A 112,629-nucleotide genomic window follows, 5' to 3' on the forward strand; every position below is an offset into this window, starting at 1 on the left:
TTCGACCTGTCCCCCGCGGACACCAAGGCGGCGCTGCGCAGAGCCGCCCGGCTGACCGCGTGCGGCGTGCTGGTGGTGCACACCCCACCGGCACAACTACGCGACGAACCGCAGGCGGTCGCCGACCTGCTGCGCGGCGCCTACGACCAGGCCACCACCCGCCCCCGCCCGGAGGTGACCGCCCATGTCTGAGGCCACCCGGCGACACCGCGGCCGCCACCCGCCTGCGCACCCCTACCAGCTCACCCACGAACCACCAGGTCCACGCCTGGACCATTACCTGGCCTCGGCACCGGGGGAACGCCCCTCCTGTCGGGTCCGCCATCGGAGGCACCATGAACTCGACCACCGCACGGTCTCGCGGCGGTACCCTCGTCCCCGGGTTCGATGTGACCCGCCGCCCGCGCCGGAGACGGCATGGTGAACACATCGGGACGAGACAACGGTCACCAGCGACACGCGGTGCCACCGTCAGCAACGCGGGCGCTGCGGCCACACGGCACCGGAACGCGGGTGATCCGATGATCCTGTCCCTTCCCGAAGCCAAGCGTGCCGCTCGCGCACTGCGCGCCGCGCTTCCCGACCTCAGCCACAGCCAGGCACTGGAGATCGTCGCCCACCAGCTCGGCCACCGGGACTGGAACACCGCGGCGGCGAGGCTCGCGGGCGGCACCGGCACCGCGGTGCCGGTGCTCCGCGTGTTCGACGTGCCGAGCGCGCACGAGTTCTACCTCGACTACCTCGGCTTCGGCGTCGAGTGGGAGCACCGCTTCGAACCGGGCTTGCCGCTGTACACGAGGATCCGGCGCGACCACCTGGTCGTCGACCTGTCCGAGCACCACGGCGACGGCACCCCGGGGTCCTGCGTGTGGGTCCCGGTCACCGACGTCCACGCGCTGCACCACGAGCTGTCGGCCAAGAACCACCCCAGGCAGCGACCGTGCGTCGACGAGCACGCCCCCGGCGGCCCGACCATGACGGTCACCGACCCGTTCGCCAACTCCATCCGCTTCTGCCAGGCGGCGGCCCGATGACCGCACTGACGGCCGAGGGTCTCGTCCTGCGCGGGTGGGAGCCCGGCGACGCCGCCGCACTCGTGGAGATCTACCGCGACCCCGCGATGCTGCGCTGGACGAGGTTCCCCGTCACTACGGCAGCGGAAGCGGAAGTGTGGGTGGCGAACCAGCAGGAAGGCTGGGCGGCGAACACCCGGCACAGCTTCGCCGTCCTGGACGACGAGCGACTCGTGGGCTGTGTCGCGCTGAAGCGCGGGATCGAGGTCGGCTACTGGACGGCGGCCCACGCACGCGGCCGTGACGTGGCCTCCCGTGCCGTCCGAGCGCTGACGGCATGGGCAATCGGCAATGGCGTCACCACCCTGGAACTCCGCCACCAGGTGGACAACGAGGCGTCCTGCCGAGTAGCCGAGAAATCCGGTTTCCGGTTACGGGAAACGCTGCCCGCGACGCCACCGTGGCCCTTACCCGGGCACCTCCACCTCCGCACCGGCTGACGACCGGGCCGAAGCCATCCGCGGTCCTCCATGCCTCGCCATGGCAAACGCGAGGGCGGGCCGGGGTGTCAGCAGCCGAGCAGCTGACCCGCGAGGTAGCCCTGGAGCTTGTCGAGCGACACCCGTTCCTGTGCCATCGAGTCCCGCTCCCGGACCGTCACGGCCTGGTCATGGAGCGTGTCGAAATCGACGGTCACGCAGAACGGGGTGCCGATCTCGTCCTGGCGGCGGTACCGGCGGCCGATGGCACCGGCGTCGTCGAAGTCGACGTTCCAGAACTGGCGCAGGGACGCGGCGAGGTCGCGGGCCTTCGGGGTGAGGTCGGGGTTGCGCGACAGCGGCAGCACCGCGACCTTCACCGGCGCGAGCCTGCGGTCGAGGCTGAGCACGACCCGCTGGTCGACGCCGCCCTTGGCGTTGGGGGCCTCGTCCTCGCGGTAGGCGTCGAGCAGGAACGCCATCATGGGGCGGCCGACGCCGGCGGCGGGCTCGATGACGAACGGGTGGTAGCGCGAGTTGGTGGCCTGGTCGAAGTACGACAGGTCCACCCCGGAGTGGTTGGTGTGGGTGGTGAGGTCGAAGTCGGTGCGGTTGGCGATGCCCTCCAGCTCGCCCCACTCCTGGCCGCCGAACCGGAAGCGGTACTCGATGTCGACGGTGCGCTTGGAGTAGTGCGACAGCTTCTCGGCCGGGTGCTCGTGGAGCCGCAGGTTGTCGGGTCTGATGCCGAGGCCGGTGTACCAGCGCAGGCGCTCGTCGATCCAGTACTGGTGCCACTCCTCGTCGCTGCCCGGCTCGACGAAGAACTCCATCTCCATCTGCTCGAACTCACGGGTCCGGAAGATGAAGTTGCCCGGTGTGATCTCGTTGCGGAACGACTTGCCGATCTGCCCGATGCCGAACGGCGGCCTGCGCCGCGAGGTGGTGAGCACGTTCAGGAAGTTCACGAAGATGCCCTGCGCGGTCTCCGGCCGCAGGTAGTGCAGTCCCTCGTCGGACTCGACCGGCCCGAGGTGGGTCCTCAGCATCATGTTGAACTCGCGCGGTTCGGTGAAGCCGCCGCGGACGCCGCAGTACGGGCACGGCACCTCGGACAGGTCCGCCTCGGTGACGTTCGTCCCGCTGCGTGCCGAGTACTCCTCGGCGAGCACGTCGGCCCGGAACCGCTTGTGGCACTCGGTGCACTCGACCAGCGGGTCGTGGAACGCGCTGACGTGCCCGGACGCCTCCCACACCTGCTTCGGCAGGATCACGGACGAGTCGATGCCGACGACGTCCTCGCGCCGCTGCACCATCGTGCGCCACCACTCGCGCTTGATGTTGTCCTTCAGTTCGACGCCGAGCGGCCCGTAGTCCCATGCGGAACGGGTACCGCCGTAGATCTCACCGCACGGGTAGACGAAGCCCCTGCGCTTGCACAGGTTGACGACGGTGTCGACGCGATCGGCTGGCATGAGCACTCCAACTTTCGCGCGCTCGCGGCCATGGCGTTCAATGGCGGTTGACGGGGCGCGGCCGACAAAGAGTACTCGGCAGCGGGCCACCCCGAACGAGTGATTTCCACTCGCTCAGCCCCGGTGCCACGGTTGCGGGCGGTAGGCGGATACCGCCATGAGGAGGACGACGTGCGCGAGCGGCGCTCGATGAAGGCGAAGCTGATCGAAGGCGAAGGCCCCCTGTCCCGGGTACCTCCCTTTGTGGTGTTCCTGCTGGTCGCCGCGATCTTCGTGGTCGGCATCCTGGTCGGCGGCGGGATCGGCGCACTGCTGCTGGGCCTGCTGGCGGCCGGCGTCGCGGTGTTGCTCGCCGTGACGTGGCAGGTGCTGTCGCCGAGCGAGCGGGCCGGCCGCGTGTTCATCCTGGCCGTACTGGCGGTCGTGGCTGTGTCGGTGCTGCTGACGAAATAGCGACGAAGCATAGGATGTTGAACACGGTAACCAATTTCCGTTCCAGCATCCCGACCGAGAGGACGATGTTCACCGTGACCTCGGATGCCACCTCGTCCCCGGAACTGGCAGTCCCCCACTCGACCGACCGCCCGACGGCCACCCGCGCCGAGCACCGCCCGGTGCACACCCTGTCGGCGGCGGGTGACCTGCTCCGCGCGCTGGCGGCGCCGGTCCGGATCGCCATCGTGCTTGAGCTGCGCGTCCACGACCGCTGTGTCCACGAGCTGGTGGAGACCCTCGGGGTGGCGCAGCCGCTGATCAGCCAGCACCTGCGCGTGCTGAAGTCGGCGGGCGTGGTCAACGGCGAACGCCACGGCCGCGAGGTGGTCTACCGTCTGGTCGACGAACACCTGTCACACATCGTCGTGGACGCGGTGGCACACGTCGAGGAAGGGGCCGGCAAGTGACGAATGGCGAGGGCCGCACCCCCACCGTCCCGGGAAGGCGCTCGACGAAGCAGCGCGCGGCGGTGGCCAGCCTGCTGGAACAGCTGGACGAGTTCCGCTCCGCCCAGGACCTGCACGAGGAGCTCCGCACCAGGGGCGAGGGCATCGGCCTGACCACGGTCTACCGAACCCTGCAGTCCCTGGCGGACGCTGGCGAGATCGACGTACTGCGCATCGACAGCGGCGAGGCCGTGTACCGCCGCTGCTCACGCCACCACCATCACCACCTGGTCTGCCGCGAATGCGGCCGCACGGTCGAGGTGGAGGGTCCTGCGGTGGAGAAGTGGGCGGAGAAGGTCGCCACGGAGAACGGCTTCTCGGAGATCAGCCACACCGTGGAGGTCTTCGGCACCTGCGCCGCGTGCGCGGCCTGCACCAGCTGACGCCCCTCGGCCGTGGGCGGACCACGAGCGTCACACCGCGCTGGTCAGCAGGTACCGCTCGTCCTCGATGGCGCCGCCCCACAACGCGGGATCGTCCAGCCGTCGCACGGTGGCCTCCCGGCGCCGGCCGAGCACCAGGGCCTGGCAGTCGGTCGCCGTCAGTCCGGCTCCGGTGAACCACCGGCCCTCGATGAGCACGAGGCGTCCGTCGGGTCGCAGCAACTCCACCCACCGGTCCAGCGCGGCGCCCGGGTCGGGCAGTGCCCACAGCACGTGCCGTGCCAGGACCACGTCACAGGACGCGCGGGGACAGGGCGGGACAGCGGCGTCCCCCTGCCGGAACTCCGCACGCACGCCCATGGCGTCGGCCTTCTTCCCGGCGGCGGCGACCATCCGGGCGGACAGGTCCACCCCTCGCACACTGTGTCCTGCCTGCGCGAGCAGCACGGCGAGGCTGCCCGTTCCGCACCCGAGATCAACCACTGACGCCGGTGCCGGCGGCAACAGCGGCAGGAGCAGGTCCGCCCACGCCGCCCGCACGTCCGGATCCCGCAAACCGTGGTCCGGCTGATCGTCGAACGTGGCGGCCCGCGCGTCCCAGAACGCCTGCGTCTGCTCCATGACCTGTCCAAACGCCGGTCCGGTGACAACCGGTCGCCCCAGGTGTGGCCTCCGGCCCCCGGGTTCAAGGCTACGGGACACCACCGACAGAAACGGGCTTTCGGCGGCCGGTTGTGGACGAACGAGGGAGCGGCGGTTGGCCTGTGTGCAACCGCCGCTCTGTGCGCCCCTCGTTGTCGGTGGGCCGTGGAAGAATGGTCACCGGGGGGCCGGGGGGCCGGGGGGCCGGGGGCCGGCGGCCGACCCCCGGTCCCAGATCAGCCGTCCTCGGGCAGGCCGTTTCGTCCGATCACGTCCGCGTACCAGCGGGCGCTTTCCTTCAACGTCCGCTTCTGGGTCGCGAAGTCGACGTGCACCAGGCCGAACCGCTTGGCGTAGCCCGCCGCCCATTCGAGGTTGTCCAGCAGCGACCAGCAGAAGTACCCGCGCAGGTCGACGCCCTGTTCGATCGCCGCGTGGGACGCGCGCAGGTGGCCGTCCAGGAAGGTGATCCGGTCGGTGTCGCGGACCGTGCCGTCCTCGGTCAGGGTGTCGGGGTACGCGGCACCGTTCTCGGTGATGTACATCGGCAGGCCGGGGCTCTGCTCGTTCAGGGACACCAACAACTCGGTGAGCCCCTCCGGCTGGACCTCCCAGTCCATCTCCGTGCGTGGGTGGCCCGACGTCAGGAACCGCACGTCCTCCGCGCCGACCCACTCCGACGGGCCGTCGGGTTCACCGCCCGCCTCGACCAGGTAGGCGCGGTAGTAGTTCACGCCGAGCAGGTCGATCGGCGCGCCGATCACCGCCAGGTCGTCGTCCTGGATCAGGTCCGGCAGGCCGTACGGCGCGAGGTCCACGAGCATGTCCTCCGGGTACTCGCCACGCAGCACCGGGCCGGTGAAGATCCGGTTCTGCAGCCCGTCGATGCGGCGGGCCGCGTCGACGTCCGCGGGCGAGTCCGTCACCGGGTGCACCGGGAACAGGTTCAGCGTGATGCCCGCGGGCGTGTCCGGGGCCTGCGCACGGATCTCGTTCATCGCCAGGCCGTGGCCCAGCAGCAGGTGGTGCACCGCCGCGATCGCCGCGCTGCCCGACGTGACGCCCGGCGCGTGCCTGCCGCTCGCGTACCCCGCGAACGCCGAGCACCACGGCTCGTTCAGCGTCAGCCAGCCCGTGACCCGGTCACCGAGCCTGCCGACCACCGCGGCGGCGTACTCCGCGAACCGGTACGCCGTGTCGCGGTTGGTCCACCCGCCCTTCTCCTCCAGCGACTGTGGCAGGTCCCAGTGGTAGAGCGTCGCCCACGGGCTGATCCCGTTGGCCAGCAACTCATCCACCAGCCGGTCGTAGAACCCGAGGTCGGCCATCCTCGGCCACGCCACCGAGAACCGGTACGCGCCGAGGCCGAGCGACCTCATCAACGCGACATCGTCGGCATAGCGGCGGTAGTGGTCGGCGGCCGGCTCACCCGTGTCGCCGTTGTGAACGGCACCGGGGCGGCGGCAGAAGTCGTCCCAGATGGACTCGACCCGGCCGTCCGCCGTGGTTGCTCCCTCGACCTGGAAAGACGCGGTGGCCGCGCCCCACACGAAACCAGTCGGGAAGCGGAGTGCGACGGACTCCGACTGTTCCGGCACAACTGACATGGTCACCCCTTCACAGCGCCCTGCATGATCCCGGCCACGATCTGGCGGCCGAGCACGACGAACACGAACAAGATCGGGATGGTGGCCAGCGTCGTGCCGGCCAGCACCAGTGAGTAGTCGATGTAGAAACCGCTCTGCAGCCGCTCGAGGGCGATCTGCACGGTCGGGTTCTCGGCGTTGAGCACCACCAGCGGCCACAGGAAGTCGTTCCACGACGTCATGAACGTGAACATGCCGAGGAACGCCGCGGCAGGCCGCACCGCGGGCAGCACCACGTGCCAGTACACGCGGATCATCGAGCAGCCATCGACACGCGCGGCCTCGATGAGCTCGTACGGCACCACCTGCAGCGTGTACTGCCGCATCCAGAACACGCCGATGGCGGTCACCAGGTTGGGCACGATCACCGCCTGAAGCTCGCCCGCCCAGCCGAACTCCGCCATCGCCATGTACAGCGGGATGATGCCGAGCTGTGTCGGCACCGCCAGCGTGGCGACCACGAAGAGGAACAACCCGTTGCGGCCGCGGAACCGCAGTTTGGCGAACGCGAACCCGGCGAGCGTGGAGAACAGCACGGTGGTCAACGTGACCGTTCCGGACACGACGACGCTGTTCCCCAGCGCCTTCCAGAACGGCACCGTGTCGAACACGCGCATCGCGTTGGACAGGAAGTTCCCGCCGGGCAGCAGCGGCGGCACCCGCTCGGTCAGCATCGAACTGTCGCGCGAGGCGACGAGGAACGACCAGAAGAACGGGAACACCGAGCCGATCAGGAACGCGATCAGCAGCCCGTACACCCAGAACGACGCCCGCTTGTCGCCGGTGGCCCGACGGCGGATCGTGCGCATGGACAGTGCCGTCACCGGTCGTCCTCCGTTCCGGACGACGCCAGCCGCCGCGTCAGCAGGAAGTTCACGACCGCGATGACGATGATCAGTAGGAACAGCACCCAGGCGACGGCGGACGCGTAGCCGAGCCGCTGCGTCTCGAAGCCCGTTTGGTACATGTACAAGGTGATCGTCTGGAACTGGTTGGACGAGCCACCGTTGTTGGAGCCCGGCATCGCGTCGAACAGCTTGGGCTCGGTGAAGATCTGCAACCCGCCGATGGTCGACGTGACGACCACGAAGATCAGTGTTGGCCGCAGCAACGGCAACGTGACGCTGAAGAAGCGCCGCGCCGCGTTCGCCCCGTCGATCATCGCCGCCTCGTGGATCTCCTTCGGGATCGCCTTCATCGCGGCCAGCACGATCAGCGCGTTGTAGCCGGTCCACCGCCAGTTCACCATCGTGGCGATGGCGAGGTGGGAGAAGAACCGGTTGCTCTGCCAGTCGACCCGGTCGAAGCCCAGTAGCTCCAGCATGCCGTTGACGAGCCCGTAGTTGGGCCCGAACAGGTTCGCGAAGATGATCCCGACGGCGACGAGGCTCACCACGTACGGCAGCAGGATCCCGACCCGCCAGCCCGTCGGCGCGCGCAGCCGCGTGTTCAGCAGCGCCGCGAGCCCCACCGCGACCACGATCTGCGGGCCGGTGGAGAGCACGAAGATGCTGAGCGTGTTGACCAGCGCGTTCCAGAACTGGCTGTCGGCAAGCAGTTCCGTGTAGTTGGCGAGCCCGATGAACGCGCCTTCGAGGTCGAGCAGATCGCGGTCGAACAGCGACAGGTAGGACGTGTACAGCAGCGGGAACAGCCCGACCACACCGAACACGATGAAGAACGGCGCGATGTACAGGTAGGGCGACCACTTGACGTCCATGTGGGACAGTCGTTGCCGCCACGTGAGCTTCGGTGGCCGGCGCGGTGGGGCGGGCGCCACCCCCTGGTGTGGCGCCCGCCCGGTTACCGTGGTCATCACTTCACGATCTTCTTGGCCGCATCGACCGCCTGCCGCCAGCCCTCCTCCGGCGACTTGCCCTGTTCGACTGCCTGCAGTGCCGGGCTCGTGGCGTTCTCCTGGATCTTGCCGTCGCCGGGCCCCTTGTACTGGGCCTTGCCGACCTTCTTCGCCATGGTGGCGAACAGCTGGCCGACCTGCACGTCACCGAAGTAGTCGTTGGTGCTGGCCAGCAGCTCCGGCGAGTCGAGTGCCTCGACCTGGCTCGGGAAGTTGCCGGTCTTCTCGAACGCCTTGATCTGCTGCTCCGGCGCGGTCAGCCACGCCGCGAGCTCCGCGGCCTCCTTGGGGTGCTCGGACTGCTTGGGCACCGCGAGGAACGAGCCGCCCCAGTTGCCGCCACCGTTCGGGAAGGCGTCGGTGACCGCCCACTTGCCCGCGTTCTCCGGGCCCGCCTGCTCCTTGACCACGCCGAGCATCCACGACGGGCACGTCTTGGTGGCGAACGCGCCCTGTTTGAACCCGGCGTTCCACTCCGGGCTGAACGCGACGAGCTTGGCGGTCTGCCCGCCCTTCGCTGCCGCGGTCACCTGGTCCCAGTTGGCCTTGATGTCCTTGTTGGACTCGAGCGCCAGTTCGCCGTCCTTGGTCAGGTAGCCCTCGTCGAGCTGGTTCTGCATCGCGTTGAAGATCTGCGACGCCGAGTCGAACCACGCCTTGCCGGTGGCCTTGACGTACTGGTCACCCGCGGCGAAGTACGAGTCCCACGACTCGAACATGGCCTTCACCGAGGCCTCGTCGCTCGGCATCTTCGCCGCATCGAGGAGATCCTTGCGGTAGCACATGGCGAGCGGGCCGATGTCGGTGCCGTAACCGACCCAGGTGCCGTCCTTCGCGGTGCCCGCCTGGTACTTCCAGTCGAGCCAGCGTTCCGGCTTGACGTCCTCCGGGCCGATCTCGGCCAGGTTGTTGAACAGGTGTGGCTTGTCGAGCACGTCGGGGAGGTGGCCCTCCTCGATCGCGACCACGTCCTCCAGGCCGGAGTTCGCGGCCAGCTTGGTCAGCAGCTGCTGGTGGTATGGACCGCCCTGTCCCGTCTTGTGGTGGACGATCTTGATGTTCGGGTGGAGGTCCTCGTACTCCTTCAGGAGATCCTCGTACCCGAACTCGGTGAAGGTGCCGATACTCAGCTCGATCTGCCCCGAACCAGATCCTGAGTCGGCGCCGGAGTCACCACACGCGGTCAGGCCCACCGCGGCGGCAAGGGCGATCGCGCCGGCGAACACCCGTCGTTGGTTGCTTCGCACGTCTGTTGTCCCTTTGCTTTGCGTCCAGAATTCTGGGAGCGCTCCCAGTTGGGGAGTACCGAGTGTGGTCCTGGTTACGGTGAAGTGTCAAGGACCTTCCGGGAGCGCTCCCAGAATCCGTTACACTTCCGTCATGCCGATGGACGAGCGCCCGACGCTGGAAGACGTGGCCGCGTACGCGGGCGTCTCCCGCTCGACCGCGTCACGCGCCCTGAACGACGACGCTTATGTGAGCACCCGCGCGAAGGAGAAAGTGCTGGGTGCGGCGCGCGAACTCGGCTACTCCCCCAACCAGGCGGCACGGTCACTCGTGACCCGGCGGACCGGTGCGGTCGCGGTGGTCCTTTCCGAGCCGGAGGCCAACGTACTCGACGACCCCTACTTCGCGTCGGTCATGCACGGCGCGTTCCGGGAACTCTCGGACGCGGGCGTGCAGATGCTGTTGATGTTCGTCGACACCCGCGACGACGTGCCGAGGACGATCAAGTTCCTGGAGGGCGGCCACGCCGACGGCGCGCTGGTGTTCGCGCCGCACAAGGGCGACCCGCTGCCGACCGCGCTGCGGCTGGCGCGGATCCCGGTGGTGTACGGCGGCCGGCCCGGCACCGGCAGGCGCGGCGCACACGCGGTCGACTTCGACAACGAGGGTGGCGCCCGCCTCGCCGTGGAACACCTGTACGACTCGGGAAGGCGCCGCATCGGCACGGTCACGGGCATGCTGGACCACCCGGCGGCGGCCGACCGCCTGGCCGGCTGGCGGAAGGGGCTGGAGGCAGCGGGCCTCGACCCGGCCGACCTGTCCGAACCGGGCGACTTCACGATGGCCAGCGGCGAGGTGGCGACCGCCAAGCTGCTGGCGCGCTGCCCCGACCTGGACGCCGTCTTCGCGGCGAGCGACCTGATGGCCGCGGGCGCGATGAAGGCCCTGCGGGCAGCGGGCCGCAAGGTGCCCAAGGACGTGGCGGTCATCGGCTTCGACGACCACCCGACCCTCGCCCCCGCGATGGAACCCCCGCTGACTTCGATCCACCAGGACCCGCGGCAGCAGATCCGCGAGATGGTGAAGAAGCTGCTGTCCCTGCTGGGGGGCGAGAACATCCGCCCGGAGACCACCGTGCTCCCGGTGACGCTGGCGGTCCGCGACTCGACGTGACCGGGCCCTGGCTTCGTGCCCTGAAAGGCGCGTTCAGGGCGCTGAGCGCCACGAAAGGACCATCGACGGCGTCGTGGATGCCTTAAGCCTGGGGGTGCGGCGGGTGCGGATGCCTGTCCTGGTCGTCATCGCAGTGCCGCGCGGCTCTTGCGGGTGTCCGGATGGTCCTCCCCCAGCACCCGGGTGCGGGCGGCGAGGATCTCGCGGTGCCGCGCCGCCGCCTCGGCCGGGTAGGCGCGGTGGCGCAGCAGGTTCGCCGCGTCGAAGCGGGCTTCCAGCGTGTTCGGGTGATCAGGTCCGTACAGCGAGGTCAGGCCCGACACCACCGCCGCCTGCGCGGTGGCGGCGGCGGCGAACTCGCCTCGTGCCGCGGCGATGCGGGCCAGGCCCTGCTGGATGGCCAGCGCGCAGCTGTGTGACCGAGGGCGGTCGTCGCGGTCCGCCGCCGCCAGGAACTCCTGTTCGGCCTCGTCGAGCTGCCCGACCCGCACCAGCGCGACGCCCAGCATGTGCCTGGCGCACAACGTCATCGAGTCCCGCGGGCCGCCGGTCCGCCGCAGCGCGTCGATCGCGTCGTCGAACACCTCGACCGCTGCCGATGGCTGGTCGGCCATCAGCAGCACGTCACCCAGCACCAGCAGCGTGGCGCGCACCAGCGGGGACCGCGGGCCCCACCGCTCCCGTGCCGTCGCCAGCAGCGACCGCAGCTCGACGACCGCACCGTCGGCGTCGCCCATGGCGGCACGCAGGTGTTCGATCGACGCGCGCACCAGGTAGTTGTTCTGGTCTCCCGACGCGAACTCCAGCGACCGGTACAGCTCCAGTGCCTCGGCGAACCGGCCGAGCGCGAACAGCACACCGGCCCGGCCCTGCCGTGCGACCAGCGCGATCGGGCCGTGTCGTGCCGCGTCGGCCACCGAGGTGAACTCGGTCAGCGCCGCGGGCAGGCGGTCCAGCTGGAAAAGCAGGTCGGCCAGCACGGTGCGGGCCTCGAACTGCTGGTGCGGGTCCGGTGCGTCGGCGATGTTGACCCGCAGCAGGTCCTCCGCCTCGTCGGCACGGCCAAGGCGCGCGAGCGTGCCTGCCAGGTAGCGGCGGCTCTCCACCGTCGCGGGCACCGCCGTGCCCAGCGACCGTTCCCGTTCCAGCAGCACCGACGTGTGCAGCGCCGCGGCGTCCGCGAACCGGCCCTGCGTGAACCGCACCAGCGCGAGGCTCACCCGGCTCTGCAGCGTCTCCGGGTGGTTCAGCCCGTACTCGCGGGCGTAGGACTCGATGGTCGTCGCGGCGATGCCCGCCGCCTCGTCGGCGCGGCCGTCGACCGCGATCAGCAGCGCGAGCTGCTGCCAGGCGGCGAGGGTCTCGGGGTGGAACGGCTCGCCCCGCTTCACCCGCGCGGACAGCACCGCCCGGTACTCGGCCTCCGCCTCACTCAGCCTGCCCACCTCGTGGAGCGAACGCGCGAGCTCGTACCGGTCGACGAGCCTGCGCTCCCGCCTAGTGCTCATAGGGGTCCTCGGGCTCCGGGATGCCGCGCACCGCGTGCACGGTGGCGGAAGGGACGTAGGCGTTGTCCCGGGTCGCCGACCCGGGCCGCAGCATGGCGTCGACCTCGATCCAGCTGTCGTCCGCCAGATGGGACAGCTCCTGCCCGAGCAGTTTCACCTTGACCGGGAAGGCATCCGCCGCGCAGCAGCCTATCGCGAGCCGCGCCACGAACGTGTCGTCGCCTTCCTGCACGACGAACCCGGTGAGCCGGGCGGTGCGGTTGTCCAGCGAGTGCCCCCGGTCCCACGCGGCCCGCGACGAGAACTCGCTGAGCGGCAACGCGATCGGGTCCCCCGGCGGCAGCGCGGGGAAGACGGCCGAGCCCTCCCCTTCCGTCGAGGGGACCTCGGGCCGGTTGCCTGCCGCGCGTTCCACCGAGTCCGACCCCAGCGGCGGCGGTCCGATGAGGAACACCGCGAACACCGGAAGCACCAGCAGCCACGCGCTGCGTGCCGAGTGCGCGTGGCCGTGGTCGTCGAGGTCGCGGTTGCCGCGCAGCTCCCGGACGATCGACACCGCCGCGAGCAGGATCATGATCGCGCCACCGGTGATCAGCAGCCACTGGTGACTCGGCTTCACGTACCGCAGGTAGGTGCCGGTGAACGAGATCTTCAGCAGCGCACCGCCCAGCAGCACCAGCAGGATGTTCTGCGTCTCACGCCTCATGCGGGCAACACCACGATCCCCACGACGACCGCGCACAGCGTCGCGACCGCGAACGTCATCGGCGCGAAGCGTACGGCGAACCGGCGGCCGAGCGTGCCCGCCTGCAGCATGAACAGCTTGATGTCGATCGCGGGTCCCACGACCAGGAACACCAGCTTCGGCAGCAGCGGCATGGTCGACAGGGACGCCACCACGAACGCGTCCGCCTCACTGCACAGGGCCAGCACGACCGCGAGGACCGCCATCACGAACACGCCGAGCAGCACCTGCTCGCCGAGCGCGTCGGTCCACGACCTCGGCACCACCACGTTGAGCACCGCCGCCGTCAGGCCGCCGATCACCAGGAACCCGCCCGCGTCGACCAGGTCCTGGCGCGCGGTCTCGAAGAACACGCCCCAGCGGCCGCGGTTGTCGTGGTGCTCGGGCAGCCGTCGCAGCACCCGTTCGGCGAACCACTCCATCCGCCCGAACCGCGCCCAGATCCAGCCCATGACGACCGCGGTGGCGAGCGAGCCGAGGAACCGGGCGAGCACCATGCGCGGCTCGCCTGGGAACGCGACCGCGGTGGCGACCAGCACGATCGGGTTCACGGCGGGCGCCGCGAGCAGGAACGTGACGGCGACCGAAGGCGGCACCTCCTGCTGGATCAGTCGCCGGGCCACGGGCACCGCCGCGCACTCGCAGTTCGGCAGGGCCATCCCGGCGACCCCCGCGACCGGCACGGCGAGCGCGGCCCGCTTCGGCAGGACCCTGCGCAGCCGGTCGGCGGACACGAACGCGGCGATCGCACCGCTGATCAGCACCCCGATCACGAGGAACGGCAGCGCCTGCACGCACACGGCCACGAAGATCGTGGCGCCGGTCTGGACGGCCTTGGCGTCGAGCAGGTCGGTGAGCCAGCTCTGTCCGATGATCGCGAGCACGAGCAGCGCGCACAGGATCTCGAGCGAGGTGATCCGTCGCCGGGGCGGCGACTCCCGGACGGTCTCGGTCACCCGGCCTTGGCCTCGCCGATCAGCTCGGTCCGCAGCTGCGACGCGGTGGACACGACCAGCATGAGCAGCGTGCCGAGCGCGGTCACGCTGATCCCGTCGGCGGGGAACGCGTACCGCAGCGTGACATCCATGCCGCGGTCGGTGTGCACGACACCGAGCGTGCCGAACAGGCCCTGACCGGCGCGTTCCGCGGCGGAACGGGCGAGGTTGGGGTCGTCGGGCAGGTCCCAGGCGACGACACAGGTGAGGCTGAGGACCGTCAGGCCTTCCGCGAGCTGCATGGCCTGGACCGCGCACGGGACGTCCACGTGCCGGAAGGTGAGCGCGCCGTCGTCGTCGACGTGCACGTCGTGGAAGGTCTCGAGCGCCGCGCGGGCCTTGGTGAGCAGATCCGCCGTGCTCATCGCTTCCTGTTCAGTCATGCCTCTCCCTTGAGTGCTGCGGCGACCTCGTCGCTGTCCTTGGCGCTGCCGAACCGGCGGTCCCGTCGCGCGTACTGCTCGCAGGCACGCCACAGGTCGCGCCGGTCGAAGTCGGGCCACAGGATGTCCTGGAACACCAGCTCAGCGTAAGCGGACTGCCACAGCATGAAGTTGGAGGTCCGCTGTTCGCCGGACGGGCGGATGAACAGGTCGACGTCGGGCATCTCCGGCTGGTACAGGTACTTGGCGACGGTCCGCTCGGTGACCTTCTCCGGGTTGAGCCTGCCCTCGGCGACGAGGCGGGCGATCTCGCGGGCGGCGTCGCCGATCTCGGCGCGGCCGCCGTAGTTGATGCACATGGCCAGGTTGAGCACGTCGTTGTGCCTGGTGCGCTCGGCCGCGGACTCCAGTTCGGCGATGACCGACCGCCACAGCTTCGGCCGCCGTCCCGCCCACCGCACGCGCACCCCCATGGCGTCCAGCTCGTCGGTGCGGTTGCGGATGACGTCGCGGGAGAAGCCCATGAGGAAGCGGACCTCCTCGGGGCTGCGGCGCCAGTTCTCGGTGGAGAACGCGTACAGGGACAGCCATTTGACGCCCAGCTCGATGCAGCCCTTGGCGACCTCGACGACCTGGGCCTCGCCGCGTTTGTGCCCTTCGATGCGGGTGAGGCCGCGCTGGTTGGCCCAGCGCCCGTTGCCGTCCATCACGATCGCGACGTGCCTTGGCACGAACTGGGCTGGGATCGCGGGCGGCTTCGCACCGGACGGGTGCGGCTCGGGAGGTTGTGGTCGGGTACGGCGACGGAGCATGAGGGGGACCCTACTGAGCGGAGCTTGCGGAGCGAACATCACTACTGAGCGGAGCTTGCGGAGCGAACATCACTACTGAGTGGCCTGAATGCCTCTGCGCTCCACCAGCGGCAGCGACCTGAGCTGCCGTTCGAGGTGCCACTGAAGCAGGGCGGCGATGAGGCCGGAGCCTTCGCGGCGGGCGTTGTTCGTGCACTGTTCCGCGACGTCCCACCGGCCGAGCTGCAGCGCGTTCATCAGGTCGAGCGTCTCCGGCGCGGGTGCCGCCGACCCGGCGGGACGGCAGCGCGGGCACACCGAGCCGCCCGCCTGCACGGAGAAGCTGCGGTGCGGCCCTGGCGCGTTGCAGCGGGCGCATTCGTTGACCGCGGGTGCCCATCCCGCGAACGCCATCGCGCGGATGAGGAAGGCGTCCAGCACGAGCGAGGGGTCCCGTTCCCCGTCCGCGAGCGCGCGGAGCGCACCGGTGACCAGCAGGTAGAGCCGCAGGACCGGCTCGCCTTCCTCGGCGGACATCCGGTCGGCGGTCTCCAGTACCGCGCACGCGGCCGTGTAGCGCTGGTAGTCGGTGACGATGCCGGCGCCGAACGCGTCGATGGTCTGCACCTGGGTGATCACGTCGAGCGTGCGGCCGGTGTAGAACTGCACGTCGACGTGCGCGAACGGCTCGACCCGCGCACCCAGCCGCGAGGTCGTGCGCCGTACTCCCTTGGCCACGGCACGCACCTTGCCGTGGCGCTGCGTGACGAACGTGATGATCCGGTCGGCCTCACCGAGCTTCTGCACCCGGAGGACCACCCCGGTGTCGCGGTAGAGGCTCACAGTCGCGCAGCTTACCGGCGAGCACCGACAGTTTCGTGCCACTCGGGACCCGTCCCCCGGCGTGGCTGCCACAGTGCCGGTATGCGCCTGCTGCTGTCCGTCACCCTGTTCCTGCTCACCGTCGCGGGCTGCGGTGTCCACCGCGCGGCCGCTCCAGCACCGGACACGACGACGACCACCGCCACACCGACGACCACGACCACGACCACGACCACGACGACGGTGACGACGACCACGACCGTCGCGCCGACCGCCGCCGCGGACGGGACGAACCTGCCCGCGTGCCAGGACCTGACCTGCGAGGTGAGCATCAAGGCGAAGGACATGGTCGTGCTCGACGGTCTCGGCACGCTGACCGTGCTCTCCGTCGACGCGACCAGCGTGACGCTGCTGATGCCGGACGGGTCGATCATGACCTTCGGCGGGCAGCTCACCATCAACGACACGGTCGTCATCGAGACCCTGCGCACCGACGCCACCGGCGCGATCGTCCGGATGAGCCCCGTCTAGAAACCGAGGCGGCGCAGCTGTTTGGGGTCCCGCTGCCAGTCCTTCGCGACCTTCACGTGCAGGTGCAGGTAGACCCTGCTGCCCAGCAGCGCCTCGATCTGGCGGCGGGCGGTCGCGCCGACCGACTTGAGGCGCTCTCCCTTGTGCCCCAGCACGATGCCCTTCTGGCTGTCGCGCTCGACGTACAGGTTCGCCCAGATGTCGAGCATGTCGTCGCGGTCCTCGCGTTCGGTGATCTCCTCGACGGTCACCGCGATCGAGTGGGGCAGCTCGTCCCGCACGCCCTCGAGCGCCGCCTCGCGCACCAGCTCCGCGATCAGCGTCGCCTCCGGCTCGTCGGTCAGCTCGCCGTCCGGGTACAGCTGCGGTCCCTCCGGCAGCCGTGACACCAGCACGTCGGACAGCTTGTCCAGCTGGAAGTCGTCGACCGCGGACACCGGGATCAGGTCGGTGAACGACATGACCTCCTGCAGTGCCACCAGCTGGTCGGCGATCTGGTTCTTCGTCGCCACATCGGTCTTCGTCACGATGCCGACGATCGGGGTGCGGCGGGAGAGCTTCGCAAGCTCGGCCGCGATGAACCGGTCGCCGGGGCCGATCTTCTCGTTGGCCGGCACACAGAACCCGACCACGTCCACTTCGGACCAGGTGGCGCGGACCACGTCGTTGAGCCGCTGCCCCAGCAGGGTGCGCGGGCGGTGCAGGCCGGGGGTGTCCACGATGATCAGCTGCGCGTCTGGGCGCTGCACGATGCCGCGGATCGCGTGGCGGGTGGTCTGCGGCTTGCTCGACGTGATGGCCACCTTGCTGCCGACCAGCGCGTTCGTCAGCGTCGACTTGCCCGTGTTGGGCCTGCCGACGAAGCAGGCGAAGCCGGAGCGGTGTGGAGCGGTCATCGGGTCGGTCATCGGGCAATTGTCGCCCCGGGTCAGCGCAGCTCACCCTTCGGGTCGGCGACCAGCAGCGGCGCGGACGGCGTGAGGTCGTCGACCACGGCGCGGTCCACGGCGAGCAGGTCGGTGACGACCGCGGCCGCCTCCAGCGTGCGGACCCCGCTGGACACGGCGGCCACCACCGCGCCCTGCAGTGCCGTGAGCTGCAGCGACGGCAGGTCCACGGTGGTGGCGACGTAGGTGCGGCCGGTGTCGTCGCGGACCGCGGCGCCCTCCTGGGCCCCGCTGCGGGCACGCGCCGACCGCGCCAGGGTGATCAGCTTCGCGTCCTCCGGGTCGAGGTCAGCCACTCTCGCTTCCTTCCTTCTCCGCGACGGGCACGCCACGCACGACCACCGACGTGATCCGCATCCGGCCCCGGCCGTCCTTGCCGCCTTCGGCCCGCATGTTCAGGCCCTCGATCTCGGCTTCGGTGCCGGGCAGCGGCACACGGCCGAGCTGTTGCGCGAGCAGACCGCCGACGGTCTCGACGTCGGTGTCGTCCAGCTCGATGCCGAACAGCTCACCGAGGTCCTCGACCGGCAGCCGGGAACTGACCCGCACGGCGCCGTCCTCGAGGTGCTCGACCGGCGGGCGGTCGTCGGTGTCGGACTCGTCGGTGATCTCGCCGACGATCTCCTCCAGGATGTCCTCGATGGTCAGCAGGCCCGCGGTGCCACCGTACTCGTCGACGGCGATCGCCATGTGGTTGCGGGACAGCTGCATCTCGCGCAGCAGGTCGTCGAGGCGTTTGGAGTCGGGCACGAACGTCGCCTCGCCCATCAGGTCGCTGACCAGCCGCCGCTCGCCGCGGCCGTTCTGCGGACGGTCCACTGTGGCCTTGACCAGGTCCTTCAGGTTCACCACACCGACGACCTCGTCGACGCTCTCGCCGATCACCGGCAGTCGCGTGTAGCCGGTGCGCAGCGACAACGCGAGCGCCTGCCGCACGGACTTGGTCTGCTCGATCCACACCATCTCGGTGCGCGGCACCATGACCTCGCGCGCGATCGTGCCGCGCAGCTCGAACACCGAGTGGATCATCTCGCGCTCGCCCTCGTCGACGACGCCGCTCTCCTGGGCCATGTCGACCAGCTCACGCAGCTCGACCTCGGAGGAGAACGGGCCCTCGCGGAAACCGCGGCCCGGTGTGATCGCGTTGCCGACCACGATCAGCAGCCGCGACAGCGGTCCGAGCACCGTGCCAAGCGCCCGGACCGGACCGGCGGCGATGAGGCCGACCGAGTACGGGTGCTGCCTGCCCAGCGTGCGCGGCCCGACACCGACCAGCACGTAGGACACGACGATCATGGACAGCGCGGCGACGAGCCCGGCCACCCAGTTCGACTCGATGATCCGCATGAACGCGACGGTGACCAGGACGGTCGCCGCCAGCTCACAGCCGAGCCGGAGCAGGAGCAAAAGGTTGATGTGCCTCGGCCGTTCGGCGACCACCGCGACGAGTTGCCTCGCGCCGGTGCGGCCCGCGCGGACCAGGCCGTCGACCCGGGCGCGGGACACCGCCGAGATGGCCGCGTCCGCGCAGGCGAAGAACCCGGCCGCGACGACGAGGAGGACCGCGATCACCAGTAATCCCGCGGAGCTGCCCACTTCTTCGACCCCCGGGGGTTATTCCGCGTTGTCGGCGTCGGGTGCGCGCTCGGCCTCGACGAGACCGGCCGCGCCCAGCAGCTTGTCGTCCTCGCGGCGTTGCGCGGCACGGCGCTGCGCCGCGGCCCGCTCGGTCTTGAAGTCGGCGAGGATCCGCTTCTGCAGCGTGAACATCTCGCGTTCCTCCGCGGGCTCGGCGTGGTCGTAGCCGAGCAGGTGGAGTACACCGTGGACGGTCAGCAGGTGCAGCTCGTCCATCAGCGAGTGGCCCGCCTTGCGGGCCTGGTCGCGCGCGAACCGGGGGCACAGCACGAGGTCGCCGAGCAGCGTCGGCCCCGGGTCGGGGGCGTCGGGTCTGCGTGCGGACTCGAGCTCGTCCATCGGGAACGCCATGACGTCCGTCGGGCCGGGCAGGTCGAGGTAGCGCTCGTGCAGGTCGGCCATCTCGTCGAGCCCGACGAGCAGCACGGACAACTCGGCGAGACGACTGACCTTCATGCGGTCCAGCGCGAACCGGGCGGCGGCCACAATGGACGGTTCGTCGACCGCCACGCCCGACTCGTTGGCGATTTCGATACTCACGGCTAACGGCCTCGCCGCGCCTGACCGCGCGGGCCGGAGCGGCGAGCGTCCTGGTCGTTGTCCTGGACGGCCGACCACCGGTCGTAGGCGTCCACGATGTCGCCGACCAGCTTGTGCCGCACCACGTCGCTGCTGGACAGCGTCGAGAAGTGCACGTCGTCGACGTCACCGAGGATGTTCTGGACCACGCGCAGACCGCTCTGGGTGCCACCGGGCAGGTCGACCTGCGTGACGTCGCCGGTCACGACGATCTTCGAACCGAACCCGAGGCGGGTCAGGAACATCTTCATCTGCTCCGGCGAGGTGTTCTGCGCCTCGTCGAGGATGATGAACGCGTCGTTCAGCGTGCGGCCACGCATGTACGCCAGCGGCGCGACCTCGATCGTGCCCGCCTGCATCAGCCGCGGGATCGAGTCGGGGTCGACCATGTCGTGCAGCGCGTCGTACAGCGGCCGCAGGTACGGGTCGATCTTCTCGTACAGCGTGCCGGGCAGGAAGCCGAGCCGCTCCCCCGCCTCGACCGCGGGCCGGGTGAGGATGATGCGGTTGACCTGCTTGGCCTGGAGCGCCTGCACGGCCTTCGCCATCGCCAGGTACGTCTTGCCGGTGCCGGCGGGGCCGATGCAGAACACGACGGTGTGCTCGTCGATGGCGTCGACGTAGCGCTTCTGGTTCAGCGTCTTGGGCCGGATCGTGCGCCCGCGCCGCGAGATGATGTCGAGGCTCAGCACCTCGGCGGGCGACTCGGTCCCGCCCGCGGACAGCATCGACACGGTGCGGCGCACCGCGTCGGTGCCGAGCTGCTGGCCGCGGCTCGCGAGGGTGACCAGCTCGGCGAACACCCGCTCGGCGAACGCGACGTCGCTCGGGGCTCCGGAGAGCGTCACCTCGTTGCCCCGGACGTGGATGTCGGCGTCGAGGAGCTCCTCGGCCACCTTCAGGTTCTCGTCCCGGGAACCGAGGAGGGCGAGAACCGCCTGGTCGGGGACGTTGAACCGGGACTGGGCCGGATCGGCTGGCGTAGGCGCAGAAGAGGGGCTCGCGCTGCCCCGTGCGGTACCGGTCACGTGCTTTCGGTCCTGCCTTCTGCGCCTTGTTGCGCCAACTAGGTCTGATTGGCTGTCGGGTTCGATGTTAGTCGCCCGCACCGGCAGTGCGCATCGACGTTACCGGTGCTCAGTGGCCGGGTCGTCCGAACAGGCCCAGCTGTTCGCCACCGAGGACGTGCAGATGCGCATGGAAGACGGTCCGGCCCGCGTGCTCCCCGGTGTTGAGGACCAGCCGGAACCCGGACTGGTCGATGCCCTCCTGCTTGGCCACCGCCGCGCCGGCGCTGATCACGTCGGCCAGCTCCCGTGGCGCTTCCGCGAGAGCTTCCGCGTCCTCGTAGTGCGTGCGTGGCACCACCAGCACATGCACCTGCGCCTGCGGGTTGATGTCCCGGAAGGCGTAGGTGGTATCAGTCGAGAGCACCTCGGTCGACGGGATGTCCCCGGCGATGATCTTGCAGAACAGGCAGTCGTTGTCGGCCATGGGCAGAGGCTAGTCGGTCTCGTCGAGGTCCGGGATCTCCTGCCCGTCCCGGTCCGCCCACTCCAGCAGCCGCGTCAGGTCGAACACGTGCGAGTCGATGTCGGCGTGCAGGTCCCCGAGTTCGGCGAAGCGGGCGGGAACCGTCGCGATGGTGAACTCGCGCGGGTCCACGTCAGGTACCTCATCCCACCCGATCGGTGTCGACACCCGCGCCTCCGGCACCCCGATCACCGAATAAGCCGACCGGATCGTGTGATCCCGCGCGTTCTGGTTGTAGTCGACGAACACGGAAGCGGGATCCCGCTCGCGACGCCACCAGCTCAGGTCGACCAGTCCGTCCGCCCGCCGCTCGACCTCCCGCGCAAACGCGTGCGCGGCCCGCCGCACGTCCTGGAACCCCCACTCCGGCGCGATGCGCACGTAGATGTGGAGCCCCTTGCCCCCGGAGGTCTTGGGAAAACCGACCGCCCCCAGCTCGTCGAGCACCTCCCGTGCGACGAGCGCCACCTTCCGCACGGCCGCGAAGGAGGCGTCGGGCATCGGGTCGAGGTCGATGCGCCACTCGTCGGGCTTCTCGGTGTCCGTCCGCCGCGAGTTCCAGGGATGGAACTCGACACACGACATCTGTACGGCCCAGATCACCGATGCCAGCTCGGTGACGCACAACTCGTCGGCATGCCGCCCATAGCGCGGAAAGTTCACCCGCACGGTCTCCACCCAGGGCGGCGCCCCACGGGGAAGCCGTTTCTGGTGCACCTTCTCCCCGTCCACCCCGTCCGGGAACCGGTGCATCATGCAGGGCCGCTCCCGCAGTGCGTTGACGATCCCGTCCCCCACCGCCAGGTAGTACCGCGCGAGGTCGAGCTTGGTCTCCCCCCGGGCGGAGAAGTAGACCCGCTGCGGGTTGCTGACCCGGACGACCCGATCCCCGACCTCAAGCTCCACAGCGGGAGCACCAGAACCAGCCACACCGGCAAGGTACTGCGAAAACCCGCGAAGAACGAGACAACACGAACGAGACCCCCCGAATACAAACCGAGAGCAACGCACAACCCCCCCACCATTGCGAAGCAGAAAACAAACCCGCCACAAGAAACCCACCCATCAACAAGGCGAGCAAGGCGAGCGAAGCGAGCAAGGCGAGCGAAGCGAAGCCGTACACAAACAGCAAGCCAGAAGAACACGGCATCGAAACGCGCCCAAGCTGGGTCAGGAAACCAACCGCACCGTGGGGGGTTCGGGGGGCTCGGCCCCCCGGCAGACACAAGGACCCGGGGAAGGCGGAAACCGCCGAACAGGGAAGGGGATGTCGCGTCGCGGTGAAGCCTGGGGGTCGCTCCACCGCGACGCGACGCCGCCGGACCGAGGGGGGAGGTGTCCGGCGGTAGCTCTTTCGCTCCACGTTCAGTTTTCCGGAGTGGTGCTGTGCAAAGAGTAGACCGTTGTGCACTCTCAGCGCCAGCGTGGCGTGAGGACTCCAAGTGTTGCTATAGCGGCAGCAGCGGCCGTGGAGGCCCGCAGGACGGTTGGACCGAGCCTCGCGGCCTGCGCACCGGCGGTGAGAAGGGCCTCGGTCTCGCTTTCGGAAACGCCGCCTTCTGGGCCCACCACCAGCACCAGGTCGCCGGTGTCGGGCAGGTCGAGCTCAGCCATGCCTGCCCCCGCCGCGGCGTCGAGGAGGACCGCGGCGGCGCTTTTCCTTACCAGTTCCGCGAGTTGGCGGGTGGTGACCGGGTCGGTCACCTCGGGGATCCGGGTACGGCGGGACTGCTTCGCGGCTTCCCGTGCGGTGCTGCGCCAGCGGGCGAGGGCTTTGACGCCTCTGGGGCCGTCTTCCCATTTGACGATGCTGCGGCCCGCGCGCCACGGCACGATCACGTCGACGCCGGTCTCGGTCGCCAACTCGACCGCCAACTCGCCCCGCTCGCCTTTGATGAGGGCCTGTGCCAGCACGATCCGGGGCTGTGGCTGGGGTTCGGTCCACCGCCGGACGATGCGCAGCGCCAGGCTGTCCTTGCCTTGAACCGTTTCAACGACGCAGGTGGCCGCTTCTCCCCTGCCGTCGGCGATGACGAGTTCCTCGCCGGGCCGCAGTCTGCGGACGGCCGCCGCGTGCCTGCCTTCCGTCCCGTCGAGCACGGCGGTGGTGCCCGACGGGACGGGGTCGACGAGGAAGACGGGTGCGGTGTCGCTCAACGGTGCCGTGCGCGCAGGCGCGAGAACAGTCCGCCGGCCCGGCCGTTGCCCGCGGCGACGATCTGCTCCTCCTCGCCGCGGATGCTGGCGAGTTCGCGGAGCAGTTCGGTCTGCCGGGCGTCGAGCTTGGCCGGGATCTCGACCTCGACGTGCACGTGCAGGTCGCCGCGGCCGTCGACCCTGCCGGACGACCGCAGCCGCGGCAGGCCGTGCCCGGTGAGGAGCATTTCGGTGCCGGGCTGGGTGCCGGGGTCGAGTTCGAGCTCGACGGTGTCGTCGAGGGTCTCCAGCGGCAGTACGGCGCCGAGCGCGGCGGTGGTCATCGGGATGCGCACGGTGCAGTGCAGGTCGGCGCCGTTGCGTTCGAAGGTGGGGTGCGGCTGCTCCACCACCTCGACGTACAGGTCACCTGCCGGGCCACCGCCGGGGCCGACCTCGCCCTGGCCGGACAACCGGACCCGCATGCCGTCGGCGACGCCCGGCGGGACCTTGGCGGTGATGTTGCGGCGGGCGCGGACCCGGCCGTCGCCACCGCACTGGCGGCACGGGTCGGGGATGACCTCGCCGACGCCGCGGCACACCGGGCACGGGCGGGCCGTGACGACCTGGCCGAGGAACGAACGCTGGACGGACTGGATCTCACCGCGCCCGGCGCACGTGTCGCAGACCTGGACGGCCGTGCCCTCGGTGGTGCCGGACCCCCGGCACAGGTCGCACAGGACCGCCGTGTCGACGGTCAGCTCGCGGGTGACGCCGGTGTTGCACTCCTCGAGGGTCAGCTCGATGCGGATGAGCGCGTCGGAGCCCGGCTGCACGCGGCTGCGCGGGCCGCGGCCGCCGCCCGCACCGCCGCCGAAGAAGGCGTCCATGATGTCGCCGAGCCCGAACCCGGCGAACGGGTCACGGCCGCCACCGCCACCGCCGTTGCCGAGCGGGTCGCCGCCCATGTCGACGATCTTGCGCTTCTGCGGGTCGGAGAGGACCTCGTAGGCCGCCGTAACCTCACGGAAACGCTCCTGGGCGCCGTCGTCGGGGTTGACGTCCGGATGGAGCTCGCGCGCGAGCTTGCGGTAGGCGCGCTTGATCTCGTCGGACGTCGCGTCCTGGCGCACCCCGAGAGTGCCGTAGTAGTCCCTCGCCACCGTGTTCCCGTCCTCCTGCCCCGGAGGGGCGCTCCGGAGTCTCGCTCCCTGCATCGGTCCTGTCCTGGCGTCATCGCCCGGACAGGATGTCTCCCACGTAGTTGGCGACCGCACGTACGGCCGCGATGGTGCCCGGGTAGTCCATCCGCGTCGGACCGACCACACCCATTCCACCCAGCAGCGTCTGGTGCGCGCCGTAGCCGATGGAGACCACCGACGTGCTGCGCATCTCCGCTGCCTCGTTCTCCTCCCCGATCCGCACCGTAATGGTGCCAGGTGTGCTGGCGGCGGCGAACAGCTTCAGCACCACCACCTGCTCCTCGAGTGCCTCGAGGATATGGCGCAGCGACCCGGGGAAGTCGGCCGCGTTGCGGGTCAGGTTGGCGGTGCCCCCCAGGACCAGACGCTCCTCGGGGTGCTCCACCAGTGACTCGACCAGCACCGTGGCCAGCCGCGTCATCGCGTCCCGCAGGTCGGATGGCGCGTCCTCGAGCAGCTCGCTGACCTTGGCCGCGGCCTCCGTCAACGGATGGTCAACGAGCGTGGTGTTCAGCATGTTCCGCAACCGCGAGACCGTCTCCTCGGTGATCACGTCCCCGAGGTCGACGGTCCGCTGCTCGACGCGCCCGTTGTCGGTGATCAGGACCAGCATCACCCTGGCGGGAGTCAGCTGGACCAGCTCGATGTGCCGGACCGTCGAGTGCGTCAGCGTCGGGTACTGGATGACGGCGACCTGCCGCGTCAGCTGCGCGAGGAGCCGCACGCTGCGCCGCATCACGTCGTCGAGGTCGATCGCCCCTTCGAGGAAGGAGTGGATGGCCCGCCGCTCGGCCGCCGACAGCGGTTTGACGTCGGTGAGCCGGTCGACGAACAGCCGGTACCCCTTGTCGGTGGGGATGCGCCCCGCGCTGGTGTGCGGCTGCGCGATGTACCCGTCCTCCTCGAGGGAGGCCATGTCGTTGCGCACCGTGGCACTCGATACGCCCAGGTTGTGCCGCTCGACGATCGCCTTGGAGGCGACCGGCTCCTGGCTGGAGACATAGTCCGCCACGATCGCACGCAGCACCGCGAACCGCCGCTCGTCCTGGCTTGCCATGAGGTCACCTCCCGTCTTCACCACGAGTTTACGGAGGTGCGCGCGAGTACTGGTCGAACCGGTACCAAATGGCGTCCCAGTTGAACCGGTCCGGCTCAACCATCCAGAGCCCGGGCGGCTCCCGGTGTACCTGCCATCCCGGTGGTGGGCTTGCGCCACCGTCTGGTTTGCGTGGGCTGGGCCCGCTTCGCGGGCCTGGGCGCGGAGCGCCCTGGCTTTGGTGCCGTGAGAGGGACGGCGTTGGCAATGCCCTGAAAGGCGCGTTCAGGGCGCTGGGCGCCCTGAACGCGCCTTTCAGGGCATCGGCCCAGCCCCGTCGGGCGACGCAGGATCAATCGTCTGGATCACGACCGCTCGCCAGCTTGTCAGGGCTGTGATGTCAGGCACAGGGCTCCCGGCTCGAAGCCTTCGCGAGGAACGGTACCGATTGTGCAGGAGTGGTGAACTGTTCAGCCATTGCTGTATATCAGCCTCCGCTGTACTGTTTCCCCCATGCTGACGTGTGAGACGCGGGAGTCGGCGCTGGCCAGGCTCGGCCGAGCGCTCGCCGACCCGACGCGGTGCCGCATCCTGGTCGCCCTGCTCGACGGGGTGAGCTACCCGGCACAACTCGCCACCCATCTCGGCCTGACGCGGTCCAACGTGTCCAACCACCTGTCGTGCCTGCGTGGTTGCGGGCTGGTCGTCGCCACGTACGAGGGCCGTCAGGTCCACTACGCCCTCGCCGACGCCCACCTGGCCCGCGCTCTGCGCGAGCTGGTCCACGTGGTGCTGGCGGTGGACACCGCGCAACCGTGCGTGGACGACGAGCCGGCTCCGGCGAGCGCGCGGCGATGAGCGAGGAGACGCCGCGACGCCTCGAACTGTCGCCGGTCGAGCCGGATGGCTGCGCCGACGGCTGCTGCACGCCACGCGCGGCGGTCGCCGTGGCCACGCTCGACACTGCCCGCCGGGCGGTTCTGTCGCGCCGCGTTCGCCTGCTCGTCGGGGCGACGATCACCTACAACGTGATCGAGGCCGTCGTCGCGATCGCGGCAGGCACCGTGGCGTCCTCCACCGCGTTGATCGGGTTCGGTCTGGACTCGGTCATCGAGGTGGCGTCGGCGGCCGCCGTGGCCTGGCAGTTCTCGGGCAGGGACCCGGAGAGCCGGGAACGGGCCGCGCTCAAGGTCATCGCGGTGTCGTTCTTCGTGCTCGCCGCCTACGTCACGGTCGAGTCGGTACGGAGCCTGTTCGGCGCCGAGGACGCCAAGCACTCCACGGTCGGGATCGTCCTGGCGGCCGTGTCGCTCGTCGTGATGCCGTTCCTGTCCTACGCGCAACGGCGCACCGGTCGGGAACTGGGTTCGGCAAGTGCGGTCGCGGACTCGAAACAGACCCTCCTGTGCACCTACCTGTCGGGGGTCCTGCTGGTCGGGCTGGTGCTCAACTCCCTGTTCGGCTGGTCATGGGCCGACCCGGTCGTCGCGCTGATCATCGCGGCCGTCGCGGTGAAGGAGGGCCGGGAGGCGTGGCGGGGCGAGCACTGCTGCTGAGCCCCTCCCGCACCAGACCACCGGGAAGTGAATCGGCGCCCCCGCGGACTCGCGGAGGCACCGGTTCCGGTCCTACAGGTCGATCACCTCATTGCCGACCCGTACCTGTGTGGCGTCGGCCGGCACCAGCGCAGCGTCGTCCACGGGCGTCGACCAGGCCGCGTCGGCCGAGGCACGGTAGCTCAGCGACTTCCCCTGCGCCGCGATGACGGTGCCCTGCGCGTCGGGCAGCTGGTACGCGACAGGCAGGGCGTGGTCACGGTCGATCTCGGCCACCCGTTCGACCCCGGCAACGGTCCTCTCGTCCGGTCCGAGCGTGACCGCGTACAGGTAGGCCGGGTGGTCGAGCTCCTGGTGCTCGCCGAGGATCACGGTCGCGTCGCCGGCGGTCCCAGCCACGACCGTCCACTTGGCCTGCTGCTCGGTGTACGAGGCGGAGTCCAGGATTCCGTCGTCGCGGATGGCGGTGACGAAGATGTCCGACGGCGGCGGGGCGAGGTCCCGCGGTTCGCCGACGGCCAGCGTGCCCTCCCACTCAAGGCCGTGTGGCTGTGGGCTGGGTGCAGGCTCGGGGTAGGTGGCGGTGCGCAGCAGCGGCAGGTGCGCACCGGTCTTCTGCTCCACTCGCGCCGACGGCGCTTCCTGCCCGGTGACAAGGCGTACGTTGAGCGGATTGGTGCCCGACGGCAGCGTGCCGATGCCGACGCCGTCGTCGATCGCGACCGGGATCCAGTCACGGCCGGCGGTGCCGTCCTCGGCGTAGCGGATCTCCGGGGAGGCCCACAGCCCGATGTTCTCGTACTCGGTGCCGGACATGCCCGCGTACGTGACGGCGAGCACGGTCCGGTCGTCGGGCAGGAGGAACTGGCCGGCCCGTGGGTCGTCCTGGGCGCCGAGCAGGCGGAGCTCATCGGTCCCGGGCGCGGTCGCGACGATGCCGGTGACGAGGACCTCCTGGCCACGCTCCTCGGGCGGAACCCTCTCGTCAGCGGGCAGCCGAACGATCTGCATGACGATCACGGTGTCGCCGACCGGGGTGTCGCCGGCCCAGTACACGTGCGGCTCGCCGAGGCGGTCGTCCAGTGCGCCGTCCGGATTGACCGGCGCGCCCGCCATGCCGGCGTTCCAGGCGTCGACGGCTCGACCGGTGAGGTCGGCGTCCCCGATGAGCTCCCCGCCGGACCGAGTGAGCCGCAGGTCCTGCTTCGGTGGGGACGTAACTGCAGTCGAGTCGCCGGGTGGCAGGGAGGACTGGGACGGCACGGTGAGGACGACGGCCGCCACGGCGGCGGCGACGCCGGTGACCGCGGCCGTCGCGGTGAGCCGGTTGCGGGTGCGGCGGCGACGGCTGCCGCTGAGTACGGCCTCGGCGAAGCCCTCTCGTGGCACGCGGTCGGCGGTGGCCTCGCGTAGGGCGTCGGCGAACTCGCGGGTGTCCATGTCAGCTGCTCCGGTGGGTCGTCATGGTCGTCGTGGCGGTCGTCTCGGACTCGACGACCAGCTCGCGCAGCCGGGCGAGTCCTCGGGAGGTCTGGCTCTTCACGGTGCCGACGCCGCAGCGCAACGCGGCCGCTGTGTCCGTTTCGGACATGTCGTCCAGGAAACGGAGAACCAGCACCGCCCGCATCCGTGGCGGCAGCGTCGCGAGCGCACGCACCACGAAGTCGTGGTCGAGCACTCGCTGTTCGGGCCCGGATGTCCGCGACTGCGGGCCTTCCCGGATCAGCGGCATCTCGGTGACTCGGCGGGCCTTTCGCCGCCAGCGGTTGACAGCCGCGTTGGCGAGTGCGGCCCGCACGTAGGGTTCGGGATGGTCCCGGACCCGCCGCCAGCGGGGGAAGACACGTTCGAGGACCCCCTGCAGCAGGTCCTCCGCCGCGGCGTGGTCGCCGCCGCAGAGCAGGTATGCGGTGCGCAGCAGTGCGGGGGAGCGGTGCGTCACGAAGTCGGTGAACTCCGCGTCACTCATAGGTGCTCCAGTTCGGTCAGGTGGTGGGAATCACCCGTACTAACACCCGCCTGCCGGGCGAGGTTGTCAGCGGACCGAGCCGAGTTTCGGCACAAGCCGACCCGAGGAGACACCGCGTGGCGAGATGCCCGGCCGGCTGGTCGCCGTGGAACGACGCCGGTGGTCGGGCGCTACGGAATTCGTCGGGAGCTGGTCAGGTCAGGCGGCGGACCACCGCGTCGGCCAGCAGGCGGCCCCTGAAGGTCAGTACACAGCGGCCGAAGCGGCCCCGCACGCCTGCCAGCGCGTCCTTGTCCAGCAACCCTTCTTCCGCTGCCTGGCGCGCTTCCCTCTGGGCCTCCTCGGACAGTGCGTCCACCGGCAGGCCGTCCACCAGGCGGAGTTCCAGCATCACGCGTTCCAGGTGGCGGTCCTGCGGCGTCAGGGTTTCCCTTGCCGCCGCCGGGGATCCGCCGTTCGCCAGCTCCGCCGCGTAGCGGGCCGGGTGTTTCACGTTCCACCAGCGGACGCCGCCGACGTGGCTGTGCGCACCGGGGCCAGCACCCCACCAGTTCGCGCCGTGCCAGTAGCCCAGGTTGTGCCTGCACCACGCTGTGGGTTCCGTTGCCCAGTTCGAGACCTCGTACCAGTGCAGGCCCGCCTTCGCCAGCGCCGTGTCCGTCTGTTCGTAGCGGTCGGCCAGCGTGTCGTCCTCCGGGGCGGGGAGGTCACCTCGTCCGATCCTGCGGGCCAGCGCCGTTCCTTCCTCCACGATCAGCGCGTAGGCCGAGACGTGGTCGACTCCCGCTTCCAGTACCGCGTCCAGGGACGCCGCCAGGTCCGACGCGGTCTCGCCAGGGGTGCCGTAGATCAGGTCCAGGTTCACGTGGTCGAAGCCCGCACGGCGGGCTTCGTGGGCCGCCGTCGTCGCCCTGCCCGGGGTGTGGGTCCGGTCCAGCACCCTCAGCACGTGGGGGGCTGCCGACTGCATGCCCAGGGAGACCCTCGTGTAGCCGGCGTCCCTGATGGCGGCGAAGAACTCCTGGTTCGTGGACTCCGGGTTGGACTCGGTGGTCACTTCCGCGTCCGGGGCCAGGCCCACCGTGTCGCGGACCGCGTCCAGCACGTTCCGCAGGCCGTCCGCACCCAGGAGCGAGGGGGTGCCGCCGCCCACGAAGACGGTGTCCGCGGGTGGGGGCGCGCCCAGGACTTCGGCGGCCAGGGTCAGCTCGGCCCTGACGGCGTCCAGCCAGGACCGGGGGGACGCCGGGCTGGTTGCCAGCTCAGCCGCCGTGTAGGTGTTGAAGTCGCAGTAGCCGCAGCGGGTGGCACAGAAGGGGACGTGCACGTAGACCCCGAACGGGCGCCTTCCCAGGCCGGCCAGGGCCTCTTCGGGTAGCGCGCCGTCCGGGGGAGCTACGTCACCGTCCGGTAGTGCTGATGGCACCCCGCCAGTATCTCAGCGGAACACGACCAGCGTGACCACGGTCAGGCCCGCGGCCAGAACCAGGAAGACCAGGCCGTACACCGGGGCCTTGCGCCACCAGTGCGTGTGCCGGTCCAGCGCGAACCGGCCGGGGCCTGCGAACAGCAGGGCGAACGCCGCGGCGGCGTACGTCATCTCCAGCTCGACGTCGCCCAGGAAGAGGTTCCAGTCGCCCTTGACGACGATGACGTTGGCCATCACGCCGAGCAGGGCGGCGGCACCCGCCGGGAAGAACAGGCCCAGGACGACCAGCAGACCACCGATCGTCTCGCTCAGCGCGACCACCAGGGCGAGCGCGCCCGGCTCGGTGTACCCGAACCCGATGAGCATCTGCCTCGTGGCTTCCATGCCCATGCCGTCGTTGAACCAGCCGAACAGCTTGTCCGTGCCGTGCGCGACGAAGAAGGCGCCGATCGCCAGCCGCAGTACCAGCAGCCCGAGGTCCAGGCCGCGGTGCCACTCCGGCTTTCTTGTCTGCGCGGAGGCCGCCTGCGGCGACTCGTCGTCGAAGCTGGAGAAGTCGGTGGTCGGCGCGCTCGCGTACGCGTCGTCGTCATCGAACATGGACGACGAGCTGGTGCCCGCGGGCCGGCCGAAGCTCTGGGTCGTGGACGAGGAGTCGCCGGTGGTGTAGTAGCCCCGGTCGTCTTCAGTACTCACCCAGCGGAGGGTAAGGCATCGGCCGAACGGGTGGCCCGGTGATCTCGCGATCAGTAGTCGCCCCGTACGAGATTGTGTGGCCGCTCCCCCGCCGCGTACCTGGCGATCTCCTGCGCGACCACCTCGTACGCGCGCCGCTCGTAGCCCTCGACACTCGCCGCGACATGCGGGGTGAGCAGGACGTTCGGCAACGTCCACAGCGGGTGGTCCGCGGGCGGCGGCTCCGGTTCGGTCACGTCCAGCGCGGCACGCAGCCTGCCGCGCGCCAGCTCGGCGACCAGGGCGCCGGTGTCGACGACCCGGCCCCGCGCCGCGTTCACGAGCACCGCGCCGTCCCGCATCATGGACAGGAACGCCGCGTCGACCATCCCTTCGGTGGCGGGCGTGAGCGGGACCATCAGCACCACCGCGTCGTGCGCCGCCAGCAGCTCCGGCACCTCGTCGAAGCCGTGCACGCCCTCCCGCGCCCTGGTGCCGACGAGGGTGGTCGTCGCGTCGCACGCTTCCAGCCTGCGTTTCAGCTGTGTCCCCAGGTCACCGGCGCCGATGACCAGCACCTTCTTGTCGATCAGCGTCTCGGTCGGCCTGCGGCCCCACCGGTGGGCCGTCCGCTCGCGCTCGAACGGGATCAGGTCCCGGTACACGGCGAGCAACGTGGCGAGCGCCCACTCCGCGGTGCTGCCGCCGTGCGCACCCCGCGCGACCGACAGCATGACGTGTTCGGGCACCCGGCCGATCCAGCCCTCAGCACCCGCGGTGAGCAGCTGGACGAGCCGCAGGTTCGGCAGGGCCGCGACGAAGGCCTCCGGCTCGGCCCGCGTGAGGAACCCGGGCACCAGCACCTCGGCGTTCCCCGGCAACGCGGCAGCGGTGTCGTAGCGGACCACGTCGAGACCGTTCACGCCGGTCAGCGCGGTCACGCCGGCCTCGTCGGGCACCAGCACGGTGATCGTCACGTCCGGCACCCTACTTACCCGAGGTTCACGGGCGGGACCCTAGCGTGGACGCATGTCCTTGAGGTCGCGTGTGCTGGTGGCGGGCGTGCTGGGTGGCGTCCTGCTGACAGCGGGGTGCGCAACGTTCACGGACCAGCCGCCGCCGGAGAGCTGGCGGCCACAGGAGCAGCTCACCCCGCAGGGCGGGCCGGAACCGCAGGTCCCTGGCGAGGGGCAGCCCGACGTGCCCGGTGGCGGCGGTGGCGCCAGGCCGAGCGAGATCCCGCCGCCCGATGGCTGCACCGACTACAACCCGGCGGTCATCGGCACCTGCATGGACACGGTGAGCGCGGTCGCCGCGCTGCCCGGCGACGGCCGGGAGCCGACCGCGCTGGTCGGTGAGCGGCGCACCGGACGGATCCTGCGGGTCAAGCCCAACACCGAACCGCAGCTGGTGGCGACGGTGCCGGTGGACGGGAGCACCGACGGCGGCCTCACCGGGCTCGCCCTCTCCCCCACCTACGCAGAGGACCAGCTGATCTTCGCGTACGTGACGACCCCGACCGACAACCGCGTGGTCCGGATCGCGCCTGGTGACGTGCCCAAGCCGATCATCACCGGCATCCCGCGCGGCGCGACCAACAACCGGGGCGCGCTCGCGCTCGACCGCCAGGGCGCGTTGCTGCTGGCCACGGGTGACGCGGGCAACGTGAACCTGACCGGCGACCTGAACTCGCTCGCGGGCAAGGTGCTGCGGTTCGACGCCACCGGCCGGCCCGCCGAGGGCAACCCGACGCCGGGGTCGATGGTGGTGGCGAGCGGTCTGCGGGCCCCTGGCGGGCTGTGCGCGCCGTTCGACGGTTCCGGCACGTGGGTGACGGACCGGGCCGCCACGCAGGACGTGCTGTACAAGCTGGAGCCCGGCAAGCCGCTGTCGGTGCCGGCGTGGACCTGGCCGGACCGGCCCGGTGTCGCCGGGTGCGCGGCGACCGGGACCGGGGTGCTGGTCGTGATGTCGACGGCGGGCAACGCGCAGCTGCTGCCGCTCGCGCCGGACGGGTCGTTCGCAGGCAAGCCGCAGATCTCGTTCGAGGAGGACAAGGGTTTCGGCAGGCTCGGCGGGATGGACGCCGTGAACGAGCAAGTGTCGGTGGTGGGCACGGTCAACAAGGAGGGCGGCGCCCCGGTGTCGAGCGACGACCGCGCGGTCGTGGTCGTGCCGCCGGACGGCGGCGGGGGCGGCGGCCCGGACTGACGCCGGGACCGGTCCGGGCCTGTGTGGTGGGGACAGCCGCACCCGTTCTGTGTGCGCTCCGTGTGGCGGGGTTCCCTAGCCTGCTCCCGCTGGGGTGATCACCGCGATGCGAGGGGTGTCGCGTTCGTGCTCACCTGACCCCGCTCAGTGTGCCGAGAGCGAGGGGCCCGGCACCCTGGTGAGGTTCATGAGCAACGCCGTGAGGGCGCGCGCGTTGCTGTCGCGGGGGTCGGCCGTCAGGTCGGCCTCCGCACGCGCCTTCTCCGCGGCGTCCGGTTCGCCGACGGCGTCGTGCGCGGCGGCCAGCAGCCGCAGCGTGATCGCCGTGGAGGACGCCGAACCCATCTCGCGGTACGCGGCGACACACGCACGCAGCTCCGCCACCGCCTCGCCGGCGCGGCCGTCGCCGACCCAGCCCGCCGCGATCGCCCTCCTGCTGGACAGCACCCTCGGCGCCTCGTTGATCTCCTCCGCGATCGCGCGGCACTCCGCGAACGCCGCCAGCGCACCGGCCCGTTCCCCACGCCCCGCCTGGACCGCGCCCAGCGTGCGCAGTGCCCGCGCCAGCGCACGGCGGGCCGTCGTGCCCCGCAGCAGCGCCACCGCTTCCCGCGCCGCGGTCGCTGCCCGGTCCAGCTCCCCGGTCAGCGCGAGGCTCCACGACAGGCTCTGCAACGCGCCCGCCACGGCCCTCGGCTCGGCCGACCGCCGGGCCACCGCGAGCGCCTCCGTGTCCACCCGGACCGACTCGGCGGGACGCCCCAGCCGGTTCAGCGCCGCCGACCGCGCCGCCGCGACCGCCTCCTCCGTGGACAGTGCCGCCGCGCGGTCGGTCAGCCCGAGGGCCTCCTCCGGCATCCCGAGACCGGTGAGGCAGTCGGCGAGGTTGGTCAGCACCCACGCGAGCGCGTGCCGGTCGGCCCCGAGCCGGTCGGCGCACCAGCGGTACTTCTCCACCGCGTCGGCGTAGCGGCCCCGCACGTGCAGCACGCGCGCGTGCACGGCCTCCGCCCACACCTCGACCCGCTCGTCGCCTGCCGCGCGGCCCGCCTCGGCGAGCGCCGACGCGCAGGCCCGCAGGTCGGCGTAGGACCCCTGCGGCCACAGGTACCGCGCGAGCCGCTCGAAGATCCGCGCCGCGCGCCGGTGCATGCCGATGCCGGTCAGCAGCCCGATGCCCGCCACCAGCGACGTGCGTTCGATCGCGAACCAGCCGACCGGGTCGGCCGCGTAGCGGACCAGGCTCTCCTCCGGCAACTGCGGTGCGGGCACCGGCTCGTCGACCGCCAGCGCCGGGAACACCCTCGGCAGGTCCTGGCCCAGCCGGTCCGCCAGCGCGAGGATCGCGTCCAGCAGCCGCGCCGCCGCGCGGTCGCACCCGGCGGCGCCGTCGTCGGCGAGCAGCCGTTCACGGGCGAACGTCAGCACCAGGTCGTGGATCTCGTAGCGCGGCTCACCGCACGCGTCGTCGGCCGCGGGCTGCAGCAGGCTCGACTCGACCAGCTCGTCGACGGCGTCCTCCCCCGCCACCCCGTCCTGCAGCACGGTGATCGCCCACGCGGGCACGTTGGTGGTAGCGGCCGCGCCGATCAGCCGGAACGTGGCCCGCGCCGGTTCGGTCAGCGCCGCGTAGCTCAGCGCGAGACCGGCGCGGACCTGCAGGTCGCTGACGGACAGCTCGTCGAGGCGGCGGCGTTCGTCCTCGAGGCGGTCGGCGAGCGTGCTGAGCCGCAGCTGCGGCCGCAGCGCGAGGCGGGTGCCCGCGATGCGCAGCGCCAGCGGCAGGTTGCCGCACGCGGCGGCGATGCGGCGCGCGCCGTCCTGGTCGGCGGGCACGCGCGGGCCCGCGATCGTGGCGAGCAGGTCGAGCGCCTCCGCGTCGGTGAGCGAGCCGACCGTCACCCGGTGCGCGTTGAGGAGACCGCTCAGCCTGCGCCTGCTGGTGACCAGCACCGCGGTGCTGGGGGTGCCGGGCAGCAGCGGGCGGACCTGGCCGGGGTCGGCGGCGTCGTCGAGCACGAGCAGCACGCGGCGGTCGGCGAGACGGCTGCGCAGGACCGCGGCCTTGGCGTGCACGTCGTCGGGGATGCCGGGGCCGGTCACGCCGAGGCTGCGCAGCAGGTCGGTGAGCACGTCGTCGACCGGGCGGGGCGCGGTGGCGCCCGCGAGGTGGGCGTAGAGCTGGCCGTCGGGGAACGCGGGCCGCAGGCGGTGCGCGACGCGGACGGCGAGCGCGCTCTTGCCGACCCCCGGTTCGCCGGTCAGCACGACCGGCAGCCCGTCGGGTCCGGTGAGCAGCGCGGTCAGCTCGTCCACGGCGTGGTCGCGGCCGGTGAACACGCGGAGGTCGGCGGGCAGCTGCCGGATCGGCCACTCGTCGGCGGGATCGTCGGCGGGATCGTCATCGCCACGCAGGATCTCCGCGTGCACCGCCCGCAGTTCGGCACCGGGTTCGAGCCCGGTCTCCTCGACGAGCGTGGCGCGGGCGGTGCGGTACGCGGCGAGCGCGTCGGCCTGCCGCCCGGACCGCCGCAACGCCCGCATGAGCTGCCCGACGAGCCGTTCCCGCAACGGGTGCTCCGCCACCGCGGCCTGCAGCTCACCGAGCAGCGCGGCGTGGCGGCCCACCGCCAGCTCCGCGGCCACCCAGTCCTCGAAGACGGTCAGCCGCTCGATCTCCAGCCGCGCCACCTCCGCGTCGAGCGCGGGCAGCGCGAGGTCGGCGAGCGGGCGGTCCCGCCACTGGGCCAGCGCGCGCCGCAGGTGCCCCGCGGCGGTCTCGGCGTCACCGGCCGCGAGCGCGGCCCGCCCGGACTCGCCTGCCGTGCGGAACGTGAGCAGGTCAAGGTCCGCGTCGTCGACGCGCAGCCGGTAGCCGGGACCGGCGTGGTCGATGAGCGTGTCACCGAGCCGGTCCCGGAGCCGGGACACATAGGTGTGCAGGTTCGACGCGTAGGACTTCGGCGGGACCCCCGGCCACAGCGCGTCGACGAGCCGGTCCGTCGGCACGCGTTCGTTCGCGTTGAACAACAGCATCGCGAGCAGCGCCCGCTGCCGTTGCCCGCGCAGGCGCAGCCACCGGCCGTCGTGGCCGGTGACCTGCAGCGGACCGAGGACGCCGAACCTGGCCGTCATGGCAGGAACGGCGGGCGCTACTTGCAGCGCTCCAGGATCAGCTCACGCACGCGCTTCGCGTCGGCCTGGCCCTTCGTGGCCTTCATGACCGCGCCGACGATCGCGCCCGCCGCGGCGACCTTGCCGCCGCGGATCTTGTCCGCCACGTCCGGCTGCGCGGCCAGTGCCTCGTCGACCGCGGCGTACAGGGAGCTGTCGTCGGACACGACCGCGAGGCCGCGCTTCTCGACGATCTCGTCCGGCTCGCCCGCACCGGCCAGCACACCGGTGATGACCTCGCGGGCCAGCTTGTTCGTCAGCTTGCCCTCGGCCACGAGCGCCGAGACCCGCGCCACCTGCGCGGGCGTGATCGGCAGCGCCGCCAGCTCGATGCCGCGCGCGTTCGCCTCCTGCGCGAGGAAGCTCACCCACCAGGCACGGGCCTCGGCCGGCGACGCGCCCGCGTCGACGGTCGCCGCGATCAGGTCCACCGCGCCCGCGTTGACCAGGTCACGCAGCTCCAGGTCGGTCAGCTGCCAGTCGGCCTGGATGCGCCTGCGGCGCTCCCACGGCATCTCCGGCAGCGTCGCCCGCAGCTTCTCCACCCACTCCGCCGACGGCGCGATCGGCACCAGGTCGGGCTCCGGGAAGTACCGGTAGTCCTCCGAGGTCTCCTTGCGGCGGCCCGCGGACGTCGTGCCGGTGTCCTCCTGGAAGTGGCGCGTCTCCTGCAGGATCGACCCGCCCTCGACCAGGATCGCGGCCTGGCGCGTCATCTCGTACCGCACCGCGCGCTCGACACTGCGCAGCGAGTTGACGTTCTTGGTCTCGGTGCGGGTGCCGAACTCCTTGGCGTCCTTGGCCATCAGCGACACGTTCGCGTCACAGCGCAGCGACCCCTGGTCCATGCGCACGTCCGACACGCCAAGCGCCCGCAGCAGGTCACGCAGCGCCGTCACGTACGCGCGCGCCACCTCCGGCGCCCGCGCACCCGTGCCCTCGATCGGCTTGGTGACGATCTCGATCAGCGGCACACCCGCGCGGTTGTAGTCCAGCAGCGAGTGGTCGGCGCCGTGGATGCGGCCGGTGGCGCCACCGACGTGCAGCGACTTGCCGGTGTCCTCCTCCATGTGCGCGCGCTCGATGCCGACGTCGATGACCGTGCCGTCGTCCAGCGTGATCGCGAGCGAGCCGTCGAACGCGATCGGCTCGTCGTACTGCGAGGTCTGGAAGTTCTTCGGCATGTCCGGGTAGAAGTAGTTCTTCCGCGCGAAGCGGCACCACGGCGCGATCTCGCAGTTCAGCGCGAGACCGATGCGGATGGCCGACTCGACGGCGGCCCCGTTCACCACCGGCAGCGAGCCGGGCATGCCGAGGCAGGTCGGGCACACCTGCGTGTTGGGTTCCGCGCCGAACGCGGTCGGGCAGCCGCAGAACATCTTGGTGTGCGTGTTCAGCTCGACGTGCACCTCGAGGCCGAGCACCGGGTCGAAGCGCTCGATGACCTCGTCGTAGTCGAGGACGGTCGCGACGGTCATCATGCCTCCAGCTCGGGGACGCGGTTGATCAGCTTGCCGCCCGACGCGGCGTCGCGGGCGGCCTCGTAGGCCGCCGCGACCCGGTACATGCGCTGCTCGGCCAGCGCGGGCGCCATCACCTGCAGACCGACCGGCAGACCGTCCTCGTCGGACAGTCCGGCCGGGACACTCATGGCGGGCGTGCCCGCCATGTTCGCCGGGATGGTGCACAGGTCGGCGAGGTACATGGCCATCGGGTCGTCCACGCGCTCGCCGATGCGGAACGCGGTGGTCGGCGTGGTCGGCGAGATCAGCACGTCGACGGTCTCGAACGCCTTCTCGAAGTCGCGCGTGATCAGCGTGCGGACCTTCTGCGCCTGGCCGTAGTAGGCGTCGTAGTAGCCGGACGACAGCGCGTAGGTGCCGATCATGATGCGCCGCTTGACCTCCGCGCCGAACCCGGCCTCACGGGTGAGCGCCATGACCTGCTCGGCGCTGTTCGCGCTGTCGTCGCCGACCCGCAGGCCGTAGCGCATCGCGTCGAACCGGGCGAGGTTCGACGACGCCTCGCTCGGCGCGATCAGGTAGTACGCGGGCAGCGCGTAGTCGAAGTTCGGGCAGGACACCTCGACGACCTCCGCGCCGAGCCCCTTGAGCGCCTCGACCGCGGCCAGGAACGCGGCGGTGACCCCGGCCTGGTAGCCCTCGCCCTGGAACTCCTTGACGATGCCGATCCGCACACCGGACAGGTCGCCGTTGGCGCCCTCGCGGGCGGCGGCGACGACCGACGGGACGGGCGCGTCGATGGACGTCGAGTCGAGCGGGTCGTGCCCGCCGATCACCTCGTGCAGCAGCGCCGCGTCGAGCACGGTCCGTGCGCAGGGGCCGCCCTGGTCCAGCGAGGAGGAGAACGCGACGAGGCCGTACCGGGAGACGCCGCCGTAGGTGGGCTTGACGCCGACCGTGCCGGTGACCGACGCGGGCTGGCGGATCGAGCCGCCGGTGTCGGTGCCGATGGCGAGCGGTGCCTCGAACGCGGCGAGGGAGGCGGACGAGCCGCCGCCGGAGCCGCCGGGGATGCGGTCGAGGTCCCACGGGTTGCGGGTGGGGCCGAACGCGGAGTTCTCGGTGGAGGAGCCCATGGCGAACTCGTCCATGTTGGTCTTGCCGAGGATCACCACACCGGCTTCGAGGAGCTTGCGGGTGACGGTCGCGTCGTACGGCGGCGACCAGCCCTCGAGGATCTTCGACCCGCAGGTCGTGGGCGCGCCCTCCATCGTGAAGACGTCCTTCAGCGCCAGCGGCACGCCGGCGAGCGGCGACGCGGGCTCCCGCCCGGCGGCCACGTCCTCGTCGACCGCGCGGGCCGCGGACAGCGCCCGCTCGGTGTCGACGTGCAGGAACGCGTTGACGGTCTTGTCGACCGCGGCGATCCGGTCCAGGTGCGCCCGCGTGACCTCGACCGAGGAGACCTCTTTCTTCTGGATCTTCTCGGCCAGCTCGGCGGCGGTCAGCTTCGTGAGGTCGCTCATGCCTCTTCCCCCAGAATCCTCGGCACCCGGAAACGTCCTTCCTCGGCGGCGGGTGCCCCGGCCAGCGCCTGCTGCTGTGTGAGGCCGGGCCGCACGAGGTCGGCACGGAACACGTTGGTGAGCGGCACGGCGTGCGAGGTGGGCGGGATGTCCTCGGCCGCCACCTCGCCGACACGCGCCACCGACTGGAGGATCACGTCCAGCTGGCCTGCGAACGTGTCCAGTTCGTCGTCGGTGACGGCCAGCCTGGCCAGGCGAGCGAGGTGAGCCACCTCGTCGCGGGAGATGTTGGGCACGGGACGAACTCCTGAGTAGTCGTCTTCGATGTGTGGAGCGAGTCTATTTGCGGGCTTGATGGGCACACGAACGGGTTATCGGGTGGCAAGCTGGTCACATGCACGCGCGTCCCGGGGTGTGGACGGCGGGCCCAGCGACATCTCGGCGTCTGCGACAATCGTCGGCCGGCACGAGATCGACACCTACGCAAGCGGGAGGCGTTCGCCTTGTCCTTCCTGATCCGGGTTCAGCTCCCGGACGTTCCGGGGGCGCTCGGGGCGGTCGCGACCGCTCTCGGAGCGATCGGGGCCGACATCCTGTCCGTGGACGTCGTGGAGCGGAACAACGGCTCGGCGATCGACGACCTGGTCGTCGAGCTGCCGAAGGGGCGCCTTCCGGACGTGCTGATCACCGCGGCTGAATCGGTCAACGACGTCGAGGTCGACGCTGTGCGACCGTATGCCGGCGTGCTGGACACGCACCGTGAGCTGGAGCTGGTCGAGGAGGTGGCGGCCCAGCCGGACGAGGGGCTGACCATCTTCACCGAGGGCGTGCCGCGGATCATCCGTGCGGGCTGGGCCATGGTCGTCGGCCCGGAGGCCGGCGCCGCGCGGACGCTCACCGCGTCCACGGCGGCACCCCAGCTCAAGACCCTCGACCTGCCGTTCCTGCCGCTGGGCCGCGCGACCGTGCTCGACGGCGAGGAGGCGTGGGTGCCGGAGACCTGGAAGGAACTGGGCACCGAACTGGCCGCGACCCCACTGGGCAAACCAGAACGAGTACTCCTGGTAGGCCGCCCAGGCGGCCCCCAGTTCCGAGCAGCAGAAGTAGCCCGCCTGGCCCACCTGGCAGGCATAGTCGCGGTAGTCCTCTCCGGCTAACCCCCACCCCCCACTCAACCCGCGAGTCCCCGGTTCAGAACCCGCGAGTCCCCGATTCAGAATCCGCGAGTCCCCGGTTCAGGACCCGCGAGTCCCCGGTTCAGGACCCGCGAGTTCCCCGTTCAGGACCCGCGAGTCCCCGGTTCAGGACCCGCGAGTCCCCGGTTCAGGACCCGCGAGTCCCCGGTTCAGGACCCGCGAGTTCCCCGTTCAGGACCCGCGAGTCGCCCGTTCGCGTCCAGCGCCGTTCAACCCGAAACGTCAACTCACGAGTTCCGAACGGGGAACTCGCGAGTTCCGAACGGGGGACTCGCGGGTTCCGAACGCGGGACTCGCGGGTTCCGAACGCGGGACTCGCGGCGGGGGTGGTGTGTGGGGTGGGTTAGCGCTGTGTGGTGAAGTGGTTTTTTTGGGTGGCGGTGATGAAGGTTTGCCACTCAAGCGGTGTGAACCGGAAGGTCGGGCCGGTTGCGTTCTTGGAGTCGCGGACTCCCACCGAGATCTCGGTTAGCCGGACCTCGACGCACCCCTCGTCGTTGCCCCCGCTGCGAGTGCTCTTGAACCAACCGGTGTCTCGCACCCGCTACTCCTTCGCGATGCCCTCAATCGCCCGGCGGGACTCGCTACGACTCAGCGACTGCTCCCAGATCCGGTAGAACGCTCGCAGCATACGGGAGGTGTCGGCCTCGTCGTCGTGATAGGCCGAAGGCCCGTGGGCGGCTGGCGAATAGCCGACCGGCGCGGCCCGATCCCCGAAACCGAAGATCCACAGTCCTCGGCCACGCGCCGGGTTGGGGTAGGCGTCGTTGGGCAGCACGCGAACGGTGAGATCCCGATGCGCGTCGAGGAGCGCCAGCAGGTGGCTCCGTTGCTCCTCCATGACTTCCGGCGAGCCAAGATTCGCGCGGAGCGCATCCTGTGTGACCACGAAACGGAAGATGCGCCGCTCGTCCGATTCGAGCAACCTCGTCTGCCGTTCGAGACGATAGGCCAGACGGTCATGCCCTTGCGAGTCGTTCTCGTCCCACCACACGCCTTCGCACTCGGCGAAGACCGCGCGCATGTAGCTCGGGGACTGGAGTAGGCCGGGGATGATGCCCGTCTCGAACCAGTTGATCTCCGAGGCGCTGGCTTCGAGGTCCGCGAAACGTTGGTAGGCATCGGGAAGGTGGTCCACGTGTACGCGGCGCTTCTGGCGGCGCCTCGCCTGGGCGCCCAGTTCGAGCACCGTCACGCGTTCGTCGCCGGTCACGCCGTAGCAGTCGAGCAGCTTGACCAGTTCCTCCTGGCTGACGGTCGCCGTCCCGTCCTCCAACTGCACGATCCGCGTCCGCGTCTTCTCCAGCAGGTCCGCCGCCACCTGCTGCGGCTTGCCCGCCTGGTCCCGCAACCTGCGCAGCGTCAACCCCAGCTGCCTGCGCTCGAACGTCGGACGCGCCACGCCCACGACGACCTCCCCTGATTCACCCGATCGCGACTTGCGTCGGCATTACTGTCACCCTATCTTCGGTCTTGGGTGACAGTAATGCCAACTCTAGGGAGGTGCCACTCGTGGCGCTGTACAAGCAGTCCGGCGTGTCGGTGGAGTCGTGGGTCGAGATGACCGCGCGGGGCCCGATGCACTACGAAACCGACCGGCTCAACGACAAGGCGACGCTGTTCTTCGGTCAGGACGACGACTACGTGCTGGTCCTCAACCGCCAGAACCTCGCACAGGTGATCTCCTTGGGCGCCAAGGCGATCGCCGACCTGGAAACTACAGGTCCAGCCGATAGGTGACCAGCTCGACGCCGGGCACCGGGCTCCAGTCGGCCTCCGGCGTGCGGCGGAACCCCAGTCGCTCGTACAACCGGTGTGCCGCGACCATCTCCTGCGAACTGCTCAACGTGACGGCACGCAGCCCCAGCTCCTCGGCCCGTTCGACCACGCGCCGGGTCAGGGCCTCTCCCACTCCCCTCCCCCTGGCCGCCGGGGACACCGCCAGCATCCGGAACTCCAGCTCGTCCGGCGCCGCGACCTGTGCCCACGGCGAACCGGGCGGCGCGACGGTGACCGTGCCGAGCACGGCCCCCGTGTCGTCCACCGCCACCAGCAGCTCCGCCTCCTCCGCACGCGGGCGCGCGTCCGCGAGCTTGAGCGCGTACGGGCCCGAGGTCTCGTACCCGTCCGCGTGGTAGGCGTTGATCGTCAGCTCACCGACCGCACCCAGCTCGTCCTCGCGGACCGGGCGGATCGTCACCTCACTCATCCGTGCCGTCTCCCACCTGTGCCACTTCCCGCGCCGCGTCCGGGCCCTGTTCGAGCAGGACGCGGAAACCGTCCTCGTCCAGCACCGGGACCTTGAGCTGCACGGCCTTGTCGTGCTTGGACCCCGGCGCGTCGCCGACCACGACGAACGCCGTCTTCTTCGACACCGAACCAGACGCCTTGCCGCCGCGGGCCATGATCGCTTCCTTGGCCTCGTCACGGGAGAAGGTCTGCAGGCTGCCCGTCACCACGATCGACATGCCCTCCAGGTTGCGCACGATCGACTCGTCGCGCTCCTCCTCCATCCGCACACCGGAGCGCTGCCACTTCTCGACGATCTCGCGGCGCCAGTCGGTCGCGAACCACTCCCGCAGCGCGGTCACGATCGTCGGGCCGACCCCCTCGGCCTCCGCGAGCTCCTCTTCGGAGGCGTTCATGATGCGGGGCAGGGAACCGAACTCCAGCGCCAGCGCGCGGGCGGCGGTCGGGCCGACGTGCCGGATCGACAGCGCCACCAGGATCCGCCACAGCGGGCGTTCCTTGACGGTGTCCAGGTTCTGCAACAGCTTCTGGCCGTTGGCCGACAACGTGCCCGCCTTCGTGCGGAACAGCTCGACGGCCAGCAGCTTCTCCTCGTCGAGGTCGAACAGGTCGCCCTCGTCGGCCAGCACACCCGAGTCGACCAGCGCGGCGGCGGCCTCGTAGCCCAGGACCTCGATGTCGAGTGCCGAGCGGCCCGCGATGTAGGAGAGACGTTCCTTGCGCTGCCCTGGGCAGTACCGCGCGTTGGGGCAGCGGATGTCGGCGTCGCCCTCCTTCTCGTACGCCAGGGTGGTGCCGCAGGACGGGCACGTCGCGGGCATCTCGAACTCGTAGGCGTCGTCCGGGCGGGCGTCGGTCACCGGGCCGAGCACCTCGGGGATCACGTCACCGGCCTTGCGGATCACCACGCGGTCGCCGATCCACACGCCCTTGCGCCTGACCTCGCTCGCGTTGTGCAGCGTGGCCATCTCGACCGTGGAACCGGCGACCTTCACCGGCTCCATCACCGCGTACGGCGTGACCCGGCCGGTGCGGCCGACGTTGACCCTGATGTCGAGGAGCTTCGTGGTGGCCTCCTCCGGCGGGTACTTGTAGGCGATGGCCCAGCGCGGCGCCCGTGACGTGGCGCCGAGCCTGCGCTGCCTGGCGACCTCGTCGACCTTGATCACGATGCCGTCGATCTCGTGGTCGACGTCGTGGCGGTGCGCGCCCCAGTACTCGATGTGGGCGAACAGCTCGGCCCGGTCGGAGATCACCTTGGTGTGCGAGGAGACCGGCAGGCCCCACGCCGCGAGCGCCTGGTAGGCCTGCGACTGCCGCGCCGGTTCGAAGCCGTCGCGCTTGCCAAGGCCGTGGCAGATCAGCCTGAGCCTGCGGCTCGCGGTGACCTTGGGATCCTTCTGCCGCAACGAACCCGCCGCCGTGTTGCGCGGGTTGGCGAACGCGGGCTTGCCCGCCTCGACGAGCTTGGCGTTCAGCTCCGTGAAGTCCTCGACGCGGAAGTACACCTCACCGCGGACCTCGACGCGCCTGGGCACCGGGAACTCGTCGGTGCCGGTGAGCTGGACCGGCACGTCGTCGAGGGTGCGGATGTTGAGCGTGACGTCCTCACCGGTGCGGCCGTCGCCACGGGTCAGGCCGCGGACCAGGCGGCCGTTCTCGTAGAGCAGGTTGATGGCGAGGCCGTCGATCTTCAGCTCGCACAGGTACGAGGTCTCGCCAAGCTCCTTCTCGACCCGGTCCACCCACGCGCCCAGCTCGTCGGCGTCGAAGGTGTTGTCGAGACTGAGCATCCGCTCCAGGTGGTCGACGGCCCTGAACTCCGTGGAGAACGTGCCGCCCACCTGCTGACTCGGCGACTCCGGCGTGACCAGCCCCGGATGGGCCTCCTCGATGGCGAGCAGCTCGTGCCACAACGCGTCGAACTCACCGTCGGAGATGGTCGGCGAGTCGAGCACGTAGTAGCGGAAGCGGTGCCCGTCGATCTCCTCGGACAGCGCCCCGTGGCGCTCCCGCACCTCGGTCGGCACGTCCTCGACGCCTTCGGCCTTCACAGTCTCGTCTGCACTGGTCACAAGGGCAGACTAGTCGCGACGACCGACATTTTCGGGCCCGTCGAGGCCCCGCACGAGCGTCCGGAGTTCGAGTAACCCGATCGTGTCCGCCGGCTCGGTCGTCGCCGTCTCCACCCGCCGCAGCCGCCGTGCCGCGAGCCGCTCCCCCAGCGCCGCGTCGAGCGGGAGGTAGGTCATCGCCTCGCGGGCCGCCTGGTCGAGTGCGGCCATCTCCGGGTGGTAGACGGCCACGTCGACCACGTCCCCGTCGACTTGCGCGACCACGCGGACGTCCTTCAGCGGGACGCGGTGGGCGCCGAGGTTGACCGTGACCTGTGTCGGGTCCGGGACCGGCGGGACCGAGTCGTGATACTCCCAGATCGCGTCGTCGGCGGGGGCCGCCGCGCGCCAGGCGTCGGTGTAGGGACGCAGTCGCGGGTCCTCCTGCCCGCTCAGCACCAGCGCGTAGATCGCCTTCTGGCCGCGTTCGAGCGAGAAGTGCAGGTTGGGGTGCAGGTCCGCGACGAGGTCGCACAGCTGGTTCTCGACCCGCTGCGGCTCGCGGTCCCCCAGCGCGGCGGCGACCTCGGGCAGCAGCTCGTACCAGCCGCACCAGAACCGCTCCGCCAGCGTCTCCGGATCCGGCCGCTCGACGCGGGGCGTCTCCTTGCGGCGAAAGAACCTCACGGCTTCAACCCCTCCATCAGGACCGACAGCATCCGGTCCCTGCTCGCCTCGTCCGCGAACCTCGCGGCTGCCCCGATGCCGTGCGAGAGCCGCATCAGGTCCACGGGTTCCAGGTCGGGACGCACCGCGCCGACGGCCTGCGCGGGCTCCAGCAACGCCCATGCCGCGTCCCGCAGCTTCTGCTTGCAGTACAGGAAGGTCTCCGAGTCCTCGTCGATCACCGCCTTCAGCGCGAAGGCCAGACCGGACCGCTCGATGTGGAAGCGGATCAGCTCCCGGAACCACTCGCGGACGGCGTCCTCGGCGGACAGCTCCCCGGCCAGCGCGTACGCCTGCTCCGCGATCTCCTCGATCTCGCTGCGGTAGACGGCCTCGACGAGGACCTCCCTGGTCGGGAAGTGCCGGTAGAGGGTGCCCGCGCCGACTCCCGCGCGTTTGACGACGTCGTCCAGCGGCGCGGTCACGCCGTGCTCATGGAACACCTCGCGCGCGGTCGCCACGATCCGCTCGTAGTTGCGGCGTGCGTCGGCGCGCATCGGTGCCCGACCCTTCCATCCGGAGACTTTCTCCGGATAATCTTGCGCAGCCGGAGACGTTCTCCATATGCTAACGCGGTCCAAACGGAGACTATCTCCACTTAGGGGTGTTCCTTGACCGCTCACACCATGGCCCGGCCCGTCGCGGCCAGGCCGGGGATCGCGCTGGCACTGATCCTCACGTGCCAGCTCATGCTCATGCTCGACGTGACCGTGATGAACGTGGCGCTCCCCCGCATCCGCGCCGACCTCGGCTTCACGCCCGCCGGGCTGTCGTGGGTGATGAACGCGTACACGCTGGTGTTCGGCGGGTTGCTGCTGCTGGGCGGGCGGCTCGGCGACCTGTTCGGGCGGCGGCGCGTGTTCCTGATCGGGGTCGCGGTGTTCACCGTGGCCTCGCTCGCGGGCGGGCTCGCCGACTCGGCCGGGCTGCTGATCGCGGCCAGGATCGTCCAGGGACTCGGTGCCGCGGCCGCCGGTCCGAGCACGATCGCGTTGATCACCAGCACGTTCGCCGACCAGCGGGCACGGGTGCGGGCGCTGTCGTTGTTCTCCGCGATGGCGTCGTCCGGGTTCGCCGTGGGACTGATCCTCGGCGGCCTGCTGACCGAATGGCTGACGTGGCGGTCGGTCATGTTCATCAACGTGCCGTTCGGGGTGGTCGTGCTCGCGTTCGGCCGGCGGTACATCGCCGAACCCGGGCGGCAGCCCGCCCGGCTGGACCTGGCCGGCGCGGTGCTCGCCACGTCCGGCGTGGGAGCGCTGGTGTTCGGGTTCATCCGGGCCGCCGAGACCGGGTGGGACGCCGCGTCGGCGGTGTGGTCACTGGTGGCCGGTGGCGTGCTGGTGGTGGCGTTCGTGTGGTCGCAGACGCGGGTCGGGCACCCGATGCTGCCGCTGCGGCTGTTCGCCGACCGCAACCGGGCGGCCGGGTACACGAACTTCTTCCTCGGGCCGCTGTCGATGATGTCGGCGTTCTTCTTCCTGACGCAGTTCCTGCAGGAGGTGAGCGGGTACGGGGCACTGACGACCGGGTTCGCGTTCCTGCCGATGGCCGTGGGGATCTTCGCGCTGTCCAGGGCGGTGCCCCGGTTGCTGTCACAGCTGGGCCCGAAGCCGGTCGTCGTGACCGGCACACTGCTCATGTCGGCCGGCCTGTGGTGGGTGGCGCGACTGTCGACCGGTTCCGGCTACGTGCCGGGGGTGCTCGGGCCGATGATCCTGATGGGCGTGGGCAGCGGGCTCGCGTTCGCGCCGCTGAACGTGCTGATCATGGGGACCGTGCCGCCCGAGGACGCGGGGGCGGCCGGGGGCGCGCTGCAGACGATGCAGCAGATCGGGTCGACTCTGGGGCTGGCCGTGCTGGTGACCGTGGCCGGGTCGGCGGCACGTGGTCGCGCCGGGACGGACGCACTGGTCACGGGCATGACGGCGGCGTTCACCACGTCGGCGGTGATCGCGCTGCTGACGTGCGCGGTGGCGTTCACGTTCCGGCGGCAGTGACCCCTCCCCCTGCCACGACAAGGCGATCGGTGACTACCAGGACTCCGGTGGTTCCACGAACGCCTTGCCCAGGTCGCGGGTGAGTTCCAGCGCACGCCGGGCCCACGTCGCGGTGGCGCCCGCGAGGCCGCACGTCGGGGTCGGGACCGCGCGTTGCGCCAGCAGCGTGCGCGGGAAGCCCAGGCGGTCCACCAGTTCCAGCGCCGGGCGGGCGATGTCGTGCAATGCCGGCGGGCGGGCCGGTTCCGTGCTCGGGACCAGGCCGAGGAAGAACACGCAACCGTCGTCCCACGCCTCGCCCAGCTGGTCGGCGAAGACCGAGGGCATGCCGTCGAGCAGCGTCGCGTCCAGGGAGATCGCGTCGGCGCCCGCCTCGCGGAACAGGGCGACCGGTGGGCGCGGGGCGCAGCAGTGGACCACGACGGGCTGGTCCGTCGCCGTGCGGGCCGCGTCGAACAGCGCGCGGAGCGTCTCGCGGGCCTCCGGTTCCGCCACCGCAGGGACCATGCTCAGGCCGGACGGGCTCGGCAGCGCACCCGCCAGCACCGAGGGCAGCGACGGCTCGTCGAACTGGACGACCACGGCGGCGCCGGTGCGTTTGCGCACCTCCGCGACGTGCCGGGTCAGGCCCTCGGCAAGGGACTCGCGGAAGTCACGCAGTGCGCCCTGATCGGTCATGACGCGGTGGCCGCGGGGCAGCTCGACCTCCGAGGAGAGCGTCCACGGGCCCGCGAACTGCACCTTCACGAGCGCGGGCTTCGCGCTCGCCGCGACCTCCTCGAACGCGTCGAGGTCGCGGCGCAGGTGGTCGACGGCCGTGCGGTGGTCACCGCCGGGGCGGGCGGTCACCCGGTAACCCGACGGTACGACCTCGACCGCGACGTCGACCAGCAGCGCGGCGGTCCTGCCGACCATGTCCGCGCCGAGGCCGCGTTCCGGCAGCTCTGGCAGGTGTGGCAGGCCGGGCAGCTCGCCGACCACGACGGCAGCCGCCTCGGCCGGGTCGGTGCCCGGCATCGAACCTACGGCGGTGGCGGTGGCTTCGGGGAACGTCACCGGCACAGTCTGAACCATCGAACGTGGTCCAGACCTATGGACCCAATGGTCGGAACCCACTTACCGCGAGCGCACGCCTACTTCCAGCGACGTGAGTTCACCACGGTCATGCGCGGCTTCCACGGGTGGCGGCGAACAGCTGCACCGCGCCGATCCCGAGCACCGCCACCGACAGCGCGGTCAGCAGAACCGTGCCGAGCGTGGTCAGGTCGCCGATGCCCGCCACGACGACCAGCAGGCCGTCCACTCCGCACACCAGGTTGACGATGCCGACCGCGATCGCCGCGCGCCGGTCGATCACCGGGCGGAACCCGAGGTACAGCACGGCCGCGCCCCACACCACGAAGAACAGCCCGGCGCCCAGCAGCACACCGGCCGGGATGCCGACCGGCTCGGCGAGCACCCACGCCAGCGCGGTCACCAGGACGCCGCTGGGGAGGGTGGCGAACCCGTCGAGCAGGACGGCCTGGCGCAGGAGCTTCGGGGTGGCGGGAGCGGTGGTGGTCATGGTGGCCTCCGTGTTGGTCGTTGTTGACGCCACCGAAGGTCGCCCAGCGCGCACTGCCAGCACCACGCCAAGAGCTGCCAACTACTGCCAACCGCAGGTCACGGCGGTGAAACCGGTGCGCGCAGCTCGCCTGCGACGATCTTCGCGGCGGCCGCCTGCCAGTTGTGGAGCGTCCGTTCCGGCACCTGGTCGGCGAACCAGGCGAGGGCGCGGCGCGCCACCGGGTCCAGCTCGGTGACCTTCGTGCGCACGCTGTAGGGCCGGACGCCCACCACGTAGTAGAAGTAGAGGGCGTTGTAGTGCCGCCACTCGTCGGACGTGCCGAAGTCGCCGTCCGCGGGCTTGAGCCGGGTGATGGTCTCCAGCAGCAGCGCCTTCAGCTCGGTCGCGCGGGCCAGCGGCGCGTCCGGGACACCACGCGCGGCCAGCCGCTCGGTGACCACCGGCAACGCGGCGAGCGGGCTGGACGCGAGCTTGCCAAGGTCGCCGTAGTGGGACAGCGCACGGCGGGTGAGCCTGGTGAACTCGGCGTCGTCGACACCGAACAGCGGGGCCGGTGCGCGGCGCGGCAGCGCGGCGGCGACCTCGCGGAGCTCGGTGCGTTCCTGGCGCAGGTCGGGTGCGTCGCGGAACGCGAACCGGTCGGCGAGCGCGTTGATCGGCCTGGCCAGCACCTGCACGGTGACAGCGGCCGCGACCACGCCGTACAGCAGCAGGCCCAGCGACCGGTCGACGAGCAGCGACGCCAGCGCGACCTGGCTCCCGAACAGGACCGCGACCCCGCCCGCGACGAGCAGCGACCACACCATGTCGCGGCGGATCGCCTCCCCCTCGTCGAACGCGTCGAGCACCGCGACACAGCCGCCGAGCGCCAGCAGGTCGACGCCGATCGAGGCGAGCAGCAACGCCCTCGGCAGATCGTCGAGGAAGCCGAGCAGGACGAGCCCGGAGCCGAGCCCGAACAGCAGCAGCGCCGCGACGAGCACGCCGAACCCCGTGCCGAGGCGGGCGCGACGGCGCAGCAGCAGGGCGAGTGCCCAGAACAGCGGGAGGACCACGAGCCCGGCGAGCGGGCGGAAGACCGCGCTCGCCAGCGCGACCGCGCACGACGCGGGCAGCACGACGCGTAGCCACCGGCGGTCGGTCTCCGCCGGATCGGGCAGCAGGGACACCAGGACACCCGTCCACAGCACGGCGGGGAGACACAGCAGGACGGTGTGGACGCGGTCGTCGAGGAACGGCTGGTCGGCGGCCAGCGCCAGCCCGTAGGCGAGAAGGCCGAGGCCCGCGCGGCGCAGGGTGGGTTTGCGCGGGTCGCGTGCGAGCAGGTACAGGCCCAGCCACCAGGCGAACCCGAACGCCACGACCGTCAGCACGCCGCCACCCCTCACTCGATTACGGTGGGTTCATGCTGTCAGACCTGCCCGACGTGGCGGCCGCCGCGAGCCGCATCGCCCCCCACGCCCGACGGACCCCGCTGCTGCGGGCCGAAGTTGACGGGCGGCCGGTCGTGCTGAAGCTGGAGCACCTGCAGCTGACCGGGTCGTTCAAGGTGCGGGGTGCGCTGAACGCGTTGCTCGGCGCACCGTCCCGGCCCGACCGCGTGGTCACGGCGTCGGGCGGCAACCACGGGCTCGCGGTGGCGACCGCGGCCGCACTGCTCGACCTGCCCGCCACGGTCTACACCCCGGAGACGGTGCCCGCGGCGAAGGCCCGCCGGATCGAGGCCACGGGCGCGAAGCTGGTCCGGCACGGTGCCACGTACGCGGCGGCCGCCGAGGCGGCGATGGCGGTGCCGGAGGCGTTGTACGTGCCCGCCTACGAACACCCGCTGGTGATCGCCGGGCAGGGCACGTGCGCCGAGGAGGCCGTGGCCGACGCACCCGAGGTGGACACGCTGGTGGTCGCGGTCGGCGGCGGCGGGCTGGCGGCCGGGACCGTGCTCGGTGCGGGCGGGCGGCACGTGGTCGCGGTGGAACCGGAGGGCTGCCAGGCGCTGCACGACGCCCTCGACGCCGGGCGACCGGTGGACTCGCCGGTTGGCGGGGTCGCCGCTTCCGCGCTCGGCGCGTCCAGGGTTGGCACGCTGGCGTTCCCGATCCTGCGGTCGGCGACGTCGGTGCTGGTGTCCGACCGGGAGATCATCGCGGCGCGGGACCGGCTGTGGGAGGAGTTCCGGCTGGCCGTCGAGCCCGCGGGGGCGGTCCCGTTCGCGGCGTGGCTCGCGGGAGCGGTGCCCGGCGACCTCGCGTGCCTGATCCTGTGTGGAGCAAACACGGACTGGACACCTGACGACTAAGATTGTCCCGATCGTTGTCGAGGGGGATCTTCCATGTCGAATGTTCGGCTGTTGGACACGGCCGTGCCCGGAACCGTTGTGGTGGCGCGGTTCTCGCCGGTCCGGCCGGTGTTGTGGCTCGTCGTCTGCGTCGGGTTGATGGTTGCGATGGTCGCCGGGCTCCTCGCGGGCGGTGTCGCCGAGGACGGTGGTGCCGCGCTCGGTGCGCTCGGTGCGCTGTGGGTCGTCGCGCTCGCGTTCGTCCTGTGGCGCTGGGTGGTGCCGCGGCTGACGCGGATGTCACGCAGCCGGTGGGCGGCGTTCGCGGTCGACCCGTACGGGATCCACCTCGGCGCCGAGCCGGGCAAGGCACCGGCTTTCGTGCCGTGGCACCAGGTCGCGGCCGTCGTGCTGCGCGAGTGGCGCGTCGGCGAGGACCGCAAGCGCCGTCGCGCGGTCGGGATCGCGTTGCGGACGCAGGACATGGCGATCGGGGTGGTGCAGGGCTCGCCCCGCGACCTCGACGCCCAGGTGAGCGTGCTGCTGCCGATGAAGGACTGGCACATCGACGAGGGCGCCCTGCGGACCGCCGTGGCCTCGGTGGCACCGGGCGTACCCGCCTTCCGCCACGACCGCGGCTAGCACCCGGTGCCGGAGGCGGGCTGACCGGGCCGGTACGCCGATGGCCCACGAATCGGCATGACGAGTGCCGTGAATGGGCCGTTCAGGGCGTTGAGCGCCCTGAACGCGCCTTTCAGGACATCGCCACGCCTCAAGGCGGATCCCGGCGCGGGGCACTAGTACTGCTGCCACTCCGAGGTGGCCAGGCGCAGCACCTTCGGGTCGTCCAAGGTGGACGGGGACTCCGTACCGGCCGGGCGGCGGTCGACCGGGAAGATCGCGGCGGCGGACAGGTTCGCCTCGTCGAGGAAGCGGAGCGGGGCCGGGGGGTCGAGGCGCAGCGGTGGCTCGTCCCCCGGCTGGGCCAGGATGAAACCCCAGTCCCCGAAGGTCGGGACGTTCACGTGGTACGGGGTGGTGGCCAGGCCCGCCGCGCGGATCGTGGCGCCGATGCAGTCGTAGGTTCTCGGTGCGAAGTACGGCGAGCCCGCCTGCACGACCATCCTGCCGCCGGGAGCCAGGCGCTGGCGGGCCAGTGAGTAGAACTCCTCCGAGTACAGCTTCGCGGTGGCCGTCGAGTCCGGGTCGGGCATGTCGATGATAACGGCGTCGAACCGCGCCGTCGCGGCGCGGAGCCAGGTGAAGGCGTCCGCGGGCACCACCTGGACCCGGGGGTCTGTCAGCGAGTTCTGGTTGAGCGCGGCGATCGTGGGGTTCTCCCGGGCGAGCCGCAGTACCGACGGGTCCAGCTCGACCTCCACCACCTCGCGTACGTCCGGGTACCTCAGCACCTCACGCAGCGCCAGCCCGTCGCCGCCGCCGAGGATCAGTACGCGGTCGCGGTTGCCCGCCAGTACGGGGTGCACCAGCGCCTCGTGGTAGCGGTACTCGTCGAGTGAGCTGAACTGGAGATCCCCGTTGAGGAACAGCCGGGTGTCCTTCGGGCCCGCGACCACCGGGGACGACTCGGTCAGCACTATCTCCTGGTACTGCGTGGTTTCCGCGTACACGACCGGGTCCGCGTACAGCTCGTCGCGGGCGTAGCGGAGGAACGCGTCGCTCTGGGCGAACGCGAAACCCAGCACCGCGAGCACACCGGCCGTGCCCAGTGCCAGTGCGAGCCTGCGCCGTGCGGACACGGAGAACAGGAACATCGCGACGGCCGCGCCCGCGACCGCGTTCACCATGCCGACCAGCAGCGCGCCCCTGGTCTGTCCGAGGAACGGCAGCAGCAGGAACGGGAACGCGAGCCCGCCGATCAGCGCACCGATGTAGTCGGCGGCGAACAGGTCGGCGGTCGCGGAACCGGCGTCCTGCTTGCGGATCCGCTGCAGCAACGTCATCAGCAGCGGGATCTCTGCGCCGATCAGCCCGCCAACGACCAGCGCGATGCCGATCAGGGCCGGCCAGTACAGGTCCAGCCACGTGAACGCGGCGTGCAGGCCAAGTACGGACAGGCCGCCGAACAGCGCGAGCAGTGCCTCGATGACGACGAAGCTCAGCAGCGCCCTGCTCTGCAGCGGTTTCGCGGCCAGCGACCCGACGCCCATGGCGAACACCATGGTCGCGAGGACCACGGACGCCTGCGTGATCGAGTCGCCGAGCAGGTAGGACCCCTGCGCGACCAGAGCCAGCTCGTAGACGAGCCCGCACGCCGCGCAGACGAACGTGGCGAAAAGCAGTCCCGCGCGTGCGGCGCGGGTCCTGGTCTCGGTTTTCGTGACCACCTAGAAGATGGCGACGGCGACGATCGCCGACACCGCGAGGTGCGAGGCACCGTTGACGTACACCGCCGGGTGCGGCTCCCCCTGCACGAGCAGCGCACCGAGCTTCCCCGGCGTGAACGCGTCGATCACGATGAACGAGACACCCATGAGGACCAGGCCGAGGATGCCGTACGCGGCGGTCGACAACAGGCCCTCGGCCCAGTCGCCGTGGCTGGCGGCGATCGCGGTGGCCACGATGATGCCGACACCGATCAGGTTGGTGGCGAGCAGGATGGCCGCGTTCTTGTTGCGCTCCGTCCAGACCTGCTCACGCAGGTTGCCCGGGGTCAGCACGTCGACCAGCACGAAGCCGAGGGCCATCAGCACAAGGCCGACCAGACCGTAGGTGGCGGCGATGCCGACTTCACCAAAGACGTCGGAAACCATGTCGGGACTTACTCCTTATCCTTCTGACCAGGTGGTGCGACGTCCTCTTCGGACGGAGCGGGGCGGTCCGGGGTGGACTCGGCGGGGACGTCCTGCTCGACCGGCGGGTCCGTCTCCGGCGGTTCGTCGAGCTTCTCCCGCACCTGGGGCGCCGGGTCGGCGACGGGTTCGGGTTCGGGATCAGGGATCGGCACCGGCGCCGTGACCGGTTCCTGCACGGCGATCGGTGCGGTCGGGGGTTCGTACGGTGGCGGGGCGAGGTAGTCCGGCACGGTGTCCGGGACCACGTACGACTCGCGCTTGGGCGGACGGGTCCGGAACACCCACCACGCGAACACCCCGCCCGCGACGAGCAGGGCGAGGCCCCACAGCACCGCGCCGCCGCTCTCGCGCCAGAAGTCGGAACCGGGGTCGTCGGTCAGCGACGCGTCGGCCGGCGCGGTCCCCTGCGCCGGGGACGCCTCGATGGCCTCGCCCATGCCCTTGTCCGCGGCCAGCAGCGGCAACGCGGACACGGCGTTGCCGATCACGATGTCCGGGTCCTCCCCTGTGAGGGAGTCCCAGTCGAGACCGAGACCGTCCAGATCGGACTTGTCGGGGCCCCCGGCCGAGCTGTCCAGACTGTAGGACGCGGAGTCCTCCAACTCCGAGGACTCACTCGTGTAGGTGATGGACACGTCCAGCTCCACGTACTTCGAGCACGACGAGGTGTCCACGGGGATGCCCGCGCCTCGGTCGGAGCCCTCACTCGTGCTGGTGCCAGCGACCGGGTCGCTCACCCGCACGCTCCAGCCGTAGCAGACATCCTGCTTGGCCGTCGCCTCCTTGAGGGTGGCGGCCAGGTCGTCGGCGTCGGCCGGGTCGAAGATCACGTCAGCCGACGCGGTCGCGGGCGCCGCGAGCAACAGCAGCACCGCCAGCCCGGCCGGGACCCATGCCCTCACTTGCCGCCTCCCGGCCCGCCGCCGCGGAAGTTCTCGCCGGAGCCGCCGGTGCCCCACACCCCGCCGACGAACGGCAGCCAGTGCGCGTAGCCGCGGCGCTCGTCGTCGATGTAGATGCGGGACCCCGTGCCGTTCGCGGTGATGGCGACGATGTCGTCGGAGTAGCGCAGGAAGTAGCCGGACGGGTCGAGCCGCGTGTCGGCCGGTTTGCGGGCACCGCGGATCTGCTCGTACACCGCCTTGGGTTTGGCGGTCGAGGTGTACACGACGGAGTCACCGCTCGCGGACTGGCGGCGGAAGTTGTCGTCCAGATAGGACCGGACGCCGCCACCGCCGAAAATCGCGAACAGCAGCACGATCAGGCCGACGCCACCGATCGCGCCCGCGATGATCATCTTGGTACGAAAGGTCATCGGGGGGTCACCACGCTCTTCGTCCACACGAGTTCGCCCGCCTGCGGGTAGGCGTGCCAGGTCTGCCATGCCACACCGCCGTCGACGACGGCGGCCGACAACGCGGTCACCGCGAGCGGCGAACCGGGGAACTCCACCACGAGCGCGTCCGGGTCCGCCTCGCAGGCGGCGATCACCGAGGACACCTCCTCGGCGAAGTCGGCCGGATGCCCGCAGCGGGCCGCGAAGCGCACCACGTGGTCACCGACGACCTGCTCCTCGCTCGAGGGCAGCGCGCCGGGCCGGTCCGGAAGGCACGCCACGGTTTCCGACCAGTCGCCGAGCACCACCTGGTGTGACGCACCGAGTACGCGCAGTTCCACAGTGAACCCGCCCAGCGTCACCTTGTGGGTGCCCAGCGCCGGTAACGGTCGCAGCCCGTAGGCCAGGCTCAGGTCCGCGGCCCGCGAGTCCGCGAACCGGGTGTCGATGGTCTTCCTCACGTGCGATCACTGCCGGCCGGGTACACGCGGAGCGCGGGCAGCGCGATGGACTCGCCGAGCCCCGCCTCCCACTTGCCACCGTCGAACCGCTCGAAGGACAACGCCTTGCCGTCCGGGCCCTCGTAGTCGACGTACTCGACGGAGCCGCGTTCGGCCACGGTCGTGGTGCCCTCGGAGGTGTAGGTCGCGGTGCCGTCCTCCTCCTTGCGGTAGGTGACGCCACCGACCTCCATGGTCTTGCCGCCGGGCGCGGTGACCTCCTCGGTCTCCCGCCACAGCACCACTTCCAGGTCCGGGTCCTCCTCGACCGACACCCACATGCGGGCGCCGCGCGCGTCGTCGAGGAAGTGCTCCGACCAGGTGTAGCCGCCCTCGGTGAGCCGCAGCGAGCCACGCACGAAGTACAGCTGGTCGCCGTAGTCGATCATGTCGCCCGCGCGGACCGTGCGGATGTCGGTGACACCCTCGTGGTCGGCGAGCGGGTCGACCGGCTTGCCCGGCCGCTCGGCCACCGGGGCCCGGTTCTGGCGGGAGCGCAAGTACAGCACCACCCCGACACCCACGAGGGCGACCAGGATCAGCACCAGCAACAGCTCGGTCATGGCCGCGAGCATAGTGGGAGGAATCGGGCCGCCATGTTCGGTTCAGCGAAGATGCGGTCGAGTTGCGCGCCTGTTGTACTGCTGTGACGTCCCGACGCACCTTTTTCGACATTCGCGCCTCATCCGGCGCCGAGGCACACGAACGGTCTGCGCAGCGGATCCTCTGTCACGGCGGCGGCCAGCGCCACGGACGGTGTCGTTCCGGTCGCGAGCTGTGCGTGGTAGGTGACCATCGTCGCGGCGGCGGCCGCGTCGCCGACCCGGCAGGTGGCCGCCACGACCGTCCGCACCCCGCTCGCCAGCAGACCGCCCGCGAAACCGAGAGCTTCGTCACCGGCCGGATGTGTGACAGCCTCGGGCGCGATGGCGATCACGTCGGGGATCAGAGGTTCCGCCGGGTCGGTCGCCTCGCGGACGGTCGCCGTTCGGGAACGCGCTGGTCATGGGGCAACGTCTCGACGGGATGTCGGCACGCATCCCACTACGTCCACGTGCCGTTCCCCGGCGTAACGGGAGCGCCGAGTGGAACAGCCCGGATCACCCGACCGAGGCCCCTGCCGAGGACCGCTCCGCTCAGGAAGTCGCCGCGATGGTCGCGCTGCCGAGCACCACATCACCATCGGGGTCCTCGCGATAGAGCACAACGGCCTGTCCTGGGGCCACGCCCCGCAGGTCGCCGTCGAGCCGCACGACCAGCTGCCCGTCCACAACGGACGCTTCGGCCGCTGCGGTGCCGCCGTGCGCCCTGACCTGGGCGACACACCGCGTGCCCGCGGCGATTCCGGTGCCGGAAGGCCAGTTCGGCGCCGTGCCGACGATCTCGCGGACCGCGAGCTTCTCCGCGGTGCCGACCCGGACGTCGCCGCTCACCGGTTCGAGCGACAGCACGTAGCGGGGGCGGCCGTCGGCGGCCGGTACCCGCAGGCCCAGGCCGTGCCGCTGCCCGACGGTGAACCCGTGCACGCCGGTGTGGGCGCCCAGCACCGCGCCGGTCTCGTCGTCGACCAGCGCACCCGGCCGGGTGCCGAGGTGCTTGTCGAGGAACCCGCGGGTGTCGCCGTCGGGAATGAAACAGATGTCGTGGCTGTCGGGCTTCTCGGCGACCATGAGCCCGCGCTCGGCCGCCTCCGCGCGCACGGCGGGCTTCACCGAACCGCCGAGCGGGAACATCGCGTGCCGCAGCTGGTCGTGGCGCAGCGACGCCAGCACATAGGACTGGTCCTTGCCCTCGTCGGCGCTGCGCCGCAGCTCCGGCTGACCATCCACGACCGACAGGCGGGCGTAGTGCCCGGTGGCGACCGCGTCGAAGCCGAGCGCGACCGCCTTGTCGAGCAACGCGGCGAACTTGATCCGCTCGTTGCACTTCAGGCACGGGTTGGGGGTGCGGCCCGCGGCGTACTCGGCGACGAAGTCGTCGATCACGTCCTCGGTGAACCGCTCCGCGAAGTCCCACACGTAGAACGGGATGCCGAGGATGTCGGCCACGCGGCGGGCGTCGCCCGCGTCCTCGACGCTGCAGCAGCCACGCGCGCCGGTGCGCAGCGTGCCTGGCTTGGCGGACAGCGCGAGGTGCACGCCGGTGACTTCGTGTCCCGCGTCGACCGCCCGTGCCGCGGCCACGGCGGAATCCACGCCACCGGACATGGCGGCCAGAACCTTTCTCACGACGCCCCCTCGCAGGCCCGGTGCCGTCGCGGTGCCACCTGGTTCGCTCCGCAAGCTCCGCTCACAAGATCTCCACCCGAGTAGCGGCGCGGCGCATGTTGACCAGACCGGCACTGCGCGCGCGTTCGACGACGGGGCCGATGGCGTCGGCCAGCGCGGTCACGTCCGCCCTGGTCGAGGTGTGCCCTAGCGAGAAGCGCAGTGAGCTGCGCGCCAGATCGGGCTCGACGTCCATGGCCAGCAGGACGTGGCTGGGCTGCGCGACCCCCGCGGTGCACGCGGAGCCGGTCGAGCACTCGATGCCGCGGGCGTCCAGCAGCATCAGCAGGCTGTCGCCCGCGCAGCCGGGGAACGTGAAGTGCGCGTTGCCGGGCAGCCGCGACGGCGCGCCGGCCACATCGGACTGGCCGGGGTCGCCGTTCAACACGACGTCCGGCACGATCTCCCGCACCACGGCGACCAGCTCGTCGCGCAGCGCGGCGAGGCGCCGCGCCTCGGCGGGCCGCTGGTCGAGCGCCTGGCGGACGGCGGCGGCGAGCGCGACGATCGCGGGCACGTCCAGCGTGCCGGACCGGACCTCGCGTTCCTGTCCCCCGCCGTGCAGCACCGGTGTGCACGCCACTTCGCGGCCGAGCAGCAGCACCCCGGCGCCGAACGGGCCGCCGAGCTTGTGCCCGGTGAGGGTGAGCGCGGATGCCCGCGACGTGGTGAAGTCGACCGGGATGGCGCCGACGGCCTGCACGGCGTCGGTGTGGAACGGGATGCCCTGCTCCGCGCAGGTGGCGGCCAGCTCCTTGACCGGGTTGACCGTGCCGACCTCGTTGTTGGCCCACATCACGCTGACCAGCGCGACGCTCGCCGGGTCCTCCGCGATCGCGGCCCGCAGCGTGTCGTCGTGCACGCGGCCGAACGCGTCGACCTCCAGCAGCGTCAGCTCGGCGCCCTCGTGCTCGACCAGGTACTCCGCCGCGTCCAGCACCGCGTGGTGCTCGACCGCCGACACCAGCACGCGCCTGCGTGCGGGGTCGGCGGCACGCCGGGCCCAGAAGATGCCCTTGATCGCGAGGTTGTCGCTCTCGGTGCCACCGGCGGTGAAGATCACCTCGGACGGTCTGGCGCCCAGCGCGTCCGCGATGTCCTCCCTTGCCTCCTCGACCAGGCGTCTGGCCCGCCGCCCGGAGGTGTGCAGGGACGACGCGTTGCCCCTGACGGTGCGCGCGTCGGTGAGTAGGGCGGTCATCGCCGCCGCTGCCTCGGGCAGCAGCGGGGTCGTGGCCGCGTGGTCGAGATAGGTCATCGAAAGCCAAGGGTAGTCCGGGTTCGGTGAAATTCCGTCATGAGGCTTGCCGCGCGGGGCGGAACACCAGCGCGCCGAACAACGCCAGGCCCGCGAGCAGCAGGTTCAGCGGCACGATCGCGGCGGACGGCGCGGCGGTCGACGCGAACGTGGCGAGCATCACCCCGCCGAGCCCCACGGAGATCGCGGCGAACGTCATGTCGTTGACCTGCAGCGCGGAGGAGACGAACCCGCGGTCGCGTGGTGCCGCGTAGTCCAGCCCCAGCACGCTGATCGACGGGTACGCCAGCCCCATCGCGGCCCCCGCGACCAGCCAGAACGGCACGACGAGCCACGCGAGCCCCCAGTCCGCGCCGACCAGCGCCATCGCGGCGAGCGCGGCGGACAGCGCGAGCAGCCCGCCCCGGATGAGCGTCGGCCGGTCGAGGTCGGGACGGCGGCCCTGCCAGTGCGACGCGGCCGCCCAGCCGCAGGCGCCGACGGTCAGCGGCACCCCCGACATGGCGGGCGAGAACCCGTGCACGGCGGTCAGCGTGAGCGGCACGAACGCCTCGACCCCGAAGAACGCGCCCGCGAACACGCCCCTGACCAGCACGGTCGCCGGCAGACCCGGCCGGGCGGTGAACGTGCCACGCGGCAGCAGCACCCGCAGGGCGGGCACCAGCGCGGCCAGCCCGGCGAGCCCGAGCCACAGCGTGGTCGGCGACGGGTGCTGCGCGGCCCAGGTCAGCGCGGCGATGCCGAACGCGGTGGCGACCGCGGCGAGTGGCACCCCGCGCCGCACCGTCGACGCCGGCGCGTCCCGCGCCACCTCGGGCAGCGACCTGAGGACGGGCACGAGCAGCAGCGCACCGAGCAGCGCGAACGGCGCGATGCCGAGGAACACCCAGCGCCAGCCGACGTGCTCGGTGATCAGCCCGGCCGCGGTGGGCCCGACGAGCGAGGGCACCACCCACGCGGCGGCGAGCAGACCGAACACGGCGGGCCTGCCGCGGTGCGGGAACACGAGCGCGACGAGCACGTAGATCGCGACGATCTCGGTACCGAGCCCCAGCCCCTGCAACGCCCGTCCGGCGAGCAGCACGGGCATGTCGGAGGCGACCCCGGAGGTGATCAGCCCGGCGAGGAACAACCCCGGCCCGGCGAGCAGCGCGGGTGCCGGGCCGAAGCGGTCACAGAAGCGCCCGGACAGGACGGTGGCCATCACGCTGGCGGCGAGGAACGCGGTGAACGGCCAGGAGTACAGCGCCTCCCCGCGCAGGTCGGCCACCATCCTCGGCATCGCGGTGCTGACCCCGAGGTGCTCGAACGCGGCGATGGTGACGAGCGTCAGCATCCCGATGGTGGTGGCGCGGTAGCGCGCCGACCAGACCGATGGCGCCTTCTCCTCGTGCTGCGGCTCGACCGCGTCCAGGCTCACCTGGTCATCGTGCAACCTCCACGGCACTGGAGGTCCAGTGGTTTTCAGCGGGCAGCGAGGCGGGCACCAGCACGTCGTCGACGGCCCGCTCGGCGAGCCGGGCCAGCTCGTGCCGGTCCTGCGCCCGCCCCGGCGCGATCTCGTCGAGGACATGCACCTCGATCACCAGTCCCCGGAGCGCGGCGGTCCGCCGCACGGAGTCGACGATGGTCTCGTCCCCGATGAACGCGGGTGCCGTGGTGGCCGCGCCGCCCCTCAGCCGAAACCGCAGCGCCACGGGAAGAACCGGAACACCACCGTCGATGGCGGCCTGGAACAACGCGGGCCGGAACCGCCCGTGGGTGAGCCCGCACCAGGTGGTGCCCTCCGGGGTGACGTTGACCATCGCACCAGCACGCAGGGTGTCGGCGAGCGCGGCGACGGTCCCCGGCAGCGAGCGGATGTTCTCCCGGTCCACGTAGACGGACCCGGCAGCCGACACGAGCCACCCCAGCACAGGCCAGGACGCGATGTCCTTCTTGGCCACGGCACGCATCGGCCGCACCGCGTTGACGGCGACGATGTCGAGCCACGAGGTGTGGTTGTTGACGACGAGCGCACCGCGACCGGGCCCCGGGATCTCCCCGTGCACCACGAGCCGGACCCCCACGGCGACCAGGACCGCACGGAAGATGGCTCTGGTGAGCCAGTTCCGGCCGCGCCCGCCGATCAGGGGCAGGAACAGGAGGCTCAGCAGACTGAGGAGGACGACGGTCACCACACCGACGATCCGCAGCACCCTGACCACCCGGCCGACGGTGGGTTCCTGCCCGCCGAGACACCCCTGCCCGCACGGCGATCCGGGCATCCAGGCGTGACTCATCGCTGCTCACCGAGGAAGTAGCTGAGGTAGCGCGGGTCGACCCGGTCGAGTCCCAGGAGGACGAACAGATCGGCGACCCCGAAGTCGACGTCCACCGCGGGCTGCCCGCACACCCACGCGCCGAGCCGCAGGTATCCCTTGAGCAGCGGGGGAATCACGGTCCGCCGGGGAACGTCGATCCCGGCGTGGTCCCACGGCCGCAAGGGCCGGACCTGGTACTCCTTCGGCGCGAGATGCCTGCGCCGCACGGTGTCCCAGACCCCGGCCGCGAGCGTTCCCCCGTCCTGCAGGGAAACCGAGGCGCACCCGGCGAGCCAGTTGTGCCCGGACAGGTACATGTACCGGGCGATCCCGGCCCACACGAGGCTGACGACCGCGCCGGACCGGTGGTCGGGATGCACACAGGACCGCCCGGTCTCGACCAGCGCGGCCCGCAGCGGCGCGAGGTTGCGGAGATCGAACTCGGTCTCGGAGTAGAGCATCCCGGCCTCGCGCGCCCGCTCGGGCGGCAACATCCGGTAGCAGCCGACGATCTCACCGGTGACGTCCTCACGGACCACGAGGTGGTCACAGTGCTCGTCGAAGCCGTCGACATCCAGCCCGGGAGACGGGGTGTGGAGGGTGGCCCCCATCTCCTCGGCGAACACCCGGTACCGAAGCCGTTGCGCGGCAACGACTTCCGCACCATCTCTGGCGACGAGCAGCGAGTAGCGGGGTGCCGTGGCCCCCTCATCGGCCGTGCTGACGAGAAGCTGTGCCTGCGTCATGCCATCAGGTGTACGCGTCACCCGGCAACCAGCACGTGCCTGTTCCGATGACACGTGCATGGCGCCGGGGTGAACTCCCTGAGAGTTGTTCGGGTTGGTGGGTTTGTCCTCGGTTTGGTGCCGTGAAAGGCGCGTTGACGGCGTGGCAATGCCCTGAAAGGCGCGTTTAGGGCGCTGAGCGCCCTGAATGGCCCATTGGCGGCACTCGTTGTGCCGTCAACGGTACCGGGCCGTCCTGCGGTGCCCGCCAGCCGCTTCGCGGGGCCCGCTGCGCGAGCCCTGGCGCTGCGCGCCTGGCTTTGGTGCTGTGAAAGGCGCGTTGACGGCGTCTGGGGTGCCGTGAATGGGCCGTTCACGGCACCGGTTGTGCCGTGAACGCGCCTTTCACGGCGGTCCGCCCGGTGGGCATTCGACGGTGCCGTTGATCAGCCATCGGTCCATGCGCAAGCTTGCCGTCCACGAAGAGAGCCGCCGCGAACTGTGTCGCGGCGGCTCTCCTTCGAACGGGTGAAGCTACTTGCGCTTCTGGATTTCCTCGGTCAGCTGCGGCGTGACCTTGAACAGGTCGCCGACGACGCCGTAGTCGGCGATCTCGAAGATCGGCGCCTCCGCGTCCTTGTTCACCGCGATGATCGTCTTCGACGTCTGCATGCCTGCCCGGTGCTGGATGGCGCCCGAGATGCCCAGCGCGATGTACAGCTGCGGCGACACGGTCTTGCCGGTCTGCCCCACCTGGAACTGCGCCGGGTAGTACCCGGAGTCGACCGCCGCGCGCGAGGCGCCCACGGCGGCACCGAGCGCGTCCGCCAGCTGCTCGACGACCGAGAAGCTCTCGGCGCTGCCGACGCCGCGGCCACCGGAGACGACCACGGACGCCTCGGTCAGCTCCGGCCGGTCACCGCCGACGACCGGCTCGCGGCCGGTGATCTTCGCGGCCTTCGCCGGGTCCACCGCGGGGACCTCGACCTGGGTCTCGGCCGCCGCGCCCTGCGACTGCACGGCCTCGAGGCCGCCGGGACGCACCGAGATGATCGGCACCCCCTTGGCGGACTTGGTCTTCACCACGAACGCGCCACCGAAGACCGACTTGGTGACGGTCAGGTCGCCGTCGACACCGATGGCGTCGATCAGCAGACCGCCGCCGACCCGCGCGGCCAGGCGGCCGGAGATCTCCTTGCCCTCGACGGACGCGGAGACCAGCACGGCGGCCGGCGACGCGGACTCCACCAGCGACGCGAGCACGTCGACCTGTGGCGTCACCAGGTAGGACGCGGCGTCGTCGGACTCGGCGACGTAGACCTTCTCGGCGCCGTAGGCGCCCAGCTGCTCGGTCAGCTTCGCGGCGGTGCCGGGGGCACCGACGACGACCGCCGACGGTGCGCCGATCTCGCGCGCCGCGGTGAGCAGCTCGTACGTGACCTTCTTCACCTCGCCGTCAACGTGATCGACGAGGACCAGAACCTCAGCCATTGGTGAATCCTCCTCAGATCAGTTTCTGCGAGACCAGGTACTCGGCGACCTTGACGCCACCGTCACCCTCGTCCTCGACGCGCTGGCCCGCCTCGCGCGGCGGCTTCGGGGCGGCCTCGGTCACGGTCGACCAGGCGTTGGCAAGGCCGACGTCGTCCACGCCGAGGTCGGCGACCGACAGCGTCTCGACCGGCTTCTTCTTGGCGGCCATGATGCCCTTGAACGACGGGTAGCGCGGCTCGTTGATCTTCTCGCCGACGCTGATCACGGCGGGCAGCGACGCCTCGAGGTGCGTCAGGCCCTCGTCGGTCTCCCGCGTCACCTTCAGCGAGGAACCGTCGATCTCGACCTTGCGGGCGTGCGTGAGCTGCGGGTAGCCCAGCAGCTCGGCCAGCACCGCCGGCACCGCGCCGCCCTGGCCGTCGGAGGCCTCGTTGCCCGCGATGACGAGCTCGGCGCCCTCGACCTTCTTGACGGCGGCGGCGAGCACCTTCGCGGTCTGCAGCAGGTCGGACCCGTGGAGCGAGTCGTCGACCACGTGCACGGCCTTGTCGGCGCCCATCGACAGACCCTTGCGGATCGCCTCGGTCGCACGATCGGGGCCGACGGAGAGGACGGTCACCTCGCCGCCATGAGCTTCCTTGATCACGAGCGCCTCCTCGATGGCGCGCTCGTTGATCTCATCGAGCACCGCGTCGGCCGACTCCCGGTCCAACGTGTAGTCGGAGTCGGAGAGTTTGCGCTCCGAATAGGTGTCCGGGACTTGTTTCACCAGCACGACGATGTTTGGCATGGGTCTGCTCCGACCTCCTGGGGTTACGAGCGGCAAGCGCGAGGCCACAATACGAGGTAAGCCCGCATCTGTCCGGCCAGTCACATGTTACTGACCAGTAGCTCAGTGGCAAACCGAGTGCGCCCCAAGTCTCCGTGACGGTGCCCACAGGACACCCTTAGTTAACATATGCACATGCCTGGACGAGTTGGTCTTGTGACGGACTCCACGTCAAGTCTCCCCGCCACGCTGGCCGCCCAGTGGGGCATCACGGTCGTGCCGACCCAGATCCGGATCGGGGAGCACGTGCGCTCCGAGCACAACGTGCCGAAGGACGTGCTGGTCAGAGCGCTCCAGGAGAACATGGACGTGTCCACCTCCGCGCCCGACCCCGCCGGGTTCCAGTGGGCCTACGAAGACCTCGCCGCTCGCGGCGCCGACGAGATCGTCTCCGTGCACATCTCGAGCAAGCAGTCCGAGACCTACGAGATCGCGCGGCGGGCCGCCGCGGGAAGCCGGGTGCCGGTGCACGTCGTCGACTCCGGCACCACCGGCATGAGCCTTGGCTACGCGGTGCTCGCGGCCGCCAGGGTCGCAGGCGCTGGCGGCGGGGCCCACCGCGTCATGGACGCGCTCGCCAGGCGGATCGAGGGCAGCGCCGAGCTGATCTACGTGGACACCCTCGACTACCTGCGCAAAGGCGGCCGCATCGGCGCCGCCGCCGCCATGCTCGGCAGCGCGCTGTCGCTCAAGCCGCTGCTCACCATGATCAACGGCCAGGTCGCGCCGCTCGCGCGGGCACTGGGCAGCGAACGGGCACTGCGCAAGCTGGTCGACACGGCCGTCGAGAAGGCGAACGGCAGGACCGTCGACATCGCGATCGAGCACTTCGGCGCCGAGGCCCGCGCCGGGACGGTCGCCTCGCGGGTGAAGGCACGGCTCCCGGCTGCGCGGGAGATCACGTTCACCGAGGTCAGCTCGGCCCTGGGCGTCCACCTCGGGCCAGGGACGGTCGGCATCACGGTTTCGCCGACGTGACCGTTCCTACCCCGTAGTAGCCTGCCGCGATGGAGTTCGAGTCCGCGGTGCCGCAGCTTCCGTTGACCGGTGAGCGGACCGTGCCAGGGATCGTCGAGGAAAACTACTGGTTCCGGCGCCACGAGGCCGCCTACCTCGCGCTGCGGCCGTACTGTGTGGACGCGTTCGTGCTCGAGGCCGGGTGTGGTGAAGGTTACGGCGCGGACCTGCTCGCCCGCGACGCGGTCGGCGTGCTCGGGCTCGACTACGACGCCATGACACTGCACCACGTCGCGAAGGCCTACCCGAGGGTCCACACGGCACGCGCGAACCTCGCCGCGCTGCCGGTCGGTTCGTCCACAGTGGACGTGGTGGCGAACTTCCAGGTGATCGAGCACCTGTGGGACCAGGAGGGGTTCCTCCGCGAGTGCCTGCGCGTGCTGCGGCCCGGCAGCCGCCTGCTGGTCACCACGCCGAACCGGATCACGTTCTCGCCCGGCCGGGACACACCGCTCAACCCCTTCCACACCAGGGAGCTGTCGCCGTCGGAGCTGGTGGAGTTGTTGCGGGACACCGGGTTCGAGGTGGAGTTCCTCGCCGGGCTGCGGCACGGGGCACGCCTGGGCGTGCTGGACGCGGAGTTCGGTGGCTCCCTCATCGACGCGCAGGTCGCGGTGGCGGTGTCCGGTGCGCCGTGGCCCGAGGCGCTGCGGGACGCGGTCGCGTCGGTCGCCGCGCAGGACTTCGTGATCTCCGAACAGGACCTGGACTCGAGCCTCGACATCGTCGCCGTGGCGGTTCGCCCATGAGCGAGCTTGCCCGCGAGGAGCGTTCATGACGGAACAGGGCTCGTTCTGCCTGGTGCTGCACAGCCATCTGCCCTGGCTCCCCCACCACGGCACCTGGCCGGTCGGCGAGGAATGGCTCTACCAGGCGTGGGCCCACTCGTACCTGCCGGTGGTCGAGATGCTGCACCGGTTCGCCGAGGAGGGCCGCCGCGACGTGCTGACGCTGGGCGTGACCCCGGTGCTCGCCGCGCAGCTCGACGACCCGTACGCGCTGCGTGCCTGCCACGACTGGCTCGGCAACTGGCAGCTGCGTGCGCAGTTCGCCGCGACCCGCTGGCGGGAGCCGCTGCTCCGCGACCTCGCGGCCGCCGAGTTCCGCGCCGCCGCGCACGCGCTGGAACTGTTCGGGACGCGGTGGCGGCACGGTTTCTCCCCGGTGCTGCGGTCCCTGGTGGACACCGACGTCGTCGAGCTGCTCGGCGGGCCTGCGACCCACCCGTTCCAGCCCCTGCTGCGACCGGAGGTGCGCCGGTACGCGCTGCGAGCGGGACTGGACGACACGGCGCTGCGGCTGGGCCGTGCACCGGAGGGCATCTGGGCGCCCGAGTGCGGCTACGCGCCCGGCATGGAGGCGGACTACCGGGCGCAGGGCGTGCGGCGGTTCCTGGTCGACGGGCCCGCGCTGCACGGCGACACGCACGCGGCGCGGCCGGTGGGGTCGTCGGACGTGCTGTGCTTCGGGCGCGACCTCGACGTGACCTACCGGGTGTGGTCACCCAAGGCCGGTTATCCCGGCGACGCGGCCTACCGCGACTTCCACACGTTCGACCACCCGAGTGGGCTCAAGCCGTCGCGGGTCACCGGCAGGCAGGTGCCACCGCACGAGAAGAAGCCCTACGACCCGGCGCTCGCGGCCGCCGCCGTCGAACGGCACGCGGCCGACTTCGTGGCGACCGTCGTCGCGCGGCTGGGGTCGCTGCGGGAGCGGCACGGCCGCCCGGGGCTCGTGGTCGCGGCGTACGACACCGAGCTGTTCGGGCACTGGTGGCACGAGGGCCCGGCGTGGCTGGAGGCCGTGCTGCGGGGGCTGCCCGCGGCCGGGGTGCGGGTGACGACGCTGCGCGGCGCGATCGAGGCCGGGCACGTCGGCGAGCCGGTCGCGCTGCCCGCGTCGTCGTGGGGTTCCGGCAAGGACTGGCGGGTGTGGGACGGCGAGCAGGTGTCCGACCTGGTATCCGCGGGTGCGGCGCTGCAGGAGGAACTCCTTGCCGTGCCGCCAGTGCCCTACCGGGACCCGGTGCGGGACCAGCTGGTGCGCGAGGCGCTGCTGACGCTGTCGAGCGACTGGGCGTTCATGGTCACGAAGGACTCGGCGGCGGACTACGCGCGACGGCGCGCGAAGGTGCACGGCGACCGGTTCGCGGAGCTTGCGGCACTGCTGCGCGCGGACCACCCGTCGCGGTTCGCGCGGGCCGGGGCGTTGCGGGCGGAGGACGGCGTGTTCGGGCGGTTGGACGCACGGGGGTTGTTGTTCTGATGCGCGTGCTGATGTTGTCGTGGGAGTACCCGCCGGTGGTCGTGGGCGGGCTTGGCAGGCACGTGCACGCGCTCGCGACCGAGCTGACGGCGCTCGGGCACGAGGTCGTCGTGCTGTGCAGGCACGACGCGGGCACGGACGCGCTGACCCACCCGACCGCCGACGCGGTGGCCGCGGGGGTGCGGGTCGTGCGCGTCGCCGAGGACCCGACGCACCTCACGTTCGAGAAGGACCTCGTGGCGTGGACCCTGGCCATGGGGCACGGGATGGTGCGGGCCGGGCTGTCGCGGCTCGGCGACTGGCGGCCCGACGTCGTGCACGCCCACGACTGGCTGGTGACGCACCCCGCCATCGCACTGGCCGACTTCTTCGCCGTCCCGCTCGTGGCGACGATCCACGCGACCGAGGCTGGCAGGCACAGCGGCTGGCTCTCGCAGTCGCTGAACCAGCAGATTCACTCGGTCGAGTGGTGGCTGGCCAACCGGGCGGACGCGTTGATCACGTGCTCGTCCGCGATGCGGGCCGAGGTGTCGCACCTGTTCGAGGTGACCGACATGACGGTGATCCACAACGGCATCTACCCGCAGGGCTGGCGGCCCTCCGCCGCCGCGGTGCGGGACGCGCGGGCCCGGTACTCGCCGGACGGCGCACCGGTGGTGGTGTACTTCGGGCGGCTGGAGTGGGAGAAGGGCGTCCACGACCTGCTGGCCGCGCTGCCGAGGGTGCGGCGGGCGTTCCCGGGGACGCGGCTCGTGGTGGCCGGTCAGGGCCGCCAGGCCACGGCGTTGCTCGAACAGTCGAGGAAGCTGCGGGTGCGGCGGTCGGTGGACTTCGCGGGACACCTGCCGGACCGGGCGTTGAAGGCGTTGCTGGCGGCCGCCGACGTGGTGGTGCTGCCGTCGCGGTACGAGCCGTTCGGGATCGTCGCGCTGGAGGCGGCCGCCGCCGGGGCGCCGCTGGTGGCGTCGACGGCGGGCGGGCTGGCGGAACTGGTGGTGGACGGCGAGACCGGGCTGTCGGTGACACCCGGCGACGTCGACGGGATCGCGGCGGCCGTGCGCACCGTCCTGACCGACCCGGCGGCGGCCACCCGCAGGGCTCGCGCCGCGAAGGCCCGCCTCGCGACGGAGTTCTCGTGGCAGGGCATCGCGGCGGAGACGGTGGCCGTGTACCGCGGCGCCACCGTCGCCGACCACCAGCCGCTCGGCCGCCCGAAGATCGCGAGCGGCAACGCGTTCACGACCTGAGGCGTCAGCCCGCGCTGAACGTGAAGACGCAGGGCGCGTTGCCGCCGTTGAGTTCCACGCTGAGCTTGCCGGAGCGCAGTGGCTTGCCGCCCAGGGTGCCGCTCAACGTCACCTTCAGGTAGTACTTGGAGCCTTCGGTGGAGGCGATCGCCAGCTCCGGGTCCTTCTTGATCACGTAGTCCACCATGCCGCCGACCGCGTCCGGGCAGTACATCGAGTTGGCCGCTTCGCTGTCGAGCTTGTTGAGCGCGGTGACGAACTCCTCGGCGAACGCCTCGCCGTCGACGCTGCTCCCGCCGCTGCTCCCGCCGCCGGGTCCGTCATCGCCGGAGCCACCACCGGGCCCGTCGGCCGGACCGTCGGCCGGACCGCCGCCAGGGCCGTCAGCGGGGCCACCGCCGGGGAGGCCGCCGGGGCCGCCCGGCGCGGAGCCCGTGCCGTCGCCGCCGTCGGCGCTGCTCTCGCTGTCGTCGTCGGAGAGGAAGAACCCGGGCGCCACGAAACCGGTGATGCCGAGCCCGGCGAGCAGCGCGACCACGAACATCAGGGTCGCCAGCAGCGGTGCCTTGTTCCTGGGCGGAGGACCGCCGTAGGGGCCGCCCTGTTGCGGATAGCCGCCGTACGGCTGCCCCTGCGGAGCCTGCTGCCCGCCGTACGGTCCCTGTTGCGGTGGATACGCCATGGGCCGTGATTCTGACCGCGCCCCTTTCGCGGCGCTTTCATCGCGGCGAAAGCGTCAGTTGTACGTCTCCAGGGTCTTCTTGAGGGCCGCGGCCGCCTTGCGGGACATGTCGGCCACCGCGGCGCGGCGTCCCGCCTCCGCCTCGTAGGTGGCGCGCCGGTCGCGGACGACCTTCGCCGGGATGCCCGCCGCCACCGCGTAGTCCGGGACGTCGCCCTTCACGACCGCGTGCGCGCCGACCACGACACCGCGCCCGATGCGGGTGCCCTTGGTGATCGTGACCTTCGTGCACATCCACGTGTCCGGGCCGATGCGGACCGGCGCCTTCACGATGCCCTGGTCCTTGATCGGCAGGTCGATGTCCGACGTCACGTGGTCGAAGTCGCAGATGTACACCCAGTCGGCGACCAGCGCGGCCTCCCCGAGCTCGATGTCGAGGTAGCAGTTGATCACGTTCTGCCTGCCGAACACGGCCTTGTCGCCGATGCGCAGCGACCCCTCGTGGCAGCGGATCGCGTTGCCGTCCCCGATGTGCACCCAGCGGCCGATCTCCATCCGGCCGTACCCCGGCCTGCAGTGCACGTCGAGGTCCTTGCCGAGGAACACCATGCCCCGCAACACGACGTGCGGGTTGGCGAGCCGGAACTTCAGCAGCCGCCAGTAGCGCACCAGGTACCACGGTGTCCACGCCCGGTTGCGGATCACCCAGCGCAGCGAGTCGAGCGTCAGGAACCTCGCCTGGTCCGGGTCCCTCCGCGCCCGCCGCCAGCCGCGGACCCGCTCGGCGACCGGCGATCCCCACATGGAAGTCATGGCAGGTCACCGTAGCCGACCGGGGTCGGCGGGCCGACGCGCGCCATGACCGCCCGCGGTGGCAGCAAGCTGCTCACCATGGTTGCTCGGAGCGAGCAGACCGATACCGTCTGACACATGACTCCCCTCATCATCGACACGGACCCCGGCGTCGACGACGCGTTCGCGCTGGCACTGGCGTGTGCGGCGCCCGAGGTGGACCTGATCGGCGTGACGACCGTGTTCGGCAACGTGGGCCTCGCCATGACGACACGGAACGCGCTGCGGGTGCTCGCGTTGTACGGCCGGGACGACGTGCCGGTGGCGGCGGGCGCGGAACAGCCGCTCGTGCACCCGCATCCGCACCGCGCGCGGCACGTCCACGGCGCCGACGGGCTGTCCGGGCGGGCGGACACGCTGCCAGAGCGGGGGGCCGGCGTGGCCGGGGTGGACGCGGTGTCGCTGCTCGTGTCGCTGCTGGAGTCGGCGCCGTCGCCGGTGACGGTCGTGCCGATCGGGCCGCTGACGAACATCGCGCTGCTGCTGGCCGCGCACCCGTCCGTGCGGAGCAAGATCGCGCGGCTCGTGGTGATGGGGGGCGCGCTCGGGGGCGGCAACGTGACCGCGGCGGCCGAGTTCAACATCTGGAGCGACCCGGAGGCGGCGCGGCGGGTGCTGGTGGAGGAGTCGGTGCCGGTCACGCTGGTGCCGACGGACCTGACGACGCGGTGCGCGGTGGACGGGCCGTGGCTGGACTCGCTCGCGGGCACCGGACCCAAGGGTGCGGCGCTGGTGTCGCTGACGACCACGTACCGCGAGCACTACAGCCGGGCGCTGGGCCGGGACGGCATGGTGGTCCACGACGCGGTCGCCGTCGCCGAGGCGATCAAACCGGGTCTGCTGCACACGGTCCCGATGCCGGTCGAGGTGGACTGCGGCTTCGGCCCGGGACGGGGCACCGTGATCGCCGACCGGCGGGTCACGCGGGAACCGGCGGGACGGCGCGAGATCGACGTGGCGCTGTCCGCCGACCTCGACCAGGTGCGCACGTTCCTGCTGACCCACCTCGCGGGCTGACCGCACCGGTCACGCCGCGGCACACACGTACGCCACCGGTGATCTGCCGACCCTCGTCAGCACCACGGTCGCCGGTTCCCCGCCGGACAGTTTCAGCCTGGGGCGCAACGTGTTCGGGTCGACGTCGAGGCCGCGGACGAGGATCTCCACACGGCCGACACCGCGGCGGCGCAACGTCTGTCGCAGCGACTTCTCCGTGTAGTGCCCGTGTTCCAGCACCCGGAACGCCCGCACCCCTTCCGGTTTCGTGTCGCCGGTCAGGTACGCGATGCGTTCGTCCAGCTGACCGAAACCCAGCCGTGCCGCGTACTGGCGTACCAGGCCCGCGCGCACGACGGCGCCGTCCGGGTCGACCAGCCACTCCCCCACCGCGCGGACCGGGCAGTCGCCGGGGTCGTCGGAGGTGACCGTCCACTCCGGACTCCCGGTGCGCAGGACCGTCGCCCGCCGCGACGGACCGGCGAAGGAACCCGTCCACAGGCACGCCTCCCGCACCTGCCCGTCCAGCGACACCAGCTCCACCTCGCCGGTCCACGGCAGCTCGGCGAAGTCCATGCCCGGCGCGCACTTCACGGCCAGGTCCCGGCCGGGGTAGGCGTCGGCGATGGCGTCGAGCGGGGGCACGAAGTCGGCCGCGTGCCAGCGACGGCGGCCTGCCGAGTCCCGGCGGGCCGGGTCGACGAAGACCGCCGCGTCCCGCGTGACCGGCCGGAGCGCGTCGGCGCGGACAAGCGGCGCGGACACGTTGTGCGCCGCCATCGCCAGTCGCACCTCGTCGAGGTCCGAGCCGACGCACCGGTCGGCGACCTCGGCGAGCGCGGCCAGGTCCACGCCGACCGAACAGGTCACGTCGTGCACGGAACGACCCGCGAACCGGGCCGCCCGGTGGCGCGCCACCGGCATCGCGGTCGCCTGCTGCAACGCGGTGTCGGTGAAGAGCCAGTCGTCCGGGGAGTCCACTTTGGCCGCGGCACGGCGGCGCAGCAGCACGGTCTCCAGCACCGGAGGGGACCATTCGCCGACCAGGCGGCGAGCCTTGGCGACGTCCGCGAGATGGCTGGCCGATGTCAGCGGCAGTCCGGAAACCGCCGCCACCGCCGAAACCCCGGCCGGCGAGCGCAGGAACCGCACGTCGGCCGGGGTGAACCGATAGGTCAGGGCTTGGTCCCCGTGATCAGCACGTTGTAGAACAGGTCGCGCGGGGCGAGTTTGCGGAGCACGTTCTCGTCCAGCCACGTCAGCCGCAGCCACGCCTTGTACGCGAACAGCCGCCAGGCCAGCGTCAGCTTCTCCTGCGGCACCGCGGCCTCGAACGTGCGCACCGGCCAGCCGAACAGCGCGGCCGCCAGCTCCTCGGTGTGCGCGTGCACGTTCGCCGCACCCGCGTCGCGGGCGACCTTCTCCAGTTCGGCCGGGTCGAACGTGTGCAGGTCGACGACCGCCTCGAGTGCCGCGGCGCGGGACGACTCGTCCAGCTCGGACTGCGGGCGGCGCCAGCCGGACAGCGCGGGCAGCTTCGTCACGTTCGTCGTCAGCCACCACGTGAACTGGCCGAGCTTGCGGGCGTAGGTGTCGCCGATCCTGGTCGGCTCACCGGCGAACACGAACCGGCCGCCCGGCTTGAGCACGCGCAGCACCTCGCGGAACGCGGCGGGCACGTCCGGGATGTGGTGCAGCACCGCGTGCCCGATGACGAGGTCGAAACTGTCGTCCTCGTACGGGATCGTCTCCGCGTCGGCGACCCGGCCGTCGACGTCGAGGCCGAGGTGCTCCGCGTTGCGCAGCGCGACCTGGACCATGCCCGGCGACAGGTCGGTGACCGAGCCCTGCTTGATCACGCCGCCCTGCATGAGGTTCAGCAGGAAGAAACCGGTGCCACTGCCCAGTTCCATGGCGTGTTCGTACGGCCAGTCCTCGTCACCGGCGACCGCGCGGAAACGCCCCGTCGCGTAGTCGATGCAGCGCTCGTCGTAGGAGATCGACCACTTCTCGTCGTAGGTGTCGGCTTCCCAGTCGTGGTACAGCACGTTCGCGAGCTTCGGGTCCTTGCGGGCCGCCTCGACCTCTTCCTCGGTCGCGTGCGGGTTCGGCGCGGGGTCGTTACTTGCCACTGAAAGTCGCCTTTCCCGGACCGTTCTCGATGAACGACCGCATGCCCGTCTTCTGGTCCTCCGTCGCGAACAGCGCCGCGAACACCTGGCTCTCCAGCCGCAGCCCGCTGTTCAGGTCACCGTCGAGACCACCGTCGACTGCGGTCTTCGCGGCGGCGAGCGCCTGCGCGGCGGCGCCGGAGAACTGCGAAGCCCACTTCTTCGCGGCCTCGTACACGTCGTCCGGCGCGACGACCTCGTCTACGAGGCCGATGTGCAGTGCTTCCTGCGCGTCGACGAACCGTCCCGTGTAGATGATGTCCTTGGCCTTGCTGGGGCCGACCAGGCGCGACAGGCGCTGGGTGCCACCCGCGCCGGGGATGATGCCGAGCAGGATCTCCGGCTGGCCGACCTTGGCGTTGTCGCCCGCGATCCTGCGGTCGCAGCACAGCGCCAGCTCCAGGCCGCCGCCGAGCGCGTACCCGGTGATCGCGGCGACCGTCGGCTTCGGGATGGCGGCGACCGCGGAGAACGAGGACGACAGCTGACCGGCGCGGGCGGACATGTCGGCGTAGGACATGTCGGCCATCTCCTTGATGTCCGCACCCGCCGCGAACACCTTCTCGCCGCCGTGGACGATCACCGCGCGGACGTCGTCGCGGGCGGCCGCCTCCTGCGCTGCGGCGCGGATCTCCTCCTGCACCTGCCGGTTGAGCGCGTTCATCGGCGGCCGGTCCAACCGGATGGTGCCGACGCCGCTGTCGACCTCGAGCCTGATGAACTCACCCACGGGAGATCCTCCTACTGTGTCCAACTGGTCGCTTCGCTCCTCCGCTAAGCCACCGTCTTCCCTCCTGCGCGCGGAGATCTCTGGGCTCGTTCCTCGCGCAGAGATCTCCGTGCTCGTCAGGCCAGACGGCGTCCGCTCCGTCGCTTCGCTCCTACTCAGAAGTAATCAAGTGGACCCAACCTAGCCTCACCCGCGTCGGCGCGCGAAATACCGGTCTCCCAGCTGGTCCAGCTCCAGGTCCTGGTCGAACGTCTTCGACAGGTTCTCGCTGGTCAGGACGTCTTCGAGGAGGCCGTGCGCGACGATGCCGCCGTCGGCGATCAACAGCAGGTGGGTGAACCCGGGCGGGATCTCCTCGACGTGGTGGGTGACGAGGATCGTCGCGGGCGCGTCCGGGTCCCTCGCCAGGTCGGAGAGCCTCGCCACGAGGTCCTCGCGGCCGCCGAGGTCGAGACCGGCGGCGGGCTCGTCGAGCAGCAGCATCTCCGGGTCGGTCATCAGCGCGCGGGCGATCACGGTCCGCTTGCGCTCGCCCTCGGACAGGGTGCCGAACAGCCGGTCGGTGAGGTGGCCGATGCCGAGGCTCTTGCACAGGTCGAGCGCGCGGCCGGTGTCGAGCTGGTCGTAGGCCTCCCGCCAGCGGCCGAGCACCGCGTAGCCCGCGCTCACCACCACGTCGAGGACCGTCTCCTCCGGCGGGATCCGGCCGATCAGCGCGGCCGAGCAGAAGCCGATGCGTGGCCGCAGCTCGAACACGTCCACCCGGCCGAGTTTCTCGCCGAGCACGTGCACCGCACCCGTGGTGGGGTGCAGTTCGGCGGCGGCCAGCCTGAGCAGTGTCGTCTTCCCGGCTCCGTTGGCGCCGAGGATCACCCATCGCTCGTCGAGTTCGACGCTCCAGTTCACCTCCGTCAGGAGGTTGTTGCCCGCGCGCCGCACACCGACGTCGGCCATGTGCACAACCAGGTCATCGAGGTCCACTCCCGTCACGATGCCCTATTCAACATGAGGGTTTGCACGCGCGTGCCCTCGGTTTGCCTCCGTGCGCAACGGTGGTGGTCGCGGCAGGTCACGGCCGCGTTGACTCAGGCCCCATGACCGGCTACACCGTGAACACCACGAGCCTCGCCATCCGGGTGGGCGAGCTGACCGCCGTCGCCGACGAGGTCGGCGAGATCATCGGCGCACTCGACCTCACCGGCGGCGACCTCGGCCCCGGCGACCTCGGCGCGGCCGTCGCCGAGGTGGCAGGCGAGTGGCGCGACAACCTCGGCGACCTGCGGGACAAGATCGGCAGGATCGCGGACAACGTACGTGGCGCGGTCGCCAACTACGACCTCGTCGAGCAGGGCGGCGCGGACCGGATGCGGGCGCTCGCCGAGGGCACCGTCGGTGACCAGGTCTTCGAGGCGCTCAGGAACGCGAGGCCGTGACCATGCGCAGCTTCCCGGCACTCGGGTTCGACCCCACGCCAGGTGCGGCCGACGCGGTCAAGACGCTGATGCTCCGGCTCGCCACCGCCGCCGAGACGATCGGCACGACCCTCCCCCGCCTGACGGAGGCGACGGAGATCACCGACGACGCGGAGTGGGGCGGCAGCGCGGCCGAGGAGTTCAGCGACCACGGCGACGACCTGCCGCGGGGCCTCGGCAGGGGCGGCGAGGCGATCAACGCCGTGACCACCGCGCTGTCGTCGTGGTTCGGCAGGCTCACCACCAACCAGGCCCGCGCGGAAGTGCTGGAGGCGGCCGCCGGGAAGCTCAGGGCGAAGCTCGCCACGTTCGACCGGTGCACGCCGGAGTCGACCGCGGTCAGCACGCAGCTGGCCAGGATCGTCGACGACGCGAGGCGCCTGGCGGCCAGGCACCTGCGGGAGGCGAACGCGACCGCCGACGCGATCCGCGAGGGCAGGGACGGCGACCCGTTCGCACCGGAGAACGACACCTGGTACGTCCAGGGCCTCGACGGTCTCGCCGTGGCCGCCGACGGCGTCTCCCTCGCCACCGCGACCGCGGCGGCCGGGCTCGCCGCCACCGGCGTTGGCCTGCCCGCGGCGGCCGTGCTGGGGGCCGCGTCCACCGGCTCCGGCGCGGTCGGATCGCTCGCCGCGCTCGGCCAGCAGCTGTCCGGGTCCCGCAACGCACCCGGCTGGACCGCGGTGGCGCTCGGGCTGGGCACCAGCGTCGTCCCCGGCGGCGGCACGGCGGCCGCCGCGGCCCGAAGTGGTGGCCGCGTGGCGCTCAGGCGGGGTTCCCCGGCCGCGATCCGGGCGGCCCGCAAGGACATCGAGGCCGCGGCCCGAGGGGGCGGCGTGCCGGGGCTGATCGACAACGTGAGCAGGATGCGGCAGCACGGGATCGACGGCAAGGTGTCCCGCGACCTGACCGCGGCGGGCCGGGAGGCCGCCAGGCGGGAGGGCATCGACCTGCCCGCGAACCTGGCCGACCGCAAGGCCGAGCTGCGGCGGCTCGGGCTGGCGGCCAAGCAGCACGAGGCGTACGCGGACCTCGTCGACAAGGGCGCCACGATCGCGGAGAAGGCCGGGGTCGAGCTGACCCCGGCGCAGAAGGCCGAACTGAAGTTCCTGCAGCTGGGCGTCAACCCGACGCCGAAGCAGCTGGACAAGGCCATCGAGGACTTCGGCAAGGACGCGCTGAAGTGAGCGGACGCCGTCCTGGTGGAGGAGCGAAGCGACCGATGGGGACACTGGTCCTCGACCTGCCGGACACCGTGTGGCGGCTGCCGCTCGACCACCCCCGGCTGGCCATCCAGGAGTACGCGGGGATCGTCGGCGAGCTGCGCGGCCTGCCGACCGGGCGCGCCGACCTGGAGGCGCTCGCGACCGAGACGGTCGAGACGGCCGTGCGCGAGGGCGCGGTGCTCATGGCGGTCGTCGCGCCACCAGGCGCGGCGCCCGCGGTGCTCACCGGCGTCGTGCTCGACCTGCCGCCCGGCTGGGACCCGGACACGGCCGCGGCGCTGCGGGACGCCGTGGAGGACGTCGGCGGGCCGGACGTGCGGGAGACGCTGGTGCTCGGCACCGCGCTCGGGCCCGCCGTCATCGCCCAGCGGGTGCCGGGGGTGGAACAGGCGCGGGCCGGGCGGCCGCTGACGCTGCAGCTCCAGGCGTTCATCGCCGAGGGCGAACACCTGCTGCTGCTCACCCTCGCCTGCCCGGCCACCCACGGCTGGGCCACCCACCAGCTCCTGTTCGGGCAGGTCGTGGCGTCGGCGAGAGCCGAGAAGGGCGCCGTCGCGGCCGAGGTACCCGAGGACTCGTACGAGAATCACACCTATCGGCTCTGATCACCGGGCCGGGTCCCAGGCAAGATGGGGGAATGCCCGCCGATCACGTGCTGCCCGGATCACCGTTCCCGCTGGGCGCGCACCCGGAGGCCGGCGGCGTCCGGTTCGCGGTCGCGTCGTCGGTGGCCGAGGCCGTCGAGCTGTGCCTGATCGGTGAGGACGGCGACGAGCGGCGACTCGAGCTGACCGAGCGCACCTTCGGCATCTGGCACGCCATCGTCCCCGGCGTCACCCCCGGCCAGCGCTACGGCTACCGGGTGCACGGCCCGTACGAGCCGGCCCGCGGCCTGCGCTGCAACCCGGCGAAGCTGCTCGTCGACCCGTACGCCCGGCAGATCACCGGCACCGTCGGCGACCCGCGCGCGGTCCTCGGCTACGACGGTGACCCGATGACCGGCACGCCCTCGACCAGGGACTCCCTCGGGGACGTGCCGCTGTCGGTGGTCGCCCCGCCCGGCGGCGTGGACACCGGGGTCAAGCCGGAGACGCCGTTCGAGGAGACGGTGATCTACGAGCTGCACGTCCGCGGGTTCACCAAACTGCACCCGGAGGTCCCGGAGCACCAGCGCGGCACCTACCTCGGGCTGGCGCACCCGGCCGTGATCGACCACCTGGTCCGGCTCGGCGTCACCGCGGTCGAGCTGCTTCCGGTGCACACGATCGTCGACGAGCCGTCGCTGCGCCGCCGCGGCATGTCCAACTACTGGGGCTACTCCACGCTCGGCTTCCACGCGCCGCACGAGGCGTACGCGAGCGAGCCGGGCAACGAGCTGACCGAGTTCCGCACGATGGTCGCCGCACTGCACGCTGCGGGCATCGAGGTGATCCTCGACGTGGTGTTCAACCACACCTGCGAGGGCGGGGTGGACGGGCCGACGCTGTCGCTGCGCGGGCTCGACGCGCCCGCCTACTACCTGCACGACCGCCACGGGTCCACAGTGGACCTCACCGGATGCGGCAACACGCTCAACCCCGGCTCCCGCGAGGTGGTCCGGCTCGTCACCGACTCCCTGCGGTACTTCACGAACGAGCTGGGCGTCGACGGGTTCCGGTTCGACCTCGCGAGCGCGCTGGGCCGCCCGCGCGGCGGCTGGTTCGACCCCGACTCGGCACTGATGACCGCGATCACCGTCGACCCGTCGCTGGCGCACTGCAAGCTGATCGCCGAGCCGTGGGACGCCACCGCGGACGGCTACCGGGTCGGTGGCTTCGCCCCGCAGTGGACCGAGTGGAACGACCGCTTCCGCGACGGGGTGCGGGACTTCTGGCGCGGCGCGGTGAACGTGCGCGACCTCGCCTACCGGCTGTCCGGGTCGGAGGACCTGTACGCGGCCAACACGCGGCGGCCGTGGGCGTCGATCAACTTCATCACCGCCCACGACGGGTTCACGCTGCGGGACCTGGTGTCCTACAACCACAAGCACAACGAGGAGAACGGCGAGGGCGGCCGGGACGGCGCGGACTTCAACCGGTCGTGGAACTGCGGGGTCGAGGGCGAGACCGGCGACCCCGCGGTGCTGGCGCGCCGCGACCGGCAGGCACGCAACCTCCTCGCCACGCTCCTGCTGTCCACCGGCACCCCCATGCTCACCGCGGGCGACGAGCGGTGGCGCACGCAGGGCGGCAACAACAACCCGTACTGCCTCGACAACGAGGTCTCGTGGGTGTCGTGGGAGCCGGACGAGCGCGCCGACGACCTGCTCGCGTTCACCCGCAAGGTGATCGCGCTGCGCGCCACCTCCCCGGCACTGCGCCAGCCGCAGTTCTTCGACGGCCGCCCGACGCACTCCGGCAGGCCGGACCTCGTGTGGTTCGCCCCGGACGGCGAGCCCATGCGTGACCACGACTGGTTCGACGACGACCGCCGCACGATCGGCATGTCGGTCGACGGGTCGACGAGCCTGTCCCGCGACCGCACCGGCGAACTGATCGCCGACGACAGCTGGCTCGTGCTGCTGCACGCGGGCGACGAGCCGGTCGAGGTGACGCTGCCCGGCCCGGCGTTCGGCGACGTGTTCATCCCGGTGCTGGACAGCGGCACCCCACGCGGCGAACCCGCCGACATGAGCCCGCTCGCGGCAGGCAAGCGCGTGACGCTCCCGGCTCGAACGCTGCTGGTGTACCGAACGCCGCGCTCCACCGGATGATCGATTTCGCGAAGATCAGGTGAAGTGCGCCCGGCGCGACGTCCGCAGGGCGGCCCGGCGCCGCGAAAGGCGCGTTCAGGGCGCGCAGCGCTGTGAAAGGCGCGTTCAGGGCAGTGGGTTCTGTCGTGTGCAGCGGCTCACCTTGCGGTGCGGGTGCGCGCGGCCCTGCCCTGAACGCGCCTTTCACAGCGTCACAGGCTGGGCGCTACGCGCCCGGCCCGCACAACCAGACCCCACGAAGCCGCCCCATGGCCCGACCGGAGCCACCCCGGCGCCGATGTCGGCGACCGGTCCCATCAGACTGGTGCCGCGGCCGGGTTCGGGGCGGTCGCCGAGGAACTTCGGAAGGAGCCGGTGGAACCGTGAGTGCTGTCGACGAGGTGCTGGCGAAAGCCCGCGCCGGGCTTTCCCGGGTGGCGGCGAACGACGTCGCCCGACTGCCGGACGACCACCTGCTGGTCGACATCCGCCCGCTGCACGACCGGGTGACCGACGGCGAGATCCCCGGCGCGGTGCCGATCGAGCGGATCGTGCTCGAGTGGCGCCTCGACCCTGCCGGCGACCACCGCATCGACGGCTTCACCGAGGACACCACGGTCGTCGTGGTCTGCAACGAGGGCTACGCGTCGAGCCTCGCCGCCCGCGACCTGCGGGCGCTCGGGTTGCCGAAGGCGACCGACCTGGTCGACGGCTTCCACGGCTACCGCGAAGCCGGCCTGCCGGTCCGGGAGGGCGGCACGCCGGCGATCACCTGACCGCGAAGCGCGGGTGGACCACCGGTCCGGCGAACGACAGTGCGGGCAGGTGATCGAACAGCTTCGCGCCCGCGCCGAGCAGCACCGGCACCAGGCTGATCATCACCTCGTCCACCAGCCCCGCGGCCATCGCCTGCCGCTGCACGTCGGCGCCCATGAGCGTCACGGTCCGCTCCCCCGCGGCCGCCCTTGCCCGCTCGACCGCCGCCTCGACCCCGGCCACGAACGAGAACGTCCCGCTCCTCTGCGGCAGGTCGGGCCGCGGCCGGTGGGTGACCACGAACGTCGGGACCGGGTAGGGCACGTCCTCCCAGTGCTCCAGCCCGACGTCGAACGTCCGCCTGCCGACCACGACCGCGCCGGTGTCCGCGTGGAGCCCCTCGGTGACGGCACGGTCGGCCGGGTCGACGGCCGCGCCGAACATCCACTCGTGGAGCTGCTCGCCGCCGACACCCAACGGGTCGGCGCGCGAGACGTCCGTGCCCGCGACGTAGCCGTCGAGTGACATGGCGGCGTAGACGAGAACCTTGCTCACTGCTGCCTCCCGGTGTGTGTGCTGGGGTGGACCGCCGACGGTGGCGGAACTCATCGCGGCTGCCCTTTCGGCTGTCCAGGAAGACAGTGGGTGCGGGGTGTCCACCGCGTAGCGTCTGCGGTCGTGCGGGTTGTTCACGTTCTGTTCACGCCCGGTCTCCTGGCCACGGCGGCGACCGTGGTCCCGGTCGTCGTCCTGACGCGCCCCGACGTGGTCACCGGGCTGCTCGGCGCGCTGACCGGCGGGCTCGCCGCCGTGGTGGCGAGCCAGGCCGGGCTGCTGGCGAGCGTGCTGGTGCCCGGGGTGACCCTGCGGCGGCTGGTGATCGGCGCCGGGCCGAGGGTCGCGGACTGGCCGTCCCCGCACCGGATCGTGACGCTGCGCGCGGTCCCGGTCATCCTGTCGGTGTCGGTGCGGGCGGTGACCGCCGCCCGCATCCGGGTGGTGGCGTTGTGCGGGCTCGCGTTCGAGGTGGCGTTGGCGGCCTGCGCGGTCGCTGTCGCGGGCGGGCCGTTCACCGCCGGGTTCGCTGCGGGCGCCGTCGCGGCGCTCGTGGTGTCGCTCGTCCCGAAGCGGACCGCCACCACCACCTCCACCGGGTGGCTGCTGTTCCGCCTGCCGTCCTCGGGTGGCGGCCAGGCGGCGCCGCTGGTGGCCATGGCCATGCGGGCGGCGCGGACCGGTGACCTCACGACCGCGGAGAGCCTGGCGGCGCAGCTGCGGGTGCGCCACCCCGGGCTGCCCTCCGCGCTCGCCGCGCGGATCCGGGTGCTGGCCGCGCAGGGCAGGTACGCCGAGGCCGTGGTGCTCGCGGTGCGGCTGACGTCCGGCGAGGAGCACGACCCGGGCGCGTTCGTGCTGCTCGCCGGGCTCACCTGCGCGACGGTCGAGTCCGGGCAGCTGGACAGCGAGACCGGCCTGACCACGGCGAGCCGGGCCATCGACAACGCGGCCGCGCTCGGCTACCCGGGGCACCGGCTCAACGGCGCACGGGCGATGGTCGCGCTGCTGCGCGGCGACCCGAAGGACGCCATCACGCTGGCGCGCCTCGCCGCGAGCACCGACGACGACGTCCTGTGCCGCGCGGACGACCTCGCCACGCTGGCCCGCGCGCACATGGCGGCGGGCGACAACCGCGCGGCCCGCCAGGTGCTGACGGAGGCGGAGAAACTGGCGGGGTGGTGGCCACGCGTGGCCACCACCCGCACCCGTCTCGAAGTGGCGAGCTGACCGCCGCTAACCCGCGAACACGACCCGGCCCAGCTCCACCGGGCTCGCCAGCAGCTCGTGGTTGGGCAGCACGCGAGCCGTGACGCCCAGTGACCCGGCGTGCGGCAGCGACACCTCCGCCGCGTACCGGCCGTCGCCGTCCGGGTTCATCGGGACCGTCACCACGTCGAACAGCTCGTCGTTGTCGGACACGCGGCCGATCACCGCCTGCACCTGCACGTCGGCAGGTGTCAGCCCGGCCAGCTCGACCGAGGCGCGCACGGACACCCGCTCGCCGAGCACCGGGGTGTCCGAGCCGTTCAGCGACAGCTCGCAGTTGGTCACCCGCACGTGCGGCCACGAACCCGACAGCCGCACCCGGTAGGCCGCCAGCTCCCGCGCGGCGCGGAAGCCCTCCGCGTCGGCCAGCTCCACCGCGGTCGCCGCCGGGGTGTACTGCCGCTCGACGTACTCCTCGACCATCCGCGACGCCTGGACCTGCGGGCCGAGCGAGGACAGCGTGTGCCGCACCATCGCGAGCCACTGCCTTGGCACGCCGTCGGTCCGGTCGTAGAACAGCGGCGCCACCTGCGAACCGAGCAGCTCGTAGAGCGCCGCCGCCTCCAGGTCGTCGCGGCGCAGCGGGTCGGACACGCCGTCGGCGGTCGGGATCGCCCAGCCGTTGGAACCGTCGTAGAACTCGTCCCACCAGCCGTCGCGGATGGACAGGTTGAGCCCGCCGTTCAGCGCGGACTTCATGCCGGAGGTCCCACAGGCCTCCAGCGGCCTGGTCGGGTTGTTCAGCCACACGTCGCAGCCCCAGTACAGGTACCGGGCCATCGACATGTCGTAGTCGGGGAGGAACACGATCCGGTGCCGCACGTCGTGCTCGTCGGCGAACCGGACGATCTGCTGGATCAGCGCCTTGCCGCCGTCGTCCGCCGGGTGCGACTTGCCGGCCACCACCAGCTGCGCGGGGCGGTCCGGGTCGAGCAGCAGCGCACGCAGCCGGTCGTGGTCACGCAGCATCAGCGTGAGCCGCTTGTAGGTCGGCACGCGGCGCGCGAACCCGACGGTCAGCACGTCCGGGTCGAACACCGTGTCGGTCCACGCCAGCTCCAGGGGCGACGCGCCGCGCTGCAGCCACGCCTCCCGCACCCGGCGCCGCACCTCGGTCACGAGCCGCTTGCGCAGCTGGCAACGCAGCTCCCACAGGCCGTGGTCGTCGAGGTCCATGCCGACCGAGGCCATCTCCCGCGCGGTCCACGTCGGCCCGTGCACGCCGTTGGTGACCGACGTGATCGGCACCTCCTCGGTGTCGAAGCCCGGCCACAGCCCGCCGAACATCTCGCGGCTGACGTGGCCGTGCAGCTTGGACACGCCGTTGGCGCGCTGCCCGAGCCGCAGGCCCATGTGCGCCATGTTGAACATGCCGGGGTTGTCCTCCGCGCCGAGCGCGAGGACGCGGCGGAGGTCGACGTCGGGCAGGAGCGCGCCGTCGCCGAAGTAGTGCTGCACGAGGTCGACCGGGAACCGGTCGATGCCGGCCGGGACCGGGGTGTGCGTGGTGAAGACCGTGCCTGCGCGGACCGCGGAGAGCGCCTCGTCGAACGAGAGCTGGTGGGCCGACATCAGCTCACGCAGCCGCTCGAGCCCGAGGAAGCCCGCGTGGCCCTCGTTCATGTGGAACACCTCGGGCTGCGGGTGCCCGGTCAGCTCGCAGTACGTGCGCACGGCACGCACACCGCCGACCCCGGCCAGGATCTCCTGGCGGATGCGGTGGTTCTGGTCGCCGCCGTACAGCCGGTCGGTGACACCACGCAGGTCGTCGTCGTTGCCGTCCACGTCGGAGTCGAGCAGCAGCAACGGCACCCTGCCGGCCTGCGCCTTCCAGATCCGGGCCCGCAGGACGCGGCCGCCCGGCATCGCGACGTGCACCAGGATCGGCGCGCCGGAGGGCTCCACGAGCGGCGACAGCGGCAGCCCGTTCGGATCGAGTACCGGATAGTGCTCGATTTGCCACCCATCGAGTGACAGCGACTGCCGGAAATATCCGGACCGGTACAGCAGGCCGACACCGATCAGGGGAACACCGAGGTCGGATGCCGCCTTCAGGTGGTCGCCCGCGAGCACTCCGAGACCGCCGGAGTAGTTCGGCAGCGCCTCGGTGACCCCGAACTCCATGGAGAAGTACGCGATCGACTCCGCCATCCGGCCCTGCCCGGACAGCTCCGAACGGCGCTGCTGGTACCACCTCGGCTCGGACAGGTAGCGGCGCAGGTCGTCGGACGCCTGCGCGAGGTGGCCAAGGAACGACTCGTCGTCCGCCAACTGGTCCAGCCTGCTCGCGGGCACCTCGGCGAGCAGGCGCAACGGGTCGCCGAGGCGGTCCCAGATGCCCTTGTCGATGGCGGCGAACAGGTCCTGCGTGTGCGGGTGCCACGTCCACCGGAGGTTGGTCGCGAGCGTTTCCAGCTCGGCGAGCGACTCGGGCAGACCGGCGCGCACGGTAAAGCGGCGTACAGCTTTCACGCCGACCGACCCTAGCGGGCAGCCCCGACACAAAATCAGGTGCGGGGCGGGGGTGTGGCCGCGAGCGGGACCGGGCACACTTCTCAATATCAACCGAAGGACTCTGCGGGAGGGGCTTGCCCGGTGAGTGGCCGCCTTGGCATCGACGACGTTTCCCCGGTTATCAGCTGTGGCCGCTACCCGTCCAAGGCCGTGGTCGGCGAGCACATCCCCGTGCACGCCACGGTCTGGCGGGAAGGCCACGACGCGGTCGGCGCGACCGTGGTGTGGCGAGGGCCACACGACAAGGGTGAGCGCCTCACCCGCATGGCGGTCGACGACCCCAACGACGACACGTGGATCGCGCACATCCGCCCCGACGCCACCGGCATGTGGACCTACCGCGTCGACGCGTGGAGCGACCCGTGGGCGACGTGGCGCCACGCCGTCGAGGTGAAGGTCGGCGCCGCGCAGACCGCCGAGGAGCTGGCCAACGACCTGGCGGCGGGCGCGCTGCTGCTCGACCGCGCCGCGCGCCGCTTCCCGCACAACGGCGAGCGCGCGATGCTCGTGTCCGCCGCGACCGCGCTGCGCGACACGAACCGCCCGCTGCCCGGCCGGATCGCGGAGGCGCTCGACGAGCCCATCCAGCGGTACATGCACGAGCACCCGTTGCGCGACCTCGTGACCCGCGGCCGCAAGTACCAGATGTGGGTCGACCGGCCCAAGGCGCTGTACGGGTCCTGGTACGAGCTCTTCCCGCGGTCCACCGGCGGGCTCGACGAGTCGGGCAAGCCGGTGCACGGCACGTTCGACACGGCGATCAAGCAGCTGGACCGCGTGGCCCGCATGGGCTTCGACGTGGTGTACCTGCCGCCGATTCACCCGATCGGGGCGGTCAACCGCAAGGGTCCCAACAACAGCGTCGTCTCCGTGCCGGAGGACGTCGGCTCGACGTGGGCCATCGGCTCCGCGGCAGGCGGGCACGACGCGATCCACCCCGAGCTCGGCACGTTCGAGGACTTCGACCGGTTCGTGGCCAGGTGCCACGAGCTCGGCATGGAGGTCGCGCTGGACCTCGCTCTGCAGTGCGCCCCGGACCACCCGTGGGTGACCTCGCACCCGGAGTGGTTCACCACGCGGCCCGACGGGTCGATCGCCTACGCGGAGAACCCGCCGAAGAAGTACCAGGACATCTACCCGCTGAACTTCGACAACGACCCGGAGGGCATCTACGCGGAGGTGCTCCGCGTGGTCATGCACTGGGTCAACCACGGGGTGCGGATCTTCCGGGTCGACAACCCGCACACCAAGCCGCCGAACTTCTGGCACTGGCTGATCCACCAGGTGAAGTCGCTCGAACCGGACGTGCTGTTCCTGTCCGAGGCGTTCACGCGGCGCGCACGGCTCTACGGTCTCGCGCGGCTCGGGTTCACCCAGTCCTACACCTACTTCACGTGGCGCACGCATCAGTCCGAGCTGGTCGAGTTCGGCCAGGAGATCGCGTCGCGGGCGGACGAGGCGCGGCCGAACCTGTTCGTGAACACCCCGGACATCCTGCACGCGTCGCTGCAGTACGGCGGGCCCGCGATGTTCGCCATCCGTGCGGTGCTGGCGGCGACGTTCTCGCCGAGCTGGGGTGTGTACTCGGGCTACGAGCTGTTCGAGCACGAGGCCGTGCGCGAGGGCTCCGAGGAGTACCTGAACTCGGAGAAGTACGAGCTGCGGCCGCGGGACTTCGAGCAGGCACTCGCCGAGGGCCGGTCGCTGGAGCCGTGGCTGACCAGGCTGAACGCGATCCGCGCCGCCCACCCGGCGCTGCAGCAGCTGCGGACGCTGCACTTCCACCACACGCAGAACGACGCCCTGCTCGCGTACTCCAAGCGCGACCCGGAAACGGGCGACACGGTGATCGTGGTGGTGAACCTGGACCCCGAGCACGTGCAGGAGGGCATGGTCTACCTGGACCTGCCCGCCATCGGCCGCGACTGGACGGACACCCTCGTCGTCCACGACGAGGTGACGGGTTCGAGCTACGAGTGGCACCAGGCGAACTATGTCCGGCTCGACCCGGTTCACGCGGTCTCACACATCCTGTCCGTAACGTACTGAGACCCAGGAAACCGGTAAATGGCAACGGGTTCAGCGAACCCGCGGTAGGACGTACGGTCCGAAGCATGGCGTGACACGCATGGGTCACGCCCCCTGCTGAGGAGTACGTGTATGTCCCCGAGAAGAACCGCCGTCCTGCTGGCGGCGTTCGCCATGTCCGCGTCCGCGTTCGCCGTGCTGCCCGCGGCGGCCGTGGTCGCGGCACCGGCCCACTCCGACGTCAGCGGCGTCGAATGCGCGACCGATGAGGGCTCGGCCGCGCGTGTCCGCCCTGGTGAGCACGCACACGAGCACGAGCGCAACGAGCTGTCCCAGAAAGAGGTCGTCGCGGCCGAGAAGGAGATGAACGCCCGCCTGGCGAGCGGGCGGGGCATCGAGGTCCAGGCCATCACGACGGTCCCCGTCGTGTTCCACGTCGTCACCGCCTCCGGTGGCGCGGGCAACGTCACCACCACGCAGATCAACCAGCAGATCACCGAGATGAACCAGAACTTCGCGGGCGGCGAGTCGTCGGCTGCCGCGAACACGGAGTTCCGGTTCACCCTCCAGGCGGTCCGCCGGTGGACGAACACCAACTGGTTCAACAACGTCGACTCCCCGTCGGTCGAGGCCGCGATGAAGAGCGCCACCCGCGAGGGCGACGCGGGCGTGCTGAACATCTGGTCGACCAACACCAGCTACCTCGGCTACGCGACCTTCCCGTCGTGGTACGCCGCGGACCCGGAGCTGGACGGCGTCGTGATTCAGTACGGCTCGCTGCCGGGCGGCAACATCGCGAACTACAACCTCGGCAAGACCGCGTCGCACGAGACCGGCCACTGGCTGGGCCTGTACCACACGTTCCAGGGCGGCTGCAGCTCCACCAACGACCAGGTCTCCGACACCCCGGCGCAGCGCACGTCGACCTCGGGCTGCCCGGCGGGCAAGAACACCTGCCCCGCGGCGGGCGTCGACCCGATCCACAACTACATGGACTACTCCTACGACAGTTGCTACAACCAGTTCACCCCGGGGCAGAAGACCCGCATGAAGAACCAGTGGGCCGCCTACCGAGCCTGAGTGAGTAAGGCCACCTCCCCGGGATCCTCGTGCGAGAGCCTGAGCCTGATCAGCAGATACCTCAGGGGAACGTGACGGCGGCCGGCCACGACCAACGCGGCCGCGTGACCGTCCATCGGAACGCGACCGGCACTTTGAATCCCGGGGAGGCGGCACCGCAGCGCCCGCGTCATGCAGGATGCGGTCACAGCGGTGACCATGGAGAGAGGGGAAGTGGGCGACCTGGCACCATGATCCGCAACCCCTACAAAGGCTGTTGGGGTACATGCTGACCAAGTAAAGGTGCGGGGATGACCGATACGCCGGACGCTGCGCCGGACACCACTCGTCCGGACGCCGGCCTGGGGCTCGAAGGAGTGCCACACACCGGGGAGGCCGTCACCGCCGACGGTCATCTCGTCGAGCCGAACGCCGACGACTTCCGGCACGCGAGATCCGCGCCGACACAGCGGGACTGGTACAAGACCGCGGTCTTCTACGAGGTGCTGGTCCGCGCGTTCAACGACTTCACCAACGACGGCACCGGCGACCTCCGCGGTCTCGCCGACAAGCTGGACTACCTGCAGTGGCTCGGCGTCGACTGCCTCTGGCTGCCGCCGTTCTACGCCTCGCCGCTGCGCGACGGCGGCTACGACATCTCCGACTTCCGCGCCGTGCTGCCGGAGTTCGGCACCGTCGAGGACTTCGTGTACCTGCTCGACCAGGCGCACCGCCGGGGGCTGCGGGTGATCACCGACCTGGTGCTCAACCACACCTCCGACCAGCACCCGTGGTTCCAGGAGTCGCGGCAGCACCCGGACGGCCCGTACGGCGACTACTACGTCTGGTCCGACACCGACGAGGCGTACCCGGACGCGAGGATCATCTTCGTCGACACGGAGACCTCGAACTGGACCTACGACCCGGTGCGCGGCCAGTTCTACTGGCACCGGTTCTTCACCCACCAGCCGGACCTCAACTACGAGAACCCCGAGGTCCAGGACGCGATGATCGACGTCCTGCGGTTCTGGCTCGACCTGGGCATCGACGGTTTCCGCCTGGACGCGGTCCCCTACCTCTTCGAGGAGGAGGGCACCAACTGCGAGAACCTGCCGCGCACGCACGAGTTCCTGAAGCGCTGCCGCAAGGTCGTCGACGACGAGTTCCCCGGCCGGGTGCTGCTCGCCGAGGCCAACCAGTGGCCCGCGGACGTGGTCGAGTACTTCGGCGACCCCGCCACCGGCGGCGACGAGTGCCACATGGCGTTCCACTTCCCGCTGATGCCGCGCATCTTCATGGCCGTGCGCCGCGAGTCCCGGTTCCCGATCTCGGAGATCCTGGCGCAGACGCCGCCGATCCCGGCCGGCGCGCAGTGGGGGATCTTCCTCCGCAACCACGACGAGCTGACGCTCGAGATGGTCACGGACGAGGAACGCGACTACATGTACTCCGAGTACGCCAAGGACCCCCGGATGAAGGCCAACATCGGCATCCGGCGACGGCTTGCGCCCCTGCTCGACAACGACGACAACCAGATGGAGCTGTTCACGGCCATGCTGCTGTCGCTGCCGGGCTCACCGGTGCTGTACTACGGCGACGAGATCGGCATGGGCGACAACATCTGGCTCGGCGACCGGGACGCGGTCCGCACCCCGATGCAGTGGTCACCGGACCGCAACGCGGGCTTCTCGCGTGCCGACCCCGGCCGGATGTACCTGCCGGTGATCGCGGACCCGGTCTACGGCTTCCAGGCGGTCAACGTGGAGGCGCAGCTCAACAACACGTCGTCGCTGCTGCACTGGACGAGGCGGATGCTGCAGGTGCGCCGCGAACACCCGGCGTTCGGCCTCGGCGACTTCAACGAGCTCGGCTCGTCGAACCCGAGCGTGCTCGCCTACCTGCGGCACCTGCCCGCGTCCGGCACGCAGCCCGAGGACCTGGTCATCTGCGTGAACAACCTCTCCCGCTTCCCACAGCCGGTGGAACTGGACCTGTCCGAGCACGCGGGGCGGGTACCGGTGGAACTGACCGGCGGCGTGCGGTTCCCCGCGATCGGTGAGCTGCCCTACCTGTTGACGCTGCCGGGGCACGGGTTCTACTGGTTCCAGCTCACCTCGGACCCCGACGAAGGCGAGACCCCGTGACGGTGCTCCGACCCACCGAACTGGCAGAGGACCTCGGCGGGGAGTTGTTACGGTGGCTCGTCGGCCAGCGTTTCTTCCGCACGAAGGGCCACACGGCGACGGCGGCGCGCACGCTGCGCTCGTCGGTACTGGTCGACGGCGACCCGGCGCTGGTGCACGCGATGGTGTCGGTGGACGGCGGCGCCCCGTACCAGTTGCTGTTCGGCGTGCGCGACCACGTGCCGGACGCCCTCGCCCACGCGGTCATCGGCGAGCTGGACGGCCGCGCGGTGTACGACGCCCCGCAGGACCACGAGCTGATGGGCATCCTGCTGGACCGGCTACTGGCACAGGGGACGATCGAAGGCCTCCGGTTCGACGCGGACGCGTCGGTGGCCCCTGGCGCCCGCCCGCGACCGGTCGGCGTCGAGCAGAGCAACACGTCCCTGATCTACGGCAGCGCGATCCTGAAGCTGTACCGGCAGCCGGAGCCCGGCACGAACCGCGACGTGGACCTGCACCGGGCACTGGCGGGCAGCCCGCACATCGCGGCGCCCCTCGGGGTACTGACCGACACCCGGCCGCGGGAGCCGGTCGTCCTCGGCTTCATGCAACGGTTCCTGCCCGACGCGGTGGAAGGCTGGGCCACCGCGACGGCGAGTGTGCGCGACCTGCTCGCGGAAGGCGACCTGCACGCGGACGAGGTGGGCGGCGACTTCGCCGGTGAGGCGGGCAGGCTGGGCACCGCGGTGGCGGAGGTCCACAAGGCGCTGGCGGAGGCGACGGGCGTACGCATGGTGACCGAGGCCGACCTGGCCGAGGAGGTGGCCGCCATGCACGCGAGGCTGGATGTCGTGCTCTCCGAGGTACCGGCACTGGCGCCAGAAGAGGCCGTGCTGAGGTCGGCCTTCGACGCGGTACTGGACCTGACCACCCCGGTCCCCATCCACCAGATCCACGGCGACCTGCACCTCGGCCAGGTCCTCCGCACCACCACCGGCTGGATCCTGATCGACTTCGAAGGCGAACCAGGCGCGACCCCGGAACAGCGAGCGGTCCCGAGATCCCCGCTGCGCGACGTGGCCGGAATGCTGCGCTCGTTCGACTACGCGGCCTTCCACCTGCTGCCGGGCAACGAGGACCCCCAGGACGACCGCCAACGCCTGACCAGGGCGACGGAGTGGTCCGACCGCAACCGGGCCGCGTTCTGCGCGGGCTACGCCGAGGTTGGCGAGAACCCACAGGACCACGCGGTACTGCTACGCGCACTGGAACTGGACAAGGCGGTCTACGAAGTCCGCTACGAACACCACAACCGCCCCGACTGGGCGGCGATCCCCCTGGCCGCGATCCAACGCCGCTCCTGACCCGCCAGTGCCCGAACGGCGCTTCGAGGGCACAACCGAGATCGTGCCAAGAAGGAAGCGCCGTCCGGGCACCGAGCCCGGGCACCCGCCCCCGCACCGTGAACGGCCCATTCACCGGCCAACCACTGCCGTCAATGGGCCGTTCAGGGCGCTCAGCGCCCTGAACGCGCCTTTCAGGGCCACGCCGTCAACGCGCCTTTCACGGCACCAAAGCCAGTGCGCTCCGCGCCCGGCCCCGCGAAGCGGGGCCCACACCTACGCAACCCAACGGTGGCGCAAGCCCACCACCAAGGGACTCCCTGCCATCCCCGAGACCTGCCCGTCCGGCGAGGACAAACCACCAGAGCCAGCACCGGACCACCCTGCGAATGCCCCGCAAACGCTACGCTCCGGACTCACGTCACAGGAACTTCACGAAATCGGTCGTCTAGCGGAGCCAGGCACACCCTGGTTAGCCTGGGTCAAAGAACCGTCAACGGCGACGGCCAAGACGCCGGAATGCGGGGTGTCCACATGCGGGTCGCGGACGTGTTGCGCAGCAAGGGATCCGAGGTGGCCACGGTGCCGCCAAGGCTGTCGGTCTCCGGTCTGCTCGAGGATCTCGCCCGGCACAACATCGGTGCGATGGTCGTCGCGGACGAGACCGGGAACGTCATCGGGATCGTGTCGGAACGGGACGTGGTCCGCGGGCTGCACGAGCGGGGCGCGGACCTGCTCACCGCGCCGGTCGAGGAGATCATGACCACCCGGGTGGTCACGTGCGGCCCGAACGAGGGCGTGGACAGCCTCGCCGCGGTCATGACCGCGCGCCGCATCCGCCACATGCCCGTCATCGACGACGGTCGCCTGGTGGGCATCGTCAGCATCGGTGACGTGGTGAAGAGCCGCATCCAGCAGCTCGAGTCGGACCGGGAGCAACTGGAGTCCTACATCGCGCAGGGCTGACCGGACGTCACCGGCGGCGTGCTGCCGGGCGCCACCCCGCCCGGTGCCTTGCACCGCACGATTCGGTGTACCACCCGGCCGGTACGGCGTGACCTGTTGAGCAGGCGGGCCGGGGCAGCGGCAGAATGAGTGACGATGAACGCGAACCCGGGCACACCTCCCGCCGACGACCTGCGCCGGCTGCTCACCGGCGCACACCACGACCCGCACTCGGTGCTGGGTCTGCATTCCGACCACGCGGGCACCACGGTCGCCCGTGCGTACCGCCCCGGCGCCAAGTCCGTCGCGGTGCTGGCCGGTGCGGAACGCACGCCGCTGGACGAAGTGGCGGACGGGGTGTTCGCCGGTGTCCTCGCCGACAATCCCGGCGCGTACCGGCTCGAGATCGACTACGGCGGCGAACCGGTCGTCATCGACGACCCCTACCGCTGGCTGCCCACGCTCGGCGAGCTGGACCTGCACCTGTTCGGTGAGGGCAGGCACGAGAAGCTGTGGCAGGTCCTCGGCGCGCACGTCCGCTCCTACGAGACGCCGGAGGGTGTCGTCGAGGGCACGTCGTTCGCGGTGTGGGCGCCGAACGCGCGCGGTGTGCGCGTGTGCGGTGACTTCGACGGCTGGGACGGCCGCGCGAACCCGATGCGCTCGCTCGGCTCGTCCGGGGTGTGGGAGCTGTTCGTCCCCGGTCTTCCGCCCGGCACCTGCTACAAGTTCCGCATCCTCGGCCAGGACGGCAACTGGCACGAGAAGGCCGACCCGATGGCGTTCTCGACGGAGGTGCCGCCCGCGACCGCGTCCAGGGTGACGCTGTCGGCGCACCTGTGGTCCGACGACGAGTGGCTCGCGCGCCGCGACGCGACCGACTGGGTGTCGGCGCCGATGAGCGTCTACGAGGTGCACCTCGGTTCGTGGCGGCCCGGCCTCGGCTACCGGGAGCTGGCGACGGAACTCGCCGACTACGTGGCGGACAACGGTTTCACCCACGTCGAGCTGCTGCCGGTGGCCGAGCACCCGTTCGGCGGCTCGTGGGGCTACCAGGTCACGTCGTACTACGCGCCGACCGCGCGCTTCGGGTCGCCCGACGAGTTCCGGCACCTGGTCGACGCGCTCCACAGCCGTGGCATCGGCGTGCTCGTGGACTGGGTGCCCGCGCACTTCCCCCGCGACGCGTGGGCGCTGGCCCGCTTCGACGGCACCCCCCTGTACGAGCACGCCGACCCGCGCCGCGGCGAACAGCCGGACTGGGGCACGTTCGTGTTCGACTTCGGCCGCACCGAGGTGCGCAACTTCCTCGTCGCCAACGCGCTGTACTGGATCGAGGAGTTCCACATCGACGGCCTGCGCGTGGACGCGGTCGCCTCGATGCTGTACCTCGACTACTCGCGCAAGGAGGGCGAGTGGCTGCCGAACATCCACGGCGGCCGCGAGAACCTCGACGCGGTGCGGTTCCTTCAGGAGCTGAACGCGACGGTGTACAAGCACCACCCGGGCGCGTTGATGATCGCCGAGGAGTCGACGGCGTGGCCGGGCGTCACGCGGCCCACGCATCTGGGCGGCCTCGGTTTCGGGTTCAAGTGGAACATGGGCTGGATGCACGACACGCTCAGCTACGCCGGCCACGACCCCGTGCACCGCGCCTACCACCACAACGAGCTGACGTTCTCGCTGATGTACGCGTGGACCGAGAACTTCGTGCTGCCGCTGTCGCACGACGAGGTGGTGCACGGCAAGGGTTCGCTGTGGACCCGCATGCCAGGCGACGACTGGAACAAGGCGGCCGGCCTGCGTTCGCTGCTCGCGTTCATGTGGGCGCACCCCGGCAAGCAGTTGCTGTTCATGGGCGGCGAGTTCGGCCAGCCGGGTGAGTGGTCGGAGAGCAGGTCGCTGGACTGGCACCTGCTGAACGAGCCGCTGCACGAGGGCCTGCGGAAGCTGGTCGCGGACCTGAACCACACGTACAAGCAGCACCCGGCCCTGTTCGCGGCGGACCACCGCCCGGAGGGCTTCCACTGGATCGACGCCAACGACTCCGCCAACAACGTGGTGAGCTTCCTGCGGTTCGACCCCGGCTCGCCGCGGTCGGTGCTGGCGTGCGTCGCGAACTTCGCGGGCCACCCGCACCGGAACTACCGCGTCGGCCTGCCGTGGGCCGGCCACTGGCGTGAGGTGATGAACACCGACGCCGAGGGCTACGGCGGTTCCGGCTGGGGCAACATGGGCGTCGTGGACGCGGAGGAGCGGCCGTGGCACGGGCAGCCAGCTTCGGCGCTGCTGCAACTGCCGCCGCAGGGCGTGCTCTGGCTCGCCCCCGAGGCCTGAGGGCGGCTCACCGCGGCGATTCTCGCGGTCAGTAGCCTGACGTGTGCGCCGTTATCGCGAGCTTCTCTCGATTTCGGGGGTCGGCGGGCTGACGGCGTCCGTGCTGCTGTCGCGGGTCGCCACCGCCATGCTGAACCTGGCGCTGCTGGTCACCACGACGCAGCGCCACGGCTACGCCGCGGCCGGCGTGGTCCTCATGGTGTTCGCGGTGGCCAACTCCGTTGCCGGGCCGGTGCGCGGGCGCCTCGCCGACCGGCACGAACCCCGCCGCGTGCTGCTCGTGTTGCTCGCCGGGCACACCGTCGCGTGGGCCGGGCTCATGGCCGGACTGCTGACCGGCGCGCCGGTCGTCGTGTTGTGCCTGGCCACGTCCGCGCTCGGGATCTCCGTGCCGCCCGCCGGACCGGTCGTGCGCGGGCTGTGGCCGACGATCGTCCCCGAGAAGCGGCTGCCGACGGCCTACGCGTTCGACGCCGCGCTCAACACGACCACGTTCCTCGCCGGGCCGATGATCGCGGGCGGACTGCTGCTCCTGGCGCCCGCGCCGGCCGTGGTCGGGGCGACCGGCGGGGTCAAGCTCCTCGGTGACCTGCTCGTGGCGCTCTCCCCCGCGTTGCGTCACAGGCGCGGCGACCACCCGCACTCCCGCGGGTTCTTCGGGCCGCTCGCGAGCGGGCGGGTGCGGCTGCTGCTCGGCATGATCGTGCTCGACACGTTCGCGTTCGGGTGTCTCGAGGTCGCTGCCGTCGCCGCCGCGTCAGGGCAGGGCACCGCAGGCGTGTTCACCAGCGCGCTGGCGCTCGGCGCGGTGGTCAGCGGCATCGCCTACGGCGCCCGCACCTGGCCGGGACGGCCGAGGACGCAGCTGGTGGTGCTGCACACCGGCGGCGCGGTCGTCCTCGTCGGCGCCGGGCTCGCCGGTGCGGTGCTGCTCGCGCTCGTCGTCGTCGCGTACGTGGTGTACGGCCTGGTCACCGGGCCCGTGGAGACACTGCAGCAGATCCTGGTCGGCGACGCGACGCCGGACGGGCAGCGGATCGAGGCGTTCGCGTGGGTGTTCAGCGTGATGTGGGCCGGGTTCGGCGTCGGCACGACCGTCGCCGGGCTGCTGGTCGACGACGGTGCGCCCACCGGTGCGCTGTACACCGCCGCCTGCGCGCAACTGCTGGTGGCGCTGATCGCTTTGACCGGAATGCGCCGTCCTCACGACAGGGACACCTGACGCGCGGCACACTGGACTCGTGCGACTGCGACCCGTTCTCGCCCTGATCGTGCCGGCACTGCTCGTGGTGACGGCGTGCACCACCACGGTCGCGGGCATACCGACCAACGGGGACACGGTCGTGACGACCGACCCCGACGGCCAGGGCGGCGTCGACCCGTCGTTCGTGAAGAACACCGACGGCGGCTCGATCGACCGGCTGGCCGCGACCGTGATCACCGACGTCAAGCAGTACTGGGAGGACACGTTCCCCAGCGCGTTCGACGAGCGGTGGGAGGACCTCGAGGGCGGCTACTACTCGGTCGACACCGCCGACGACGACGCGAAGGCGCCCCCGTGCACGCGGCGGGCCTCCGACGTCGAGGGCAACGCCTTCTACTGCCCGACCGAGGACGTCATCGCGTGGGACCGGGCCGCGCTGCTGCCCGTGCTGAAGGAGAGGTTCGGCGAGGCCGCGGTCATGTTCGTGCTGGCGCACGAGATGGGCCACGCCGTGCAGCGGCGGACCGGGCTGAGCCTCGCCGAGCAGCGCAGCAACCCGGAGAAGTACCCGACGATCCTCATCGAGGCGCAGGCCGACTGCTACGCGGGCGCGTTCGTGCGCTGGGTCGCCGACGGCGAGGCCGAGCACCTGAAGATCTCCAAGGACCGCCTGGACACGGCCATGGAGGCACTGGTGATGTTCCGCGACCCGGTCGGCACCGAGCAGTCCGACCAGGACGCGCACGGCGACGCGTTCGACCGGGTGTCCGCCTTCCAGGACGGCTACGACAAGGGCGTCGACCTGTGCAAGGACATGAGCATCGACAACCGCACGTTCACCCAGCGCGGGTTCCTGTCCTACGAGGACCAGGAGCGCGGCGGCAACCTGCCGTTCGAGTCGCTGCTGACGACCATCACGCCGGAGCTGGAGTCGTTCTACCGGACCACGGTGACCGGGCTGGGCAAGGAGTGGACGTCGCCGTCGGTGAAGACGTCGGACGAGGCGCCGGAATGCACGCGGGAAGACCAGGGCCCGATCGCGTTCTGCCCGGAGGGCCGCGAGATCGACGTGGCGACCGGCGACGAGCTGCCCGAGCTGCACACCGAGATCGGCGACTTCGCGACCGGCACGATCCTGGCGTCGCGGTTCAGCATGGCCGCGCTCGACTCGCTCGGGAAACCGCTCGACGGCGAGGAGGCTCAGCGGGCACTGCTGTGCCTGACCGGCGCGTACACCGGCACCCTAATCACCCCGAAGGACGGCTTCGCGCTGTCGCCGGGTGACCTGGACGAGGCGATCCAGGTGCTGCTGCGCTACGACTACCCCGGCCGGGACAGCGCGGGCGACGCGGTGCCGACGGGCTTCGACCGGGTGTCCCTGTTCCGCACCGGTGCGTTGCAGGGCGTGAGCGCCTGCAAACTGTGAAGCATGCCCGTTTTGTCTGTGGCCGGTTCCTCGTACCTGCACCCGATCGGACCAGTAGTGTTCCGGTCAGCCAGGACGGTTAGTGAACGGGGAAACAGCTGTGCGAGTGCAGGGTGCGCGGTCGTGGGTGCGGGTCGGGCTCGCCGTCTCCGCGGTCGCCGTGATGGTGACGCAGATCGGGGGATGCGGCCAGACGGTCGCGGGCACCCCCGTCGCGGACGGTATTGACCCAACCGACGCCGGGGGCCTCGAGGTGACCGACGGCCCGACCGGCCCTCGGGACGGGGTGGAGGACGCCAAGCTGGAGGTGGAGAACACCGACGGCGGCGAGATGGACCGGCTCGCGGCCAACGCCGTCGCGGACCTGTACGACTACTGGGAAACCGAGATGCCCGCGAACTTCGAGGACCAGAAGTTCAACCGCATCGAGCGCCTCGTGTCGTACGACTCCGAGGGCGAGGTGCTGACGCTGTGCGGCGCGTCGACCAAGCAGTTCCAGAACGCCTTCTACTGCGGTGGCGGCGGCGAGGACATGATCGCGTGGGACCGCGGTGTGCTGCTGCCGATGCTGGCGGAGAACTTCGACCCCATCTCGGTGGTCGGTGTGCTGGCCCACGAGATGGGGCACGCCGTGCAGTTCCGCCTCGGGGAGAAGAGCAACATCAACCAGTCCACCCCGACGATCGTGCGGGAGCAGCAGGCGGACTGCTACATGGGCAACTTCATGCGGTACGTGGCGGAGGGCAAAGCCAAGCACTTCGAGCTCAACACCGGCAGCGGCCTGAACCAGATCCTCGCGACGCTGTTCTTCATCCGTGACCCCGCGGGCTTCGACCACATGACCGAGGGCGCCCACGGCCTGGCGTTCGACCGGGTGTACGCGTTCCAGGAGGGCTTCACCACCAAGGATCCGGGCCGGTGCGCCGACATGACCGTCGAGGAGATCAACGGGCGCATCGCGGAGAAGGAACGCAGCGAGAAGGACGAGCAGTCCGGCGGCGAGGCCGCCCTCAACGACAAGACCCTCGGCCTGCTGCAGGACAGCCTCGACAAGGCGTTCGAGGACAACGGCGCCGAGCAGCCGGAGATCACCGAGAACGGCTCGAAGTGCGACGAAGGCGAGTCGACGTCCCCGGCCACCTACTGCGCGGAGGAGAACATCGTCGGCATCGACCTCGACAAGCTCAAGCAGATCGCCGAGCCCCCGGCCGAGGGCGCCGAGCCCGGCCAGCAGGGCGCGGGCATCGGCGACTTCGCCGCGTTCGCGGAGATCGCGTCGAGGTACACCCTCGCGATCCAGAAGCAGGTGGGCGCGAACCTCGAGGACAGGAACGCGGGCCTGCGCACCGCCTGCCTGACCGGCGCGTGGACCGAAACGACGATCGACGACGACCCGAACACCACGGACGACAAACTCCACCTGGCCGTCGGCGACCTCGACGAGGCGGTGGCCGAACTCCTGCAGGACGACAGCCTGATCGCCGCGGACGTGAACGGCAAGCAGGTCAAGGCCGGCTTCGCCAGGGTGGCGGCCTTCCGCGTCGGCTACTTCGAGGGCTCCGGCGAGTGCACGAAGCAGTTCGCCTGACCGTCAGCGCGCCATGAAAGGCGCGTTCAGGGCACTCAACGCCCTGAACGCGCCTTTCGAGGCACTCGAGCCACCCCGGGTCAGTACAACGCGCTGGCCAGATCCCGCCGGGCCTTGGCAACCATCGGATCGTCAGCCGAGAACAGCCCGAACAGTTCCACGAGGTGTGTCCGAGCCCGGTCCCGGTCAGCGCCGGACGTCCGCCGGATCACGTCGAGCAGCCGCGCGAACGCCTTCTCCACCTTCTGCTCGGCCAGCTCCACATCAGCGGCGGCCAGCTGGGCGTCGATGTCGTCCGGCGACGAGTCCGCCCGCGCCACGACGGAAGGATCGGCGGCCTCGGCCCGTGCCATGAACTTGACCTGGGCCAGCGCGGCCTTGGCCTGCTCGTTGGCGGGCTCCTCGTCCAGGATCTTCTGGTAGGCGGCGGCAGCCTCCTCGAAGGACCCGTTCTCGAAGGCGGTCTCCGCGGCCACGAACCGCGGGTCCTCGGGCTCCGGCTCCGGTTCGACGTCGGCGGCACCGGCGGCACCGGCCTCCGCCGCGCGGATGCCGGGCAGCTGGTCACGCAGGGCGTCCAGCAGGCTGGCGAGCCACTGCTTGATCTGCGGCTCCGGCTGCGCGCCCGCGAACGCCTCGACCGGCTGCCCACCCGCGATGGCGACCACCGTCGGGATGGACTGGACGCCGAAGACCTGCGCGATCCTCGGGTTGGCGTCGACGTCGACCTTCGCGAGGATCCACGCGCCGTTCGCGGCCTGCGCCAGGCGCTCCAGCACCGGCGACAGCTGCTTGCACGGCCCGCACCACTCGGCCCACAGGTCGACGATCACCGGCACCTGCAGCGACCGTTCGACCACCTCGGCCTGGAAGGTCGCCTCGGTGACCTCGATCACGAACGAGCCGCCGGCCGGAGCCGGCGCGGCTGGCGCGGCACCGTCGGGTGCGGCCGGGGCGGGTGCCCGGTTGGCCGCCTCGGCGCGTGCCTTCAGTGCGGACAGGTCCACCGCCCCGGACAGGGCGGCCGACATAGCTGCGGTTTGACGTGGGTCTGACCTTGTCACACACCCATCCTGGCACGCCGCCGCCGGCGCGTGTCGGCTAGTCGGCGTTGAGGTGTTCCTCGATCCGTTCCACCTTGGCGTGCAGCTGTCCGGTGTGCCCGGGCCGGATGTCGGCCTTGAGCACGAGCGACACCCTCGGCGCCTTCGCCGCGACCACGTCGACAGCCTGTTTGACCACGGCCATGACCTCGTCCCACTCCCCCTCGATGTTGGTGAACATCGAGTTCGTCTCGCATGGCAGCCCGGATTCGCGGACCACGCGCACCGCCTCCGCGACGGCCGCGCTCACACTGTCCGACTCGCCACCCGCGGGGGCCACACTGAACGCCAGTAACACGCCGACTCCTCTCGATGTCCACATACTGTGCGAAGGCACCCTGGCCGGTACCGACTGGTAACTTCAACCGCCATGAGCCACCGCGCGCTGCCGTTCGACCCGATCGCCCGTGCCGCGGAGCTCTGGGCCGACCAGGTCGGCCCGTCCGGCACGATGGCCGCGGTCACCAGCATCATGCGGGTCCAGCAGGTGCTGCAGTCCGCCGTGGACGCCGCGCTGCGCCCGCACGGGCTGACCTTCGCCCGCTACGAGGCGCTCGTCCTGCTCACGTTCGCCAAGCGCGGCAGCCTGCCGATGCGTGTCATGGGTGAGCGGCTGCAGCTGCACCCGACGAGCGTCACGAACATCGTCGACCGGCTCGAGGCCGACGGCCTGGTCAAGCGGACCCCGCACCCGACCGACCGCCGCACCACGCTCGCCGAGATCACCGAGGCGGGCCGCGAACGCCGCGAGGCCGCGACGAAGGCCGTCACCGACATCGACTTCGGGCTGCGCGGCCTGACCGAACGCCAGACCGCACAGCTCACCGAACTACTCGCCAAAGTACGAAAAGCGGTTGGCGACTTCGAGGACTAGCCGGTCTCCCCGTATTCGACGTGTTGGTCCCGACCCCAGCGATTGGTGACCCGCTGCTGTCCCGGCCGGGTTCTGGCGCAGTCGGGGTGGCGTTGTGGTCTTGGTCCTCGCCGGACGGGCAGGTCTCGGGGGTCGCGGGACGCGCTTTGGATGCGGCCCTGCGCGTAGCGCCGGGGCCCTCGGTGCTGTGAAAGGCGCGTTGACGGCGTGGCAATGCCCTGAAAGGCGCGTTCAGGGCGCTGGGCGCCCTGAACGGCCCATTCACGGCACTCGTTGTGCCGTGGCCCGCCTGCGGGTGCCCCGTCGGGTGCTGCGCGGGCCCGGGTGCCGTGTCACCACCGATCTTCGCGGAATCGATTCGCTAGTCCTCTTCCCACTTGAAGACCTTCGCCGCGATCAGGCCGACCACCAGCACGAAACCCGTCAGCACCAGGCACGGCACCACCAGCGCGCTCGGGCCCTGGCCTCGGACCAGGAAGTCCATGATCCCGTCGTTCATGTGGCGCAGCGGGAACACCTTGGACACCGACTGCATCCACGGCGGCGCCTGGTCGATCGGGAAGAACGTGCCGGACAGGAACGCCATCGGCAGCACCACGATGTTCGCCGCGCCGGTGGCGGCCTCCTCGGTCTTGCAGAACGCGCCGACCAGCATGCCGATCGCGAAGAACGCGAGGATGCCGAGCAGGAACACCGGGATCGCGAGCCACCAGGTGCCGGTCAGCTTGAGCCCGAACAGCGGCAGCAGCCCCACCCCGATGAACACCAGCGCCTGCACGATCGCGACGCCGACGGTGACCACGACCCGCGCGCTCAGCACGGTCGTCGCCGAGACGGGTGCGAGCCGGATGCGGCGCAGCACCTGCTTCTTGCGCCACGACACCAGGGTCAGCGCGGCGCCGAACACGGCGGTGACCGCGACACCCCACGACATGATGCCGGGGGTGATGTACTGGATCGGCTTGAGCGAGGAGTCCTCGACGTTCGCGGAGTCCAGCACGTACCTCGGCTGCTCACCCGTCGCCGCCTGGTTCACGTGGCTGACCACACCGGACACGATGCCGCTGACCACACCGGCCTGAGTCTGGTCGCTCTGCGCGAACCGGTAGGTGACCTCGTCGCCGTCCTGCGCGACCATCGCGGGCAGGTCGCCGTCGCGCACCTTCTGGACCGCCTCGTCGACGGAGTCGAAACGGGTCAGCTCCAGCGCACCGGTCTGCTCGAGCCCCACGATCACCGGCCCGTCGCCGACGACACCGATCTCGGTCTTCGACGCGCCCGCGTCGCGGAACAGCAGCCCGAACACGACCAGGAACATCAACGGGAAGACGAACGTGAAGAACAGCGTGGCCTTGTCCCGGTAGAAGATCTTGACCATCGCCCTGGCGAGGCTCTTGAACGCGGTCATGCCCGGTACTCCCGTCCGGTCAGGTCGAGGAAGACGTCCTCGAGGGTGGCCGTGCGCACCTGCAGGCCGGCCAGCGCGCGGCGGTCGGCGAGTGCGGACAGGAGGTCGGCCGGGGTGCGGGTGGTGATGGTGAGCGACAGGTCGTCCTCGGTGACCTCCTCCGCGCCCGGCAGCGCGCCGGCGTCCGCTGTGGACAGTGAGCCGCGTTCGAGGATGACGCGGGTCGGCGCGTCGAGGCCGCGGACGAGCGTGGCGGGCGCGTCCATCGCGAGGATCCGCCCGTTGTCCATGATCGCGACCCGGTCGCAGAGGATCTCGGCCTCGTCCAGGTAGTGGGTCGTGTAGAGGATCGTCTTGCCGCGGGCCTGGATGGCACGCAGCACGTCCCACAGGTTGCGGCGGGCCTGCGGGTCGAGTGCTGCGGTCGGCTCGTCGAGGAACACGACGTCCGGGTCGTGGATGAGCGCGCACGCGATCGACAGCCGCTGCCGCTGCCCGCCGGAGAGCTTGTCCTCCCGGGTGGCGGCCTTGTCGGTGAGCCCGACCAGGTCGAGCATCTCCTCGACGCGGGTCGCGCTCACCCCGTACAGGGCGGCGAACGTCTGCAACTGCTCACGCGCGGTGAGTTTCTCGAAGAACGCGCTCGCCTGCAGCTGCACGCCGATCCTCGGCAACAGCGCGACGTTGCGCGGCCACGGCCGTTCGCCGAGCAGTGTCACCGAGCCGGAGTCCGGCTCGCGCAGCCCCTCGATGATCTCCAGCGCGGTCGTCTTGCCTGCCCCGTTCGGCCCCAGGATGCCGAAGAACTCCCCCTCCGCGACGGTCAGCGACACACCGTCGACGGCCTTGAGATCCCCATAGGCCTTCCGCACGTCCTCGACGACGATCGCCGCCGGGTTCTCGGTATCGGTCACGAGGCGTGAACCTAGTTGGTCACCCGCGGGGACGAGGGCCGGACGGAAGGTAGTGAACCGAAGCGTGACCAGATCCGTGTGGAGCGGGGAAGGCCCGACCGGACCACCGCCCGACGCTCCCGCCGCCCCGGGCGGGCGGTGACTCCGGCCGGGGAGGTAAGCCTGGTGCGCGGCCGGCCACCCCCGGCAGGCCGCGCGCCAGGTGAAACGGCACCGCCCATGACAACCTTGTCGAGTTGACAACATGCCGATCCAGGTAGTCGAATGACAGCACCATGACAACGTTGTCCAACGCTCGTGGCAGGCTTCCGCGCCGAGCGACGATGAGTGACGTCGCACGCTTGGCCGGGGTCAGCATCAAGACCGTCTCGCGGGTGGTGAACGCCGAGCCCGGGGTGCACGCCGAGACCGCGGAGCGGGTGCTCGCCGCCATCGAGCGGCTCGGATTCCGGCGCAACGTCGGGGCGCTGAACCTGCGCCGCGGATCCTCGACCGGCACCATCGGCCTGGTCCTCGAGGACGTCGCCAACCCCTTCTACTCCGGCATCACCCGGGCCGCGGAAGAGGTGGCCCGCCGCCACGGGCGGCAGGTGCTCACCGGCTCCTCCGACGAGGACCCCGACCGGGAACGCGAGCTGTCCCTGGAGTTCTGCGCGCGCCGGGTCGACGGCCTCATCGTCATCCCGGCGAGCACGCACCACGGCTACCTCCTCCCCGAGATCGCGTCCGGCACGCCGGTCGTGTTCGTCGACCGGCCACCGGGAGACGTCGTCGCGGACACCGTGCTGGTCGACAACGTCGCGGGGACCGCGGCCGCGGTCGCACACCTCGCCGCGCACGGGCACACCCGCATCGCCTTCCTCGGCGACGCGCCGGCGATCTTCACCGCGGCCGAGCGGCTCACGGGCTTCCGCGAGGGCTGCGCACGCGCCGGGATCCCGTTCGACGAACGCATGGTCGCCATGGGACCGCACACCGCTTCGACCGTGGCCGCCGCGTTGACGGCGGCCGGCGCGACCGCCGTGATCACCGGCAACAACCGGATCACCGTGCTGACGCTGCGCGTCCTCGCCACCACGACGACCCGCCCCGCGCTGGTCGGGTTCGACGACTTCGAGCTGGCCGACCTGCTCGACCCGCCCGTCAGCGTGGTCGCGCTCGACCCGGCCGAGCTCGGCAGGGCGGCGGCGGAGCTGCTGTTCGCCCGCCTCGACGGCGACCGCGAGCCGCCACGCCGGATCGTGCTGCCGGTCCGGCTCACCCCCCGTGGATCAGGAGAGGTGCATCCGTGAGTGACGCCGAGGGCCTGCGGCCCGTCCAGCTGCCCGCCAACCAGCCGGAGCGGTTCTACCGCGGCGGCGCGGCCATCGCGGCACTGCGGGGCGACACGCCGCCGATGGCCTTCGGTCCGGAGGACTGGGTGGCCTCCTGCACCACGTTCCACGGCGAGCAGGCCACCGGCCTCACCACACTGCCCGGCGGCGACCTGCTGCGGGACGCGGTCGCCGCGCACCCCGCGAACTGGCTGGGCGACGCGCACGTCGCGGCGTTCGGCGCGGACACCGCCCTGCTCGTGAAGCTCCTCGACGCGGGCCAGCGGCTGCCGGTGCACTGCCACCCGTCCGACGCGTTCGCCAGGGCGCACTACGGCTCCCGCCACGGCAAGACCGAGGCGTGGATCATCGTCGGCGCGGCGGCGGAGGCCGCCGTCCACATCGGGTTCGCCGAGGAGCAGGACGCGGACACGGTCGCGGACTGGGTCGCGCGCCAGGACGCCGCCGCCATGCTCGGCGCGCTCAACCCGGTCACCGTCCGCCCGGGTGACGCGGTGTTCGTGCCGGCGGGGGTGCCGCACGCCATCGGTGCCGGCGTGTTCATCGTGGAGCTGCAGCAGCCGACCGACCTGTCGGTCACCCTGGAATGGCGGAACTTCCTCGACGACGAGGCGGGCGGGCACCTCGGCATCGGCTTCGAAACCGCACTGCGGTGCGTGGACCGGCAGGGCTGGGCGGGCAGGCTCGACGAACTGGTGCGCCGCGACGAGAGCCCGGCCGCCGTCACGGAACTGTTCGGGCAGCCGGAGTTCTTCCGCGCCGAGCGCCTGCGGTCCGGCGCGACGCTGGCCGCGTCGTTCGGTGTGCTGGTCGTGCTCGATGGCGCCGGTGTGCTCCGCACCGAGAAGGCGGGCGAGGTGCCGCTTCGCAAGGGCGCGACGTTCGCGCTCCCCCACGCCGCCGGTGAGTCCACCCTGGACGGTGACGTGGTCGCCGTCCGCTGCCTGCCGCCCACCCCGTGACCGCGCCGGTCCCCGAACCGCTACCGGGTCCTCGTCACCACTTCAGTGCCGCGATCAGCTGTTCCTCGACGATCGGCGACAGCGTGCGCATGTAGGTCGCCGTCGGGTGGTTGAAGTCCCGGTAGACCCACACGTTGCCGATGATCGGCGGGCACGTGGTCGGTGCGCAGAGGTAGTCCGTGAAGTCCACGAACGAGACCCCTGCCGGGATGCCGGCCACCTCCGTCCACGGCGGTGTCGGCGAGAACATCTCCAGCCGGGGCGAACTGCACTCCGGGGCGTCCGGCCCGTGTGCCTGCGCGCAGGAAGGCGGGTCGAACGCGTGCCTTGGCGTGTCCCGCACGGCCACCACCGGGATCTGCGCGTCCGCCAGGGCCTGCCACACCGACACGTACCCGGTCGGCGTCTCCTCCGTCAGCCCGACCCGCGCGTCCCTGGTCGCCTGCGTGAACACCGCGTCCGGTCTCATGTCGATGATCTTCGCGCGTGCCTGGTCGTTCCAGTCGGTGCAGTCCTGCGGCTCGGGGACGTAGACGTCGGTGGAGAACGGGCAGGCGCCCTTCAGGAACACGGTCAGCGCCCAGTTCCGCTTCTCCGCGATCGGCCGCAGCGCGGGCAGGAACTGCTGCATGTGCGAGTCACCGATCGCCACGACCCGCTTGGCCGGGGTGCCGGTGGTCCTGGTCGTGCAGATGGAGCCGCCGTGGCCGGGGTCAGCCGCGCAGTCCATGCCCTCGCTCGAACCCCAGTCGTCGGGAATCGCGGCCGGTGGCGGCAGCGGGTGGACGTCCTCGGCGCCCCGGTACCGGAAACCCGGGTAGTGGGCGGCCGCGCCGGGGTGGTCGGGGTCGTCGACGGCGAACGCGAACTCGGCGCGCTTGGCGGTGACGAACTGCCACGTGCCCGCGAGCACGAGCACCGGCACCAGCAGCACGACGCCGAACCTGTAGGCGCCCCACCCGCCCGACTCGCCGTGGCGGGACGACCGCGCGGGCACCTCGACGAACCGGTGCGTGAGCGCCGCCAGCACGAACGACACGCCGATGATCAGCGCGCCGCCCTTGATGCCGACCCTCGGCATGTCCCGGTAGGCCAGGTAGAAGATCAGCACCGGCCAGTGCCACAGGTAGAGCGAGTAGCTGATGTCGCCGACGTAGCTCAGCGCGCGGGAGCTGAGGAACCGGTCCGCGCCGGCACGGCTCTCGGTGGCGCCCGCGAGCAGCACCATGGCGGCGGCGAGCGTCGGCCACAACGCGATGTAACCGGGGAAGACGGTGCCGACCTGCAGCAGCAGGCCGCAGCTGACGAGCGCGGCGACACCGAGCCACCCGAGCACGATCCGCACCACGCGCGGGAGCGCGACCGAGTCGACGAACAGGGCGAGCAGGCCGCCGAGCACGAACTCCCAGACGCGGGTGAAGCTGTGGAAGTACGCCAGCGGCTGGTTCACCGTGGTCAGGTAGATCGAGTAGGTGAGCGACGCGGTGCCGACCACGCCGAGTGTCGCGGCCACCCACGTGCGCAACCCGCCGCCGAACCGTTTGGCGAGCACCCCGACGAGCACGAGCAGCAGCGGCCACGCGAGGAACAGCTGGCCCTGGATGGACAGCGACCAGAAGTGCTGCACGGGGCTCTTGCCGTTGTTCTGGGCGAAGTAGTCGACCGAGTCGGCGGCGAGCTGCCAGTTCTCGAAGTACAGCGCGGCCGCGACGACCTCGCGGATCGTCTGGAACCAGCGCGGTTCCGGCAGCACGACCAGGCTGACCGCCATCACCGCCACGAGCACCGTCAGCGCCGCCGGGAAGAGCCGCTTGATCATCCGGCCCCAGAGCGGCCGGAACTCGACCCGCCCCTTCGCGACCGCGCGCGTGAGCTGCCCGGTGAGCAGGAACCCGGAGATCATGATGAACACGTCGACGCCGCCGGACACCCGGTCGAGCCACACGTGGTAGACGACGACGAGGAGAACGGCGAGGGCCCGGAGTCCCTGCAGCTCAGGGCGGAACCTGCGGACGGACGCGCCGCTGCCCACCGGTCGGGTGACCGGCGTCTTTACGTCCTGACCTGCGACTTCCGTGACCATGTGACACTTTCGGGTGAGGGGCGCACATGGTCGCAGCCGAAAGTGAACATCGAAGAATCGGAAGCCGGGTTAGTGATACGAGTCATGCTCGACTCAGGCCCACAACGCCGTCCCGCGCGTGCACGCGCGGGACGATGACCGCGCCACCGACAGAAACGGGCTGGTCAGAGCGTTCCGGTCAGCAGGTCGGCCGCCGCGTACGGGTCCGTCTCCCCCGCCGCGACCCGCTTCGCCAACCGCGACAGCGCCTCGCCGCCGTGGACGCTGCCCAGCCGGGCCCGCAGCGCGGTCACCGCGATGGCCTCGATCTCCCGCTCCGCCCTGCGGACACGACGGGTCGCCAGCTCACCGTGCGACACGAGCCACTCGTGGTGGCTCTCCAGCGCGGCCACCAGCTCGTCGACACCCTCTCCCGCCGAGGCCACCGTGCGCACCACCGGCTGGCGCCACGACGGGCCCAGCTCGCGCCTGCCCAGCGACATCGCGTGCTTGAGGTCGCGCACGGTCTGGTCGGCACCGTCGCGGTCGGCCTTGTTCACCACGAACACGTCGGCCACCTCGAGGATGCCCGCCTTCGCGGCCTGGATGCCGTCGCCCATCCCGGGCGCGAGCAGCACCACCGTGGTGTCCGCGAGCGCCACGATGTCCACCTCGGACTGTCCGACCCCGACGGTCTCGATCAGCACCACGTCGAAACCGGCAGCGTCCAGCACACGCACCGCCTGCGAGGTGGCCGTCGCGAGCCCGCCGAGCGCGCCGCGGGTCGCCATCGAACGGATGTACACGCCGGGATCGACCGTGTGGCTGTGCATGCGGATGCGGTCGCCGAGCAGCGCACCACCGGAGAACGGCGACGACGGGTCGATCGCCAGCACGCCCACCCGCAGGCCCCGGTCGCGGAACGCGGACACCAGCATCGACGTGGACGTCGACTTGCCGACCCCCGGCGGACCGGTCAGCCCCAGCACCCTGGCCCGGCCGGTCAACGGCGACAGCGCCGCCGCGACCGACCTCAGGTGCGGGCTGTCGTCCTCGACGAGCGAGATCAGGCGCGCGACGGCCCTCGCCTGGCCGTCACGCGCCTGCTCGACAAGTTCCGCTACGTCAGTACTGATGTCCGCTCCGCAAGCTCCACTCAGAACCGATACTCGCTCCGCAAGCTCCGCTCAGAACCACTGCTCGCTCCGCAAGCTCCGCTCAGAACCACTGCTCGCTCCGCAAGCTCCGCTCAGAACCAATATTCGCTCCGCAAGCTCCGCTCAGACGCGCAACAACAGTGCGTCGCCCTGGCCACCGCCGCCGCACAGCGCTGCCGCGCCCAGGCCGCCGCCACGACGCTTCAGCTCGTACGCCAGGTGCACGACCAGCCGCGCGCCCGACGCGCCGATCGGGTGGCCGAGCGCGATCGCGCCGCCGTTCACGTTGACGATGTCCTCGCTGATGCCCAGCTTCTCGGTGGACACCAGCCCGACCGCGGCGAACGCCTCGTTGATCTCCACCAGGTCCAGGTCGGACGCGGACAGCTTCGCCTTGTCCAGCGCGGCCCTGATCGCGTTGGACGGCTGCTCGTGCAGGCTCGCGTCGGGCCCCGCGACCACGCCGTGCGCGCCGATCTCGGCCAGCCACTCCAGGCCGAGCTGCTCGGCCTTCGCCTTGCTCATCACCACGACCGCGGCCGCGCCGTCGGAGATCTGCGACGCGGAGCCCGCGGTGATCGTGCCGCTCGCGGCGAACGCGGCCCGCAGCTTGGCCAGCTCCTCGGGGGTGGTGTCGGCGCGCACGCCCTCGTCGGTGTCGAACACGACCGGGTCGCCCTTGCGCTGCGGGATGGTCACCGGGGTGATCTCCTCGGCGAACCGGCCCTGCTCGATCGCGGCGGCCGCACGCTGGTGGGAGCGGGCGGAGAACGCGTCCTGCGCCTCGCGGGTGACGCCGTAGCGTGCGTTGTACTTCTCCGTCGAGGCACCCATCGCGACCTGGTCGAACGCGCAGAACAGGCCGTCGTGCGCCATGTGGTCGAGCATGGTGACGTCGCCGTACTTGAAGCCCGACCGCGACTTCGGCAGCAGGTGCGGAGCCTGCGTCATCGACTCCTGGCCACCGGCGACCACGATCTCGAACTCACCGGCGCGGATCAGCTGGTCGGCGAGCGCGATCGCGTCGAGGCCGGACAGGCAGACCTTGTTGATGGTCAGTGCGGGCACGTCCATCGGGATGCCCGCGGCGACCGCGGCCTGCCGAGCGGGGATCTGGCCCGCGCCCGCGGTCAGCACCTGACCCATGATCGTGTACTCGACCTGTTCCGGCGCGACCCCGGCACGCTCGAGCGCGGCCTTGATGGCGACGCCGCCGAGCTGCGCTCCGGAGAAGTCCTTGAGGGAGCCGAGCAGCCGGCCGATGGGGGTGCGGGCCCCGGCGACGATGACGGATCCAGACACTGCGTGCCTCCAAAAATCGGGTCGGCCCTCGACCTTACCCGTTGGTAGCAAAGGCGGCCCTCCGCTGTGTGAGGACTCGCACAACCGCAGGTCACGGGATCGATCAGGCACCGTATGGTCGGTGGATGGACTCTCTGAAAGGGCTCGTCACGGCCATCGATCACGTGGGAGTCGCCGTGCCCGACCTTGACGAGGCGATCGCCTTCTACCGCGACACCCTCGGCCTCGAACTCGACCACGTCGAGGTGAACGAGGGCCAGGGCACCCGCGAGGCGATGATGCGCGCCCCGGGCGACGACGGCACGGGTTCCGCCGTACAGCTGCTCGCCCCGCTGTCCGCGGACTCGACGATCGGCAAGTTCATCGACCGCAAGGGCCCCGGCGTGCAGCAGGTCGCCTACCGGGTGACCGACATCGAGGCCGCGGAGCAGATCCTGCGCGCCAAGGGCATGCGTGTCCTGTACGACAAGGCCATCACCGGCACCGCGAACAGCAAAGCCAACTTCGTACACCCAAAAGACACCGGCGGCGTACTGGTGGAACTAGTCCAACCAGCCACATAACCCCGCGAGTCCCCGTTTCAGAACCCGCGAGTCCCCCGTTCAGAACCCGCGAGTCCCCGGTTCAGAACCGGTGAGTTCCCCATTCAGAACCGATGAGTTGGCGCTTCGCGTTCGACCGCCGTTGAGCCTGAAACGCAACTCGCCAGTCCCGAACCGGAGACTCGCCAGTCCTGAACCGGAGACTCGCGAGGCCTGAACCGGGGACTCGCGGGTTCTGAACCGGGGACTCGCGAGTTGCGGCTCTCTTGCGCTTCTTGTGGTCACCATCCGTAATAGAGTGACTCACCTCTCGCGGAGCTTCTTCTGAAACGTTACTGGCCGGTAGCGTCGATGGGCATGCAGAAGATTCTCGACGCCATCCTCGCAGGTGACCTGGCTTCCCTCGGCACTCTGCCGGTGCCCGAGTCGTATCGCGGCGTCACCGTGCGCGCCGACGAGGTCGAGATGTTCGCCGGCCGCGCCCACGCGGACAAGGACCCACGCGAATCACTGCACGTCGACGAGGTGCCCACCCCCGAGCTGGGCCCCGGCGAGGCGCTGGTCGCCGTCATGGCGAGCGCCATCAACTACAACACGGTGTGGACGTCGATCTTCGAGCCGATGGACACCTTCGGCTTCCTCCGCCGCTACGGCAGGACCTCTCCCCTGGCCAAGCGCCACGACCAGCCCTACCACGTGGTCGGCTCCGACCTGGCCGGCGTCGTGCTGCGCACCGGCCCCGGCGTGAACGCGTGGCAGGCCGGCGACGAGGTCGTCGCGCACTGCCTGAACGTCGAGCTGGAGCACCCGGACGGCCACAACGACACCATGCTCGATCCCGAGCAGCGGATCTGGGGCTTCGAGACGAACTTCGGCGGGCTCGCGGAGCTGGCGCTGGTCAAGTCCAACCAGCTGATGCCCAAGCCGGCGCACCTGTCGTGGGAGGAGGCCGCCTGCCCCGGCCTGGTGAACTCGACCGCGTACCGGCAGCTGGTCTCCCGCAACGGCGCCGGGATGAAGCAGGGCGACACGGTGCTGATCTGGGGCGCCTCCGGCGGTCTCGGTTCGTACGCCACCCAGTTCGCGCTGAACGGCGGCGCGACACCCGTGTGTGTGGTGTCGAGCCCCCAGAAGGCGGAGATCTGCC

At 71.1% G+C, this 112,629-nt stretch carries 110 protein-coding genes (2 of these 110 running past the window's edge); 41 read left to right on the forward strand and 69 right to left on the reverse strand.

Features of this window, described 5'->3' with window-relative positions; translation table 11 throughout:
• From ACFPCV_RS23825 to ACFPCV_RS23835, 3 genes are all read left to right on the forward strand, one after another.
• On the forward strand, nt 1-192 hold the 3' end of the coding sequence (locus tag ACFPCV_RS23825; RefSeq protein WP_378058509.1) for a hypothetical protein. 762 nt of this gene lie to the left of the window's left edge; only the last 192 of its 954 coding nucleotides appear in the window; its start codon lies beyond the left edge, outside the window; its stop codon occupies nt 190-192.
• Between the two features lie 329 nt (nt 193-521).
• Complete coding sequence (locus tag ACFPCV_RS23830; RefSeq protein WP_378058510.1) at nt 522-1,034, forward strand: glyoxalase superfamily protein; 513 nt, start codon at nt 522-524, stop codon at nt 1,032-1,034.
• Entirely contained in the window at nt 1,031-1,513 is a 483-nt protein-coding gene (locus ACFPCV_RS23835; protein ID WP_378058511.1) for a GNAT family N-acetyltransferase, read from the forward strand. The genes ACFPCV_RS23830 and ACFPCV_RS23835 overlap by 4 nt, the downstream gene beginning before the upstream one ends.
• Before the next feature lie 68 nt (nt 1,514-1,581).
• Here the strand turns inward: ACFPCV_RS23835 and ACFPCV_RS23840 are convergent, their stop codons facing one another.
• The gene (locus tag ACFPCV_RS23840; RefSeq protein ID WP_378058512.1) at nt 1,582-2,967 is read right to left on the reverse strand and encodes a glycine--tRNA ligase; all 1,386 of its coding nucleotides are present in this window, start codon (nt 2,965-2,967) and stop codon (nt 1,582-1,584) included.
• Between the two features lie 171 nt (nt 2,968-3,138).
• Here ACFPCV_RS23840 and ACFPCV_RS23845 point away from each other — a divergent pair, with 171 nt between their 5' ends.
• From ACFPCV_RS23845 to ACFPCV_RS23855, 3 genes are all read left to right on the forward strand, one after another.
• On the forward strand, nt 3,139-3,420 hold the full coding sequence (locus ACFPCV_RS23845) for a DUF6703 family protein (RefSeq protein ID WP_378058513.1): 282 nt from the start codon (nt 3,139-3,141) through the stop codon (nt 3,418-3,420).
• 65 nt (nt 3,421-3,485) lie between these two features.
• A complete protein-coding gene (locus ACFPCV_RS23850; RefSeq protein WP_378058514.1) occupies nt 3,486-3,869 on the forward strand; it encodes an ArsR/SmtB family transcription factor in 384 nt (127 codons plus the stop codon).
• On the forward strand, nt 3,866-4,291 hold the full coding sequence (locus ACFPCV_RS23855) for a Fur family transcriptional regulator (RefSeq protein ID WP_378058515.1): 426 nt from the start codon (nt 3,866-3,868) through the stop codon (nt 4,289-4,291). Before ACFPCV_RS23850 ends, ACFPCV_RS23855 begins: the two co-directional genes overlap by 4 nt.
• Nucleotides 4,292-4,321: 30 nt before the next feature.
• Here the strand turns inward: ACFPCV_RS23855 and ACFPCV_RS23860 are convergent, their stop codons facing one another.
• The 5 genes from ACFPCV_RS23860 to ACFPCV_RS23880 all read right to left on the reverse strand — a co-directional run bounded on the left by ACFPCV_RS23860 (nt 4,322) and on the right by ACFPCV_RS23880 (nt 9,684).
• On the reverse strand, nt 4,322-4,912 hold the full coding sequence (locus ACFPCV_RS23860) for a class I SAM-dependent methyltransferase (protein ID WP_378058516.1): 591 nt from the start codon (nt 4,910-4,912) through the stop codon (nt 4,322-4,324).
• Between the two features lie 257 nt (nt 4,913-5,169).
• Nucleotides 5,170-6,540 (reverse strand): GH1 family beta-glucosidase, encoded by a 1,371-nt coding sequence (locus ACFPCV_RS23865; RefSeq protein ID WP_378058517.1) that lies wholly within the window; start codon nt 6,538-6,540, stop codon nt 5,170-5,172.
• Between the two features lie 2 nt (nt 6,541-6,542).
• On the reverse strand, nt 6,543-7,388 hold the full coding sequence (locus tag ACFPCV_RS23870; protein WP_378058744.1) for a carbohydrate ABC transporter permease: 846 nt from the start codon (nt 7,386-7,388) through the stop codon (nt 6,543-6,545).
• Nucleotides 7,389-7,399: 11 nt separating this feature from the next.
• Nucleotides 7,400-8,395: a carbohydrate ABC transporter permease gene (locus ACFPCV_RS23875; RefSeq protein WP_378058518.1), complete on the reverse strand. Its 996-nt coding sequence runs from the start codon at nt 8,393-8,395 to the stop codon at nt 7,400-7,402.
• The gene (locus ACFPCV_RS23880) at nt 8,395-9,684 is read right to left on the reverse strand and encodes an ABC transporter substrate-binding protein (RefSeq protein WP_378058519.1); all 1,290 of its coding nucleotides are present in this window, start codon (nt 9,682-9,684) and stop codon (nt 8,395-8,397) included. The genes ACFPCV_RS23875 and ACFPCV_RS23880 overlap by 1 nt, the downstream gene beginning before the upstream one ends.
• 133 nt (nt 9,685-9,817) lie before the next feature.
• Here ACFPCV_RS23880 and ACFPCV_RS23885 point away from each other — a divergent pair, with 133 nt between their 5' ends.
• The gene (locus tag ACFPCV_RS23885) at nt 9,818-10,837 is read left to right on the forward strand and encodes a LacI family DNA-binding transcriptional regulator (RefSeq protein ID WP_378058520.1); all 1,020 of its coding nucleotides are present in this window, start codon (nt 9,818-9,820) and stop codon (nt 10,835-10,837) included.
• Between the two features lie 125 nt (nt 10,838-10,962).
• Here the strand turns inward: ACFPCV_RS23885 and ACFPCV_RS23890 are convergent, their stop codons facing one another.
• From ACFPCV_RS23890 to recO, 6 genes are all read right to left on the reverse strand, one after another.
• Nucleotides 10,963-12,345, reverse strand: a complete 1,383-nt coding sequence (locus ACFPCV_RS23890) for a tetratricopeptide repeat protein (protein ID WP_378058521.1) — start codon at nt 12,343-12,345, stop codon at nt 10,963-10,965.
• Nucleotides 12,335-13,051, reverse strand: a complete 717-nt coding sequence (locus ACFPCV_RS23895) for a TIGR03943 family putative permease subunit (protein WP_378058522.1) — start codon at nt 13,049-13,051, stop codon at nt 12,335-12,337. Before ACFPCV_RS23895 ends, ACFPCV_RS23890 begins: the two co-directional genes overlap by 11 nt.
• Nucleotides 13,048-14,046 carry a permease gene (locus ACFPCV_RS23900; RefSeq protein WP_378058523.1) on the reverse strand — a complete coding sequence of 333 codons (999 nt, stop codon included), beginning with the start codon at nt 14,044-14,046 and terminating at the stop codon, nt 13,048-13,050. Before ACFPCV_RS23900 ends, ACFPCV_RS23895 begins: the two co-directional genes overlap by 4 nt.
• Complete coding sequence (locus tag ACFPCV_RS23905; protein ID WP_378058524.1) at nt 14,043-14,468, reverse strand: YbjN domain-containing protein; 426 nt, start codon at nt 14,466-14,468, stop codon at nt 14,043-14,045. Before ACFPCV_RS23905 ends, ACFPCV_RS23900 begins: the two co-directional genes overlap by 4 nt.
• Nucleotides 14,465-15,280: an isoprenyl transferase gene (locus ACFPCV_RS23910; protein ID WP_378058525.1), complete on the reverse strand. Its 816-nt coding sequence runs from the start codon at nt 15,278-15,280 to the stop codon at nt 14,465-14,467. The genes ACFPCV_RS23905 and ACFPCV_RS23910 overlap by 4 nt, the downstream gene beginning before the upstream one ends.
• A gap of 72 nt (nt 15,281-15,352) precedes the next feature.
• Nucleotides 15,353-16,102 carry a DNA repair protein RecO gene (recO, locus tag ACFPCV_RS23915; RefSeq protein ID WP_378058526.1) on the reverse strand — a complete coding sequence of 250 codons (750 nt, stop codon included), beginning with the start codon at nt 16,100-16,102 and terminating at the stop codon, nt 15,353-15,355.
• An 81-nt stretch (nt 16,103-16,183) separates the two neighbouring features.
• On the opposite strand from recO, the gene ACFPCV_RS23920 reads away from it, so the two are divergent.
• A complete protein-coding gene (locus ACFPCV_RS23920) occupies nt 16,184-16,612 on the forward strand; it encodes a hypothetical protein (RefSeq protein WP_378058527.1) in 429 nt (142 codons plus the stop codon).
• Here the strand turns inward: ACFPCV_RS23920 and era are convergent.
• From era to hrcA, 10 genes are all read right to left on the reverse strand, one after another.
• The gene (gene era, locus ACFPCV_RS23925; RefSeq protein WP_378058745.1) at nt 16,609-17,508 is read right to left on the reverse strand and encodes a GTPase Era; all 900 of its coding nucleotides are present in this window, start codon (nt 17,506-17,508) and stop codon (nt 16,609-16,611) included. The two genes, ACFPCV_RS23920 and era, sit on opposite strands and share 4 nt — an antisense overlap.
• Nucleotides 17,509-17,540: 32 nt before the next feature.
• Nucleotides 17,541-17,855, reverse strand: coding sequence for a cytidine deaminase (locus ACFPCV_RS23930; protein WP_378058528.1), 315 nt, complete (start codon nt 17,853-17,855; stop codon nt 17,541-17,543).
• A complete protein-coding gene (locus ACFPCV_RS23935) occupies nt 17,848-19,155 on the reverse strand; it encodes a hemolysin family protein (RefSeq protein WP_378058529.1) in 1,308 nt (435 codons plus the stop codon). Before ACFPCV_RS23935 ends, ACFPCV_RS23930 begins: the two co-directional genes overlap by 8 nt.
• A gap of 18 nt (nt 19,156-19,173) precedes the next feature.
• On the reverse strand, nt 19,174-19,737 hold the full coding sequence (gene ybeY / locus ACFPCV_RS23940; RefSeq protein ID WP_378058530.1) for an rRNA maturation RNase YbeY: 564 nt from the start codon (nt 19,735-19,737) through the stop codon (nt 19,174-19,176).
• 2 nt (nt 19,738-19,739) lie between these two features.
• Nucleotides 19,740-20,804, reverse strand: coding sequence for a PhoH family protein (locus tag ACFPCV_RS23945; protein ID WP_378058531.1), 1,065 nt, complete (start codon nt 20,802-20,804; stop codon nt 19,740-19,742).
• Nucleotides 20,805-20,913: 109 nt separating this feature from the next.
• Nucleotides 20,914-21,270, reverse strand: coding sequence for a histidine triad nucleotide-binding protein (locus ACFPCV_RS23950; protein ID WP_378058532.1), 357 nt, complete (start codon nt 21,268-21,270; stop codon nt 20,914-20,916).
• Nucleotides 21,271-21,279: 9 nt separating this feature from the next.
• A complete protein-coding gene (locus ACFPCV_RS23955) occupies nt 21,280-22,215 on the reverse strand; it encodes a DNA polymerase domain-containing protein (protein WP_378058533.1) in 936 nt (311 codons plus the stop codon).
• 507 nt (nt 22,216-22,722) lie between these two features.
• Nucleotides 22,723-23,466, reverse strand: a complete 744-nt coding sequence (locus ACFPCV_RS23960; protein ID WP_378058534.1) for a 16S rRNA (uracil(1498)-N(3))-methyltransferase — start codon at nt 23,464-23,466, stop codon at nt 22,723-22,725.
• Nucleotides 23,463-24,608: a molecular chaperone DnaJ gene (gene dnaJ, locus ACFPCV_RS23965; protein WP_378058535.1), complete on the reverse strand. Its 1,146-nt coding sequence runs from the start codon at nt 24,606-24,608 to the stop codon at nt 23,463-23,465. Before dnaJ ends, ACFPCV_RS23960 begins: the two co-directional genes overlap by 4 nt.
• Nucleotides 24,609-24,678: 70 nt before the next feature.
• Nucleotides 24,679-25,704, reverse strand: coding sequence for a heat-inducible transcriptional repressor HrcA (gene hrcA / locus ACFPCV_RS23970; protein ID WP_378058536.1), 1,026 nt, complete (start codon nt 25,702-25,704; stop codon nt 24,679-24,681).
• Between the two features lie 492 nt (nt 25,705-26,196).
• On the opposite strand from hrcA, the gene cmtR reads away from it, so the two are divergent.
• Complete coding sequence (gene cmtR / locus ACFPCV_RS23975) at nt 26,197-26,541, forward strand: Cd(II)/Pb(II)-sensing metalloregulatory transcriptional regulator CmtR (protein WP_378058537.1); 345 nt, start codon at nt 26,197-26,199, stop codon at nt 26,539-26,541.
• Nucleotides 26,538-27,239: a cation diffusion facilitator family transporter gene (locus ACFPCV_RS23980; protein ID WP_378058746.1), complete on the forward strand. Its 702-nt coding sequence runs from the start codon at nt 26,538-26,540 to the stop codon at nt 27,237-27,239. Before cmtR ends, ACFPCV_RS23980 begins: the two co-directional genes overlap by 4 nt.
• 72 nt (nt 27,240-27,311) lie before the next feature.
• On the opposite strand, the gene ACFPCV_RS23985 is transcribed toward ACFPCV_RS23980, so the two are convergent.
• The 5 genes from ACFPCV_RS23985 to ACFPCV_RS24005 form a co-directional block, all read right to left on the reverse strand.
• Nucleotides 27,312-28,679, reverse strand: a complete 1,368-nt coding sequence (locus ACFPCV_RS23985; protein ID WP_378058538.1) for a hypothetical protein — start codon at nt 28,677-28,679, stop codon at nt 27,312-27,314.
• 1 nt (nt 28,680) lies between these two features.
• On the reverse strand, nt 28,681-29,208 hold the full coding sequence (locus ACFPCV_RS23990) for a SigE family RNA polymerase sigma factor (protein WP_378058539.1): 528 nt from the start codon (nt 29,206-29,208) through the stop codon (nt 28,681-28,683).
• A gap of 193 nt (nt 29,209-29,401) precedes the next feature.
• Nucleotides 29,402-30,634, reverse strand: a complete 1,233-nt coding sequence (gene hemW, locus ACFPCV_RS23995) for a radical SAM family heme chaperone HemW (RefSeq protein ID WP_378058540.1) — start codon at nt 30,632-30,634, stop codon at nt 29,402-29,404.
• A gap of 12 nt (nt 30,635-30,646) precedes the next feature.
• Entirely contained in the window at nt 30,647-31,333 is a 687-nt protein-coding gene (locus ACFPCV_RS24000) for a DoxX family protein (protein WP_378058541.1), read from the reverse strand.
• Nucleotides 31,334-31,383: 50 nt separating this feature from the next.
• A complete protein-coding gene (locus tag ACFPCV_RS24005) occupies nt 31,384-32,289 on the reverse strand; it encodes a 2-hydroxyacid dehydrogenase (protein ID WP_378058542.1) in 906 nt (301 codons plus the stop codon).
• A gap of 52 nt (nt 32,290-32,341) precedes the next feature.
• Between ACFPCV_RS24005 and ACFPCV_RS24010 the strand changes: the two genes are divergently transcribed.
• Nucleotides 32,342-33,523: a PQQ-dependent sugar dehydrogenase gene (locus ACFPCV_RS24010; RefSeq protein ID WP_378058543.1), complete on the forward strand. Its 1,182-nt coding sequence runs from the start codon at nt 32,342-32,344 to the stop codon at nt 33,521-33,523.
• 144 nt (nt 33,524-33,667) lie between these two features.
• Here the strand turns inward: ACFPCV_RS24010 and ACFPCV_RS24015 are convergent, their stop codons facing one another.
• Genes ACFPCV_RS24015 through gatC form a run of 4 tightly spaced genes read right to left on the reverse strand, consistent with a single transcriptional unit; the run spans nt 33,668 to nt 39,982 of the window.
• On the reverse strand, nt 33,668-36,658 hold the full coding sequence (locus ACFPCV_RS24015) for an AfsR/SARP family transcriptional regulator (RefSeq protein ID WP_378058544.1): 2,991 nt from the start codon (nt 36,656-36,658) through the stop codon (nt 33,668-33,670).
• A 17-nt stretch (nt 36,659-36,675) separates the two neighbouring features.
• The gene (gatB, locus tag ACFPCV_RS24020; protein WP_378058545.1) at nt 36,676-38,178 is read right to left on the reverse strand and encodes an Asp-tRNA(Asn)/Glu-tRNA(Gln) amidotransferase subunit GatB; all 1,503 of its coding nucleotides are present in this window, start codon (nt 38,176-38,178) and stop codon (nt 36,676-36,678) included.
• The gene (gene gatA / locus ACFPCV_RS24025) at nt 38,175-39,686 is read right to left on the reverse strand and encodes an Asp-tRNA(Asn)/Glu-tRNA(Gln) amidotransferase subunit GatA (RefSeq protein ID WP_378058546.1); all 1,512 of its coding nucleotides are present in this window, start codon (nt 39,684-39,686) and stop codon (nt 38,175-38,177) included. Before gatA ends, gatB begins: the two co-directional genes overlap by 4 nt.
• A complete protein-coding gene (gatC, locus tag ACFPCV_RS24030) occupies nt 39,683-39,982 on the reverse strand; it encodes an Asp-tRNA(Asn)/Glu-tRNA(Gln) amidotransferase subunit GatC (RefSeq protein ID WP_378058547.1) in 300 nt (99 codons plus the stop codon). The genes gatA and gatC overlap by 4 nt, the downstream gene beginning before the upstream one ends.
• A 207-nt stretch (nt 39,983-40,189) precedes the next feature.
• Here gatC and ACFPCV_RS24035 point away from each other — a divergent pair, with 207 nt between their 5' ends.
• Nucleotides 40,190-40,843 carry an ACT domain-containing protein gene (locus ACFPCV_RS24035; protein WP_378058548.1) on the forward strand — a complete coding sequence of 218 codons (654 nt, stop codon included), beginning with the start codon at nt 40,190-40,192 and terminating at the stop codon, nt 40,841-40,843.
• A gap of 382 nt (nt 40,844-41,225) precedes the next feature.
• On the opposite strand, the gene ACFPCV_RS24040 is transcribed toward ACFPCV_RS24035, so the two are convergent.
• Nucleotides 41,226-41,423, reverse strand: coding sequence for a DUF397 domain-containing protein (locus tag ACFPCV_RS24040; RefSeq protein WP_378058549.1), 198 nt, complete (start codon nt 41,421-41,423; stop codon nt 41,226-41,228).
• Between the two features lie 3 nt (nt 41,424-41,426).
• Nucleotides 41,427-42,290, reverse strand: coding sequence for a helix-turn-helix domain-containing protein (locus ACFPCV_RS24045; RefSeq protein ID WP_378058550.1), 864 nt, complete (start codon nt 42,288-42,290; stop codon nt 41,427-41,429).
• 104 nt (nt 42,291-42,394) lie between these two features.
• Between ACFPCV_RS24045 and ACFPCV_RS24050 the strand changes: the two genes are divergently transcribed.
• Nucleotides 42,395-42,622, forward strand: coding sequence for a hypothetical protein (locus ACFPCV_RS24050; protein ID WP_378058551.1), 228 nt, complete (start codon nt 42,395-42,397; stop codon nt 42,620-42,622).
• On the opposite strand, the gene ACFPCV_RS24055 is transcribed toward ACFPCV_RS24050, so the two are convergent.
• From ACFPCV_RS24055 to ACFPCV_RS24070, 4 genes are read right to left on the reverse strand one after another with little or no spacing between them, the layout of a single operon-like run.
• Nucleotides 42,600-43,091: a GNAT family N-acetyltransferase gene (locus ACFPCV_RS24055; protein WP_378058552.1), complete on the reverse strand. Its 492-nt coding sequence runs from the start codon at nt 43,089-43,091 to the stop codon at nt 42,600-42,602. The genes ACFPCV_RS24050 and ACFPCV_RS24055 overlap by 23 nt on opposite strands.
• Nucleotides 43,084-45,207: an NAD-dependent DNA ligase LigA gene (ligA, locus tag ACFPCV_RS24060; protein ID WP_378058553.1), complete on the reverse strand. Its 2,124-nt coding sequence runs from the start codon at nt 45,205-45,207 to the stop codon at nt 43,084-43,086. Before ligA ends, ACFPCV_RS24055 begins: the two co-directional genes overlap by 8 nt.
• A 9-nt stretch (nt 45,208-45,216) precedes the next feature.
• The gene (locus tag ACFPCV_RS24065; RefSeq protein WP_378058554.1) at nt 45,217-45,873 is read right to left on the reverse strand and encodes a hypothetical protein; all 657 of its coding nucleotides are present in this window, start codon (nt 45,871-45,873) and stop codon (nt 45,217-45,219) included.
• The gene (locus tag ACFPCV_RS24070; protein WP_378058555.1) at nt 45,870-46,409 is read right to left on the reverse strand and encodes a TetR/AcrR family transcriptional regulator; all 540 of its coding nucleotides are present in this window, start codon (nt 46,407-46,409) and stop codon (nt 45,870-45,872) included. Before ACFPCV_RS24070 ends, ACFPCV_RS24065 begins: the two co-directional genes overlap by 4 nt.
• Before the next feature lie 114 nt (nt 46,410-46,523).
• Between ACFPCV_RS24070 and ACFPCV_RS24075 the strand changes: the two genes are divergently transcribed.
• Complete coding sequence (locus tag ACFPCV_RS24075) at nt 46,524-47,912, forward strand: MFS transporter (protein WP_378058556.1); 1,389 nt, start codon at nt 46,524-46,526, stop codon at nt 47,910-47,912.
• Between the two features lie 33 nt (nt 47,913-47,945).
• Here the strand turns inward: ACFPCV_RS24075 and ACFPCV_RS24080 are convergent, their stop codons facing one another.
• The 3 genes from ACFPCV_RS24080 to ACFPCV_RS24090 form a co-directional block, all read right to left on the reverse strand.
• Nucleotides 47,946-48,986 (reverse strand): methionine synthase, encoded by a 1,041-nt coding sequence (locus tag ACFPCV_RS24080; RefSeq protein ID WP_378058557.1) that lies wholly within the window; start codon nt 48,984-48,986, stop codon nt 47,946-47,948.
• A gap of 88 nt (nt 48,987-49,074) precedes the next feature.
• Nucleotides 49,075-49,476 carry a hypothetical protein gene (locus ACFPCV_RS24085; RefSeq protein WP_378058558.1) on the reverse strand — a complete coding sequence of 134 codons (402 nt, stop codon included), beginning with the start codon at nt 49,474-49,476 and terminating at the stop codon, nt 49,075-49,077.
• Nucleotides 49,477-49,574: 98 nt separating this feature from the next.
• A complete protein-coding gene (locus tag ACFPCV_RS24090; protein WP_378058559.1) occupies nt 49,575-50,852 on the reverse strand; it encodes a hypothetical protein in 1,278 nt (425 codons plus the stop codon).
• A 32-nt stretch (nt 50,853-50,884) separates the two neighbouring features.
• Here ACFPCV_RS24090 and ACFPCV_RS24095 point away from each other — a divergent pair, with 32 nt between their 5' ends.
• The gene (locus ACFPCV_RS24095; protein WP_378058560.1) at nt 50,885-51,775 is read left to right on the forward strand and encodes a serine/threonine dehydratase; all 891 of its coding nucleotides are present in this window, start codon (nt 50,885-50,887) and stop codon (nt 51,773-51,775) included.
• Nucleotides 51,776-51,838: 63 nt separating this feature from the next.
• Nucleotides 51,839-52,396, forward strand: coding sequence for a hypothetical protein (locus tag ACFPCV_RS24100; protein WP_378058561.1), 558 nt, complete (start codon nt 51,839-51,841; stop codon nt 52,394-52,396).
• Between the two features lie 155 nt (nt 52,397-52,551).
• On the opposite strand, the gene ACFPCV_RS24105 is transcribed toward ACFPCV_RS24100, so the two are convergent.
• From ACFPCV_RS24105 to ACFPCV_RS24170, 14 genes are all read right to left on the reverse strand, one after another.
• Nucleotides 52,552-54,102, reverse strand: coding sequence for a polyamine aminopropyltransferase (locus ACFPCV_RS24105; protein ID WP_378058562.1), 1,551 nt, complete (start codon nt 54,100-54,102; stop codon nt 52,552-52,554).
• Nucleotides 54,103-54,528 carry a DUF350 domain-containing protein gene (locus tag ACFPCV_RS24110; RefSeq protein ID WP_378058563.1) on the reverse strand — a complete coding sequence of 142 codons (426 nt, stop codon included), beginning with the start codon at nt 54,526-54,528 and terminating at the stop codon, nt 54,103-54,105.
• Between the two features lie 8 nt (nt 54,529-54,536).
• Entirely contained in the window at nt 54,537-55,472 is a 936-nt protein-coding gene (locus ACFPCV_RS24115; RefSeq protein WP_378058564.1) for a hypothetical protein, read from the reverse strand.
• A complete protein-coding gene (locus ACFPCV_RS24120) occupies nt 55,469-55,885 on the reverse strand; it encodes a DUF4247 domain-containing protein (protein ID WP_378058565.1) in 417 nt (138 codons plus the stop codon). The genes ACFPCV_RS24115 and ACFPCV_RS24120 overlap by 4 nt, the downstream gene beginning before the upstream one ends.
• Nucleotides 55,882-56,367, reverse strand: coding sequence for a DUF2617 family protein (locus tag ACFPCV_RS24125; RefSeq protein WP_378058566.1), 486 nt, complete (start codon nt 56,365-56,367; stop codon nt 55,882-55,884). Before ACFPCV_RS24125 ends, ACFPCV_RS24120 begins: the two co-directional genes overlap by 4 nt.
• Complete coding sequence (locus tag ACFPCV_RS24130) at nt 56,364-56,969, reverse strand: DUF4178 domain-containing protein (protein ID WP_378058567.1); 606 nt, start codon at nt 56,967-56,969, stop codon at nt 56,364-56,366. The genes ACFPCV_RS24125 and ACFPCV_RS24130 overlap by 4 nt, the downstream gene beginning before the upstream one ends.
• A 119-nt stretch (nt 56,970-57,088) precedes the next feature.
• Nucleotides 57,089-57,343 carry a CHAT domain-containing protein gene (locus ACFPCV_RS24135; RefSeq protein ID WP_378058568.1) on the reverse strand — a complete coding sequence of 85 codons (255 nt, stop codon included), beginning with the start codon at nt 57,341-57,343 and terminating at the stop codon, nt 57,089-57,091.
• 199 nt (nt 57,344-57,542) lie between these two features.
• Nucleotides 57,543-58,634 (reverse strand): tRNA 2-thiouridine(34) synthase MnmA, encoded by a 1,092-nt coding sequence (gene mnmA / locus ACFPCV_RS24140; protein ID WP_378058569.1) that lies wholly within the window; start codon nt 58,632-58,634, stop codon nt 57,543-57,545.
• Between the two features lie 61 nt (nt 58,635-58,695).
• Nucleotides 58,696-59,931 carry a cysteine desulfurase family protein gene (locus ACFPCV_RS24145; protein WP_378058570.1) on the reverse strand — a complete coding sequence of 412 codons (1,236 nt, stop codon included), beginning with the start codon at nt 59,929-59,931 and terminating at the stop codon, nt 58,696-58,698.
• A gap of 37 nt (nt 59,932-59,968) precedes the next feature.
• The gene (locus ACFPCV_RS24150) at nt 59,969-61,267 is read right to left on the reverse strand and encodes an MFS transporter (protein ID WP_465251574.1); all 1,299 of its coding nucleotides are present in this window, start codon (nt 61,265-61,267) and stop codon (nt 59,969-59,971) included.
• Nucleotides 61,268-61,355: 88 nt separating this feature from the next.
• Nucleotides 61,356-62,213 carry a lysophospholipid acyltransferase family protein gene (locus ACFPCV_RS24155; protein ID WP_378058572.1) on the reverse strand — a complete coding sequence of 286 codons (858 nt, stop codon included), beginning with the start codon at nt 62,211-62,213 and terminating at the stop codon, nt 61,356-61,358.
• Nucleotides 62,210-62,980 (reverse strand): GNAT family N-acetyltransferase, encoded by a 771-nt coding sequence (locus ACFPCV_RS24160; RefSeq protein WP_378058573.1) that lies wholly within the window; start codon nt 62,978-62,980, stop codon nt 62,210-62,212. Before ACFPCV_RS24160 ends, ACFPCV_RS24155 begins: the two co-directional genes overlap by 4 nt.
• A gap of 513 nt (nt 62,981-63,493) precedes the next feature.
• Nucleotides 63,494-64,450 (reverse strand): electron transfer flavoprotein subunit alpha/FixB family protein, encoded by a 957-nt coding sequence (locus ACFPCV_RS24165; protein ID WP_378058574.1) that lies wholly within the window; start codon nt 64,448-64,450, stop codon nt 63,494-63,496.
• A 13-nt stretch (nt 64,451-64,463) separates the two neighbouring features.
• Entirely contained in the window at nt 64,464-65,243 is a 780-nt protein-coding gene (locus ACFPCV_RS24170; RefSeq protein WP_378058575.1) for an electron transfer flavoprotein subunit beta/FixA family protein, read from the reverse strand.
• Nucleotides 65,244-65,417: 174 nt separating this feature from the next.
• On the opposite strand from ACFPCV_RS24170, the gene ACFPCV_RS24175 reads away from it, so the two are divergent.
• The 4 genes from ACFPCV_RS24175 to ACFPCV_RS24190 are packed head-to-tail and all read left to right on the forward strand — an operon-like array spanning nt 65,418 to nt 69,811.
• Nucleotides 65,418-66,260 carry a DegV family protein gene (locus ACFPCV_RS24175; RefSeq protein ID WP_378058576.1) on the forward strand — a complete coding sequence of 281 codons (843 nt, stop codon included), beginning with the start codon at nt 65,418-65,420 and terminating at the stop codon, nt 66,258-66,260.
• 29 nt (nt 66,261-66,289) lie between these two features.
• Nucleotides 66,290-67,048, forward strand: coding sequence for a class I SAM-dependent methyltransferase (locus ACFPCV_RS24180; protein ID WP_378058577.1), 759 nt, complete (start codon nt 66,290-66,292; stop codon nt 67,046-67,048).
• A 25-nt stretch (nt 67,049-67,073) separates the two neighbouring features.
• The gene (locus ACFPCV_RS24185) at nt 67,074-68,564 is read left to right on the forward strand and encodes a 1,4-alpha-glucan branching protein domain-containing protein (RefSeq protein ID WP_378058578.1); all 1,491 of its coding nucleotides are present in this window, start codon (nt 67,074-67,076) and stop codon (nt 68,562-68,564) included.
• A complete protein-coding gene (locus ACFPCV_RS24190) occupies nt 68,564-69,811 on the forward strand; it encodes a glycosyltransferase family 4 protein (RefSeq protein WP_378058579.1) in 1,248 nt (415 codons plus the stop codon). Before ACFPCV_RS24185 ends, ACFPCV_RS24190 begins: the two co-directional genes overlap by 1 nt.
• A 4-nt stretch (nt 69,812-69,815) precedes the next feature.
• Here ACFPCV_RS24190 and ACFPCV_RS24195 read toward each other — a convergent pair whose 3' ends face one another.
• Together ACFPCV_RS24195 and ACFPCV_RS24200 are read right to left on the reverse strand one after the other, a co-directional pair.
• The gene (locus tag ACFPCV_RS24195) at nt 69,816-70,493 is read right to left on the reverse strand and encodes a hypothetical protein (protein WP_378058580.1); all 678 of its coding nucleotides are present in this window, start codon (nt 70,491-70,493) and stop codon (nt 69,816-69,818) included.
• 54 nt (nt 70,494-70,547) lie between these two features.
• Nucleotides 70,548-71,306: an acyltransferase gene (locus ACFPCV_RS24200; RefSeq protein ID WP_378058581.1), complete on the reverse strand. Its 759-nt coding sequence runs from the start codon at nt 71,304-71,306 to the stop codon at nt 70,548-70,550.
• A gap of 117 nt (nt 71,307-71,423) precedes the next feature.
• On the opposite strand from ACFPCV_RS24200, the gene ACFPCV_RS24205 reads away from it, so the two are divergent.
• Nucleotides 71,424-72,362 (forward strand): nucleoside hydrolase, encoded by a 939-nt coding sequence (locus ACFPCV_RS24205; protein ID WP_378058582.1) that lies wholly within the window; start codon nt 71,424-71,426, stop codon nt 72,360-72,362.
• Between the two features lie 9 nt (nt 72,363-72,371).
• On the opposite strand, the gene ACFPCV_RS24210 is transcribed toward ACFPCV_RS24205, so the two are convergent.
• From ACFPCV_RS24210 to ACFPCV_RS24225, 4 genes are all read right to left on the reverse strand, one after another.
• Nucleotides 72,372-73,520, reverse strand: coding sequence for a THUMP-like domain-containing protein (locus ACFPCV_RS24210; protein WP_378058747.1), 1,149 nt, complete (start codon nt 73,518-73,520; stop codon nt 72,372-72,374).
• The gene (locus ACFPCV_RS24215) at nt 73,517-74,473 is read right to left on the reverse strand and encodes a class I SAM-dependent methyltransferase (RefSeq protein ID WP_378058583.1); all 957 of its coding nucleotides are present in this window, start codon (nt 74,471-74,473) and stop codon (nt 73,517-73,519) included. The genes ACFPCV_RS24210 and ACFPCV_RS24215 overlap by 4 nt, the downstream gene beginning before the upstream one ends.
• Nucleotides 74,463-75,242, reverse strand: coding sequence for an enoyl-CoA hydratase/isomerase family protein (locus ACFPCV_RS24220; protein WP_378058584.1), 780 nt, complete (start codon nt 75,240-75,242; stop codon nt 74,463-74,465). The genes ACFPCV_RS24215 and ACFPCV_RS24220 overlap by 11 nt, the downstream gene beginning before the upstream one ends.
• Nucleotides 75,243-75,428: 186 nt before the next feature.
• Nucleotides 75,429-76,196, reverse strand: a complete 768-nt coding sequence (locus ACFPCV_RS24225) for an ABC transporter ATP-binding protein (RefSeq protein ID WP_378058748.1) — start codon at nt 76,194-76,196, stop codon at nt 75,429-75,431.
• A 140-nt stretch (nt 76,197-76,336) separates the two neighbouring features.
• On the opposite strand from ACFPCV_RS24225, the gene ACFPCV_RS24230 reads away from it, so the two are divergent.
• From ACFPCV_RS24230 to ACFPCV_RS24250, 5 genes are all read left to right on the forward strand, one after another.
• Nucleotides 76,337-76,675 carry a hypothetical protein gene (locus ACFPCV_RS24230; RefSeq protein WP_378058585.1) on the forward strand — a complete coding sequence of 113 codons (339 nt, stop codon included), beginning with the start codon at nt 76,337-76,339 and terminating at the stop codon, nt 76,673-76,675.
• A complete protein-coding gene (locus ACFPCV_RS24235) occupies nt 76,672-77,904 on the forward strand; it encodes a hypothetical protein (protein WP_378058586.1) in 1,233 nt (410 codons plus the stop codon). Before ACFPCV_RS24230 ends, ACFPCV_RS24235 begins: the two co-directional genes overlap by 4 nt.
• A gap of 35 nt (nt 77,905-77,939) precedes the next feature.
• Nucleotides 77,940-78,548 (forward strand): hypothetical protein, encoded by a 609-nt coding sequence (locus ACFPCV_RS24240; protein ID WP_378058587.1) that lies wholly within the window; start codon nt 77,940-77,942, stop codon nt 78,546-78,548.
• Between the two features lie 32 nt (nt 78,549-78,580).
• Entirely contained in the window at nt 78,581-80,695 is a 2,115-nt protein-coding gene (gene glgX / locus ACFPCV_RS24245) for a glycogen debranching protein GlgX (RefSeq protein ID WP_378058588.1), read from the forward strand.
• 362 nt (nt 80,696-81,057) lie between these two features.
• Nucleotides 81,058-81,450, forward strand: coding sequence for a rhodanese-like domain-containing protein (locus ACFPCV_RS24250; RefSeq protein WP_378058589.1), 393 nt, complete (start codon nt 81,058-81,060; stop codon nt 81,448-81,450).
• Here the strand turns inward: ACFPCV_RS24250 and ACFPCV_RS24255 are convergent.
• Nucleotides 81,443-81,985, reverse strand: a complete 543-nt coding sequence (locus ACFPCV_RS24255; RefSeq protein WP_378058590.1) for a dihydrofolate reductase family protein — start codon at nt 81,983-81,985, stop codon at nt 81,443-81,445. The genes ACFPCV_RS24250 and ACFPCV_RS24255 overlap by 8 nt on opposite strands.
• A 123-nt stretch (nt 81,986-82,108) precedes the next feature.
• On the opposite strand from ACFPCV_RS24255, the gene ACFPCV_RS24260 reads away from it, so the two are divergent.
• Nucleotides 82,109-83,215, forward strand: coding sequence for a tetratricopeptide repeat protein (locus ACFPCV_RS24260; RefSeq protein WP_378058591.1), 1,107 nt, complete (start codon nt 82,109-82,111; stop codon nt 83,213-83,215).
• Nucleotides 83,216-83,221: 6 nt separating this feature from the next.
• On the opposite strand, the gene glgP is transcribed toward ACFPCV_RS24260, so the two are convergent.
• A complete protein-coding gene (glgP, locus tag ACFPCV_RS24265) occupies nt 83,222-85,726 on the reverse strand; it encodes an alpha-glucan family phosphorylase (protein WP_378058592.1) in 2,505 nt (834 codons plus the stop codon).
• A 123-nt stretch (nt 85,727-85,849) separates the two neighbouring features.
• Here glgP and ACFPCV_RS24270 point away from each other — a divergent pair, with 123 nt between their 5' ends.
• The 9 genes from ACFPCV_RS24270 to ACFPCV_RS24310 all read left to right on the forward strand — a co-directional run bounded on the left by ACFPCV_RS24270 (nt 85,850) and on the right by ACFPCV_RS24310 (nt 99,824).
• Nucleotides 85,850-87,817 carry an alpha-1,4-glucan--maltose-1-phosphate maltosyltransferase gene (locus tag ACFPCV_RS24270; RefSeq protein WP_378058593.1) on the forward strand — a complete coding sequence of 656 codons (1,968 nt, stop codon included), beginning with the start codon at nt 85,850-85,852 and terminating at the stop codon, nt 87,815-87,817.
• A 111-nt stretch (nt 87,818-87,928) separates the two neighbouring features.
• Complete coding sequence (locus ACFPCV_RS24275; RefSeq protein WP_378058594.1) at nt 87,929-88,876, forward strand: zinc metalloprotease; 948 nt, start codon at nt 87,929-87,931, stop codon at nt 88,874-88,876.
• A gap of 290 nt (nt 88,877-89,166) precedes the next feature.
• Nucleotides 89,167-90,999, forward strand: coding sequence for a maltose alpha-D-glucosyltransferase (treS, locus tag ACFPCV_RS24280; protein ID WP_378058595.1), 1,833 nt, complete (start codon nt 89,167-89,169; stop codon nt 90,997-90,999).
• The gene (locus ACFPCV_RS24285) at nt 90,996-92,345 is read left to right on the forward strand and encodes a maltokinase N-terminal cap-like domain-containing protein (protein WP_378058596.1); all 1,350 of its coding nucleotides are present in this window, start codon (nt 90,996-90,998) and stop codon (nt 92,343-92,345) included. The genes treS and ACFPCV_RS24285 overlap by 4 nt, the downstream gene beginning before the upstream one ends.
• A gap of 513 nt (nt 92,346-92,858) precedes the next feature.
• A complete protein-coding gene (locus tag ACFPCV_RS24290; RefSeq protein WP_378058597.1) occupies nt 92,859-93,290 on the forward strand; it encodes a CBS domain-containing protein in 432 nt (143 codons plus the stop codon).
• A gap of 135 nt (nt 93,291-93,425) precedes the next feature.
• The gene (gene glgB / locus ACFPCV_RS24295; RefSeq protein WP_378058598.1) at nt 93,426-95,606 is read left to right on the forward strand and encodes a 1,4-alpha-glucan branching protein GlgB; all 2,181 of its coding nucleotides are present in this window, start codon (nt 93,426-93,428) and stop codon (nt 95,604-95,606) included.
• Nucleotides 95,607-95,649: 43 nt separating this feature from the next.
• Nucleotides 95,650-96,828: an MFS transporter gene (locus ACFPCV_RS24300; RefSeq protein ID WP_378058599.1), complete on the forward strand. Its 1,179-nt coding sequence runs from the start codon at nt 95,650-95,652 to the stop codon at nt 96,826-96,828.
• A 19-nt stretch (nt 96,829-96,847) separates the two neighbouring features.
• Entirely contained in the window at nt 96,848-98,236 is a 1,389-nt protein-coding gene (locus ACFPCV_RS24305; RefSeq protein WP_378058600.1) for a neutral zinc metallopeptidase, read from the forward strand.
• Between the two features lie 100 nt (nt 98,237-98,336).
• Nucleotides 98,337-99,824 (forward strand): neutral zinc metallopeptidase, encoded by a 1,488-nt coding sequence (locus ACFPCV_RS24310; RefSeq protein ID WP_378058601.1) that lies wholly within the window; start codon nt 98,337-98,339, stop codon nt 99,822-99,824.
• A gap of 80 nt (nt 99,825-99,904) precedes the next feature.
• Here ACFPCV_RS24310 and trxA read toward each other — a convergent pair whose 3' ends face one another.
• Both trxA and ACFPCV_RS24320 read right to left on the reverse strand, forming a co-directional pair.
• On the reverse strand, nt 99,905-100,855 hold the full coding sequence (gene trxA / locus ACFPCV_RS24315; RefSeq protein ID WP_378058603.1) for a thioredoxin: 951 nt from the start codon (nt 100,853-100,855) through the stop codon (nt 99,905-99,907).
• 70 nt (nt 100,856-100,925) lie between these two features.
• Entirely contained in the window at nt 100,926-101,225 is a 300-nt protein-coding gene (locus ACFPCV_RS24320; RefSeq protein ID WP_378058604.1) for an MTH1187 family thiamine-binding protein, read from the reverse strand.
• 72 nt (nt 101,226-101,297) lie between these two features.
• On the opposite strand from ACFPCV_RS24320, the gene ACFPCV_RS24325 reads away from it, so the two are divergent.
• Nucleotides 101,298-101,801 carry a MarR family winged helix-turn-helix transcriptional regulator gene (locus tag ACFPCV_RS24325; protein WP_378058605.1) on the forward strand — a complete coding sequence of 168 codons (504 nt, stop codon included), beginning with the start codon at nt 101,298-101,300 and terminating at the stop codon, nt 101,799-101,801.
• A gap of 361 nt (nt 101,802-102,162) precedes the next feature.
• On the opposite strand, the gene ACFPCV_RS24330 is transcribed toward ACFPCV_RS24325, so the two are convergent.
• Entirely contained in the window at nt 102,163-103,209 is a 1,047-nt protein-coding gene (locus tag ACFPCV_RS24330; protein ID WP_378058606.1) for an ABC transporter permease, read from the reverse strand.
• Complete coding sequence (locus tag ACFPCV_RS24335) at nt 103,206-104,123, reverse strand: ABC transporter ATP-binding protein (RefSeq protein WP_378058607.1); 918 nt, start codon at nt 104,121-104,123, stop codon at nt 103,206-103,208. Before ACFPCV_RS24335 ends, ACFPCV_RS24330 begins: the two co-directional genes overlap by 4 nt.
• 323 nt (nt 104,124-104,446) lie before the next feature.
• Between ACFPCV_RS24335 and ACFPCV_RS24340 the strand changes: the two genes are divergently transcribed.
• Entirely contained in the window at nt 104,447-105,415 is a 969-nt protein-coding gene (locus ACFPCV_RS24340; protein ID WP_378058609.1) for a LacI family DNA-binding transcriptional regulator, read from the forward strand.
• Complete coding sequence (locus ACFPCV_RS24345; protein WP_378058610.1) at nt 105,412-106,419, forward strand: class I mannose-6-phosphate isomerase; 1,008 nt, start codon at nt 105,412-105,414, stop codon at nt 106,417-106,419. Before ACFPCV_RS24340 ends, ACFPCV_RS24345 begins: the two co-directional genes overlap by 4 nt.
• Before the next feature lie 34 nt (nt 106,420-106,453).
• Here the strand turns inward: ACFPCV_RS24345 and ACFPCV_RS24350 are convergent, their stop codons facing one another.
• The 3 genes from ACFPCV_RS24350 to ACFPCV_RS24360 form a co-directional block, all read right to left on the reverse strand.
• The gene (locus ACFPCV_RS24350) at nt 106,454-108,502 is read right to left on the reverse strand and encodes an acyltransferase family protein (RefSeq protein WP_378058611.1); all 2,049 of its coding nucleotides are present in this window, start codon (nt 108,500-108,502) and stop codon (nt 106,454-106,456) included.
• A gap of 164 nt (nt 108,503-108,666) precedes the next feature.
• The gene (gene meaB / locus ACFPCV_RS24355) at nt 108,667-109,617 is read right to left on the reverse strand and encodes a methylmalonyl Co-A mutase-associated GTPase MeaB (protein WP_378058749.1); all 951 of its coding nucleotides are present in this window, start codon (nt 109,615-109,617) and stop codon (nt 108,667-108,669) included.
• Between the two features lie 144 nt (nt 109,618-109,761).
• The gene (locus ACFPCV_RS24360) at nt 109,762-110,940 is read right to left on the reverse strand and encodes an acetyl-CoA C-acetyltransferase (protein WP_378058612.1); all 1,179 of its coding nucleotides are present in this window, start codon (nt 110,938-110,940) and stop codon (nt 109,762-109,764) included.
• A 125-nt stretch (nt 110,941-111,065) separates the two neighbouring features.
• Between ACFPCV_RS24360 and mce the strand changes: the two genes are divergently transcribed.
• Complete coding sequence (gene mce / locus ACFPCV_RS24365) at nt 111,066-111,503, forward strand: methylmalonyl-CoA epimerase (protein ID WP_378058613.1); 438 nt, start codon at nt 111,066-111,068, stop codon at nt 111,501-111,503.
• 336 nt (nt 111,504-111,839) lie between these two features.
• A protein-coding gene (ccrA, locus tag ACFPCV_RS24370) for a crotonyl-CoA carboxylase/reductase (RefSeq protein ID WP_378058614.1) crosses the window boundary here: on the forward strand, nt 111,840-112,629 show its 5' portion. 542 nt of this gene lie beyond the right edge of the window; the window shows 790 of its 1,332 coding nt (coding positions 1-790); its start codon is at nt 111,840-111,842; its stop codon lies off the right edge, out of view.

It is taken from the genome of Actinophytocola glycyrrhizae (genome assembly GCF_042653545.1).
Taxonomy (GTDB): domain Bacteria; phylum Actinomycetota; class Actinomycetes; order Mycobacteriales; family Pseudonocardiaceae; genus Actinophytocola; species Actinophytocola glycyrrhizae.

Bases quoted from the DNA above. Each gene is read 5' to 3' on its own strand.
- ACFPCV_RS23830 (WP_378058510.1), top strand. From the start codon at position 522: ATGATCCTGTCCCTTCCCGAAGCCAAGCGTGCCGCTCGCGCACTGCGC.
- ACFPCV_RS23835 (WP_378058511.1), top strand. From the start codon at position 1,031: ATGACCGCACTGACGGCCGAGGGTCTCGTCCTGCGCGGGTGGGAGCCC.
- ACFPCV_RS23840 (WP_378058512.1), bottom strand. From the start codon at position 2,967: ATGCCAGCCGATCGCGTCGACACCGTCGTCAACCTGTGCAAGCGCAGG.
- ACFPCV_RS23850 (WP_378058514.1), top strand. From the start codon at position 3,486: ATGTTCACCGTGACCTCGGATGCCACCTCGTCCCCGGAACTGGCAGTC.
- ACFPCV_RS23860 (WP_378058516.1), bottom strand. From the start codon at position 4,912: ATGGAGCAGACGCAGGCGTTCTGGGACGCGCGGGCCGCCACGTTCGAC.
- ACFPCV_RS23865 (WP_378058517.1), bottom strand. From the start codon at position 6,540: ATGTCAGTTGTGCCGGAACAGTCGGAGTCCGTCGCACTCCGCTTCCCG.
- ACFPCV_RS23870 (WP_378058744.1), bottom strand. From the start codon at position 7,388: ATGCGCACGATCCGCCGTCGGGCCACCGGCGACAAGCGGGCGTCGTTC.
- ACFPCV_RS23875 (WP_378058518.1), bottom strand. From the start codon at position 8,395: ATGACCACGGTAACCGGGCGGGCGCCACACCAGGGGGTGGCGCCCGCC.
- ACFPCV_RS23885 (WP_378058520.1), top strand. From the start codon at position 9,818: ATGCCGATGGACGAGCGCCCGACGCTGGAAGACGTGGCCGCGTACGCG.
- ACFPCV_RS23890 (WP_378058521.1), bottom strand. From the start codon at position 12,345: ATGAGCACTAGGCGGGAGCGCAGGCTCGTCGACCGGTACGAGCTCGCG.
- ACFPCV_RS23895 (WP_378058522.1), bottom strand. From the start codon at position 13,051: ATGAGGCGTGAGACGCAGAACATCCTGCTGGTGCTGCTGGGCGGTGCG.
- ACFPCV_RS23905 (WP_378058524.1), bottom strand. From the start codon at position 14,468: ATGACTGAACAGGAAGCGATGAGCACGGCGGATCTGCTCACCAAGGCC.
- ACFPCV_RS23910 (WP_378058525.1), bottom strand. From the start codon at position 15,280: ATGCTCCGTCGCCGTACCCGACCACAACCTCCCGAGCCGCACCCGTCC.
- ACFPCV_RS23920 (WP_378058527.1), top strand. From the start codon at position 16,184: ATGCGCCTGCTGCTGTCCGTCACCCTGTTCCTGCTCACCGTCGCGGGC.
- era (WP_378058745.1), bottom strand. From the start codon at position 17,508: ATGACCGCTCCACACCGCTCCGGCTTCGCCTGCTTCGTCGGCAGGCCC.
- ACFPCV_RS23950 (WP_378058532.1), bottom strand. From the start codon at position 21,270: ATGGCCGACAACGACTGCCTGTTCTGCAAGATCATCGCCGGGGACATC.
- hrcA (WP_378058536.1), bottom strand. From the start codon at position 25,704: ATGGCAAGCCAGGACGAGCGGCGGTTCGCGGTGCTGCGTGCGATCGTG.
- cmtR (WP_378058537.1), top strand. From the start codon at position 26,197: ATGCTGACGTGTGAGACGCGGGAGTCGGCGCTGGCCAGGCTCGGCCGA.
- ACFPCV_RS23980 (WP_378058746.1), top strand. From the start codon at position 26,538: ATGAGCGAGGAGACGCCGCGACGCCTCGAACTGTCGCCGGTCGAGCCG.
- ACFPCV_RS23985 (WP_378058538.1), bottom strand. From the start codon at position 28,679: ATGGACACCCGCGAGTTCGCCGACGCCCTACGCGAGGCCACCGCCGAC.
- ACFPCV_RS23990 (WP_378058539.1), bottom strand. From the start codon at position 29,208: ATGAGTGACGCGGAGTTCACCGACTTCGTGACGCACCGCTCCCCCGCA.
- ACFPCV_RS24010 (WP_378058543.1), top strand. From the start codon at position 32,342: ATGTCCTTGAGGTCGCGTGTGCTGGTGGCGGGCGTGCTGGGTGGCGTC.
- ACFPCV_RS24015 (WP_378058544.1), bottom strand. From the start codon at position 36,658: ATGACGGCCAGGTTCGGCGTCCTCGGTCCGCTGCAGGTCACCGGCCAC.
- gatB (WP_378058545.1), bottom strand. From the start codon at position 38,178: ATGATGACCGTCGCGACCGTCCTCGACTACGACGAGGTCATCGAGCGC.
- gatA (WP_378058546.1), bottom strand. From the start codon at position 39,686: ATGAGCGACCTCACGAAGCTGACCGCCGCCGAGCTGGCCGAGAAGATC.
- ACFPCV_RS24055 (WP_378058552.1), bottom strand. From the start codon at position 43,091: ATGAGTGAGGTGACGATCCGCCCGGTCCGCGAGGACGAGCTGGGTGCG.
- ACFPCV_RS24070 (WP_378058555.1), bottom strand. From the start codon at position 46,409: ATGCGCGCCGACGCACGCCGCAACTACGAGCGGATCGTGGCGACCGCG.
- ACFPCV_RS24080 (WP_378058557.1), bottom strand. From the start codon at position 48,986: ATGGTTCAGACTGTGCCGGTGACGTTCCCCGAAGCCACCGCCACCGCC.
- ACFPCV_RS24085 (WP_378058558.1), bottom strand. From the start codon at position 49,476: ATGACCACCACCGCTCCCGCCACCCCGAAGCTCCTGCGCCAGGCCGTC.
- ACFPCV_RS24095 (WP_378058560.1), top strand. From the start codon at position 50,885: ATGCTGTCAGACCTGCCCGACGTGGCGGCCGCCGCGAGCCGCATCGCC.
- ACFPCV_RS24110 (WP_378058563.1), bottom strand. From the start codon at position 54,528: ATGGTTTCCGACGTCTTTGGTGAAGTCGGCATCGCCGCCACCTACGGT.
- ACFPCV_RS24120 (WP_378058565.1), bottom strand. From the start codon at position 55,885: ATGACCTTTCGTACCAAGATGATCATCGCGGGCGCGATCGGTGGCGTC.
- ACFPCV_RS24130 (WP_378058567.1), bottom strand. From the start codon at position 56,969: ATGACCGAGCTGTTGCTGGTGCTGATCCTGGTCGCCCTCGTGGGTGTC.
- ACFPCV_RS24145 (WP_378058570.1), bottom strand. From the start codon at position 59,931: ATGACCTATCTCGACCACGCGGCCACGACCCCGCTGCTGCCCGAGGCA.
- ACFPCV_RS24150 (WP_465251574.1), bottom strand. From the start codon at position 61,267: ATGCTGACGCTCGTCACCATCGCCGCGTTCGAGCACCTCGGGGTCAGC.
- ACFPCV_RS24155 (WP_378058572.1), bottom strand. From the start codon at position 62,213: ATGAGTCACGCCTGGATGCCCGGATCGCCGTGCGGGCAGGGGTGTCTC.
- ACFPCV_RS24160 (WP_378058573.1), bottom strand. From the start codon at position 62,980: ATGACGCAGGCACAGCTTCTCGTCAGCACGGCCGATGAGGGGGCCACG.
- ACFPCV_RS24165 (WP_378058574.1), bottom strand. From the start codon at position 64,450: ATGGCTGAGGTTCTGGTCCTCGTCGATCACGTTGACGGCGAGGTGAAG.
- ACFPCV_RS24170 (WP_378058575.1), bottom strand. From the start codon at position 65,243: ATGCCAAACATCGTCGTGCTGGTGAAACAAGTCCCGGACACCTATTCG.
- ACFPCV_RS24175 (WP_378058576.1), top strand. From the start codon at position 65,418: ATGCCTGGACGAGTTGGTCTTGTGACGGACTCCACGTCAAGTCTCCCC.
- ACFPCV_RS24180 (WP_378058577.1), top strand. From the start codon at position 66,290: ATGGAGTTCGAGTCCGCGGTGCCGCAGCTTCCGTTGACCGGTGAGCGG.
- ACFPCV_RS24185 (WP_378058578.1), top strand. From the start codon at position 67,074: ATGACGGAACAGGGCTCGTTCTGCCTGGTGCTGCACAGCCATCTGCCC.
- ACFPCV_RS24190 (WP_378058579.1), top strand. From the start codon at position 68,564: ATGCGCGTGCTGATGTTGTCGTGGGAGTACCCGCCGGTGGTCGTGGGC.
- ACFPCV_RS24195 (WP_378058580.1), bottom strand. From the start codon at position 70,493: ATGGCGTATCCACCGCAACAGGGACCGTACGGCGGGCAGCAGGCTCCG.
- ACFPCV_RS24200 (WP_378058581.1), bottom strand. From the start codon at position 71,306: ATGACTTCCATGTGGGGATCGCCGGTCGCCGAGCGGGTCCGCGGCTGG.
- ACFPCV_RS24205 (WP_378058582.1), top strand. From the start codon at position 71,424: ATGACTCCCCTCATCATCGACACGGACCCCGGCGTCGACGACGCGTTC.
- ACFPCV_RS24225 (WP_378058748.1), bottom strand. From the start codon at position 76,196: ATGGCCGACGTCGGTGTGCGGCGCGCGGGCAACAACCTCCTGACGGAG.
- ACFPCV_RS24230 (WP_378058585.1), top strand. From the start codon at position 76,337: ATGACCGGCTACACCGTGAACACCACGAGCCTCGCCATCCGGGTGGGC.
- ACFPCV_RS24240 (WP_378058587.1), top strand. From the start codon at position 77,940: ATGGGGACACTGGTCCTCGACCTGCCGGACACCGTGTGGCGGCTGCCG.
- glgX (WP_378058588.1), top strand. From the start codon at position 78,581: ATGCCCGCCGATCACGTGCTGCCCGGATCACCGTTCCCGCTGGGCGCG.
- ACFPCV_RS24275 (WP_378058594.1), top strand. From the start codon at position 87,929: ATGTCCCCGAGAAGAACCGCCGTCCTGCTGGCGGCGTTCGCCATGTCC.
- treS (WP_378058595.1), top strand. From the start codon at position 89,167: ATGACCGATACGCCGGACGCTGCGCCGGACACCACTCGTCCGGACGCC.
- ACFPCV_RS24290 (WP_378058597.1), top strand. From the start codon at position 92,859: ATGCGGGTCGCGGACGTGTTGCGCAGCAAGGGATCCGAGGTGGCCACG.
- glgB (WP_378058598.1), top strand. From the start codon at position 93,426: ATGAACGCGAACCCGGGCACACCTCCCGCCGACGACCTGCGCCGGCTG.
- trxA (WP_378058603.1), bottom strand. From the start codon at position 100,855: ATGTCGGCCGCCCTGTCCGGGGCGGTGGACCTGTCCGCACTGAAGGCA.
- ACFPCV_RS24325 (WP_378058605.1), top strand. From the start codon at position 101,298: ATGAGCCACCGCGCGCTGCCGTTCGACCCGATCGCCCGTGCCGCGGAG.
- ACFPCV_RS24330 (WP_378058606.1), bottom strand. From the start codon at position 103,209: ATGACCGCGTTCAAGAGCCTCGCCAGGGCGATGGTCAAGATCTTCTAC.
- ACFPCV_RS24340 (WP_378058609.1), top strand. From the start codon at position 104,447: ATGAGTGACGTCGCACGCTTGGCCGGGGTCAGCATCAAGACCGTCTCG.
- ACFPCV_RS24350 (WP_378058611.1), bottom strand. From the start codon at position 108,502: ATGGTCACGGAAGTCGCAGGTCAGGACGTAAAGACGCCGGTCACCCGA.
- mce (WP_378058613.1), top strand. From the start codon at position 111,066: ATGGACTCTCTGAAAGGGCTCGTCACGGCCATCGATCACGTGGGAGTC.